Origin of the sequence: Paraburkholderia sabiae, from assembly GCF_030412785.1 — a bacterium.
Classification (GTDB): Bacteria; Pseudomonadota; Gammaproteobacteria; order Burkholderiales; family Burkholderiaceae; genus Paraburkholderia; species Paraburkholderia sabiae.
In genome coordinates this window covers 862874-975963 of record NZ_CP125296.1, presented here as the reverse complement: position 1 = coordinate 975963, position 113090 = coordinate 862874, and the positions used below count along the sequence as shown (strand labels likewise).

Sequence of the window (113090 nt, the reverse complement as noted above, 5' to 3'; positions counted from 1 at the left end):
CAGACCGCGAACGATGCGTTCGATCCCGACACGTATCAGGCGGTGACGCAGGCGCTGATCGAAGCGCGCCAGCCTTCGCTCGTCCTGCTGCCGCATACGATCGACACGCTCGGTTACGCCGCGCCGCTCGCGGTCAAGGGGAACTACGGCTTCACCACCGACGCGTTCGGGCTCGCGCGCGACGGCGAAGGCTGGATCGCCACGCGCTCGGGCTACGGGCAGAAGGTCAACATGGAGATCGAGTTTCCGGAGCGCACGACCGTCGTCGTCACCGTGCGGCCGGGCGCATTCAAGGCGCCCGACGCGGCGGGCACGCCTGAAATCAGCACGTTCGACGCCCCCGCCGTGACGCCGCGCAGCGCTCACGTGTCGTTCGAAGAACCCGCTGCGAGCGGCGACGTGGATATTGTCGGCGCGGACTTCATCATGTCGATCGGCCGTGGCATCGGCGAGGAAACCAATGTCGAGCAGTTCCGCGAACTCGCCGGCTCGCTCGGCGCGACGCTCGGCTGCTCGCGTCCCATCGCGGACTCGGGCTGGCTGCCGAAGGCGCATCAGGTCGGCCAGTCCGGCAAGACGGCAGCCGCCTGCAAGCTGTACATCGCCATGGGCATTTCGGGCTCGGTCCAGCACATGGCGGGCATGAAGCACGTCGAGAACATCATCGCCGTGAACACCGATCCCGAGGCGTCGATCTTCTCGATCGCGAAGTACGGCATCGTCGGCGACATCTTCGACATTGCGGAAGAGCTTCGCGGCCACTTCTGAGCGGGCATCATGGAAAACCCGGAACGCGCACGCATTCCGGGTTCACACTATTTTTTCAAATGTGGTTAATTGTTAAACTCAGCGACGCAACACTTCGGCAACAGAAACAATAAGCCACCGCTCACAGCTTCACGACATCGCCCTGCGCCGCAAGACGCAGTCATGCCAGCCGGACCGACGAAGCCGATCGGTCGGGTCAATGAGTTCAGGAAGAGCAGATGGTCCCTCACACAGTACTTCTGATCGACGATCACGCGTTGTTTCGCAAGGGCGTCGCGCAACTGATCCAGATGAACCCGGCCTTCGAGGTCACGGGTGAAGCCACCTCGGGTCAGGATGGCATCGACATGGCCGTGCGACTCAAGCCGGACGTCGTCCTGATCGACCTGAACATGCCGCGCATGAACGGCATCGAGACGCTCGAAGGCATGCGCCAGGCGGGCGTCGACGCGCGCTTCATCATGCTGACGGTGTCGGACAACGAGCGCGACGTGGTTGCCGCCTTGCGCGCGGGCGCACACGGGTATCTGCTGAAGGATATGGACCCCGAGGATCTGTGCGTGTCGCTGCAGAAGGCGCTCAAGGGCACGGCCGTGCTGAGCGAATCCGTCACGGGCAGTCTCGTTCACGCGCTCTCGGGCGGCCAGCGCATTCCCGCTGCACAGAACGATCTGACGGCGCGCGAAGTCGAGGTGTTCGACTATCTGGTGGCGGGCCTGTGCAACAAGGCCATCGCGCGCAAGCTCGATATCAGCGTGGGCACGGTCAAGGTGCACGTCAAGCACGTGCTGCGCAAGCTCGATCTCCACTCGCGACTCGAAGCCGTGCTGTGGCAGCAGGAACACGGCTCGCGCTCACATCACTGACATCGCGGCGCGCCTGTGCCGCTTTCCCCGCGTTCCTCTTCGACGCCGCGCCATCCACGCGGCGGCGTTCTGCTGCGCACGCGGTGCGCGCTGCGCTCGCTCTGGTTAACCTCTACTCCCCGAGAGGTAGCCCATCATGGCCGATTGTCACGTGAAATCCGATTGCCAATAATGGGCTTCAACGTGGCGCATCTGTGCGCATGCACGCGCGTCAGCGACTACTCGGAGATGTTCACATGTCGTCATGCCAGCCGCTCGCGGGACAAGCCAGCCGTGTCGAAGCCATCATGCGTACGCGCCCTGGCGGATTCGCACCGAGCGCGCCCGTGGTCCGCTCATGGACGCGCTGCATCGAAGACTACGGACTCGATCCCGACGTGTGCCTGCCGCCGCCCGTGATGACGAGCGCCGAACTCGCGTTGCGCCGCGAGCAGAACGCCGGTCTGGTCGATTGCGCGAAGCTGGAGATGGCGACGCTCTATCAGCAGCTCGGCGACGGCGAGCTTGCCGTCGTGCTCACGGATAGCGATGGCGTGATCCTGCATCTCGCGTCGTCGCCTGAATTCGCGGGTGAAGTCGAGGACTGGGGACTGTGCGCGGGCGCCGTCTGGAACGAACGCGAAGCGGGCACGAACGGCATGGGCACCTGTCTCGCGGAAGGCGAAGCGATCGCCGTGCGTCAGCACGAACACTTCTATCATCGCTATACGTCGCTCACCTGCGCAGCCGTTCCCGTGTTCGACGAAGGCGGATCGATCGCGGGCGTGCTCGACGTCACCAGCCGTTCGCCGCTATTGCAGCAGCATTCGCTCGTGCTGGTCGGCATGTCGCGTCAGATGATCGAAAACCGTCTGCTCGACGCTCGCCACACGCACGCCTTCCGTATCCAGTTTCATAGCAGACCCGAGTTCGTGGGTACCTTGCATGCGGGCAAGCTCACCGTCGACGACGACGGCACGATCCTCGGCGCGAACCGCAGCGCGCTCGCACAACTGGGCTTCGTGACGCTCGACGAGATCGCGGGCAAGCCCGTCACCGAAATCTTCAACGCGTCGCTGGAAGAGATCGTCGCGCGCAGCACGCGCAGTTCGTTCTATCCCGTCGCGATCTACCGCACGCACGCATCGAGCCGCTTCTTCGTCGTCGCTCAGGAGCCGCGCGATCGCGCCGATGCATCGAACCATGACGCGTCGTCGCTCGCGCGGCGTCCCGCTCGCGCAACACGCAGCACGAACCCGTTGCGTTCCAGCACGACGCGCGTCGAATTCGGCGATGCGCAGATCGCCAGTCAGTTCGATCTCGGCGCACGCGTGATCGATCGCGGCATCGCTGTGCTTGTTCACGGCGAAACGGGCAGCGGCAAAGAAGTCTTCGCCAATGCACTGCATGCGGCGAGCGAACGCAGCAACGGGCCGTTCGTCGCGGTCAACTGCGCTTCGCTGCCCGAACATCTGATCGAGAGCGAACTGTTCGGCTATCGCGCGGGCGCGTTTACGGGCGCGCAGCGCGAAGGACGGCGCGGCAAGATCCTGCAGGCCGACGGCGGCACGCTGTTTCTCGATGAAATCGGCGACATGCCGCTCGCGTTGCAAGCGCGGCTGTTGCGCGTGCTCGAAGAGCGCGAAGTCACGCCGCTCGGTTCGGAAGCCGTCGTCAAGGTCGATTTTCAGCTCGTCAGCGCGAGCCATCGCGATCTGAACGAACTCGTCGAAAGCGGGCAGTTCCGTGAAGACCTGTACTACCGGCTCAATGGCGTGATGCTGGAGTTGCCTCCGCTGCGCGCACGCAAGGACAAGCTCGCGCTGATCCGCCACCTGCTGGAGAAGGAGCGCACGCCCGCGCCACGGCTGTCGGCGGACGTGCGGCAGATTCTGCTCGACAGCGACTGGCCCGGGAATATCCGCCAGTTGCGCAACGTGCTGCGCACGGCGACTGCGCTCTGCGACGGCGACGAACTCACCACCGCGCATCTGCCCGCGTGGCTCGTACAGCGCGAAAAGAATCTGAATCGCCCGCAAACGGCAGGCGCATCCACGGCACTCGCCGATACCGACGAATCCGCCGATGCCGAAGAGACATCTAACGCGCCGCTCAACGCGATCCTGCAAGCGGAACGCGAAGCGCTGCTCGCACTGCTCGACAAGCATCGCTGGAACGTGAGTCAGGTTGCGCTCGCACTCGGCATCACGCGCAATACGCTTTACCGAAAGATGAGGCGCGTGCACATCAAGACATGACGCGCCTCTGAAGACACTCAGTTCGGCATGGGCATCGGCATGTCGAGGCCCGACGCAGCATGTTCGCCACGTGTCGCGCGATGCCATTTGCGCGGCCCGCCGATCAGCTCCGTCAATTCGCCGATGCTGTCGATCACGCGCATGCACGGCAGTTCGCTCACGGGATGGTCGCTGCTGTAGCCATAGCTGACGCACACCATCGGCATGCCTGCCGCCTGCGCCGCAAGCGCATCCGTCACGGAATCGCCGACGAACAGCGTATGCGCGGGATCGACGCCGAGCGCTTCGCATGCGTGCAGCAGCGGTTCCGGGTCCGGCTTGCGCGGCAACCGCGCGTTGCCGTCGACGACCATGTCGAACCATGCCTGCAAACCGAAGCGCCACATCAGCGGATCGACGAAACGCGTCTCCTTGTTGGTGACGAGGCCGAGCTTGAGCCCCATGCCGCGCAGACTGTCGAGCGTCGCCTCGGCGCCCGGATACGGCTGCGTCAACAGTTCGTCGTCGCGGCAGATCTGGTGGTAGCAGGTCTCGTAGCGGCGCAGCACGAGATCGAGCGTCGCGGGGCGCGATTCGACGCCCAGCAGCGTCAGCGCGCGGTCGACGAGAATCTCGGAGCCGCCGCCGATCAGCGTTTGTGCGACGCCGGGCGCGAGCAGCGGCAGACCGTTTTCTGCGAGCGCGCGGTTGAGCGCATTGCCGATATCCGGCGACGTGTGCAACAGCGTGCCGTCGAGATCGAACAGCACGGCATCGATGGGCAGATTGCGCGGCATGACTTGCATGTCTGTGTCTCCTGTTGACGATGAGGACGTTCGTTCGTGCAGAGCGATCAGGCCGCGCGTCGCTGGCGGTCGATCATCTGCAGGATCATGGGTGTGAATATCAGCTGCATCGCGAGCCCCATCTTGCCGCCCGGCACGACGATCACATTGGGGCGGCTCATGAAGGAGTCGTGCAGCATCGTGAGCAGATACGGAAAGTCGATTCCCTTCGGGTTCGTGAAGCGGATCACGACGAAACTTTCGTCGGCGCTCGGAATGTCGCGCGCGGTGAACGGATTCGACGTATCCACGGTCGGCACGCGCTGGAAGTTCACATGCGTGCGGCTGAACTGCGGACAGATGTGATGCGCGTAGTCGGGCATGCGGCGCAGGATCGTGTCCATCACGGCTTCCTGCGAATAGCCGCGCAGCGTCTTGTCGCGATGCAGCTTCTGGATCCACTCGAGATTGATGATGGGCACGACGCCCACCAGCAGATCCGCGTGCTGCGCCACGTCGATCCCGCGCCCGACAAAGCCGCCGTGCAGCCCTTCGTAGAAGAGCAGATCCGTGTGCGGCTGGAGATCCATCCACGGCGAGAACATGCCGGCTTCGAGGCCGTACTGCGCGGCCTCGGCTTCATCGTGCAGATACTGGCGCACCCGCCCGCGCCCCGTTGCCGCGTATTCGGCGAACAGCGCGGCAAGTTCTTCGAGCAGGTTTGCCTCGGGTCCGAAGTGACTGAACTGACGCTGCGTTTCTTCCGCTTCTTTCATCTCGGCGCGCATCGCCTGGCGGTCGAAGCGATGAAACGCGTCGCCTTCGACGATCTGCGCATTGAGCTTTTCGCGCCGGAAGATGTGCTGAAAACTGTTCATGACCGTGGTGGTGCCCGCGCCGCTCGAGCCCGTCACCGCGACAATCGGATGTTCGATCGACATGCTCTCGCTCCCGATTACACGCGCGCTTCGGGACGAAACAGCGACCGCTCGTTGAAGAGCGGCGACGTGAACGGCGCGTCTTCGCCGCGTTCGTGTTCACAGTGATAACGCTCGATGCGCTCGACCTCGCAGCGCGTGCCGATACACATCGGCGTCGGCGCGTGCGTGTCGCCGGCGACATCGAGAAGACGCGCGCGCCCCGTGCTGGCGAGCCCGCCCGCCTGCTCGACGAGCCACGCGAGCGCCTGCGCCTGATACAGCAGCGGCAGACGCGCGGTGCGCGGCGCACAGCGGCTCTCGCGCGGAAGCAGGCACACGCCGCCTCGCATAACGGTACGGTGCGTATCGGCGACCAGCGATGCGATCCAGCGCGTTTCGAAGTCACGCTGACGCACGCCCGCGCTGCCGTCGCGGCACTCGCTCACATAACGCTGCACGGGCGGCTCCCAGAAGCGCTCGCTGCCGCCGTTGACGGCCAGTTCCGCGCCCTGCTCGGGAATACGCAGCGCGCGGTGCGTCAGCACGAACTCGCCGCGTTCGCGGCACAGGGTGAACCCGTGTGTACCGCGTCCGACTGTGATCACGAGCATCGTCGCGGGACCATACAGCGCGTAGCCCGCCGCAAGCTGCCGCGAACCCGCGATCACGCAGCCGCCATCGGCGCTTGCTGCGCCCGCGTGGCGTATCGAGAACACCGTGCCGAGCGCAACGTTCGATTCGGCATTCGCCACGCCGTCGAGCGAATCGGCAAAGAGCACATAGCGGCCCGCCGACGTCGCGCGCGCGGACGCCATGCCGGGCAGGACGAGGCCCGCGATCCCGGCGCTGCGCTCGCACATCGCGATCAGCATGTCCTTCACTGCCGCGCTCAACGCACTGTCACCCGACGCTGCCTGCGCATGCTGCGTTGCGCCGATCGCGCCCTGCGCGATGCGCGCGGCAATGCGCTTCACCGTAGCGGCGATGTCGTCAATCACCGCGCACAGTCCTTCGGCGTCGGCGGCATGCACGACACCCGGCGCCTGCGCACGTCGCGGCGCCAGATGGTCAACGAGAAAGTCCGACAGCGCCGGTTGAGCGCCATCCATGTCGATGCAGCGGCCGTTCGCGATGCCGGCGGACTGCGCCTGCTCGCCTGGTTCAATTCGTGCGTTCATCGTGACCTCGATCGTCCGTTGCTTGCGTTGACCGCTGACAAACACAGTAAGCCAGCGGGCTCTGGAGAAAAATTCAGAGATTCTTATTTGCGCTTTAAGCGATGCTTATCTGCCGCTGCATGGAGACACCGTCATGCTCAACCTGCTTCGCAATCTCACGCTGCGCCAGTTGCAGATCTTCGCGGCCGCCGCGCAATACGGGAGCTTCGCGCGCGCCGCGGAGGTGCTGCATCTGACGCAGCCCGCCGTCTCGATGCAGATCAAGCAGCTCGAAGAGGCGATCGGGCTCGCGCTTTTCGAACGCGTCGGGCGTCGGATCGCGCTCACCGAGGCGGGCGCGACGCTGTCGCATCACGCGAAGCGCATTCTTGGCGACATCCGCGATGCCGACGACGCGATGCGCGCCCTCTCTTCGGCCGACGGCGGCACCGTGTCCGTCGGACTCGTCAGCACGGCCCGCTACTTCGTGCCGCGACAGATTTCGCGCTATGCAGAGCGGCATCCGAAAGTCGACATCCACTTTTCGATCGCCAACCGCGACACGCTGCTGCGTCAGTTGCAGGACAACGCGATCGATCTCGCCGTGATGGGTCGGCCATCCGTCGAACTCGACGCGCATTGCGAGCCACTTGCGTACAACCCGCATGTGATCGCCGCGAGCACGACGCATCCCTTCGTCGATGCAGCGCATTTCGACTTGCACGAACTGCGCCATGACACTTTCCTGATGCGCGAGCCGGGCTCCGGCACGGCCGCCGTCGCGAACGAGATGTTCCGGCAGCATCTGTTCACGCCCGCGCGCACGCTCGCGCTCGACAGCCACGAGACCGTCAAGCAGGCGGTGGTGGCGGGCATGGGCGTGAGCCTGCTGCCGCTGCATACGCTGCGGCTCGAACTGCTCGCGCGCGAGGTGTCGATCCTGCATGTGAACGGCACGCCCATCGATCGCGTGTGGCACGTGGTTCACATGAACGCGAAGCAGCTGTCGCCTGCGTGCGCGGCGTTCCGGCGCTTTCTGATCGAGAAGACGGGTGCGTGGCTCGAAGGCCAGTTCGCGGACCTCACGCCGTCTGCCCAGGTCGCGAGTCCGTTCGTGCAGACATGAAGCAAAATGTCACCGATTCTGCACAGGCTCCGCTTGCACACCTGCGTCGCCGACGCACGTCCCGCTGAAAATCTTCGCCGCGCGCGCATGCCGCTTCACAGGCATCGACGCGTGTGAACGGCTCGCATGGCATAGCGCTTGCGTTTGTTGCCCCCGACAACGATCACCCGTCGAGGGATTGGGGAACGCGCCTATGAGCCTGCATGGCACAGCTGAATCGACGAAGCACACCAGCATCGTCACCGTGAACGCACCCGGGCGTTTGCATCTGGGATTCCTCGATCCCGGCGCGTCGCTTGGACGGCGCTTCGGCAGTCTCGGACTCGTGATCGACGGCATCAGCACGACGCTCGATGCACGCCTTTCACCCGATGACGAGGACCACTACAGCGCCGTACCTTCGGCGCACGACGAGTTGCCGCGCGTGAAGGCGCATATCGATACGCTGCGCAACCTGACGGGCCACGACGCGCCCGTCGATATCCGCTTGCGCCGCACCTTGCCGTCTCACGCCGGTCTCGGCTCCGGTACGCAACTCGCGCTGACCGTCGGCCATGCGTTCGCCCGCCTGCACGGTCTCGATCTGAGCGCGGCGCAACTCGCACCGGCGCTCGCGCGCGGTGCGCGTTCGGGTGTCGGCATCGCCGGATTCGAGCGCGGCGGACTGATCGTCGATGGCGGTCCGCGTGGGCCCGGCGTGTTGCCGCCCGTGCTGTCGCGCTTCGACTTCCCGTCCGCATGGCGCGTGATGCTCGTGTTCGACGATTCGCGGACAGGGCTCTCCGGCCCGGCCGAACGCCAGGCGCTCGCCGCGCTGCCGCCGTTCCCGCAGACGCTCGCCGCGCACGCGTGCCACCTGACCTTGATGCAGATTCTTCCCGCCGTCGCGGAACACGAGTTCGCGCCTTTCGCGCAGGGCGTGAGCGCGCTGCAAGACGGCATCGGCCGCTACTTCGCGGCGTCGCAAGGCGGCATCTATACGAGTGCCGACGTCGGGCGCGTGCTCGACTGGATCGGCGCGCGCTATTGCGCAGGCATCGGTCAGAGTTCGTGGGGGCCGACCGGCTTCGCGATCATGGAGTCGCAGGAAGAAGCGGAACACGCGTTGCGTTCGGCACGCGACGCGCAAGCGATCGGGCCCGGACTGCGAGTCGAGATCGTCAGAGGACTCAACGCGGGCGCTACCGTCACCTGGGCGTCGGCCCAGGACTGATCCACCCTGTTTACCGAGGAAACATGGAACGCCAACACATTCTCCACATGTTCACGCCGGGACGGCAGATGAGCCCGTTCGACGTGAACATGGCCGTCGATGCCGGCTATCAGGTCGTCGTGCCCTACACCGATGTCGATGCCAAACTGATCGGGCCGCTGACCCAGGACGCGATCTTTTCGCGCGGGCCTAAAGGTGTCGCGCATACGGGCATCTTCATCGGCGGACGCGACGTGATGCTCGCGACGGACATGCTGCGCCTCTCGCGCGAAGCGATGGTGCCGCCGTTCGAAGTGTCCGTATTCGCCGATCCGAGCGGTTCGTTCACGACGGCGGCGGCACTCGTTGCCTGCGTCGAATGGCAACTGCGTCACACATCCGACACGAGCCTCGACGGCAAGCGCGTGCTCGTGTTCGGCGGAACCGGGCCCGTTGGACTGATCGCGGGCGTGCTGGCGGCGCAGGCGGGGGCGCGCGTGTCGCTGGCGAGCAGCCGCGGGCTCGACGCCGCACGCGAAGCCTGCGAGCGCGCCACGGCGCGTTTCGGTGCCGCGCTCGAAGGCGCCGACGCGAGCAGCGCGGAGGCGCTGGACGAAACCTTGAAGTCCGTCGACGTCGTGTTCGCGACGGCGGCTGCCGGTGTCGAAGTGATGAGCGCGCAGCAGGTGAACGATGCGGCCCGCCTGCTCGTCGCCGCCGATGTGAACGCCGTGCCGCCAGCAGGCATCGCGGGTGTCGGCGTGATGGACAACGGCAAGCGCGTCGGCTCGCACGGCGCGCTCGGCATCGGCGCACTCGCGATCGGCAACGTCAAATACGAGGTGCAGCAGCGGCTGTTCATGCAGATGCTCGCGGCGAAGCAAAAGGTCTATCTCGGCTTCGAAGACGCGATGGAGATGGCCCGCCGCGTGGTGGCCGAACGCTCCTCGCTCGCGGCAGCCTGAGGCCGTCATGTCGCCGCCCGTCGTCGTCGTTGCCGCGTTGTCCGCCCGCATGCTGGCCGAGTCGGCGCGGCGTGCCGGCTGGCGCGTGATCGTGCTCGATCTGTTCGGCGACACGGACACGCGTCGCGCGTCGGGCATGTGGTATCCGATCGGCGATGCCGCGTCGCTGTCGATCGATCCGCACCGCGTGCGCGAGGCACTCGATGCGGCCAGCCGCTTCCCGAACGTGATCGGCTGGATTGCAGGCAGCGGCTTCGAAGCGCATCGCGATCTGCTCGACGACAAGACCATCGCGCTCGCGCCAATCGGCAACACGCGCGACGCCTGCGACGCCGCGCGCGACCCGGCGCGCTTCTTCGCGTTGCTGGACGACGCGGGCATCGCTCATCCAGATACGCAAACGCACGCGCCCGCCGACACAGCGGGTTGGCTCGTCAAGCGCGCGAGCGGAACGGGCGGCGTTCACATCCGTCACGCAGCGAAGGCTGCCGTAGCGAATCGCGATGACTATTTTCAGCGGCATCAAGCGGGCCGTTCGATGTCGGCGCTGTTCGTCGCGGATACGCGTCGAGCCGCGATCATCGGCTTCAACGAGCAGCTGATCGTTTCGCACGGCACGCATCCGTTCGTCTATGGCGGCGCGCTGGGAAACATCGACGTGCCTGCGTCGCTGCGCGAACAGATCGCCCGCGCGGTGAATGCGATCGTGTCGCGCACGGGACTCCGAGGCCTCAACAGTCTCGACTTCATTGTCGACGGCGAGCGTTGCTTCGTGCTCGAAGTCAACGCGCGGCCCTCGGCCACGCTGTCGCTTCACGAGCGCGACGGCGCCATGTCGCTGCTGGCGCTGCATACGCGGTTATGCGCGGGCGCGCCGCTCGATGACGTCATGTCGAATCCGCTCGACCCTACATCACCGATGCGCGGCGAACTGATCGTCTTCGCCGAACGCGAACGCAAGATATCGCCGGAGTTCGTTCAGCGCGCGTTGAATCTCGGCTGGTGTCACGACATTCCCGTCACAGGCAGTGTCGTCGCCGCGGGCGCACCGTTGTGCAGCGTATCGGCTGCGTGCGCGCACGGCACGCCGCCGGCCACGCTGCGCGCGGAACTCGCCGCCCGCGCGGCGACCCTTCTTTCCATCGACACCATCCGGAAATCAGGCCATGCAGACCTCCCCCTCTCTCGCTGATGTTTCGCCGTCGCCTTCGTTTCTGAGCGTCAACACGCTGGTTCAGCCGTTGATCGCCGACCTGCTCGAACGTCACGTGGAACTCGGCATCGATGCGAAGCGCGACGAGCGCGGCGTCATGATCGTCGATGCGGGCATCGAGTCGCCAGGCAGCGTCGCGGCGGGTTTATCGATCGGCGAAATCTGCATGGGCGGGTTGGGACGCGTTGCGTTGCGCGCCGCTGCGTCACGCAACGCGACGGAAGAATGGCCGACCTTCGTCGACATTGCCAGCGCGCAGCCGGTGCTGGCCTGCCTCGCGTCGCAGTACGCGGGCTGGAGTCTCGCGGCGAGCAAGGAGGAAACGGGCGGCAAGAAGTTCTTTGCGCTCGGCTCGGGGCCGGCGCGTTCGCTCGCGTGCAAGGAGCCGCTGTTCGACGAACTGGAGTATCGCGACGTCGTATCGACGGGCTGCCTCGTGCTCGAAGTGGACCGCGCGCCGCCCGCTGTCGTGATCGACAAGATTCTGCGCGACTGCAAGTTGCAGCCGCGCAATCTCACGCTGATCCTCACGCCGACGTCGAGCCGCGCGGGCACCACGCAAGTCGTCGCGCGCGCGCTCGAAGTCGCGCTGCACAAGGCGCATGAACTCGGCTTCGCGCTCGATGCGATTCACGAAGGCTCGGCGAGCGCGCCATTGCCGCCGCCCGCGCAGGACGGCGTCGAGGCGATGGGCCGCACCAACGACGCCATCCTGTACGGCGGCCGCGTGCATCTGAGCGTGACGGGCAGCGACGACGACGCACGCGATCTCGCTCGACGCCTTCCTTCGTCGGCGTCGAAAGACTTTGGCCGCCCGTTCGCCGACGTGTTCAAGGAATACGAATACGACTTCTACAAGATCGACCCGGCGCTCTTTGCACCCGCCGAAGTGTGGGTCAGCAATCTGACCACGGGACGCACCTTCCACGCGGGCGCAACCCGTTTCGACCTGCTGCGCCCGCTCTGGCTCGACGAGGTCTGAGATGACAGGCACCCCGCTCGCCGTCGCGATCATGACGGACGAAACCGGCTGGCATACATCGCGTCTCAAGCGCGCGCTGCGCGAGCGCGGCGCGCAGGGCCGCTGCGTCGATCTCGCCGAGTGCCGCTTCGACACCACACATGCGCCGCACGGACTCGCGATTCCCGGCTACGGACGCGGACTGCCCGATGCCGTGATCGTGCGCGGCATCGCGGGCGGCACCTTCGAGCAGGTCACCGTGCGTCTCGGCATCCTGCATGCGTTGCGCGAACTCGGCGTGCCCGTCTACAACGACGCCCGCGCGATCGAACGCAGCGTCGACAAATCGATGACCAGTTTTCTGCTGCATCGCGCGGGCATTCCGACGCCGCCGACCTGGGTGTGCGAATCCGCGCCGTTCGCGCAGCGCGTGCTGATGCGCGAAGGCGCGAAAGGTCACGACGTGGTGATCAAGCCGCTGTTCGGTTCGCAAGGCAAAGGCGTGATGCGAATCGGCGCGAGCGGCGAAGGTTGCGAACCGCTGCCTGCGCTGAAGGCGTATGGACAGCTCGCCTATATGCAGCGCTTCGTCAGGCCCGTGAGCGAGCCGGGCTATGACTGGCGCGTGATGGTGATCGGCGGCAAGGCGGTGACGGCCATGCGAAGGATCAGCGAGCATTGGGTGCACAACGTCGCGCAAGGCGCGCGCTGCGAGGCGGCGGAATTGAGCGCGCCGCTCGCCACGATCGCCGAACGTGCGAGCGCCGCGCTCGGACTCGACTACGCAGGCGTCGACCTGATTCCTTGCGACGACAATCCGTTCGGCGCGACCGTGATCGAGGTGAATGGCGTGGCCGCGTGGCGCGGGCTGCAATCGGTGACGCCGTTCGATATCGCGGGCTGCATCGTCGACGATCTGTTGAGTCGGCGCATGGCTCTGGGACTGCGTGACGGCGGCATCAAGGAAGTCGCGTGATGAGCGCCGCTACGATTTCCGATGCCTTCGAGTGGGCATGCGCGCTCGACGTGCTGTGCGCGAAGCCGGGCAACGTCAGCTTCGGCGGGCCGGGGCATCGGATGACGGCCGATCTTTTCATCGCCAGCGCGCAGGCGGCCTGTCCCGCCGTGACCGCGCGTGGCGCAAGCGTGGGCGAACGCATCGAACGCGCGGTGAGCCTGTCGATGCAGGCGGCCGGCTGCAATACGAATCTGGGTATCCTGCTGCTGTGCGCGCCGCTCGCGCATGCGTTCGAACGTCTGCACGCCACGCACCGCGCGCCGACCGCACACGAAGCGCATATCGCCGTGCGCGCGACACTATCGCGCCTTGATGTGGCCGATGCGTGCGCCGCGTATCGCGCAATCGCACTGGCCAATCCAGGCGGGCTCGGCGAAGCCCCCAGCCAGAACGTAGGCAGCGCGCCGACCGTCGATCTGCTCAGCGCAATGACGCTGGCGAGAGACCGTGACAGCATCGCCCGTCAGTATGCGAGCGGCTTCATCGACGTGCTCAACTATGGTGTGATCCAGATGCGCGCCGCGTTAGGCCCGACTCCCCTTCGTCCCGCCGATCAGCCGCGTCTGCTGCGAGCGGTGCTGAAAACGTGGCTTGCGTTTCTGTCCCACTGGCCCGACTCGCATATCGCGCGGAAGCACGGTATCGACGTGGCGCGCAAGGTGACGCTCGATGCCCGCAAGTGGCACATGCAAACCGTACTCGACTTCGACCGGCTCGCGGCATGGGACCAGGCGATGAAGCGCGACGGCATCAATCCCGGCACGACGGCGGACCTGACAGTGGCGACGCTGTTCGCGGCGGCGTGTCTCGATCCTTCGCTGCTGCGCGTGCGTTGCATGGAAAACGCAGCACACGCAGCCAGCTTCGAGATCGCAGCCGAATACTGAACTGCGCGTACATCGCGTGTCACGGCCAGCGCACCGTCCGCTCGATCGTCACACCCACCGCCTTCACGTTCGCGAACTTCGCGGGCTTCGTTAGCGACACACGCACCCAGTGCGCGCCGAAGTCGACGATCAACATCTGCGCAACCGACTCCGCCAGCGCTTCCAGCAACTGCATCTTGTGCGTCGCGAGCAGCGACGCGAGCGCCGCATGCACCTTGCTGTAATCGATGGTGTCGCCGATCAGATCGGTATCGCACGCGTGACTGTGCGGCACGCCCGCCCACAGATCGATCCGCACCGGCTGAAGATTCGTCAGCTCGTCCGGGTCGATGCCGATCACCGTATCGCCCTCGAAGCCTTCGATAAAAATCAGATCCATCTCCGATGCGGCGAGATTCGGCCGCTCGAGCACCTTCCTGTCGATCACGTTCATCTGGGTTCCTTATGGTCTATCCCGTTGATCCCGTCTCTCCGTGATGCGCTCTCATGCAAGAAGCGGCCCAGGCACGAATGTCGCAAGCGCTGGAGACGAACGCTCCTGCGCAGGCCGTGTGCATCGCATGCAGGCTCAATCGACACTCAACCGGCCGATCGCGACGCGTCGCATTGTGTATCGCAAACTGAACAACCTGGCTGCATGCCGACGATGACGACTACTCACACGTATCACGCTGCCACCGATGCCGTCGAAGCCGCGCCGCGCTTCGCCTGGACGATCACGGGCTCCGGACACGGACTGGTCGAGTCGCTCGATCTCGCAGCGACGCTGCTGCCTCACGTCGATCTGTTTCTGTCGCGTGCCGCCGAAGAAGTGCTGCCGCTGTACAAGATCGACCTCGCGCAACTCAAGGCCCGCTTCCGGGTGTTCCGCGACAACAGCGCGAGCGCGGTGCCCGTCGGCATGCTGTACGACGCGAACCGTTATCACACCGTCGTCATCGCGCCCGCCACCAGCAATACCGTCGCCAAATGCGCGTTCGGCATCTCGGATACGCTGCCCACCAACATGTTTGCGCAGGCGGGCAAGCTCGGCATTCCCGGCATCGTGTTCGCGTGCGACACGCAGCCCGTCGTTGTCACGAAGAGTCCGCTCGACTGGGTCGAGTTGCGTCCGCGTCGCATCGAACTCGAAAATGTCGAGCGCCTGAAGCAGATCGATCACTGCCGTGTGGTGTGCTCGCTGGCCGAGTTGCGCGCGGCGCTCGATACGCGCGTCGCGGAAGCGGCCATGACGTCCTGTGCGAGCGCCTGATGGAACATATCGTTTTCCTCACCGGCCGCCTTGCCCAGCCCGCGCTCGAACGCGTGCTGCACGGTCTCGCGCCTGCGCCGTTCAGTTGGGAGATTCGCGAAATCGGCCTGCAGGTCGCGGCGCTGATGACGGCGGACATGATCCGGCGACGTGTCGTAGCGCCCATCGCGGCCGATCGCGTGATCGTGCCCGGCCGATGCCGCGGCGACCTCGATGCGCTCTCGGCACACTACGGCATTCCCGTCCAGCGCGGCCCCGAGGAACTCAAGGATTTGCCTGCGTGGTTCGACTGCGAGGAGCGCGCCGTCGATCTGACGAAGCACGATATCGCAATCTTCGCGGAGATCGTCGATGCGCCGCATCTCAGCGTCGATGCGATTTGCGCGCGGGCGGCGACACTCGCAGCCGACGGCGCCGATGTGATCGACCTCGGTTGCCTGCCCGCGACGCCGTTTCCGCATCTCGCCGATACGATCCGCGCGTTGAAGTCGCAAGGGCACAAGGTCAGCGTCGATTCGATGGACGTGAAGGAACTGGTGCGCGGCGGCCGTGCGGGTGCGGATTATCTGTTGAGCCTGACGGCCGATACGCTCTGGGTGCTCAACGAGATCGACTCGACGCCCGTGCTGATTCCGCGCCAGCCCGGTGATGAAGCGTCGTTATACGAAGCCATCGATACGATGCAGCAGCAGGGCCGGCCCTTTCTCGCCGATCCGATCCTCGATCCGCTGCCCTTCGGCCTGCTGAAATCGCTCACGCGCTATCAGCGCCTGCGCGAGCGCTATGCCGACGCGCCGATCCTGATGGGCACGGGCAACGTCACGGAACTCACGGAAGCGGACACGAGCGGCATGCACGCATTGCTGCTCGGCATCGGCGTCGAACTGGGCATCGCGGGCATTCTCACGACGCAGGTGAGCGGTCATGCGCGCAGCGCGATACGCGAAGCCGATGTCGCGCGCCGCATGATGTACGCGGCCCGCGAAGCGCAGACGCTCCCCAAGGGCTTCACCGCGCAGTTGATGACGACGCACGCGAAGCATCCGTTTCCCGATACGCCCGACGAGATCGCCGCCACCGCCGCCGCGATTCGCGATCCGAATTTTCGAGTTCAGGTCTCGACGGATGGCATTCACGCGTACAACCGCGACGGCCATCACCTCGCCGCCGATGCGTTTGCGCTCTGGCCGCATCTGCGTCTCGAAGCGGACGGCGCACACGCGTTCTACATGGGTGTCGAACTCGCGCGCGCGGAACTCGCGTGGCGGCTCGGCAAGCGCTACAGCCAGGACCAGCCGCTCGACTGGGGATGCGCGCTCCCGCCCGAGCCGACCGACCTGCTCGTGCAATGCGCGCCCGGCGCGACTCGCAGAAAGGAAGCCTGACCATGATCTACGAAACCGTCGTCACGACCATCACATCCGAGGGCAAGCCGCACATCGCGCCGATGGGCGTGCGCGAGACGGACGGCACGTTTCTGCTGATGCCGTTCCTGCCGTCGGCGACTTACGACAACGTGATCTCGACCGGCTGCGCCGTCGTCAACTTCACGACGGACGTGCGGGTATTCGCCGGTTGCGTCACGGGCCGGCGCGAGTGGCCCACGGTTGCCGTCGATCGCGTGCGTGGCGTGCGGCTCGCCGATACGCTCGCGCACGCCGAACTGCGCCTCGCCTCGGTTCACGTCGACGCGCAGCGCCCGACGCTCGTGATGGAGTGCGTCGCCCGTTGCAACGATGCGCCGTTCGCGGGACTCAACCGCGCGCAGGCGGCCGTCATCGAAGGCGCGGTGCTCGTCAGCCGTCTCGCGATGCTGCCGCGCGAGAAGATCGAGGCAGAGGTGGCGTATCTGTCCATCGCCATCGACAAGACAGCCGGGCCGCGCGAACAGCAGGCGTGGCAGTGGCTGATGGACGCCGTGAATGATTTCTTCGCGAGACCGGCTGTGGCCGCTCGTGTTCTGAACGAGGAGGCCATATGATCCGTATGCTCGCCAGTGTGCGCAATCTCGACGAGGCGCGCGATGCCGCACGCGCCGGCGCCGATCTGATCGATCTCAAAGAGCCCGGCGCGGGCGCGCTCGGGGCCGTCGCTGCGCCTCGCATCGCGGATATCGTGCAGTCGCTGCGCGCCGACTACCCGCACCTGCCCATCAGCGCGGCGATCGGCGATCTGCGGCCGGGCGACGACGCGGAACTGGTGTTTCGCGCGTCGCAGGCGGGACGCGGCGGCGTCGACTATGTGAAGGCAGGCGTGCCCGCCGACAGCGGCTCGTTCGATATCGCGTGCCGGACGCTCGCCACGATGCGCGACCTGCACTGGAACATGGTGCCCGTGCTGCTGGTCGACAACGGGCTCGACTTGCGGATTGTCGAACGCGCGTCCGAACTGCGGTTCCCCGCCGTGATGGTCGACACGGCCACGAAGAAGCGCGGCAACCTCTTTCACTGCGTGCCGCTGGCCGTGCTCGACAGCATGGTTCAGATCGCGCGGGTACACGACGTGATGGCGGGACTCGCGGGCTCGCTGCTCAGTGGACACGTGCCGCTGATCCGTGCGCTCGGTCCGGATATCGCCGGTTTCCGCACGGCGCTGTGCGACGGCGCGCGCACGGGGCGGCTCAACGCCGCGCGGGTGCGCGAGATGCGTGCGCAGCTTGCGGGACCGGCAGCAACGGCACGCGCTGAAACTCGTGCCGTCGAAGCGAGCGGCATCGAAGCCGTTCTTCAGCCCGTCGTCGCCTGAAACAGCAGGTCGCGCACGCGCGAAGCGTCGTCCCTGTTCAGTAAATCCACGGGATACGGCGCGTCGTGCGTGAACCCGGCAAATGAACTGTCGACGATGCCGAGCGCCGCGTACTCGTCGATCGATCGCTCCTGCCCGATCTCGCACGACTTCACGATCACCAGACGTTCCGCGTTCAAGCGGTTCGCGAGCCACGCGGCGAGGCTATCGGACGTGACCTCCCAACTGGTCAGTCGGTTGGCTTCCTGAAACAGCAGGTCGAGCGGCGCCCAGACCGCGACGCGCCCCGCGTGCAGCGCGGCGCGTATCTGCGCATCCGTCGCGGCAATCACTAGCCGCCGCGACAGGCCCTGCATCATCAACGCGTATTGGGCCATCGCGAGCACGGCCATGTTGTGCGCGGCGACATCGCCGAAACGCCAGATCGCCTGATGCTCGCGGGCCTGCTCCGCGAAGTCGCCGCCGCCCGGCACGATCACGACCCGGCCGCCGCCGAAGTCGGTCAGTTGCGCAAGCCACTCTTCGAGCATCGGATCGCGGCTCAGACTGCCGCCAATCTTCACTACCCACATAGACGCCTCAAGTGCGGAGATTGCAGGGAATCAAACGGTTGCATCGGCTGCGGACCATTCGGCCTCGCACCGTTCATCCGCACGCAGCAACGCGACGGCGACGGCGGGCGCGCAGACCTGCGTCCAGTGGGCGGCGGACGCATCGGCATCGACGAGCGATGCAAAAGGAAGCACGTCACGCCCGAACTGCGCGGCGAGATCGTCCGCGAGAAACGCGCCGCAGCCCGCCGATACGAGCACGACGTCATGCCCGAGACCGACACGGCCCAGCACCTGCGCAAGATTCGTCGACAGATGCGCGAGCTGCGCCTTGCGCCACTCGCGGGCGAAGCCTTGCCATTCGGCCATCGACGCATCGCGTGCATCGCGGCCGATCATCCGCGCGAGACGCCGGCAACTGGCGATGCCGTCTTTTGCCCCGCCATCGGCGGCGGGATGCTGGTCGTGCAGCGGATCGAGTTCGCCCGTCAGGCGGTAGACATCGGCTGTCGTCGCGAACAGTTCGTTCATCACGTTGTGCGGCTCGCCACGAAAACGGACGCGCGGCGCGAGCGCGCACAATGGCGTGCGCACGACACCCTGATACACGAGTTCGCCCGAGCGCAGCCGCGCTGCGTCGTCCGTCCCGCGCGAAACCAGCACACCGTCGCGGATTGCGATGAAATCGGTGGTGGTGCTGCCGATATCGACGAGCACCGCGGCAGGCATGCGCGCGGCAATGAGGGCGGCCGTCGCGTGCCAGTTTGCGGACGCGATGTCGGCCCAGTTGCCCGCGACGGCTTCGTGCGGCTGCCATCCCGCGTGCCCGGCATAGAACGAAGCGCGCTCGCCGAAACGGCTCGCGAGCCGCGACGCCAGAGCGGCGACGCCCGTCTCGCGATCCTCGAAGATGTCGGCCATTTCGCCGCTCATCGTGACCGCATGCTCGGCGTCGCCGTGATCGGGCCAGCGCTGCGCCGCCGCTTCGAATACCGCGTCGAGATGCGCAACGCCTTGCCACAGCGGACAGACCCACTGCATCACGTCGCACACGTGACCCGCTTCGATCCGCGCCGCCTTCACGTGCGCGCCGCCAATGTCCCAACCGATCACGAGATCATGCGGCATGGCGCCTCCCGTTCACATCGCCTACCGACGCGAAGTGTTCCGCAGTCACGCATGCGGCCATGTTGACATCGAAGCTGCCCGCGAGCGCCGGATACGCGCACGTCACGCGCGGATTGATTTCGATCACGACGGGCCCGCGTTGCGGATGCCACACGAGGTCGATGCCGACGAAGCCCGCCAGCCCCGGCAGCGCGCGGGCTACGCGTGTGGCGAGCGCGCGGCATGTTGTCGCTTTTTCATCGGATAGCGGGATTACGTTGGCCGTCAAGCCTTCGTAGCTCACCTGCCCTTCATCGATGCCGATATGCTGCCGGTTGATGCCAAGCAGTTGCGCGTGGCCGTAGCTGCACAGCAGCGACAGACTGAGCGCGTCTCCGTCGATCCATTCCTCGAGCGTCACGCGCTCCTGCGCAGCGGACCGGCGCCGGAAGGCGTATTCAGCGAGTCGATAGTCGTCGAAGCGACAGGTATCGACGCAGCCCGCGCCGTCGTCGGGTTTGACGACCCATGCGCTCGCGTCACGCGCAACGTCGAGCGGTGCATCGGCCGACCACGCACGCGGCGTCGCGATGCCTGCCAGCGCGAGATGTCGAGCCGTCGCGCGCTTGCTGCTCGCAATCCGCAGCGTCGCCGCGTCGCAACCGATCCAGCGCTCAGGATCGACGGCATCGCATAGCGCGCCGAGCACGCCGCGCGTTTCCGGCGCGATGACCCACACGGCGTCGTGACGGCGGGCTTCGGCGGCGAGAAAGCGCGTCGGCGGAATCGCAAACGGCGCGAAACACCAGTCGCTCGCGAGCGTCGTGGGCATTGCGTCGCGCGCCTCGTCATGTCCCGCGACGCACGTGAGCACAACGTCGCCGCAACGAGCGAGATCGCGTGCGACGGCATCGCGCATCGTCCTGCCCTGCATGCGCAAGTCCTCGGACACACATCCATTCGCGTTGCCGTTGGCGCTGAGATATTCGTAGAGCAGGATCTTTTTCATCGCGTGGTCCCCTTGCGGATCGTTGCGCGTCGCGTCTGCCACATTCATGTTCCATGCCACCGGCTCACGCGCTGGCTGCGTGCGGGATCGCCTGCACACGATGCGTGACAGTCTGCATCGCGCACGGCGCAAATCACATCGAGCGATGGTGACGCAATCGCGCGGAAGCATCGCGGCTCGACTCGCGCAACGGAAGCCGCCACGGCGCTTTCACGAAAATGGCATGTGAGTTGCTGAAGGACGCGCATGACCTCGAACACTTCCCCCACTTCGTGGACGTGCCCGTTCTGCCCGCTGTTATGCGATCGTCTTTCGATCGGCACGGACAAGGACACGGCCTTGACGCTGAGCGGCACCGACTGTCCTCGTGCGTCGCGCGCGCTCGCACAGTTCGGCCCGCGTCCCGCGCAAACGCAGCCGCATCTCAACGGCCAGCCGCTCGGATTCGCCGATGCCATCGGCGTCGCGGCTCAATGGCTCGCGCAAGCGAGGCAGCCGCTGTTCGCGGGCATGGCCACCGACGTCGCGGGCACGCGCGCGCTGTATCGGCTCGCCAACGCGAGCGCCGCGATCATCGATCATGCGCATGGGCGCTCGCTGATGCGCAGTCTCACGGCGATGCAGGATCGCGGCGCATTCACGACCACGCTCTCCGAAGTGCGCGCGCGCGCCGACCTGATCGTCTGTTTCGGACCGACGCCGTCGACGCGCTATCCGGCGTTTTTCACCCGCTGCGGCGTCGGCGTGATGCCGCGCGATGCAGCGAGCCCCGCTCAGCGCGAAGTGATCTTCGTCGGCAGTGCGGTCGATGCCGACCTCGAACGCAGCGCGCACGCGGATACGGTCATCCAGCGTGCCGTGCCCTTGCAAGGCGATCTGTACGAGACGATTGCGCTGCTGAACACACGTGTCGATCCGCTTCTGCGCGGCAAGCCGATGCCGGGCATCGCGCCCGCGATCGACTCGCTCGCAACTCGAATGCTGGAAGCGCGTTACGTCACGCTCGTGTGGAATACGGCCGACCTGCCGGGAGAGCATGCGGCGCTGCTCGTCGAAGGGCTCGACCGTCTGACCAAGTCGCTCAACCTCACGACCCGCGCGGGCTGTCTCGCACTCGGCGGCGACGATGGCGCGGCCACCGTCAACCAGACGCTGACGTGGATGTCGGGTCTGCCGCTGCGCACAGGCGTACATCGCAGCGGCCTCGAACATGATCCGCATCGCTACGACACGGCGCGTCTGCTCGATGAAGAGGCGGTCGATGCGCTCGTCTGGGTCGCGAGCTTCGGCGCCGACCTGCCACCGCCGACAAGCAACGCGCCGACCATCGTGCTCGGTCATCCCGGCCTCGCGCCGCAATGCGCGGATCGGCAGACGCCCACGCTGTTCATTCCCGTGTCGACGCCCGGCATCGGTTCGACGGGCCATCTGTTCCGCGTGGACGGCGGAATCGTGCTGCCGCTCGTGCCCATCTACGAAGACACATTGCCCGGCGTCGCGCAGGTAGCCGCACAGATCGCACAGTCGCTCGAAGCATTGCGGACGACATGCACGCCAACGGAGGCCGCCCGATGAGCACGTTCCGCTTGCGCGGTGGCCGCGTGTACGATCCCGCGTCACGTATCGACGGGCAGATTGCAGACGTCTGCGTGCGCGACGGCAGGGTCGTCGCGCTGCACGAACGGGAACCCGTCGATTGCGAATACGACGCGTCGGGCATGATCGTGATGGCGGGCGGCATCGACATGCATTCGCATATCGGCGGCGGCAAGGTGAATCTTGCGCGCCTGCTGATGCCGGAAGATCACCGCAACCGCCCCGCACCCGACAATCCGCTCGAACTCGCGTCATGCGGCGACTGCACGCCGGGTACATTTGCAACCGGCTACCGCTATGCCGAGATGGGCTATACGGCCGCATTCGAACCCGCGATGATCGCGTCGAACGCGCGCCACACGCACCTCGAAATGGGCGACACGCCGATCATCGACCACGGCGCCTACGTGATGCTCGGCAACGACGAACTGTTTCTGCGCATGCTCGCGGAGCACACCGACTACGAGCGTCTGCGCGATTACGTCGGCTGGTCGATCAATGCGAGCCGCGCGCTCGGAGTGAAGGTCGTCAATCCCGGCGGCATTTCGGCGTTCAAGTTCAACCAGCGCAGCCTCGACGTCGACGAGCATCACACGCATTACGGCATCACGCCACGCAATGTGCTGCACGTGCTCGCGCGCGCGCTGACCGATCTCGGCGTGCCGCATCCGCTGCATATTCACGCGAGCAATCTCGGCGTGCCCGGCAATATCGATTCGACGCTCGCCACCATCGACGCGCTCGAAGGTCTGCCCGGCCACCTCACGCATATCCAGTTCCATAGCTACGGCAACGACGGGCCGAAGAAATTTTCGTCGGCGGCGCATCGCATTGCCGATGCCGTCAACGCGAATCCGAATATCTCGATCGATGTCGGCCAGATCATGTTTGGTCAGACGGTGACGGCTTCGGGCGACACGATGAAGCAGGTCAGACAGGCCGCGTTTGCTTCGCCGCGCAAGTGGATCGCGGGCGATATCGAATGCGACGCGGGCTGCGGCGTGGTGCCGTTCCGTTATCGCGAAACGAGCTATGTCAACGCGCTGCAATGGACCATCGGCCTCGAACTGTTTCTGCTCGTGAAGAACCCCTGGCAGATCACGCTCACCACCGATCATCCGAACGGCGGCCCCTTCACGAGCTACCCGCATCTGATCCGCCTGCTGATGGACAAATCGTTCCGCGACGAACAACTGGCGAAGCTGCATCCCGATGTCGCCGCGCAATCGCCGCTGGCGAGCCTTACGCGCGAACTCGACTTCAACGAGATCGCGATTCTCACGCGGGCGGCACCCGCGCGGCTGCTCGGACTCGCCGATCGCGGCCGGCTCGATGCAGGCGCTGCCGCCGATATCGCCGTGTACCGCGAGCACCCCGACCGCGAAGCGATGTTCCGCGCGCCCGTCTGGGTGTTCAAGGACGGTGAGCTGGTCGCGCGCGAAGGCCGCATCGTCGCGACGCCCGTGGGCGGCACGCACTACGTCGAACCGGAGTTCGACCGCTCGATCGAAAAGGTCGTCGAGGAGTACGGCGACGCTTATCTCGCGACCAACATGCGGCGCGCGCCCATCAGCCGCGACGAACTCTGCCTGTGCGGCAACGGCGGACGTCTTCTGCGCGCTGCGTGCGGCATCCATCGTCAATCGCATGCGGAGTCGGCATCATGAGCGCGACCACTTCGCCACGCAACGTACGCGGCGTGTCGATCGACGACACCTTCGCCGAAGCCTTCCCGATGAAGGCGACGCGTCTCATCGTCACCGCACGCGATGCAACGTGGGCGCGCAACGCGGCGCTCGCGGCAACGGGCTTTGCGACTTCGGTGATCGCCTGCGGCTGTGAAGCGGGCATCGAACGCGAGCTGTCGCCCGACGAGACACCCGACGGCCGGCCCGGCGTCGCGCTGCTGCTGTTTGCGATGTCCGGCAAGGAACTCGCGAAACAGGTCGAGCGCCGCGTCGGACAGTGCGTGCTGACCTGCCCGACGACGGCCGTGTTCGGCGGCATCGAGCATGGCGAGCCGATCGCGCTCGGCAAGAATCTGCGCTTCTTCGGCGACGGCTGGCAGATCGCGAAGATGATCAACGGCAAGCGCTTCTGGCGCGTGCCTGTGATGGACGGCGAGTTCGTCGCCGAGGAGACCACTTCCGTCGTCAAGGGCGTGGGTGGCGGCAATCTGCTCTTTCTTGCGCGCGATACCGATGCGGCGCTTCGTGCCGCGCAGACGGCCGTGCGCGCGATGCGCGACGTGCCGAACGTGATCATGCCGTTTCCCGGCGGCGTCGTGCGCTCGGGCTCGAAAGTCGGCTCGAAGTATGCCGCGCTGCCCGCTTCGACCAACGATGCATTCTGTCCCGGCCTTGCCGAACTTGCGTTGCGCACCGAACTGCACGGCGATGTGCGTAGCGTGCTGGAGATCGTGATCGACGGATTGAGCGAAGCAGATGTGGCCGAGGCGATGCGCGTCGGCATCGACGCCGCGACGGGAGACGACGCGGGCGTTGCACATGGCCTCGTGCGGATTTCGGCGGGCAACTACGGCGGCAAGCTCGGGCCGTTCCATTTCCATCTGCATCAATTGTGCGATCCATCGCATGATCAATTGCACGAAGCGCCGGAGGGCCGATGAAGCGCATCACGTTACGTCTGAAGCAGGCGCCCGCGCTGCGCATCGATGCGCGCGAATTGCTGCCCGCACGGCTCACGGAACTCGACGCGCGGGACATCTGCGCGATCCCGATGTGGCATGGCGCAGAACGGATCAGCGTCGGCGACCTGTTCGCGGTTGAGGTTCAAGAAAGCGCGCGCGACGCTCCGCAACTCGTGTTCGAAGGCGACATGCAACGCTTCGACCGGATCGGCGCGCGCATGCATGCGGGCCACATTCTCGTCGACGGCAACGCGGGCGATTTCGTAGGCTTGCAGATGGATTCGGGAACGCTGCTTGTCGCGGGCGACTGCGGCAGTTTTGCGGGATGCGAGCTTGCAGGCGGACGTATCGAGATTCGCGGCAATACGGGCGATTTCGCGGGCGCCGCGCTGCCGGGCGACATGGACGGCATGCGCGGCGGCACGCTCGTGATTCACGGCGACGCGGGCGCACGCCTCGGCGATCGCATGCGTCGCGGCACGATCGCGGTGTTCGGTTCGGCGGGCGCATTCGTCGCGTCGCGGATGGTCGCGGGCACCATCGCGATTGCAGGCAGCGTCGGAGAACATCCCGCATTCGGCATGCGGCGCGGCTCGCTCGTGCTGCTCGATCGCGCCTGGCCGACAACGCAACGCTTCGCCGAAAACAGCAGCGATATCGACGTATTCTGGCGGCTGCTCGTACCGACGCTCGCGCGCGAAGGCGGTGCATTCGCAATGCTGTCGCGCGAGCGTGCGCCCGCGCGCCTGCGCGGCGACGTATCGGTTCAGGGCAAGGGCGAGATCCTCCTGCCCGCCTAGACTTCCATCGCCACCCGCTCGCCCGCCTCGTGTGCGCCGCTCACGAGGCTGTCCCTGAATGCCGACGCCGCGGTCGAAAGCTGCTTGCTCTCGCGATGCACGAGATACAGATACCGCACGATGGGGAAATGCTCGACATCGAGCACCTTGAGCCGCAGCGTTTCGAGTTCGGCCATGACCGTTGCAAGAGGCACGACCGACAAACCCATGCCCGCCTGCACGGCCCACTTGATCGCTTCGTTGTTGCTCACTTCCATGCCGGGCCGAAAGCTCACACGGTGCTCCGCGAAGAATCGCTCCATCGCGCGACGCGTGCCGGAACCCGATTCGCGCACGAGAAAGGTCTCGCGCTCCAGCGCTTCGAGTGCGATACGGCGCTCGCGCACGAGGGCATGATCGGGCGGCGCGATGATCACGAGCGGATTCCTCGCGACACGCACGGCCGCGAGACCTTGGCCTTCAGGCGGCAGCCCCATGATCGCGAGATCGGTCTCGTTGCTCGCCAGTTCGTTCAGCACGCACTCCCTGTTCCCCACCGAGAGACTCACTCTCACGCCGGGAAACGCTCGCGTGAACTTTGCGATCAGCTGGAGCGCAAGCGGATTGGCCGTGCCGCTCACCACCGATACCTTCAGCTTGCCCTGCTTCATGTCCCGCAACTGGTCGAGCGACGTTTCGAGCACGGACAACTGCTGCTGAAGCAGACGTGTGTGGCTGTATAGCTCCTTGCCCGCCGCCGTCAGGAACACGCGCCGCCCGACCTGCTCGAACAGCGGCATGCCGATACTCGTTTCGAGCTGCTTCAGTTGTGACGAAACGCCGGGTTGCGTCAGATGAAGCTCTTCCGCAGCGCGCGAAAAACTCAGATGGCGCGCACTCGCTTCGAACACGCGCAGCTGACGCAAAGTGAGATGCAGCATCTCGCTCCCTACCCTCCTGAATGCAGCCGGAACCGCTCGATTTCACGTCTCAACTCTACCAGCCGGGGCTACGCCCGCAATGCCCATGAGGGAGTACTCCGCGAGGCGTCAAGCCCGCGTGGCAAGGCTCGCACGCGTGGTTATGGGTCGGATAAGTAACCCGAATGAGTGTTTTGCGCGGCACGCCACTACCATCGTTTCAACAGGAATGCGAAGGGGACGCGCAACACGCCTGGCCTGTCCCGTCCACACAAGAGAGGTTCATCCATGTTCAGCTACAAAAACACGCTCGCCGTCACCGACCCGGAACTGCAGCACGCGATCGCGGCAGAAACGCAGCGCCAGCAGGATCACATCGAGCTGATTGCATCGGAAAACTACACGTCGCCCGCCGTGCTCGAAGCGCAGGGATCGCAGCTCACGAACAAGTACGCGGAAGGCTATCCCGGCAAGCGCTACTACGGCGGATGCGAACACGTCGATGTGGTCGAGCAGCTTGCGATCGATCGCGCGAAGCAGCTGTTCAACGCGGAACACGCGAACGTGCAGCCGCATTCGGGATCGCAGGCGAATCAGGCCGTGTATCTGTCGGCGCTCAAGCCGGGCGACACGATACTCGGCATGTCGCTCGCGCATGGCGGGCACCTCACGCATGGCGCGTCGGTGAACGTGAGCGGCAAGCTGTTCAACGCGGTGTCGTACGGGCTCGATGAAAAGACAGAAGAAATCGACTATGACGCGGCCGAGCGGCTTGCGCACGAACATCGGCCGCGCATGATCGTCGCGGGCGCGTCCGCGTATTCGCTGGTGATCGACTGGCAGCGTTTTCGCGCGATCGCCGATAGCGTCGGCGCGACGCTGCTTGTCGATATGGCGCACTACGCCGGCCTCGTCGCGGCAGGCCTCTATCCGAGCCCGGTCGGCATCGCCGACTACGTGACGACCACCACGCACAAGACGCTGCGCGGTCCGCGCGGCGGCCTGATCCTCACGCGCGCCGACACCGCGAAGGCGATCGATTCGACGATCTTCCCCGGCATCCAGGGCGGCCCGCTGATGCATGTGATCGCGGGCAAGGCGGCGGCGCTGCGCGAAGCGATGACGGACGAATTCCGCCAGTACCAGCAGCAGGTGCTCGTCAACGCACGCACCATCGCGCAAACGCTGCAGCAGCGCGGCTTGCGGATCGTGTCGGGACGCACCGATTCTCACGTGTTCCTCGTCGATCTGCGCGCGAAGAACGTGACGGGCAAGGAAGCGGAAGCCGCACTCGGCCGCGCGTTCATCACGGTCAACAAGAACGCGATTCCGAACGATCCGCAAAAGCCCTTCGTCACGAGCGGCGTGCGTATCGGTTCACCCGCCATCACGACGCGCGGCCTGTGCGAAGCCGAAGCGGAGCAGCTCGCGCATCTGATCGCCGACGTGCTCGACGCGCCCGCGAACGATCTCGTGATCCGCCGCACCGCCGACGCCGTGCTCGCGCTCACCGCGAAGTTTCCCGTGTATCGCGACGGGCCCGACGCATTGAGCAACGACGCATCGGCAGCGCGCGACGAGCGGGCAGCCGCTGGTCACAGCGCGCATTGACACCCTTCGTACGACTTTTTCAAAGCAATCGATCAAGCCTTCAATCAAGGAGACAAACCATGTCGAACACCTCAGGCTCGCGCATTGCCGGACGCAACATTCTCGCCGTCCCCGGCCCGACGAACATTCCCGACGCCGTGCTGCGCGCGATGGTGGTCTCGATGGAAGACCACCGCTCGACGAAATTCCCCGAACTCGCGCACGGCCTGCTGTCCGACCTGAAGAAAATCTATCGGACGGCGGACGGCCAGCCGTTCATTTTCCCGTCGTCGGGCACGGGCGCATGGGAAGCGGCCCTCACCAACACGCTGTCGCCCGGCGACCGCGTGCTGGTGCCGCGCTTCGGCCAGTTCAGCCATCTGTGGGCGGACATGGCGCAGCGCCTCGGCTTCGATGTGGAGATTCTCGACGTCGACTGGGGCGAAGGCGTGCCCGTCGAACGGATCGCGGAGATTCTCAAGGCGGACGGGCAGCACACGATCAAGGGCATCCTCGCGTGCCACAACGAGACAGCGACGGGCGTGACGAGCGACATCGGCGCGCTGCGCCGCGCGATGGACGCAGCGGATCACCCGGCGCTGCTGTTCGTCGACGGCGTGAGTTCGATCGGCTGCATCGACTTCCGCATGGACGAATGGGGCGTCGATCTTGCCGTGACGGGCTCGCAGAAAGGCCTGATGCTGCCTGCGGGTCTCGGCATCCTGTGCGTGAGCCAGAAGGCGATGAAGGCAATCAGCCACGCGAAATCGCGTCGCTGCTACTTCGATCTCGCCGACATGGTGCGCACCAACGCGACCGGCTATTTCCCGTACACGCCCGCGCTGTCGCTGCTCTACGGGTTGCGCGCCGCGCTCGACCTGCTGTTCGAGGAAGGGCTCGAGAACGTGTTCGCGCGGCATCACTATCTTGCTTCGGGCGTGCGCGCGGCCGTTACGGAAGGCTGGGGGCTGTCGCTGTGCGCGAAGGCGCCCAGGTGGCATTCGGATACCGTGTCCGCGATCGTCGTCCCCGAAGGCGTCAACGGCGCGCAGGTGATCGACACCGCGTATCGCCGCTACAACCTCGCGCTCGGCGCCGGGTTGTCGAAGGTCGCGGGCAAGGTGTTCCGCATCGGCCACCTCGGCGACCTGAACGAACTGATGCTGATGAGCGCGATTGCAGGCGCGGAAATGGCGATGCTCGACGCCGGTATCGACGTGTGTCCAGGCAGCGGCGTCGGCGCGGCTGGCCAGTACTGGCGCACACACACGCCGGGCGCGCAGGCGGCGCCTGCGGGCGAGCAGCCGGCCGTCGAACACGTCCGGCGCCGCGCCGCCGCAGCCTGAGTGCCGCGTCCGGTGCATATGCATCGGACGCGCGCTTCCCGCTCACCTCACGGCACCCACGACACCATGCAACACGAAATCGTCTTTCTCGACCGTTCGACGCTGAATGCCGATGTGCGGCGCCCCGCGTTCGATCACCACTGGGTCCAGTACGCATCGACGACGGCACACGAAGTCGAGCAGCGGCTCGACGGCGCCACCATCGCGATCACGAACAAGGTGCCGCTGCGTGCCAACGTGCTCGACCGGCATCCGTCGATCAGGATGATCGCGGTGGCGGCGACGGGCTACGACTGCGTCGACACCGCGTACTGCCGCGAGCGCGGCATCGCCGTGGCGAACATCCGCGGCTACGCGACGCACACGGTGCCCGAGCACACGTTCGCGCTGATGCTGGCGTTGCGGCGCAACCTGCTCGCCTATCGCAACGACGTGCAGCGCGGACGCTGGCAACAGGCGCGGCAGTTCTGCTTCTTCGATCACCCGATCGCCGATCTGCATGGCGCGACGCTCGGCATCATCGGCGGCGGTGCGCTCGGCCAGGGCACGGCGCAGATCGCGCGCGGCTTCGGCATGCGCGTGATCTTCGCGGAGCATGACACGCAGCGCACGCGCGTGCCCGGCGCCGAGTACGTGCCGCTCGACACGCTGCTGCGCACCTCCGACGTGATCTCGCTGCACGCGCCGCTCACGCCCGCGACCCGCAACCTGATCGGTCTCGACCAGCTGCGCATGATGAAGCCCAGCTGCCTGCTGATCAACACGGCGCGCGGCGGGCTCGTGTGCGAAGCCTCGCTTGCGACAGCGCTGAAGGAAGGTGTGATCGCCGGCGCGGGTTTCGACGTGCTGAGCCAGGAACCGCCCGTCGCGGGCAATCCGCTGCTCGAACTCGATCTGCCCAACTTCATCCTGACCCCGCACGTCGCGTGGGCGTCCGACGACGCCATGCAGTCGCTCGCCGACCAGCTGATCGAAAACATCGAGGCATTCGCACGCGGCGAGCCTCGCAATCTCGTGATCTGACGGCGCGGGAATCAGCGAAACCTACGCAATACCAAGGAGATATCGACATGGACATTCACGAGTATCAGGCCAAAGACCTGCTGGCCGGTTTCGGCGTGCCGATCCAGCGCGGCGCGGTCGCCTACACGCCGGATCAGGCGGTGTACTGCGCCACCGAACTCGGCGGCTGGCACTGGGCCGTCAAGGCGCAGATCCACTCGGGCGCGCGCGGCAAGGCGGGCGGCATCAAGCTGTGCGAGACCTATCACGACGTGCACGAAGCGGCGACTTCGCTGTTCGGCAAGCACCTCGTGACGACGCAGACGGGACCCGAAGGCAAGGTCGTCGAGCGCGTGTACGTGGAAGTCGCGGAGAAGTTCGAGCGCGAAATCTATCTCGGCATCGTGCTCGACCGGAAGGCCGAACGCGTGCGCGTGATCGCCTCGGCGCAGGGCGGCATGGACATCGAGGACATCGTGCACACGAATCCCGACGCCGTGCATCAGATCGTGGTCGAACCCGCCGTCGGCCTGCAGCCCTTCCAGGCGCGCGAGATCGCCTTCGGTCTCGGCCTGAACATCAAGCAGGTGAGCCGCGCCGTCTCCACGATCATGGGCGCGTACCGCGCGTTCCGCGATCTCGACGCGACGATGGTCGAGATCAATCCCCTCGTCGTGACGACGGACGAACGCGTGATCGCGCTCGACGCCAAGATTTCCTTCGACGACAACGGCCTGTTCCGTCACCCGCACGTGTCCGAGATGCGCGACGCCGCGCAGGAAGATCCGCGCGAAGCGGAGGCGGCCCAGTTCGGCCTGAACTACGTGGGGCTCGACGGCGATATCGGCTGCATCATCAACGGCGCCGGTCTCGCGATGGCCACGATGGACACGATCAAGTACGCGGGCGGCGAGCCTGCCAACTTTCTCGACGTCGGCGGCGGCGCCTCGCCCGAACGCGTGGCGGCTGCGTTCCGCCTCGTGCTGTCGGACCAGAACGTGTCGGCCGTGCTCGTCAATATTTTCGCGGGCATCAACCGCTGCGACTGGGTCGCGGAAGGCGTCGTGCAGGCTGCGCGCGGGCTGAGGGTGCCGCTCGTCGTGCGGCTGGCGGGCACGAACGTCGAAGAGGGACGACGCATCATCAAGGAAAGCGGTCTGCCGATTATCGCGGCGGACTCGCTGCTGGAAGCGGCGCAAAAGGCCGTCGAGGCCTCCAAGGCGCACCGCGCGCGCCAGGCCGGCAACCACCGCTAAGGAGAACGGACATGAGCATCCTGATCGACGAAACCACCCGCGTCATCGTGCAGGGCTTCACGGGCGACAAGGCCTCGTTCCACGCAAAGGAAATGATCGCCTACGGCACCAATGTGGTCGGCGGCGTGACGCCCGGCAAGGGCGGCAAGCATCACCTCGAACGTCCCGTGTTCGACACCGTGAAAGACGCCGTGCGCGAAACGGGCGCGAGCGCGAGCCTCGTGTTCGTGCCGCCGCCCTACTGCGCCGACGCCATCATGGAAGCCGCCGACGCCGGCCTGAAACTCGTCTGCGTGATCACCGACGGCATTCCGGCTCAAGACATGATGCGCGTCAAGCGCTATCTGCTGCGCTACCCGAAGGAAGCACGCACGATGGTGGTCGGCCCGAACTGCGCGGGCATCATCAGCGCCGGACGCGCGATGCTCGGCATCATGCCGGGCCATATCTACCGGCGCGGCAACATCGGCATCGTGTCGCGCTCGGGCACGCTCGGCTACGAAGCCGCCGCGCAACTCAACGCGCTCGGACTCGGCGTGACGACGAGCGTGGGCATCGGCGGCGATCCCATCAACGGCAGCTCGTTCCTCGATCATCTGAAGCTGTTCGAGCAGGACCCCGAAACGGAAGCCGTCGTGATGATCGGCGAGATCGGCGGCCCGCAGGAAGCGGAAGCCGCGAAATGGGTCAGCGAGCACATGACGAAGCCCGTCGTCGGTTACGTCGCGGGTCTCACTGCGCCGAAGGGTCGACGCATGGGACATGCGGGCGCCATCATCTCGGCGGCGGGAGACAGCGCGGCCGAGAAAGCGCAGATCATGCAGTCGTACGGTCTCGCCGTCGCCCCCAGCGCGTCCGAACTGGGTTCCACCGTTGCCTCCGTGCTCGAAAGCTATGTCACGCGCCGCGTTGCCTGACTGGGGCTACGGCATCGACACACAGCCCGACTCGCCGCGCGTCGAGGCTGTGCGCCCCCTCCATGCGGGCAGACACGCTGCCGTCGACGGGCTGCACAAGCTCGCCGCCGCGTCGGCGTCCCTGCCCGCGCTCAGTGCGGACGAATACGAACACGCTGTGATCGACCTGCTGTCGGAACTGCTGCGCGATATCGCGCACGCCCGTCAGCCGGAAGTGGAACGCACGCTGCGCGGCGAGTCCGCGCACGAATCGATGAGCGAACTGATGCGCGAGCGGATGGACGACCGCACCGCGCGCGTCGTGCTGCGGCGCATGCTGCAGGCGCAGGGCATGTGGTTTCAGTTGCTCAGCATCGCGGAACAGAGCACGGCGATGCGCAGGCGTCGCGAGATCGAAATCGAAGGCGGCTATGACAGGCTGCCCGATTCGTTCGCGCGCGTGATCGCCGAAGTCGCGGAAGCGGGCGTGCCCGCCAGCGAAGTGCGCGACGTGCTGGGTCATATGAAAGTGCGGCCCGTGCTGACCGCGCATCCGACGGAAGCGAAGCGCGTCACCGTGCTCGAAATCCACCGGCGCATCTACCGGCGTCTGATGGAACTCGAATCGCCGCGCTGGACGCCGCGCGAACGTTACACGCTCGTGCTCGCGCTGAGAAACGACATCGAGCTGTTGTGGATGAGCGGCGAACTGCGGCTCGAAAAGCCCACCGTCGCACAGGAAGTCGCGTGGGGTCTGCACTTTTTCGGCGAGACGCTGTTCGAAGCGGTGCCGCTGCTGTTCGACAAGCTGGAGAGCGCGCTCGAGCGTCACTATCCGGGCGAGCGCTTCGACCTGCCGCGCTTCTTCCAGTTCGGCTCGTGGATAGGCGGCGATCGCGACGGCAATCCATTCGTCGACGACAGCGTCACGCGGGCGACGCTGCACGAAAACAGGCTCGCGTGCCTGAAGCGTTACCGGCTGCGTCTCGTCGAACTGGCGCAGACGCTGAGCATTACATCGGAGGCGCTGCCTGCACCCGACACTTTCCACGAAGCGCTTGCGCGCGCGCTGATGGCGAGCGGCGAACCGACGTCGATTGCGTCGCGCAATCCGGGCGAACTGTTCCGTCAATATCTGACGTGCATCCTGCGACGGCTCGACGCGTCGCTCGCCAACGCGAGCCGTCCCGCCGACGCCGCGCCCGTGCAGGGCGGCTACACCAGCGCCGACGAACTGGCCGCCGACCTGCTCGTTATCGAGCAGACGTTGCTCGCGACGGATAGCGCCCAGCTCGCGCGCATGCTGATCCGCCCGCTGCGCCACGAAGTAGAGACGTTCCGCTTCAGCACCGTGCAGCTCGATCTGCGTCAGAACACGACCGTGATCGAACAGGCGCTGCACGCGCTGTGGCGCGCGACCTGCGGCACGTCGGGTGAGCCGCCCGCAAGCGACTCGCCCGAATGGAAGGCGTGGCTGCTGAGCGAACTGGCCCAGCCTTCGGACAGCGAAGCCGACCGCGAGCGCCGTTTCCAGTCGCTGCCGCCCGACGAGGCCCAGACGCTGCAGATTTTCCGCACGGTTCGGGAGATGCGTCAACAGGTGGATCGCAACGCATTCGGCGCGTTCATTCTCAGCATGACGCATCGCGCGAGCGACGTGCTCGGCGTCTATCTGCTTGCGAAGGAAGCCGGTCTCTTTTCCGACGCGGCGGGCACCGAAAGCTGCACGCTGCCCGTCGTGCCGCTGCTGGAAACTATCGACGACCTGCGCCGCGCGCCTGAAATCCTGCGCGAACTGCTGGCCGTGCCGATGGTCCGGCGCAGCATCCGCGCGCAAGGCGGCGTGCAGGAAATCATGATCGGCTATTCCGATTCGAACAAGGACGGCGGATTCTTCGCGAGCAACTGGGAGCTGTCGAAGGCGCAGACGAAGATCAGGCGGCTCGGCGACGAACTGGGCATCGCGATCGCGTTCTTCCATGGCCGGGGCGGCTCGGTGAGCCGCGGCGGCATCGCGGCCGGCCGCGCGATTGCCGCGTTGCCCGCCGGCTCGGTCAACGGACGTTTCCGCGTGACCGAACAGGGCGAAGTGGTGTCGTTCAAGTACGCGAATCGCGGCACGGCGCAGTATCACGTGGAGTTGCTGGCGTCGAGCGTGCTCGAACATACGCTGAAGTCCGAGCGCGAAGACGCGTTGCTGCCCAAGGGCGAATTCGACGAGGCGATGGAAGCGCTGTCGGGCGCGTCGCGGGCCGCGTATGCGAAGTTCATCGAGCAGCCCGGCATGCTCGCGTATTTCCAGGCGGCGAGCCCGCTCGAAGAACTGTCGATGCTCAACATGGGTTCGCGTCCTGCACGCCGTTTCGGCGCAAAGAGTCTGCAGGATCTGCGCGCGATTCCCTGGGTGTTCGCATGGGCGCAGAACCGTCACGCACTGACGGGCTGGTATGGCGTCGGCAGCGCGATCGAGGGCTTTCTCGCCGTTCGGCAGGAACGCGGACTCGATCTGTTGCGGCGCATGTTCAACGAATCGCGGCTCTTCAGGCTCGTCATCGACGAAGTGGAGAAAACGCTCGCGCAGGTCAACCTTGACATTGCACGCGAATACGCGAACCTCGTTCCCGATGAACAGATTCGCGATTCGATCTTTACGCAGATCGAAGCCGAATACCGGCTGACCGTGAAGATGATGCAGACCGTCACGGGTTCACAGGGGCTGAGCACGCGTTTTCCGAAGTTCAGTGCCCGCCTCGCGCGCCGGTTGCCCGCCATCGACCTGATCAGCCGGCAGCAGATCGAACTGCTGCGCCTCTACCGTTCGGCGCAGACGGAACGGCAGCGGCGCGCGTATCAGGTGCCGCTGCTGCTGTCCATCAACTGCATTGCATCCGGGTTCGGTGCGACGGGCTAAGCGCCCGCGCCGACACCCTCAACGATTGCCTACAGGAGAACGTCTATGAGCTTCACTGTCATCGAGCCGGCCAAAGCGCGGCTGCATCGATCCGAGCTGGCCGTCCCCGGCTCGAATACCGCGATGTTCGAGAAGGCCGCGCGCTCGGCGGCCGACATCATCTTTCTCGATTGCGAAGACGCCGTCGCGCCGGACGACAAGGAGCAGGCGCGCAAGAACATCGTCGTCGGGCTCAACGAGATCGACTGGGGAAACAAGACGATGATGGTCCGCATCAACGGGCTCGATACGCATTACATGTATCGCGACGTCGTGGATATCGTCGAAGCGTGCCCCCGTCTCGACATGATCCTGATTCCGAAGGTCGGCGTGGCCGCCGACGTCTATGCCGTCGACATGCTCGTCACGCAGATCGAGGCCGCGCGCCGCCGCACGAAAAAGATCGGCTTCGAAGTGCTGATCGAAACCGCGCTCGGCATGGCGAACGTCGAGGGCATCGCGCAATCGAGCCGCCGGCTGGAGGCGATGTCGTTCGGCGTCGCGGACTATGCGGCGTCGACGCGCGCGCGCACGACGGTGATCGGCGGCGTGAATCGCGACTACGGCGTGCTCACCGACAAGAACGAACGCGGCGAGCGCGACTACTTCTGGGGCGACCAGTGGCACGCCGCGCAAACGCGGATGATGGTGGCGTGCCGCGCGTATGGACTGCGTCCCATCGACGGCCCGTTCGGCGATTTCAGCGATCCCGATGGCTACGATGCCGCCGCGCGCCGTGCCGCCGTGCTGGGCTATGAGGGCAAGTGGGCGATTCATCCGTCGCAGATCGAGCACGCCAATCGCGTGTTCACGCCCGCCGACGCCGAAGTCACCAAGGCGCGCCGCATCATGGACGCGATGGCGCAGGCCGCGAAGGAAGGCAAAGGCGCCGTGTCGCTGGATGGCAGGCTGATCGACGCCGCGAGCATCCGCATGGCCGAGGCGCTGCTCGCGACGGCGGATGCGATCGGGAATAGCAGGTAGCAGATTGCAGTAATGCGAAGGGCGGCCCGAGGGCCGCCCTGTTCTCTTCTGCGTTCGGCTACTGCGTTCGGCTACTGCGTTCGGCTAGCGAAACAACGAAGCAATCAACCAAACGCCAGCGCCATCGCCTCGCGTTCCTGACACAGATACTCGCCATGAACCTGATCCCATACCGACAGGATCGCATCGGCTGCGCAATCGGCGTCATGCTCGGTCGTCGCCCATGAAATCACCGACAGACGCATCACCTTGCGTCCCTGCCAGCTTGCCTCGCGCACATCGCACACGCCCTGCGCCCGGATGCGCTCGACCGTGCGCAACGTCAGTTCGTCGGCGAGCGTGCCGTCGTAGGCCGAGCCGAATCGCACGAGCACCTGGTTCAGTTCGACTTCGTTGAGCAGCGCGACGCCCGGCCCGCGCGCAAGCCGACGTGCGATGCGGCACGCCAGCTCGCAATGACGCGCGATCATCGCCGCGATCCCCTCGCGTCCGAACGTGCGCAGCAGCGTCCACAGCGCAAAACCGCGAGCGCGCCGGGAAAGCTCCGGCGTGTAGTGCGCGGGATCGCGCACGCCATCGTCCGCTTGCGGCAGATAGCTCGCGTGGATCGACATCGCGCGACGGTGCGCGTCGGCGTCGCGCACGAATGCGCAGCCCGTTTCGTACGGCGCTTGCAGCCATTTGTGAGCGTCGGTTGCCCACGAGTCGGCGTGCTCGATGCCCGCCGCGAGATGCATGCGCTCGGGACACGCTCTCGCCCACAGGCCGAACGCGGCATCGACGTGAACCCATGCGCCATGCTCATGCGCACACGCGGCGATCTCGCCCACGGGGTCGAACGCGCCCGTCATCATGTGGCCCGCCTGCGCGATGACGATCAGCGGTCCTTCGTGCTGCGCGAGCGCCTCGCGCAACGCGGAGGGTTGCATGCGCCCTGCTTCGTCGGCGGCGATCTCGATCACGGACCGCTCGCCGATGCCCAGATAGCGCAGCGCGGCGCGCACACTCACATGCGCACCTTCGCCGAGACAGACGGAAATACGCGGCGCCCCGCACAGGCCGTCGGCTTCGACGTCCCAGCCCGCACGTCGCAATACGGCATCGCGGGCGGCCGCAAGACACACGAAGTTGCTCATGGTCGCGCCCGTCGTGAAACCGACCGAGCATTCGCGCGGCAAATCGAGCAGATCGAGCAGCCATTGCGCCACCACCTGTTCGGCGACAGCGGCAGCGGGCGCGCCGTCGTAGGTCGCGGCATTCTGCCCCCAGACGCTCGTGAGCCAGTCCGCCGCGACGCCCGCGGGATGCGAGCCGCCCGCGACCCAGCCGAAGAAGCGCGGCCCCGCCGTGCCAAGCAGCCCAGGCTGCGCGATGGCCGCGAGCCGCGCGATGACGGCGTCGGCGGGTTCGCCCTGTTCCGGCGTCGGGCCGCCGAAGGCCGCGCGTAATTCCGCGAAGCTCGCCACGGGACCGGTCGGACGCGACCCGCGCGCGTCATGGAAAGCGAGCGCGAGTTGCGCGGCTGTTTCGAGTGCGTTGCGTGTATCGTCAGCCATCGAAGGTCTCCTGCAACGATGCTTGTCCTAGCCTGCCGGCACCTGCCAGAAAGGCTGCGGCGGATGAAACGCTTCGCCGTTTGCGAAACGCTCGGCGGAACGCAGTGTGTTCTCGATCAGCATCGTGACCGTCATCGGTCCGACGCCGCCCGGCACCGGCGTGATCCACGACGCCCGCTCGCGCACGGGCTCGAAATCGACATCGCCGACGATCCGCCCATCCGCCATGCGATTGATGCCGACGTCGATCACGATCGCGCCTTCCTTGACCATCTCCGCCTTGATGAGCCCCGGCTTGCCTGCGGCGACGACGAGGATGTCGGCATGGATCGTGTGCTGCGCGAGGTCGCGTGTCTTCACGTGACACACCGTGACGGTCGCTTCCCGCTGCAACAGCATCAGCGCCATCGGCTTGCCGACGATATTGCTCGCGCCGACCACCACGACGTTCTTGCCCGCCACGTCGATGCCCGTAGTTTCCAGCAGCAACTGAACTCCGTATGGCGTGCAAGGCGGAAAGATCGAATTGCCGACCACCAGCGCGCCGACGTTGTACAGATGAAAACCATCCACGTCCTTGTCGACGACGATGCTCTCCAGCACGCGCCGCGCATTGATCTGCGGCGGCAACGGCAATTGCACCAGAATGCCGTGCGTGCCGCGCTCGACGTTGAGCGCGGCGATGCGGTCGAGGAGTTCCGTCTCGCGGCAGTCCGCATGAAAGCGGTGCATGAACGAGCGCACGCCGCTCTCCGCACAGGCTTTCACCTTGTTCGCGACGTACAGTTCGGACGCGGGATTGTCGCCGACCAGCACCACGGCGAGACCCGGCACGACACCGCGCGCGGACAGTGCTGCGACGCGCTCGCGAAAGCGCGCGCGCAGACGCCGCGCGAGATGCCGGCCATCGATCAGTTGCGCGGTCATCGTGCGCCGTTCAAGCCAGGAATCCAGTTGGTCCCGGCAAGCGGCACGCGCGCCATCGCGGCCGCTTCGACGGTCAGCGCAACGAGGTCTTCCGGCTCCAGATGATGGACGTTCTGCTTGCCGCATGCACGCGCAATCGTCGTCAGCTCCATGTTCACCGTCTTCAGATAGTTCTTCAGACGCTGCGCGCCGACATCGGGCTTCAGGCGCTCCTGCAGCACCGCGTCCTGCGTCGTGATGCCGACGGGGCACTTGCCCGTGTGGCAGTGATGGCAGAAGCCCGGCGCAGTGCCGAGGCGCGCGTAGTCGTCGAGCGCGGGCACATGCTGGCCGTTGTCGATATACGAGCCGCTATTGCAGCCCAGCGACACCAGCACGCCCTGGCCGATCGCCACGGCATCGGCACCCATTGCCAGCGCCTTCGCGACGTCGGCGCCGCTGCGGATGCCGCCCGAAATGATCAGCTGCACCTGGCCTTTCATGTTCAGGTCTTCGAGCGCGTCGACGGCCTGGCGCAGCGCGGCGAGCGTCGGAATGCCGACGTTCTCGATGAAACAGGTCTGCGTCGCCGCCGTGCCGCCCTGCATGCCGTCGACCACGATCACGTCCGCGCCCGCATGCACCGCGAGCTTGACGTCGTTGAACGTGCGCGTCGCGCCGACCTTCACGTAGATCGGCGTCTGCCAGTCGGTTATCTCGCGCAGTTCGAGAATCTTGATCTGCAGATCGTCGGGGCCCGTCCAGTCGGGATGGCGCGACGCTGAACGCTGGTCGATACCTTCCGGCAGCGTGCGCATCTTCGCGACGCGCGGCGAAATCTTCTGGCCGAGCAGCATGCCGCCGCCGCCCGGTTTCGCGCCCTGCCCGATCACGACTTCGATCGCGTCGGCCTTGCGCACGTCATCGGGATTGAAGCCGTAGCGCGACGGCAGGCATTGATACACGAGCGTCTTCGACGAGCGTCGCTCTTCCGGCGTCATGCCGCCGTCGCCCGTCGTGGTCGACGTGCCGAGTTCCGTGGCCGCGCGGCCGAGCGACTCCTTCACGTTCGCCGACAGCGCGCCGAAGCTCATGCCCGCGACGGTGATGGGAATGGCAAGTTCGATCGGCTTCTTCGCGAAGCGCGTGCCGAGCACGGTCTTCGTCACGCATTTCTCGCGGTAGCCTTCGAGCGGATAACGTGACAGCGACGCGCCGAGAAACAGCAGGTCGTCGAAATGCGGCACGCGCCGCTTCGCGCCGAGGCCGCGGATCTCGTACAGTCCGTGGGCCGCGGCGTTCTGGATGTAGTCGATGGTCTTGCGGTCGAAGCCCCAGGACTCTTCAGTGGCGATGTGTTTCATGTGTACGGGCTTGATTTCCATGACGGCTCCCCGGTTCAATATTCCTGATTCGCGTCGGCATTCCAGTGATACAGCGAGCGGGCCGATGCAATGCGTCTGAATTCCTTGGGATCGATCTCCGCGAAGGCCGGCCCCGCCGCGCGCAGCAACTGCGCAACGGCTTCCACGTCGGCGGGCTGCATCGGCTCTTCGCGCGCGTCGGCGCCGAGCGACTTGACCTTGCCGCGCACATAGATCACCGCTTCGTACAGCGAATCGCCGAGCGCATCGCCGGCATCGCCGCAGATCACGATCCGCCCCGCCTGCGCCATGAACGCCGAGAAGCTGCCGACCGATCCCTTCACCACGATGTCCGCGCCTTTGAGCGAGATGCCGCAACGCAGACCCGCATCGCCTTCGATGACGAGCAGCCCGCCATGCGCCGACGCGCCCGCCGCGTTGGACGCGAAGCCTTTTACGTGCACGCGTCCGCTCATCATGTTCTCGGCCACGCCCGTGCTGGCGCTGCCCGAGATCGTCACCTTCGCTTCCTTGTTCATGCCGGCCGCGTAGTAGCCCGCGTGGCCGTCGATCTCGACGTCGATGGGAAGATCGATCCCCACCGCGATGTTGTGCGCGCCATCGGGATTCGAGATCAGCACGCGGCGCGTGCCCGCTTTCGCGGCCTCGCGGTGCAGGAAGCCGTTCACGTCCGTCACCGAGGCGGACGTCAGGTCGAAGTTCACACTGTCCATACGTACATCTCCTCAGGTGCCGGTTCGAAAACGCGCGCGTGCTTGATGTCGGGCAGATGCGCGAGCGAGCGGAACTCGGAAGCGATCGCGACGAGATCGTCCGTCTCGGCCACCACGGCCGGCTTGCAGGCGAACGGATCGCGGATCAGCGCGAGCTTGTCGGGCGTGCCCATCAGGAACGTGTAGAAGCCGTCGAGCTGCTCGAAGCCCTTTTGCAGCGCGACTTCGAGATCGTCGCCTTCGCGCAGCCGGTATTCGAGGAAGCGGCATGCGGCTTCCGTGTCGTTGTCGGTATCGAAGCGGATGCCGTGCGGTTCCAGCATGCGCCGCACGCCGTTCGGATTCGACAGCGAGCCGTTGTGCACGAGGCAGAAGTCTTCGCCTGCCGTGAACGGGTGCGCACGGTCGGGCGTCACGGCGGACTCCGTCGCCATCCGCGTGTGGCCGACCAGATGCGTGCCCGTCAGTCCGCTGAACGCGTAGCGGTCGGCGACCTGGCCGGGCGTGCCCGTGTCCTTGTAGAGGTCGATCATGCGGCCCGTCGACAGCACGTGCAGCCCCGGATGTGTTTCGCGAATCCAGTGCTTGACGGTCTCGGCGTCGATGGCCACGCTCAGCACGGCGTGGTTGTCCTTGACCTGCACCGACGCCTTCGCGCCGAGATGCTGGTTCAGTTCGTGCACGAGGCCCTGCCAGTTGAAGTCGGCGCCCTCTTCCGTCAGACCCGAGTACAGGCTGATCTTGCGCACGCCGTCGGCGACGGGCTCCGTGAACACGGCAAGTCCGGCCGAGTCGGGGCCGCGCTCCGTCATGCCCAGCAACATGGGCACCATCAATTCGCCGAGCCGTTCACGCAACGCCGGCTTCTTGACGAGTAGTCCGACAATTCCACACATCGTTATCTCCTCGCGCTCTTATCAAGCGGAAAGCTGTTCGGTTTTTCGATCAGAAAAATTCGAGGTAGGTCTTCTGTTCCCAGTCCGACACATGGCGCATGTACTCGATCCACTCCATGTGCTTCAGACGCAGGAATTCGCCGCCTGCCGGTCCGAGCGCTTCGAGCATCACTTCGTCGCGTTCCAGCGCGCACAACGCGGCTTCGAGGTTTTGCGGCAGGATGCTGATGCCGTTTTCCTTGAGCTGTTCGGGCGACATCTCGTAGAGATTGGCGTTGCATGGCTTGCCGGGCTCCAGCCGGTTCTCGACACCATCGAGACCCGCCGCGATCACCGCCGCTGTCGCGAGGTACGCGTTGCATGCCGCGTCGGGCAGGCGCAGTTCGATCCGCCCGCCGGGAATGCGCACCATCGACGAACGGTTGTTGTCGCCATAGCTGACATACGCGGGCGCCCACGTCGCGCCCGTGAGCGAACGTCCGACCACGAGGCGCTTGTACGAATTGACGGTCGGCGCGCAGATCGCCGTGAGCGCGGCCGCGTGCTTGAGAATCCCCGCCGTCCAGTGATACGCGAGCTTCGACAGGCCGAGGCCGTTCTCGTCGTGATCGTCGGCGAACAGGTTCTTCTTGCCGTCGGAAATCGACATGTGCATGTGCATGCCGTTGCCGGGGCGATTCGCGAACGGCTTCGGCATGAACGAGCAGACGAGTCCCAGTTCGTTCGCGATCTCCGCGGCCGCCATCTTGAAGAACACGTAGTGATCGCAGGACTTCAGGCAATCGGTGTACGTGTAGTTGATTTCGAACTGGCCGTTCGCGTCTTCGTGATCGATCTGATAGACGTCGATGCCCGCCTTGATCAGCGCATCCGTCAGCTTTTCGAGGAACACGCGCGAACGCGACAGGCCCTTGTAGTCGTAGCACGGCTTGGGCAGTGCGTCGGTGTGATCGCACGGCACGATCGCGCCATCGGGGCCTTTGCGCAGCAGCGAGAATTCCGGCTCGAGACCCGTGTTCAGAATCCAGCCGCGATCTTCGAGGCGGCTGACCTGCTTCTTCAGCGTCACGCGGCTTTCGAACGGCCAGGGCTCGCGCTTCACATGCCCGTCGCAGACGACGCGCGCATAGCCCGGCTGCCAGGGCACCAGCTGCAGGGTATTGATATCGCCGACAGCCATGAAGTCGGGCCCTTGCGGATCGATACCGAGTCCCCACACGGCGAAGCCAGCGAAACCGGCGCCTGCCGTGAGGATGCTGTCGAGGTGCGCGGCGGGCACGGACTTCGTCTTCGCGACTCCGTGAATGTCGACGAACTGCGCAAGGATGTACTTCACCTCGTTGTCTTTGAGAAACTTCCGGGCGTCTTCGGGGGTCATGTGAATGTCCTCAAACGTGATAAGTCCAGGGTTTCGAAAAACGCCGGCCCGTCATCGCGCCCGCGTCGACTGCTTGCTCACTGCCGGATAGCCGGCTAGTCGATATCCGTGATTGCGGCGACTCCAACAGGGCCGCCGCCCAGCTCCCGGGCGATGCCGGCAAGGCATTCCCACAGATACAGGCCATAGGTGCCGTCGGCCCAGATCCGGTAGTAAGGCCTGCCTGCCCGGATGCCCGGCATGACGGTGACGGCGACGCCCGCCATCGAAGTCAGCACGACTGGCCGGGCCGCCAGATCCAGCGCGGCGAAATTGACGTTGCAGGTTTGCAGCAGCAGCTCTTGCACGGCGTCGCCGCACAACACGAGCGCGACATCCTGATGCAGCACGGGATACACATGCACGGGCGTATCGAGATGCGCCACCGTTGCCGAACTGCCTTGCGTAAGACCGTCTTCGATCAGGTACTCGGAAATGCCGAGCCGCAGCACCGCGCCGCCGCCCGCAAGCGGCGCCCAGCTGTTCGGCAGTTCCGGCACGGGAATGTCCTGCGCCTGCAGCCACGCTGCCGCGCCCTTGCCCTTGAAGCCGGTGCGAGACAGGAAGGACACATCGGCGATGCCGAGCGTCGCGGCGCGCATGCTGTCGGCGGCATCGACCTGCTCCTCGACGCGCATGCCTTCGCGCACGCCCGATCGCAGGCTGGGCGCTTTCCATGCATCGCACACCGGGCTCATTCGAAGTGGCGCGTTCATGCTGTCTCCTTCCTCGGCGCAGCAGCTTGTATCGTTACGGCGTCTTTCTGACGCTCGCTCTCAGGGTCGTAGAACGGTGTCGGGACGACGGTCGCGGACACCATGCGGCCGCCGCCCGAACGGAATGTGATGCGGGAGCCGGGCTCGGCCTGCGCGGGACGCACGAACGCGAGGCCGATGGTCTTTTGCAGCGTCGCGCTCCACGCGACGCTCGTGACGCGCCCCGCGATCTCGCCACCTTCGATCACGAGATGACACTCGCGCAGAGTGCTGTCGCGTACACCTGCATCGAGCGCGAAGCCGACGAGACACTGTTTGGCCGGCGCCTTGTCGATGATCTGCAAACTGCGCTTGCCGACGAAGAACGGCTTGTCCATCTTCACGGCCCAGGCCATGCCGGCGTCGCGCGGCGTCGTCAGACCGTCGGTGTCCTGGCTCACGATCACGTGACCTTTCTCCAGCCGCAGCAGACGCTGCGCTTCGACGCCGAACGGCCGCACGCCGTACTCCTTGCCCGTTTCGAGCAGCGCGCGCCAGAGCGCCGCGCCGTACTCGGCGGGAATATGGATTTCGTAACCCCATTCGCCGACGAAACCCACTCGCATCAGACGCGCGGGCACGCGGTTCTGCCCGAGCGCGACGCCCGTCACGCGCACGCCGAGATACGGAAAGGCTGTAGACGACAGATCGAGATCGACGAGCTTGCTGAGCACCGCGCGCGACGCCGGTCCCGCCAGATTCACGGCGGCGAATGCGCCTGTCACGTTGACGATGCCGCAGTCGAGCTGCCAGATCGTGTTGAGGCGGGACAGCTCGCGATAGATGGCGGCCGCGCCCGACGTCGTGGTCGTGAAGTAGAAGTGATCGTCGGCGAGACGCGCGATCACGCCGTCGTCGATCACGACACCGGACTCGTCGCACATCACCGCGTAGCGCGTCATGCCCGCCTTCAGGCCCGCGTACTTCGACACGTACACGCGCTCGAGAAACTCGGCGGCCTGCGGTCCGCGCACTTCGATCTTGCCGAGCGTGCCCACGTCGATGATGCCCACGCCGTTGCGCACGGCGAGCGCTTCTTCTTCGATGCACGTCGCGCGCGCCTTGCCCGCGATCGCGTAATACTCGGGACGCTGCCAGACGCCCGCCGGCATCCACACTGCGTTCAGCAACTGGTGCTGTGCATGCAGCGGCGTGCGCCGTTCCGGGTTGAAGCCACGTCCGGCGAGATGCGACATCGGCACGGGATGGAAGAACGGCCGCGCCGTCGTCGTGCCGACCTGCTGCGGCTCCTTGCCCGTCAGCCGCGCGAGGATGCGCAAGCCGTTCATGTTCGAATGCTTGCCCTGGCTCGGGCCCATGCCGTTGGTCGAAAAACGCTTCAGCAGTTCGATGTTGTCGAAGCCTTCCTGCACGGCGTTTTCGAAATCCTTCAGTTGCAGGTCTTCGTCGAAATCGACGAAATTCTTGCCCGACGTATGGCCGACGATCGGCCACGGATGCGACGGCGATTCGCGTTCCTCGATGCGCGTCTGCATCGCGCTGACCTCGCCGTCCGGGCCCAGACCGCAGTGCGCCGCGGCCTGCATGCCGGCGCGCTCGCCGTCCTGCAACTTGTGGCCGAGCGTGTACACGCCGTTGACGCGGCCGCACGCGAACACACCGGGCGGCAGCTGCTCCGGCACGAACTGCTCGACGCCGTGATCGAAGTGCATCTTCGTGCCTGCCTGATACAGCAGATTCGCGGCAGGCGCCCAGCCGACGCTCATCAGCAGCGTGTCGCATTCGATCAGGCGCGTGTTCGACGTCGATTCGCGCAAGCCGCTCTGCATCGAGAACGCACCGACGCGCACGCCCGCGAGCCGCCCGCCCGTCTTGTCCGCCACGGCCTCGACGACACAGCTCGACGCCAGCACGTCGACGCCTTTCGCTCTGACGTCGCGTTCGAGATCGCCGCTAGTGTGCGATGCGCGCAGATCGACCACGGCCATGACTTCGATGCCGCGCGCGAGCATGTCGAGCGCCGCGCGATAGCCGTCGGCATTCGCAGCCAGCACCACGGCGCGCTTGCCGGGCGCGACGGCATAGCGATAAGCGAGCCGTTGCGCCGCCGACGCCAGCATCACGCCGGGCAGATCGTTGTTGCGAAACACGGCGGGCTGCTCGAACGCGCCGCTCGCGACGATCACCGCTTTCGCGCGCATCTTCGTGATGCGCTTCGTGTCCACCAGCGGCACCCACAGATCCGCGTAATAGGCTGCCGCGAGCGTGTTCGTCATCACGCGGATACGCGGATGCGCAAGCACGCGCATTTCCAGCGTGCGGCTCGCGTCGAAGCGCTGCTCGTCGCCGCCCAACTGATAGCCGCCGCTGCCGCCGATGCGTGCGTTCTCATCGGCGACGACGACATCCGCGCCCGCATCCGCGGCCGCCAGCGCCGCCGACAGGCCCGAAGGCCCCGCGCCGATCACGAGCACGTCGCAGAAACCGTAGCGCTTCGGCGTGCGGATATGCGGCGCGTTGAAGTCGACCGTGCCGAGACCCGTCATCGCGCGGAACATGCGTTCCCAGCGCGGGAACCAGCGCTTGCTATAAAACGCCTTGTAGTAAAAGCCGACAGGCAGGAACGCCGACATCTTGCCGACGATCCGCGCGCGATCCGCTTCGACGCCGCCGAACGTATTCACGGAATGCCAGTTGCAGCCCGCCGTCAGTGCCGTCACGTCGGCGCGCACGTTCAGCCGCGCGCCGTCCTGAAGCATCACGTTGACATCGTGATTGGCGAGCGAGAGCACGCCGCGCGGCCGGTGATACTTGAAGCTGCGGCCGAGCACGCGCACGTCCGACGCCCACAGCGCGCTCGTGATCGTGTCGCCCGCGAGGCCCGCGTATTGCCTGCCTTCGTATGAGAAGTCGATGCGCGTGTTGCGCTCGATCCATTCGCCGCGATGAGGTGTGAGACGCATTCAGGCCTCCCCGCTCGCGAGCCACGTGCGCAGCACGAGATCTTTCGCGGTATCGCGTTCGGCGATGAACCACGTGTTGCTCGGCGTGTGGCACCACCATTCCTGCTTGACGCCCGCTGCGCCGTTGCGGCAGAACACGTAGTCGGCCCATTGCGCGTCGCTGGCCGTCTCCGGGTCGGGCATCGGGCGAAGCTCGCCCCAGTATGCGAATTCCGATACCGGCCGCGCGCCATTCACCGGACAGGTCATGATCTTCATCGTGATTCTCCAGGTCAGTGACCGACGGATGCCGCGCCCTTCTCGCCTGTGAGCGAGAACTGGCGGAAACGGTCGAGCGAGAAGCCCTCGATCAGCGGATGCGTGGCGTCGTTCGCGACCGTGTGGGACATCGTCTTGCCGCACACGGGCGTGGCCTTGAAGCCCCATGTGCCCCAGCCTGCATCGAGATAGAAACCTTCGACGGGCGTCTTGCCCATGATCGGCGCGAAGTCCGGCGTCATGTCGGCCATCCCCGCCCATTGCCGCATCACCTTCGCCTGCGACAGGAACGGGAACATTTCGAGCATGTGCGCGGTGAGCCCTTCGACGAAATCGAGCGTCGAGCGGGTCGAGTGCAGTTCGTACGGATCGAGCGATGCGCCCATCACGAGTTCGCCGCGCGCCGACTGGCTGATGTACACGTGCAGGCTGCCCGACACGAGAATGGGATCGAGCCACGGCTTGAGCGGCTCGCTCACCATCGCCTGCAGCGGATGAATGAAGATGGGCGTGCGCACGCCGACCATATCCGTCAAGCGCGGCGTCGAGCCCGCCACGGCGCACAGCACCTTGTTCGTCGAGATGTAGCCGCGTGACGTTTTCACGCCCTTGACCTTGCCGCCCACCACGTCGATACCGAGCACTTCCGTCTGCTGATGGATCTCGACGCCGCGCTGATCGGCGCCGCGTCCGTAACCCCACGCAACGGCATCGTGCCGCGCGACGGCGCCCGGTGCGTGATACAGCGCGCCCATGATGGGCGCGACGCCGCCACACGAGATGTCGATCATCGGTGCGGCCTTCTTCACCTCGTTCGGACCCACGACTTCCGAGTCCACCCCGTAGTGCTTGTTGACCTCGGCGCGCCAGCGCATCGTGCGCATCGCCGAATCGGTGTGAGCGAGCGTGTAGTGCCCGCGCGTCGAATAGAACAGGTTGAGATCGAAGTCCTGCGACAGGTCCTGCCACAGCTTCACCGACTCGTCGTAGAACTGCACGCCTTCGGGCGTCAGATAGTTCGAGCGGATGATCGTGGTGTTACGCCCGGTATTACCTCCTCCGATATACCCCTTCTCCAGCACGGCGACGTTCGTGATGCCGTGCTCTTTCGCGAGATAGTAGGCGGACGCAAGACCGTGGCCGCCCGCGCCGATGATCACAACGTCATATGAACGACGCAAAGTGTCGTGTCTCGTGAACATCCTCGGTTCCGGATGTTTCTTCGAGAGAGCGAAGCGGACGAGACGCCAAGGCATAAAACACTCCTTTATCCAGCCCCGCGCGGGGCGGCTGTGCGACGTGTTCGGGTGGGGGAAGCGGCTCGCGTGTCAGCGCAACACGATGGTCTTGTTGCCGTGAATCAGCACGCGGTCCTCGATGTGATAACGCAAGCCTCTTGCCAACACGGTCTTCTCGATGTCGCGGCCAAGGCGCACGAGATCGTCGGGCCGGTCCGAGTGACTCACGCGAATCACATCCTGCTCGATGATCGGCCCCTGATCGAGTTCTTCCGTCACGTAGTGGCACGTGGCGCCTGTCAGCTTCACGCCCCGGCCATAAGCCTGGTGATACGGCTTCGCGCCGACGAAACTCGGCAGGAACGAATGATGGATGTTGATGATCCGGCCGGGATAGTCCGCGCACAGCTTCGGCGACAGCACCTGCATGTAGCGCGCGAGCACCATCGTGTCGGCGCGCGCGTCTTCGAACAGGCGCTGCACCTGGTCGTAGGCCTGCGCCTTGTTGTCGGGCGTGACGGGCACGTAATGGAACGGAATGCCGTGCCACTCGACGAAGCTGCGCCAGGTCTCGTGGTTCGAGATCACGCACGGAATCTCGATGTCCAGCTCGCCCGCTTTCCAGCGCGCCAGCAGATCGTAGAGACAGTGTTCGAGCTTCGACACGAGGATGACGACGCGCTTCTTCACCGAGTTGTCGGAGATCTTCCAGTCCATCGCGAACTCCTTCGCGATGTGAGCGAAGCGCTCGCGAAAGCCGCCGATGCCGAACGGCAGCGAGTCGGCCACGATCTCGTGGCGCATGAAGAAGCGCTTCTCGACTTCGTCCGCGTGATGAGTGGCCTCGATGATCCACCCGCGATGCTCGGCAAGGAACGTGCTTACAGCCGACACGATGCCGATGCGGTCGGGACAGGACAGAGTCAGCGTGAAGCGGTGCGTATTGGAGGACATGGTGTAGTCGATTCGAAGAGGAATCATTGAGCACAACAGTAGCCAGGCCAAATCCGGGTGTCAATGTGAATCAACTTTTTTTCCTGTCAGGAAACACCCGTACGACTTTCGTGTTTGCCGAACTACCCACGCGGGAGTATCGCCAGACGCGTACGCCCGCGCGCATCGGCACTAGCTGCGTAGGTATTCCGAACGTGTGGCTGTTCGAGGCAGGATGGCTGCGGAGAGACGAGTGAAGGCGCGCAGCGTGCGTTCCAGTGGAACGGCTGGCGTATCGGGAGAGGGGGAAACAGGTTGCGCCCGTCAGCGTGACGGGCGCAGGGCGTTCAGGTATCCAGTTCGGGCGACTGGCCGTACATGATGACGGTGATGAAGCGGATGGGAAGCTTGATCAGACGCTCGGGACCGTGCGCGACCGAGCCGCGGAAGGTCAGCGCATCGCCCGGTTGCAGCAGATAGCTGCGATTGCCGTGGCGATACTCCATCTTGCCCTGGAGCATATAGATGAACTCAGTGCCGGGATGTTCGAAGGTGGGGAACACTTCGGCCTCGTCGTCCATCGTGATGAGGAACGGCTCGAACAGCTTGACGGGCCCCTGATCGTACGCGAGCAGATGATAGGTATGCCCCTTGGTGGTCCCCCGCCGCACGACCTCCATGCCCTTGCCGGCCTTCACGTGCTGCGCGTTGCCTTCGCTGTGCTCGAAGTTCTTGAACAGCGCGGAAATGGAAATGCCCAATGCGCGCGCAAGGCTCACGATCGAATCGAGACTGGTCGACACCTGGCCGTTCTCGATCTTCGACACCATGCTGCGCGACAGACCGCTTTGCTCGGCAAGGTCGGCGATCGTGAGACCCTGGTTCGTGCGGTGCTCCTTGACGACCTTGCCGAGGAACGACTCAATCGATCTTCCGTCGCCCGTTTCTTCCAGCTGGGTGGTCAGGTCGGGTTCTTTTTCGCTCTTCATCGCTTGGCTCTACACGTGGCTATCGGCAATTGGATGACGGTGCCGCCGCTGCGCGCGGCGTACCGTAGAGCGAATAGTACCAGTGGCGAATCGGGAAGACGACGTGCACCCGCCGCGCGCGCTCACGCACCCGGCGGATTGCGGCGCGCGAGATGCTCGTGATGCCACACGACGGCTTCGACCCGCGAATGCAGATCGAGCTTATGCAGCAGATGCTTGACGTGAACCTTGACGGTTCCGACGCTGATGTCGAGCTTGCGCGCAATCTCCTTGTTGCACATCCCTTCGACGAGATAGTCGAGCACTTCCTGCTCGCGCGCGGAAAGGTTCGACTGATTGGCGGGCAGCGGCTGCCCGGCCGACAGCGCGTGAAAGAGTTTGCCCGTCACGGCCTCGCTGAGCACGGCCGTGCCCTGCAGCGCCTTCTGCAGATTGAGGCACAATTCTTCCGGCTCCATGTCCTTCAGCAGATAGCCGCTTGCGCCGGCGCGCAGCGCGGCGACCACGTCGCGTTCGTTGTCCGAAACCGTCAACATCAGGAAGCGGGCATCGACGCCATGTTCGCGCATCATTTCGAGCGTTTCGATCCCGTTCATGTCCGGCATGTTCAGATCGATCAGCACGACGTCCGGCTTGAGCCGAACCGCGAGGTCGACGCCCACGCGCCCCGACGAAGCCTCCCCTACGACGCGAAACTCGGGGTTCATCTGGATCAGCTGTGCGACGCCCTTGCGGAACAGCGCGTGATCGTCGATAAGCAGTACGGTATTGACAGGCTCCACGTCCGAATCCTCATACCTGTATCGGCTGGCAGACGACCCGCCGATGCTTTCATCATAGGCCAATCCCCGCGGCGCTGTACCTGTCATGCGGCTTTCGGGCAGGCCATCGCCGGACGCTCGCGATCGGGCGGAAACACGCGCCACACGCCGTCGCCGTGCCGGAAGAACACGATGGCGACGGGGCACGCGGGACGCGCCACTTCCACGCACACGTAGCGCCGGTTGCTGTCGCGCGTGCGGCTGAAACGCGTCACGCGAACGGGATTTGCCGGAGTCGGCGACAACCATTTCTCGATGAGTTGGCGCAACGTCTGCTGATGGCTGTTCATGATCGTCCCCTCACACACCCGTTCCTGAAACACGTCGAATGCACGCAAATGCGGCCATCACGCTGCCGCCTTCACCAGCTCTGACGACAGCGCGAACTGCCGCGCGATCGAATGAAGCCGTTCGCGCCACTCCCACTTGCCGAACACGTCGTGCACGTTCTGCAGACAGCTGAGCAACTCGATCGTCACGGGATCGTAGACGTTGATGTTGGCGCGCAGCAGCGCCTTTCTGAGCGCCGCGATGCCGACGTCCATATATGCAGGGATCGCATCCGACGCGTTGTTGCCGATGTAACGGACGGGCACGCCTTCCATTGCCGTCATGTAATCGCGCGGCCGGATGAAGCTGCCGACGGGACACCCGCCGCAGTAGCCGCGATAGGCGCCGCCTCCGTGCGGAAGCAGCGCGGCGCGGCCCTGCCCGAAAAGATGCTCGACTGCGTGATCGAAAATCTGCTGATGGGTCAGGAAATTTCGGCTCTTCATGATGCTGCTCCGCTGCAACGCATTGACGATTCGTGACTCCAGTATGGTCGGTCCGCGATGCCTTGCAATCCGCCAGAGGGGGCTCCCTCTTTGGGGGTAGTGGACGGTGTGCGTGTGGATGAGTCGGCCGGGCGAACCAGTCGATCCAGCGACATCGCGAAGTCTCCGGGTCATGGCACGCATGGCGAACTACCCACCAGGTGGTATCTCCCCGTGCGCATTGCCATATTCGTGGCCTGAACAGACACTGTGTTCCGACGTATTCACCATAGTGGCCATTCGAGATGAGACGATCCGAGACGCGAGGCCTGAACGCGAATGTCCGTATGAAGCGCGACGCGACGGCGGCACTGGCGCTGTATGACCGCAGCATCCGGCATGGACACAGACACGTTGCTCTGCTGCGATACATGGACGCGAGAGACCTGGCAGCACCGCTCACGCAAGCTCATCATGACTATGCCGAGAAGGTTGCTTCGTCGCTGACGGCCACGGACATCGAACGCATTCTCGGCCAGGCCGTGGACCGCAGCAGACAGCGGCAGCGCACAGCCTCGAAGATCCATGCCGATGAGATCGCCTGAATACGGTTGAACTGCCGCGTTATCGGATGCCGGTGGGTTCATCGGGAACCAAGGGTCATCGTCATCAACCGTCGGAGATGGGCTGTCTCCGCGACGGTCGGTCAGTGTGGCGATGTTTGTAGCCTCGACTTGTTCAGGAAGTCGAGGCTTTTTTTTTGCGTATGCGCTACGGTGAGTGACGATCCCTGGAATAGAGCCGCACGGTTGTCGGTCATACACAGCAAGACTCGACGAAACCGGAGACTTGCGATGAACCTCCTGGAAATGGCCCGTGAATCAGGCATGACGGTGATTCTCGACGGCAGGATCGGCCGCGAGGAATACCACAGCGTCTGCGGCTCGCTCGCAGCGTTCGAGCAGTTTGCCAACGCGTTACGCATGGTGACGGCGAGTGAAAACGTCACGCGAAGCGATCGCGACGACGAGGAGATCGCCTTCTCTCACCAAAGGCGTCGTTGACGTCCCTGAAACTCATCGGTGGCGATGCAATATTTGCGGAAACGGGTATCAAGGGGATTGAGATGCGGTTGAATCCACATGCCATGCAGCGAGGTTCGGGCATCGTGCTGCTGGCATACATTTCACTTCATCTGGTCAATCACGCGCTCGGAATCTGGTCGCTGCATCTCGCCGAGCGCGGACTCATGCTGGCGATGCTGATGTGGCACAGCGTGCCAGGCACGATCCTGCTCTACGGTTCGGTCGGCGTGCATTTTGCCCTGGCGTTACGCACCATTTACAACCGACGTCACTGGGCGCTGCCGTTAAGCGAGTGGGTCCGCCTCTGGGCGGGCCTGAGCCTGCCGCTGCTGTTGATCCGCCATGCGGTCGGAACCCGGCTCGCTGCTTCGCTCTATGGATTCGAACCGAACTACGAACGGGTGATCGTGTCGCTGCTCCTCAGTGGGACGCAAGGCCTGCAGATCGCACTGCTTGCGCCGGGCTGGGTGCACGGTTGCCTCGGATTGTGGCTCGGTTTGCGCGGCTATGCGCCCGTATATCGGGCAAAACGCGTGCTGATAGCTGTGTTTGTTACTTTGCCCCTGCTGTCAGCGGCGGGGTTCTTCCAGATGAAGCGTGCGATTATCGCCGCCAATCTAGCCGGGCTTGTACCTGATGCGAGTCTGGTCCAGTATCGAGCCGCGCTGGACGGTTGGCGGCATGATTTCCTGATTGCGTATCTGTTGCTGATTGCCACTGCTTTCGCGGCAGGTCAGCTGCGAAATGGTTTCGACAAGCGTGTATCCCACAAGGCAGCCGGCGATGCTTGAGGTGAGCGGAACGCTCAACCCACCCGCAACTCCTCACGAACAACCGACCCCGGCTCAAGCGCCAACCCATCCTCCCGAAACAGATGCACATGCCGCACCGAAAACCCCGCCTGCAGACGCTGTCCTTCCTCCGCAGTCGATTCGCCTGAACCCTTGACCTGAATCACGCGCTCATCCGCGAGACGCACATGCAGCAACGTTTCGCTGCCCAGATGCTCGATGACCATCACCTCGCCCGTCAGCGCGCTATCCGCATTCCCATTCGCCGATTCGATGAAATGCTCGGGCCGAATGCCGAGCACAAGCGTCTGCCCCGCTTCGACGCCATCGCCATTGCACGGCACGTCGAGCGGCGCGCCGCCAGGCAGTTCGATCGTCAGGCGCTGTGCGTCTTTCTTCTGCACAAGCACATCGAGAAAATTCATCTTCGGCGAGCCGATAAAACCCGCGACAAAGCGATTGCGCGGCGTGCGATACAACTCCAGCGGCGAACCGATCTGTTCCACCTGACCATAATTGAGTACCACGATGCGATCGGCCATCGTCATCGCTTCCGTCTGGTCGTGCGTGACGTAGATCATCGTGGCGTTGAGCTGCTTGTGCAGTTTGATCAGTTCGAGACGCATCTGCACGCGTAATGCGGCGTCGAGATTCGACAGCGGCTCGTCGAACAGAAACACTTTCGGTTCGCGCACGATCGAGCGCCCGATCGCCACGCGCTGCCGCTGCCCGCCCGACAGCGCGCGCGGCCGCCGCTCCAGCAATTGCCCGATCTGAAGAATCTCCGCCGCGCGATGCACGCGCTCCTTGATCTGCGCTTCGGGCAATTTGATCATGCGCAGCCCGAATGCAATGTTCTCGTACACCGACATATGCGGATACAGCGCATAAGACTGGAACACCATCGCGACGCCGCGCTGCGACGGCTCCAGTTCCGTCACGTCTTCGCCTTCTATCACGACGTGACCTGAATCGATCCGCTCGAGTCCGGCAATGCTGCGCAACAGCGTGGATTTCCCGCAACCCGACGGCCCGACGAACACGAGAAATTCGTGTTCTTTCACGTCGATATCGACGCCCTTCAGCACCTCGGTACCTGCGAACGCTTTGCGGATCTGCTGCAGATGTACGGCACTCATGCGTGTCTCCTGCCCATGTCTTGCTCCGTGACGGGTGCACGACATCGCGCAGCAGGCCGCTCGGGCACGCTGTCGCGACGCACCATGCAGAACTTGACGATTTTCTTCTTGACAACAGGTGTGCGCCAAAATATACATTTGTAAAATGCAAATTACAAGTGAAACGACGAGGGCACGCCTTACCCTTTGCACGCGTTCATGCCGGGTCGCTGAAGCCGGAATGCGCGCCGCGGAATCTATCGATAGCTCAAGAACAATCAAGGAGACGAACGATGAAGAAGCGCTTTTTGCAGCCCACCGCCATTGCGTTCTCGATTGCCGCGGCGTCGCTGCTCTGCGCTGCCAATGCGGGTGCGTGGACATTGAAAGAGGCCGCGCAGCCGTATTCGGGCACTACGATCAAGGCGATCTTTCTCGATCGCCCCGGCTACAAGGCCGCGCAAAAACTGATTCCGCAGTTCGAAAAAGAAACGGGCATCAACGTCAAGTGGGAAGTGATTCCGTACGAGAACACCCGCGAAAAGGAAGTGCTCAACTTCGTGGGCGGCGGCGATCAGGACGTGGTGCTCGTCGACGTCGTGTGGATCGGCGAATTCGCGAGCAACAAGTGGCTCGTGCCGATCAAGACGTTCACGGACAACCCCAAGCTCGCCGATCCGAAGCTGAATCTGCCCGGCTTTTTCCCGATCCTGCTCGACTCGTTCGGCTCGTGGGACAAGGTCACGTACGGCCTGCCGTTCGATAACTACTCGGGCCTGATGTTCTACAACAAGTGCATGCTGAAGGATGCGGGCTTCAACGAGCCGCCGAAGACCTGGGACGAACTGCTGAACACGTATGCGCCGAAACTCACGCAGCCCAGCAAGAACCAGTTCGCTTTCGCGTTGCAGTCGCGGCGCGGCGAAACGCAGTCGGCGGATAGCTTCATGCGCGTGCTGTGGCCGAACGGCGGTTCGCTGCTCGACGCCAAGTTCAAGTCGAATCTGATGTCGCCGCAATCGCAGGCGGGCCTCGAATACCGGCAAAAACTGATGAAATACATGCCGCCCGGCATCGTCGACTTCGATCACGCGGAAGCCGTAAACGCGCTCGCGCAAGGACAGGTCGCGATGATCACCGAATGGTCCGCGTTCTATCCGACGCTCACCGATCCGAGTAAATCGAAGATCGGCAACTGCCTCGCAATCACCACGGAACCGAAGGGACCGGCGGGACTGAAGCCCGCGCTGGGCGGATTCTCGCTGGCCGTCAACGCGAAGTCGAATGCGAAGAAGCAGGCGGCCGCGTGGCTCTTCATCCAGTGGATCACGTCCGAAGAGATGGCCAAGCCGTATCTCGAAGCGGGCGGCGTGCCCGCGCGCACAGCCGTGTATCAGGACAAGGCTGTGCAGGACAAGTATCCGTTCGTGAAGCCGATGGTCGAATCGTGGCAAGGCGGCGTGCCGGATTATCGTCCGCGCTTCCCGGAATGGCCGGCTGTTTCCGAAGTGATCGGCGAATGGGGCACGAAGATCATGCTCGGCCAGGTGTCGGTGAAGGACGGCGCGCAGACCATCGGCTCGAAGACGGAAGAAATCCTCAACAAGGCGGGCTACTACAGCGGCAAGAAGCCTTTGCTCAAGTAACGGCCTCGCATTGACAGGAGAACCGATGTTGAACGGCACCGTGCAACCGGACAACGGCGTGACACGAGGACGGCCCCGCTCGCGGGTCCGTCTGCCTGGCTCGGCCGCGTTCTGGTTTCTGATTCCCGCGATCTTCACGCTGGCGGCCATTGGCATTTATCCGCTGCTGCTGGCGTTGTACAACTCGTTTCATCAGTACAAGCTCGCGGATCTGGCGTCGGGCACGCCGTTCATCTGGTTCGACAACTACACGGCGACGCTCACGGACCCGTCGTTCTGGGGCGCGCTCGGACGCACGGCGCTGTTTCTGTGCGTCACGCTGCCGATCGAAGTCGCGCTCGGACTGTTCGCCGCGCTGATGCTCCATCGCACGACGTTGCCGTGGATGCGCGCCGTCGCGCGCGTCAGTCTCGTGATTCCGATGGCGACCACGTATGCCGTGGTGGGACTGATCGGCCGGCTCATTTTCAACCGGCAGTTCGGTGTGGCGAACTACATCGCCGGCTTTTTCGGCATGCCGCCGCAAGACTGGCTCGCCGATCCGACGCTCGCTTTCGTGTCGGTGATGATCATGGACATCTGGCAATGGACGCCGTTCTGCGCGCTCATTCTGCTCGCCGGCCTGACGATGGTGCCGAAAGAAGCCGAAGAAGCCGCGCGCCTCGAAACGCCGAGGTGGAGCAAGATTCTGTGGCATCTGCAGAGGCCTTATCTGCTGCCCGGCCTCACCGCGATCCTGATTCTGCGTTCCGCCGACATGCTCAAGATGTTCGACGCCGTCTTCACGATGACGCGCGGCGGTCCTGGCACCGCGACGGAGTTCATCAGCGTGTACATCCAGCGCGTCGGTTTCCGTCTGTTCGATCAGGGCATGGCGTCGGCACAGGCAATCCTGTTGCTGATCCTGACCATCGTGCTGTCGCGGCTCTATATCCGCTTCGTTTATCGGGAGGCTGCGTGAACGCACCTTCGACGCAACCCTCAGCCGCGCTCACCGGCAACGGCACACTGACGGCGCGTGCCCGACGCGCACGCACCGCGCGGCGCAACGCGACCGCATGGCATTTCCTCGGCCTGCTGGTGGTGTTCCTGTCGTCCGTGTTTCCGTTCTACTGGATGGTGACGACGAGCCTCAAGAGCCAGGCGCAGGCACTCGCTTATCCGCCCGTGTGGCTCTTCAAACCGACCTTCGCGCATTACGCGGAAGCGCTCTTCACGCATGAAGTGGGCGGCAGTCTGATCAATTCGCTGATCATCGCCAGCAGCACGACCGTCCTGTCGATTCTGCTCGGCACGCCCGCCGCCTACGCCCTCGCGCGCTACGAATTTCGCGGCAAGGAAGACCTGTGGTTCTGGTTCATCTCGAACCGCATGGTGAGCCCTGTCGTGCTCGCCGTACCGTTCTTCCTGATCGCGACGAAGCTCGATATCGTCGATACGCATATCGTGCTGATCCTGCTCTACATCACGTTCTCGCTGCCTATCGTCATCTGGATCTGCACGGACCAGTTCCGCAACATTCCCGTCGAACTCGACGAAGCGGCGCGGCTCGATGGTGCGTCGCCGTGGCGGATCTTCTGGCGTATCAATCTGCCGCTCGCGATGCCGGGCATCGTCGTGTCGGCGATCTTCGCCTTCATCTTCTCGTGGAACGACCTGCTCTACGCGCTGGTGCTGACGCGCACGGACGCGATCACGTCGCCCGTCGCGGCCACCAGCTACATGAGCGGCTATGAACTGCCGTGGGGCGAAATCATGGCGACAGGCACGCTGATCGTGCTGCCGATGGTGGTGTTCGCGTTGCTCGTTTCGGGCCGGCTCGTGCAAGGGCTGACGATGGGCGCGGTGAAGTAACGCTCTGGTATAACGGCGCGTTGCTTTTCACCGAAACACAAGACCGTACATGAACAAGACCGCCCCACCCGTGATGCTGTCCGAACCCGACACCGCGATCGACGCCGAAGAGGAGTTGCAGGCGCGCGTCGCGTGGCATTACTACATCGGCAATCTGACGCAGCAGGAGATCGCGCATCGTATCGGCAGTAACCGCGTGCGCGTGAACCGGCTGCTCGCGGCGAGCCGCGAATCGGGCCTCGTGCAGATCACGATCAACAGCAAGATCGCGCCGTGCATCGCGCTCGAAGAACAGCTCGCCGAACGCTTCGAACTCGAATCCGCCGTCGTCGTGCCGACGGGCGCGAATCCCGAAGCGAACATGACGGCGCTCGGCATCGGCGCAGCGGGTTGTCTCGCGAAACACATCGAGCCGGGCGGCACGATCGGCATCGGCTGGGGGCGCACGATCCGCGCGGTGCTGCGCGCGATGCCGCAACGCTCGTACGGCGCGATCAACGCCGTGTCGCTGCAAGGCGGGCTGTCGCATTGCCCGAGCATCAACACGTTCGATATCGTCTCCGATTTCGCGAACCTCTGTCATGCGGACGGCTATCTGTTCGCCGCGCCCATCTATGTCGGGAGCCAGAAAGCGCGCGACATGATCCTGCAGGAAGAGACTGTCCGCTCCACCTACGAACTCGCGCGCAATGCCGACGTCGCGCTGCTGACCTGCGGCGACCTGACGGAATCGCTGGTGGTCACGTACGGGATTTCGAAGCCCGATGATCTGCGGACCTTGCGCAAGGCAGGCGCCGTCGGCGACATGCTCGGCCATTTCATGGATGCGAACGGCGAGCCGATCGATCATCCGTTGAATCGCCGCACGGTCGCAATTTCGCTCGACGATCTGCGCAAGATCGACGACGTGGTGCTCGTTTCAGGCGGCGCGAAGAAATTTCACGTGACGCGCGCCGCGTTGCGCGGCCGCTATGCATCCGTGCTCGTGACGGACGAAGATACGGCACGCCGTCTGTGCGAGGAACCCTAGGAGCCGCGATGTTCACGCCCGATCGCAATCGCGAATTCGAAAGCAAGACCGCGCTCGTCACGGGCGCGGGCAAAGGCATTGGACGCGCCACCGTGCAGCTTCTGGCGCAGCGCGGCGCGCGCGTCATCGCACTGAGCCGCACGGCCGACGATCTGCACACGCTCGCCGAAGAAACCGGCTGCGAAACAGTCTGCGTGAATCTCGCCGATCCCGTCGCCACGCTCAAGGCCGCCGAGGCCGCGCAGCCCGTCGACCTGCTCGTCAATTGCGCGGGCATCGTCGAATTACAGCCGTTTCTGGACACGACCGTCGAAGCCTTCGACGCGCTCATGGCCGTCAACGTAAAGGCCGCGATGATCGTCGCGCAGCAATGCGCGCGCAGCATGATCGCGCGCGGCGTACATGGCTCCATCGTCAACGTGTCGAGCCTGTCGGCGACGGTCGGCTTGCCGCTGCATGCCGCCTATTGCGCGTCGAAAGCCGCGCTTGACGGACTCACGCGCGTGATGGCCGTCGAACTCGGGCCGCATGGCATCCGCGTGAACACGGTCAACCCGGTCGTCACGCTGACGCCGATGGCCGAGAAAGCGTGGAGCGATCCCGCGAAATCCGCGCCGATGCTCGCGCGCATTCCGCTCAACCGCTTCGTGCAGCCGCTCGAAGCGGCGCGCACGATTGCGTACCTGCTCAGCGACGACGCCGCGATGGTGAGCGGCGTCAGCCTCGCCGTGGATGGTGGCTTCCAGGCAGGTTGAGCGCGCGGCGGCGCGCGCAGTCAGAGAGACTGAAAAACAGATCGAATTCGGCAGCTCAACATCTCTTGCGAAAGGAATGAAGATGGACGCACTGGTACTCGAAGGCACACAGCGCATCAGCCTGCGGCCGTTCAGCCTGCCGCAGACGGTCGGCCCGCGCGACGTGCGCATCCGCATCCATACGGTCGGCATCTGCGGCAGCGATATTCACTACTATCAGCATGGACGCATCGGACCATTCGTCGTCAACGAGCCGATGGTGCTCGGCCATGAAGCGGCGGGCACCGTCGTGCAGGTCGGTGATGAAGTGCAGCATCTGAAACCCGGCGACCGCGTCTGCATGGAGCCCGGCGTGCCCGACATGGAATCGCGCGCGTCGCGCGAGGGCTACTACAACCTCGATCCGAAAGTGCGCTTCTGGGCCACGCCGCCCGTGCACGGCTGCCTCGCGCCATTCGTCGTTCATCCTGCCGCGTTTACCTACAAGCTGCCGGACAACGTGAGTTTTGCAGAAGGCGCGATCGTCGAGCCGCTGTCGATCGGGCTTCAGGCCGCGAAGAAGGCGGCCATCAAGCCGGGCGATGTGGCCGTCGTATTGGGCGCGGGCACGATCGGCATGATGTGCGTGCTCGCGGCGCTCGCGGGCGGTTGCAGCCGCGTGATCGTCTGCGACATGGTGCCGGAGAAGCTCGAACTGATCGGCGGCACGCCGGGCGTGACGGCCGTGAATATCCGCGAAACGCCTGTGCGCGACGTCGTGAAGCGCGTGACCGACGACTGGGGCGCCAACATCGTGTTCGAAGCGAGCGGCAGCGAGAAGGCGTTCGACGGCATCGTCGATCTGCTCTGCCCCGGTGGCTGTCTCGTGCTCGTCGGCATGCCGCAGCATCCTGTGCCGCTCGATGTCGTCGCGTTGCAGATCAAGGAAGCGCGCGTCGAGTCCGTGTTCCGCTACGCGAATATTTTCCCGCGCGCGATCCAGTTGATCGCGTCGGGCCGCATCGACGTCAAGCCGTTCATCTCGCGTTCGTTCGCCTTCGCGGACGGCATCAAGGCATTCGAAGAAGCGGCGAGCGGCAAGCCGACCGACGTGAAAGTGCAGATCGTATTGGAACAGGAATAGCAAGCAGGAACAGGCAAACAGGCCGGCGAAGCGCCCGCGCGCTTCGCCCCGAAAGACTCGCAACACAATGAAGGCGAGGTCGATCATGAGCGCCACCGAACCAGCAGCGTCACAGATGACGGCGATCGTCTGCCGCGCACCGAAGGATTATCGCGTCGAGCAGGTCGCGCGGCCGCGCGCCGGGCGCAACGAACTCGTGATACGTATCGCCGCCTGCGGCATTTGCGCGAGCGACTGCAAATGCTGGTCGGGCGCGAAGATGTTCTGGGGCGGCCCGAACCCGTGGGTCAAGGCGCCCGTCATTCCCGGTCACGAGTTCTTCGGTTACGTGGAAGAGCTCGGCGAAGGCGCCGCCGAACATTTCGGCGTGCAACAGGGTGATCGCGTGATCGCCGAGCAGATCGTGCCATGCGAGAAGTGCCGTTATTGCCGATCGGGCCAGTACTGGATGTGCGAGGTACACAACATCTTCGGCTTCCAGCGCGAAGTCGCCGATGGCGGCATGGCCGAGTACATGCGCTTTCCGCCCACAGCGATCGTGCACAAGATTCCGTTGGGTGTGTCGCTGGAAGATGCCGCCATCATCGAACCGCTGGCGTGTTCCATTCACACCGTGAACCGCGGCGACATCCAGCTTGACGACGTCGTCGTGATTGCAGGCGCGGGGCCACTGGGTCTGATGATGGTGCAGGTCGCGCATCTGAAGACGCCGAAGAAACTCGTCGTCATCGATCTCGTCGACGAACGTCTCGCACTGGCGCGCGAATACGGCGCGGACGTGACGATCAATCCGAAGCAGGACGACGCGCTCGCTATCGTGAAGTCATTGACGGATCAGTATGGCTGCGACGTGTACATCGAGACGACCGGCTCGCCTTCGGGCGTCACGCAAGGGCTCGATCTCATCAGGAAGCTCGGACGCTTCGTGGAGTTTTCGGTGTTCGGCAGCGACACGACGACGGACTGGTCGATCATCGGCGATCGAAAGGAACTCGACGTGCGCGGCGCGCATCTCGGCCCATATTGCTATCCGATTGCGATCGATCTGCTCGCGCGTGGGCTCGTCACGTCGAAAGGCATCGTCACGCATGGCTTCTCGCTCGAAGAATGGGACGAGGCGATCAGGGTCGCGAATTCGCTGGACTCGATCAAGGTGTTGATGAAGCCGCGCTGATCGCGCCACACTCTCCGCTCTACTCCCTTCATACCTGTCCTTCTTCAACTTTCGCCGCGCCTTCAATCGACATTGAAGGCGCGCGTATACCCGCTTGTCATCCGTTTTTTTCCATGAAACACTGGGTCGCATCTGCTGTGCCGGATTCGATTCCGATATACCGGACACACAGCGAGGTGCGCGATCTGCCGGTTTGCACGCCTGCGTGCAGCCTTAAAACCGTTACGGTCGCGAGTTCCGTCCAGCATGGGATTCCTTTCACAGGGTCGAAAATGAGACTGTTCAAAGAAAGCGTAAGGTTCGCCTGTTTGTCCGCCGTAGTCGGCCTGCTGGCACTCACCGGTTGCACCAAGGTCGCGACGACAGGCCAGGATGCCGCGACGGGCTCGACCCTGCAGGCCGTCCTGCAACGCGGCACGCTGCGTGTCGGCGACTGTCTGACCTTCGCGCCATTCGGCTTCTACGACAAGGCCGGACAACCGGACGGCTACGACGTCGACCTTGCGAAAGAACTCGCGAAACAGATGGGCGTGAAGCTCGAAATGGTCAACACGACGAGCGCAAACCGCATTCCGAATCTGCAGACCGCCAAGGTCGACGTGGTCTTCTGCAACTTCACGCGCAACCTCGAACGTGCGAAGGAAATCGCGTTCACGACGCCGTACGTCGTCGCGAGCGAGGCGCTGCTCGTCAAGAAGAGCAGCGGCATTCAGTCGGTGAAGGACATGTCGGGCCATACGATCGCGACCGTCAAGGGCTCGACGAACGGCGACGAAGTGCGCGCGCTGGGCATCCCCGTGAAGATCCAGGAATTCGACAGCTCGGAAGCCGCGATTCTCGCCGTCAAGCAGGGCCAGGCCGACGCTATGATCGAGGACAACAACTTCCTCGCCTATCAGGCGAAGCTGGACCCCGAACTGACCGTCACCAACGAAGCCCTCGTGCCGCTCGAATACAACGCGTTCGGTGTGAAGTCGGGCGATCAGGTCTGGCTCAACTACCTGAACCTGTTCCTGTTCAACATCAACGCATCGAAGCAGAACGCGCAGCTGTACACGAAGTGGTTCGGCACGCCGCCCCGCTATCCGCTCAACCCGCAGTTCTGAACACGAACGCGCGGCGCATGCACCGGCACGACTTTGCGAAGGAATGGCGATGAGTTATCAATGGCTGACCCTGTGGGGCTATGTGCCCGAGTTCTTTCAGGCCGCGTGGCTCACGTTGCAGGTCACGCTGCTCGCATTTTGCGTCGCGCTGATTCTCGGTTTGCTGACGGCGCTCGCGGGCGCTTCGCATCTCGTGCCGCTGCGCATCATCGCGCGCGGCTATATCGAGCTGATCCGCAATACGCCTGTGCTGCTACAGATATTCATCGTGTTCTTCGGTCTGCCGTCGCTGGGTTTGAACCTGAGTGCGTACACGGCGGGCGTGATCGCGCTCGGCGTGAATGTGGGCGCGTATATGGCGGAAGTCTTTCGCGCCGGCATTCAGTCGGTGCCGCGCGGACAGATCGAAGCAGCCGGCATTCTGGGCCTGGGCCGTTCGCAGGTCTTCATCGAAGTCGTCTTGCCGCAAGCGGCGCGAGCCGTCTATCCCGCCATCGTCAACAACCTGATCCAGTTGCTGCTCGGCACGTCGCTGCTGTCTGCGATCGCGTTGCCTGAACTGACGGGCACGGCGACCGTGATCAATGCGCGCACCCTCCTCTACATCCAGACGTTCTCGGTGACGCTGATCGCGTATCTGATCCTGAGCAACTGCCTGTCATGGATCGCGGAACAGATCGGCGCGCGCGTGTTCCACCCGCCCCTCATGCTCAAGCAGCACACGCGCCGGCGGCTTCTGCTGATTCCGCGTCAGGCGAACCGCACCTGAACCATCGAAGGGGAAACCGTCCATGTCAACCGAACTGCTGACGACCAGCCTGTCGATCCTGCTGCAGGGACTGGTCGCGACCTTGCTGCTTTCCGCGGCATCGATTGTCGGCGGCACGCTGATCGGTCTGCTCGCCGCCGTGTTGCGCTCGTTCGGACCGTGGGGCAGCGCGCGCGTCGCAAAGCTCTACACCGAACTCTTTCGCGGCACGCCCGTGCTCATCACGCTGATGTTTATCTACTTCGGCGTGTCGTACTTCGGCTATGCGATCGATGTGTTCGCGGCGGGTGTCGTCGGCCTGAGCGTGTACCAGGGCGCGTATATCGCCGAAGTGTTCCGCTCGGGCATCGAGGCCGTGCCCAAAGGCCAATGGGAAGTCTCGCAGATTCTCGGTCTCAGCAAGACGCAGACGTTCTTTTCGGTCGTGTTGCCGCAGACGGGCAAGATCGTCTTGCCGCCACTGATCGGCCAGTACCTGTCGCTGATCAAGGACACGTCGATCGTCAGCATGATCGGCATGTCGGAACTGATGCATGGCGGCCAGGCCATCGTCGATCGCGTCGGCAAGCCGGTCGAAATCTATGGACTCGTCGCCGTGCTGTATTTCGTCGTGTGTTTCCCGCTGTCGCAGTGGGTGCGCCACCATGATCGTAGGAGCGTGTTGTCATGACCACATCCATCGGGTCGAAGCCCGTCATCAATCTGAACGGCGTCAGCAAATCGTTCGGCGCGACGAAGGTGCTGAAAGAGATCAATCTCGAAGTGCGCCCCGGCGAAGTGCTCGTGCTGATCGGCGCATCCGGGTCGGGCAAGAGCACGGTGCTGCGCATCATGGCCGGTCTCGAAACGGCCGATTCGGGCGAAGTCTGGGTCAACGAAGTACCGCTTCACGATGTGCGCCGCGCGAAGGAGATTCGCGGTCACGTCGGCATGGTGTTCCAGCAGTTCAATCTGTTTCCGCACAAGACGGCGCTCGGCAACGTGACGCTCGCGCTGATCAAGGCGCGCAAGATGAGTCCCGCCGACGCCCGCAAACGCGCAATGGACGTGCTCGACCGCGTGGGCCTCGCCGATCGCGCCGAACATTATCCGAGCCAGTTGTCGGGCGGTCAGCAGCAGCGTGTCGCGATTGCGCGGGCGCTCGCGGTCGAGCCCGGCATCATGTTCTTCGACGAAGCGACCTCTGCGCTGGACCCGGAACTGGTCGGCGAAGTGACGGAAGTCATGCGCGGCCTCGCGCGCGACGGCATGACGATGGTCGTCGTCACGCACGAGATGGGCTTCGCGCGCAAGACGGCCGACCGCGTCGTGTTCATGGACAAAGGTGTGATCGCCGAACAGGGCGTGCCGGAGGAAATCTTCGTCACGCCGCAGAACGAACGGACGAAACAGTTCCTGCATCGCGTGCTCGATCACTGATCGCATCGGATCCATCGCGAAAGAAAGAACGAACGACAACAACACAAGAACGAAACGCGCGATCTCTATCGCCGACGGAGTCTACGTAATGTCTGCACCAGAATCGTCACGGGCCCGGGGCGTGGACCGCGTGATCGGCATTTTCAAAGAACTGCATGTTGCGCGGCGTCCGCTGACGATGCGCGAGCTGATCGAGGCGACGCGTGCACCGCGTTCGAGCGTCTATGAGCTGGTCACGATACTCACGGAGGCGGGCTGGCTCGAAACGGCCGCCGACGGCAGCGTGTTTTTCGGGCGCGAGATGCACTACTACGGCGCCGATTACGCGATGCACAACGATCTCATCAGCCGCGCGCATCAGACCATACTCGGTCTCGTGCGCAAGTACGACGAGACCACGCAGCTGTGCATGCTCGAAGGCAACAAGTACACGGTGGTGCTGTCGGAGAACAGCGCGCGCCCGTTCAACATCACCTCCGATATCGGCGTGAGGGTGCCGATTCCGTGGACAGCGACGGGCCGCCTGCTGCTCGGACATCTGACCGACGATGACGTCCACGCGCTGATTCCCGACGAAGACTACGTTCTGGACGACGGTCGCCGCATCGGATTCGACGCCTTCATGCAGGACGTTCGCGACGCGGCAGCGCGAGGCTATTGCTGCACGGAGGGTCTTTCGATGTCCTTCCGGCTCTGCATGGCCGCGCCCGTGCGCGATCGGACCGGCCTGCCCATCGCGGCGCTGTGCTTCATGACGGGGCGCGACACCGATCCCGCCAAGCGCGCCGCGATGCTCGACGATCTGATTGCCTCGGCGAAGGCGTTGTCGCAGCCGTCCATGCGTACGTGAAGCCGTCTATCAACCCTGCTCCAGCGCGCCACTGTCGAAGGCGAGTGCCCTTCTCGGCTCGGTCAGCATCGCGGGTTGAAGGATCTCATCGAGTTGCGCCCGGCTGAGCAGGCCCGTTTCGATGACGATCTCAGCAACGCTCTTCCCCGACAGCAACGCTTGCTGCGCAACCTGCGTCGCGTTGGTATAGCCGATGTAGGGGTTGAGCGCAGTCACGATACCGATCGAGTTCTCAACCAGCGAATGAAGTCGATCGCGGTTCGCAGTAATGCCATCGACACATCTCGATGCAAGCGTGAGGCATCCCGCCCGCAGATGGGCGACGCTCTTGAAGATGCTGTGCGCGATAAGCGGCTCGAAAGCATTCAGCTGCAACTGACCGGCTTCTGCCGCGAAGCTGACCGTGACATCGTTGCCGATGACTTCGAATGCAATCTGGTTGACGACTTCCGGGATGACCGGATTAACCTTGCCCGGCATGATGCTCGAACCTGCCTGAACAGGCGGAAGGTTGATCTCGCCAAAACCCGCTCGCGGACCGCTCGAAAGAAGACGAAGGTCGTTGCACGTTTTGGAGAGTTTGATCGCGACGCGCTTGAGCACGCCCGACAACTGGACGAATGAGCCGACGTCCTGGGTCGCCTCGACGAGATTGGGCGATGTGGTAACGGGTATGCCCGTGATGCTGGCAAGGTGCCGGCACGCGAGGGGCGCATAGTCCGGCGACGTGTTGATGCCCGTTCCAATGGCCGTTGCGCCGAGGTTGATCTCGCAGATCAGCTTCGATGCTTCCAGGAGCCGCTCTTCGTCTTCTCCCAGCATGACAGCGAACGTGCTGAACTCCTGCCCGAGTGTCATGGGAACGGCATCCTGCAGCTGCGTGCGCCCCATTTTGAGGTCGTCGCGGAATTCTTCCGCCTTGCGCTCGAACGCGTGACGCAATACGCCCATCGCGTGCACCAGCTGAACGATCCCCATGTAGGTCGCGATCTTCAGGGCAGTCGGATACACATCATTCGTGCTTTGACCGAGATTGACGTCCTCGTTGGGATGCAACATCGAGTAGTCGCCGCGCCGGTGACCAAGATGTTCCAGCGCCAGATTCGCGATCACTTCATTTGCGTTCATGTTGGTCGAAGTACCCGCGCCGCCCTGAATGACATCCACCACAAACTGGTCATGCGCGACACCGGCGCGAATCTCACGACATGCGTGGACGATCGCGTTCATCTTGTGCCCGGCAAGCAAACCGAGGTCATGGTTCGCCATCGCTGCGGCTTCTTTCACGCTCGCCAACGCGTTGACGAGGTTCGGATACGTCGAGATTGGAATCCCTGTGATAGGAAAGTTGGCGAGTGCACGCAGCGTGTGGACGCCGTAGTAGGCAGCATCGGGTACGGCGAGATCGCCAAGAAGGTCGTGCTCGATACGCTCGGTGCGCTCGGTGGTATTGAACATGTACGGCTCCATTCGGATATGTGGGAATACGCGGATGACGCCGCCGTCGCGGAAGCAACGGCGGAGGAATCGTCAGGTCTGCAGGATCGGGAGCGGCGTGGTGGCGGCGCGCGCGGTTTCGCTTGCTGTAGTCGCATAGGCGATACATCGCCGGGCAAGCACGTCGGTCGGATCGACGAGTCTTGCATGCGTGCCGCTCCTGCCGATGTATTCGGCGAGCGGAAGAAGAAGCGGCAGTTCGGTGCAGCCAAGAATGATGATTTCCACGCCTTGGGCGACCAGTCCTTCGACTGCATCGGCGATATCTTCCTGACATCTTCCCGTGGTGAATCCCGCTTTTACGCCGCGCTTGCCGTAGATCGCTTCCATCACGCGTCCCTGTAGCATCGCGTTGGGCGCAATCTGACGAAGACCCTGTGATTCGAGCGCTTTTTCATATACGCCGCTCGCAATCGTTCCCGATGTCGCGAGCACGCCAATGTCGCGATGATCCGGCCAGGACTCGCGCACGTAGCGCACGGTCTCCGTCAGCATGTTGACGATGGGTATGCCGAGATACGGCTGAATCCTTTCGACGAACGCATGCGCGGTATTGCAGGGTATCGCGATGATGTCGGCGTCGCCCTCTTCCAGCCGCTTGCACGTCGCATACAGCGAGACGGTGGGATCCGCCCCGTCGCCGATCAGATTTTCGGTGCGATCTGGAATCTGCGGATTCTGTTCGACGATCAGCCTGATGTGATCCTGGTCGCGTTTTGCGGGTGTATTGCGCACGACCTTGTCGAGAAAGTCGATGGTCGCGGCCGGACCCACGCCGCCCACGACCCCTACCTTGAAGACGCTCGAAGGCGAGTCATACTGGCCGGACACGACCTGTTGTGCGTAGACCAGGTTGGAATCGACCAGCGGCACACTCAACACGCGAATTTCGTCCGCGACGAGTGCGATTTCCGTCATGCCGGGCACGATGACATCGACGCCCTGTTCGATCAGATCGGCACACGCCCTGTGCAGCAATTCGACGGGACGGCCGCGCAGATTGCCGCGCTTGATACCCTCCTGCCCGTACACCGCTTCCGTCACCAGATCGACGCCATCGTGCAGACGCGGATACACGACCTCGAACTCGGGCGACTCGAAATAACGCTCGAACAGCCGCTTCTCTCGCGTGAAGTCGGACGCAAGGATTCCGATCCGTCTCGCACCGTGCATGCGTTTGCGAATGTGCTGCCGCACGGCATCGACCATATCCACGATCTGCAGACTCGTGTTCGTCTTCAGTTCGTCGATGAACGTATGACTGAGGAAACACGGAAGCACGACCGTCGTCACGCCCTGCTTCTCGAAGTCGCGAATCATCTCGAAGATATACAGCTTGCGTTCCGTCGTTGCCGCACTACCCGATCCGCCGCTGCGAAACGGATGCTGCTGGAAAATCAGATCGGCGTGTTCCGAATCCGTCGACGGCGGCAACGCCTTCACGAGCTTGAAGAACACATCTGCGCTTGCCAACGGTCCGAGGCCGCCCACGATCCCGTACTTGCGCCTGTGTTCGTTGATCACCGGCGTCATTTTGCTCCGACCTCCGCCTGGTCGAACAAAGGTGCATCGTCGGATTGCGGCTGGCGCGCGCCCTCCCATTTCGCAATGACCGCCGTCGCGACGCTGTTGCCGATGACATTGGTCATGGTCCGTCCCATGTCCAGGATCTGATCGATTGCCAGCACCATCGCCACGCCGGCAGCCGGCAGGTGGAACATCGGCGCCACTGCCGCAACCACGACGACCGAGCCGCGCGGCACGCTGGCCATGCCCTTGCTGCTCAGCATCAACACCAGCAGCATGAAGATCTGCTGCGAGACGGGCATGTCGACACCGAAAGCCTGCGCAATGAAGATCGCCGCGAACGCCTGATACATCATCGAACCGTCGAGATTGAACGCGTAGCCCAGCGGCAGCGTGAAGCCGACCACCTTCTTGTCCACGCCGAACCGCTCCAGTTGTTCAGTAAGCCGCGGATAGGCTGCTTCGCTGCTCGCAGTGGAAAACGCAATCATCGCGGGTTCACGCACGGCCTTGAGCAACGTTCCGACGCGACGTCCGAGGAACACATAGCCGATCGCGATGAGAATCGTCCACAGAAGCGCCAACCCCAGATAGAACGAGCCAATCAGTTTGCCGTACGTGTATAGCACGTCCACGCCGCGCAACGTGACAGCCGATGCGATCGCACCGAACACACCCAGCGGTGCGGCACGCATCACATAGTTCGTCAGACGCAGCATGACGGGCACCATTCCGTCGATCGCGTGCACGACGATCTTCACGCGCTCGTCACGCTTCAGTGCACTGAGTGCAAGCCCGAGGAACACTGAGAAAACGAGAATCTGGAGGATGTCGTTGCGTGCCATTGCGTCCAGCAAGCTGGTCGGAAACGCGTGGGTAATGACATCCTTGACGTTCAACGCCGATGTGTTCAACCCCGTGTTGACCTCTGCCGCACTCTCGACCAGATGCAATCCTGCGCCCGGCTGCAGAAGATTCGCGAGAACGAGGCCGAGACTCAGCGACAGCAGCGACGCGCAGACGAACCAGCCAACCGAGCGCAGACCGATCCGCCCGACATCCTGGCCGCTGTCCATGCCCGCAAGCCCGGACACGAGCGTCGCAAAGACCAGCGGCGCGATGATCATCTTGATGAGCCGCAGGAAGATGTCCGTGACGATAGAGAAGTACCCGGCCACGGCCTTCACGGTTGCAGGGTCGGACAGGCTCGTGTGACACACATAGCCCGCGATCACGCCGAGCACCATCCCGGCCGCGATATTCAGAGTGAGGCGATTTTTCATTTCCATCCGTCCTTGAGTGACGCATGCCGGTCGCGGCGCGATCGTCATGCGCGGGAAGAGGTTCCGCACGGCGCCCGTCACACGTCGCGCCAGAGTCAGAACGGATGGTAGAGATGATCAAAAAGACGTGAATGCCGGTGCTGCATGCGGCCATGCTGTTTTCGCATAAGCCGGGAAAACCCTAGCCGGCAACGGGAGAAACCGCTCGAAGGTGCTGCCACAGCGAGTCGAGAAACTCATTGCGATTGGATGCGTCGCGATAGACACGCAACTCTATCTCGAGATTCCACATGGACGGTCCGGCGGGAACGAGTTCTCCGCTATCGAGTTCCGCTGCGATTGCGCTCCTCGGAAGCCAGGCGATTCCCTCACCTTCCATCACCAGCTTCTTGAGGACTTCTGCCATGTCCGATTCGTAGTGAAGGCTCAATGCGGGTGTACTCGAAGCTCGACCCAGCAGAAGCGAAAGACACCGTCCGAAGTAGCTCGTCTCCGTGTAAGAGATATGCAATAGCGGCTGTTTCGCTGTTCCGGGCAGACGATACATCGGCGCGGAGCGTTGATTCGGCCTGCTCGCCGGCATGAGCGTGTCGATGCCTACCGTGACGTGCTCATACTTCACGGGGTCGAGATGCAGGGGAAGCTCGGGATGGTGGTACGCAAACATCAACTCGCAATTGCCGTTCACGAGCATCAGGATCGAGTCATGTACGTTGGTCGGCACAACCCGCGCGCGGACTTCGCCGAAGTGCGTGGCAAGGGCTTTTAGCCATGCGGGCAGGAAATTGAGCGCGATGGTATGTCCGGCCGCAATCTGCAGACTCTTGCCGGCGATCCGTTGCTCGGTACGGATGATCGCGCGCGTGTCGTAGAGCTTGTTCAGGACGTCGTCAGCCACCTCTCTGAACAGTTGACCCGCCGGCGTCAACACGGGCGGAAAACTGCTGCGGTCGATCAGTTCGGCGCCGACCCATTGCTCCAACGACTGGATGCGCCTGCTGAATCCCGATTGGGTCACATTCCGGAATTCCGCTGCGCGAGAGAAGCTTTTGTATTGAGCGAGGGCAACGAAGTCCTCAATCCACTTGATTTCCATGACGCGCGGCTAGCCTTGTGTGGAACGAACGTCGCGCCCGGCGGCGACGCCAGCATTCTAACCGCGCCCGCCCGCCGTCATGCGCTGCCCAGGCCGTGCTTACGCCGTAAACGAAAGCAACCGCGTCCCAAGGGACGCGGTTCGGATAGCACGGCACACCTGAAATCAATACGTAGTCGAAAACGCATCCTGCACTTTCGCAGGCGTGGTGACACCGTTTGCGATCAGCAATTGCGTCAACAGGCGGGCCTTCTGCGGATTGAGATCGAGCGATGCAACGAAGCCGCTCTTGTCATCGTCGATCTCGACGTTCCGGTTCACGAATCCTGTCCCAACGCGGGAAGCGCGAACCACGACGATTCCCATCTTTGCCGCACGCTCCATCGCAGACAATGCAGCCTTGGAGACGTCGCCATCGCCGACACCGGCAACGATGATGCCTTTCGCGTTGTCAGCGACGGCATGATCGATCTGCGATGCATCCATATTGCTGTGCGCATAGACGATGTCCACGCGAGGCAACTGGCCGGCTGCAGGCAGCGTGAAGCCTGACGGGCGAGCTTCCGTGGCAGGCGCGACGTAGCGGACGGATGCCGGGTCCACGTAACCGATCGGACCGGCGTTCGGGGACATGAAAGTCTGAACCGAAGTCGTATTCGTCTTCGTGATCCAGCGTGGGTCATGAATCGTGTCGTTCATGACGACCATGACTCCACGTCCTTTCGATTGCGGGCTGGCAGCAACCTCCACCGCCTCCAGAAGATTGTTCGGGCCATCGGCACCGACCACCCCGCCCGGCCGCATCGATCCGACCAGGACCACTGGCTGACGGGAGTGCAATACGTTTTTCAGGAAGAAGGCCGTCTCCTCCATCGTATCGGTACCGTGGGTGATCACGACACCCTCTGCCTCGCCCCTGGCGAAGATCTCATCGATACGCTTCGCCAGCTGGAACCAGATGCCGTCGCTCATGTCTTGCGAGCCGACATTCGAAATCTGTTCCGCGCTGATCGTCGCGAATTTCCCGATGTCCGGGACGTCCTTGATCAACTGCTTCCCGGTCCGTTCGCCCGAGTTGTAGCCGATCGCAGACCGGGCGTCCGCGGTTCCCGATATCGTTCCGCCCGTTGCGAGGACGATTACACGGGGAAGGCTCTGTCGACTGTTCGAAGTTGTCGCCGTGTCGGCAGCCTGGGCCGCCGTCGAACAAAGGGGAAGCGCGATACATGCGGCGATCAGTAAAGCACTGACGGTGAGGCAGGACGATGTGACGAGTCGTGGCATGGTATTCATGATGGCATGTGCACCGGTAAAGAATCGTGTGGACGCAGGGGCGAATCTGATTGGCGTGTGCGCGTTCGATACGGTGGATCACGGCCGCCACACGCGCCAGAACGGATGGTAGGCACGAAGAAAAAGACGATGATGCCGGGTGTGCATGCCCGTATGCGGCGCTCGCATAGGAGGGGAAAACCACTAGTCGCGCGGCGGGCGTCGCATCGGATCCCTAACCGTCATCCTCCGATTCAACCACCGGAAATCTCGAGGCTGAAAGGTCAATCAACCGGCGGTATCGCCACGCACTAATAGTCTGACTACTTCTAGGGTATACGTTGATTATTCACGCGAAGGGCGTGATATAGCATTTTCTGCGGGGCGGTGAGGAGCGTGCGCATGGAATTGTGTACGATGAATTTGCCCGGTATTGATGCTTTCTCGCACCGCGTCGTCATGCGCAGCTAGTCATTTGATAACTCGAAGTCCGGAGGATGACATGGCCAGTGAGCAAGAATCGAAAGGCGAAGTTCAAAGTATGCGTCGCGGCATGCTGCAAGGCGCCGCCCTGAGCGCGGCGATGGCGCTGCTGGGTGGCGTGGTCACCCCGGCAATGGCAGCCGAAGGCGGTCCGTTTCCCGCGCACAAGCGCTGGAAAATCGTCTTCGTCAATCACGTGACGACGAATCCGTTTTTTGTTCCGACGCAATACGGCATCCAGGACGCCACGGCCCTGCTCGGCATGGACTATCAGTGGTCGGGTTCGGCCAACGCCGATATCGCCGAGATGGTCAACGCCGTCAACGCCGCGATCGCCGGGAAAGCCGACGCGATCGCCGTGCCGATCGTCGATCCGAAAGCGTTCGACAAACCGATCCAGGCCGCGCTCGACGCCGGGATTCCCGTGTTCGCTTACAACGCCGACGCGCCGCAGGGTTCGACGAATCCGCGGCTGAGCTACATCGGCCAGGATCTGTATCTGTCCGGCTATCAGATGGGCGAACGCATCGCGAGCCTGATCGACAGCGGCACGGTCGGCCTGTTCATCGCGACGCCGGGTCAGCTCAACATCCAGCCGCGCCTCGACGGCGCCACGGCCGCGATCAAGAAGTCGGGCAAGAAGATCGACGTGCAGACCATCGCGACGGGCGCGACGGTCAACGAAGAGCTGTCGAAGATCAAGTCGTTCTATCTCGGTCACCAGGATCTAAAAGGCATGTTTGCCGTCGATGCAGGCAGCACGCAAGGCGTCGCCGAGGTGATGAAGGAAAACAACCTGCCGTCGAAAGGCGTGCATGGCGGCGGCTTCGATCTGCTGCCGCGCACGGTCCAGTTGATCCACGACGGTTTTCTCGACTTCACGATCGATCAGCAGCCTTACGTGCAAGGTTTCTATACCGTGGTGCAGGCGTTCGTGTATCTTGCGTCGGGCGGTCTCGTCGGGCCGGCCAACGTGAACACCGGCCTGAAGTTCGTGACGAAGGGTTCGGTCGATCCTTATCTGAACACGTCGACACGCTACGAAGGCAAGAGCACGAAGCCTGAAATCGTGCCGCGCTCGGGAGCGATCAAGGGGTGACGTCTTCCGTGACGGATACGAGCAAGGCGCAACGGCCGCGACTGTGGTCGCGGTCGATCGTGCGCTCGAGCGAGATTCGCATCCTGCTGGTTGCGGTCATTCTGTGCGCCTACTTCGAAACGGCCAACCACGACTTCCTGCTGACGGACGCGAGTCTCAAGAACCTGTCGCAGTTCATCGCGCCCGTCGCCATCATCGCGTTCGGCGAAATCATGTTGATGATCGGCGGCGAGATCGATCTTTCCGCCGGGATGGTGTTCGCGTTCGCGCCGTTCGTCATGCATTTCGCGCACGAGGCGGGCGCGCCGGCGTGGCTCGCCGTGATCGCCGGGATCGTGGCGGCAGGCCTGATCGGGCTCGTGAATGGCGCGGTGTCGGTGTATCTGCGCATACCGTCGTTCGTCACCACGCTCGGCACGCTGTTCTTCGTGAACGGCTTCACGCTGACGATCTCGCGCGGCACGCCCGTCTCGCCGCCCGAAGACGGCATGTTCGCCGAATTCATGGGCGCATGGGGATACAGCGAAATCCTCTGGGCGATCGCGCTGGCCGCGATCATGCACATCACGCTGCGTCACACGCGCTGGGGGCTGCATACGATCGCGTCGGGCGCGAATCCGCTCGGCGCAAGCGAGGCAGGGATTCAGGTCCGGCGTCTGAAGCTCGGCAACTTCATCCTGGCAGCCGTGCTCGCGGGCTTCACGGGCATTCTCGAAGGCTTCCGCATTTCGTCGATCGATCCGCAAGCGGGCGGCAACCAGATCATGTTCCTCGCCGTGGCGGCCGCGGTGATAGGCGGCACGCCGCTCGCGGGCGGCTCGGGGACGATCATCGGCGGGCTGATCGGCGCGGCCGTGCTCGGCATCCTGAACGACGGCTTCACGCTGATCGGCATCAACGCCTTCACGTTCAACATGATTCTCGGCGCGGCCATTCTCGCGGCGATGATCTTCAACATCCACGTCGTCCGTCTCGCGCGCAAAGGAGGATCGTGATGTCCTCGGTGCCGTCGGAGGCGCTGCGCGGAGAAGATATCGTCAAGCGTTTTGGCGCGGTGACGGCGCTCGACGGCGTGTCGCTAACTTTGCGCCAGGGCGAGATTCTCGGCATTCTCGGCGACAACGGCGCGGGCAAATCAACGCTCATCAAGATTCTCACCGGCTTTCATCAGCAGACGAGCGGCAGGCTGTATCTCGGCGGCGAGGAAACCTTGCTGCGCTCGGTCGATCATGCGCGCGCGCTCGGTATCGAATGTGTGTATCAGGATCTCGCGCTCGCCAATTCGCTGAGCATTTACCACAACATGTTTCTCAACCGGGAGATCATTCGGCCCGGTCCGTTCCGCCTGCTCAACCATAAGGCGATGCGTCGGCGCGCGGCGGAATGCCTCGAAGAAATCGGCGTGCACGTGCCTTCCGTGGATCTGCCCGTCGAGCAGCTTTCGGGTGGTCAACGTCAGGCGATTGCGGTGGCGCGCGCGGTCAATTCGAACGCGAAGATCCTGTTGCTCGACGAACCGCTGGCCGCGATGGGCGCGCGCGAGGCGGGATTGATCATCGACCTGATCCTGCGGCTCAAGGAAAAAGGCGATCTTTCGATCATCATGATCATGCACAACTACGCGCAGACGCTCGACATCGCCGATCGCGTGATGCTCATGCAGCGTGGACGCGTGACGTACGAACGGGAGTCGGTCAGCACATCCGTTGCCGAGTTGATGGATATCGTCCGGCGCGAGTATCGGGCGATGCGTGGGCAGACCTCGTAGCGTCGACTGACACTAACCGAAGACGCGCGTCCACACCGCGCGAATCCGCCGCGCGCGATCTTCGAGAAGGTATGACGCGACCAGCGCGATCAGACCGGAGACAACGCCCGTCGCGATGTGCTCGACAGCAGGAATACGGTAGTGGCTCTTATGCGAGTAGGCGTCGCCCAGGGCCGTCAGACAGGCGACGATCAGCGCATTGCCGTATCGATGCGTAAAGAGCTTTGCGGCCGGCGTGAACGTGAGCAGCACAGCCAGCAGGCCCGTCAGCAATCCCGTCCTGATTGCAATGGCCCAGTGCACCGCGCTCAAAATGTTGCCCCAACTGCCCGGCATACAGGTCATGCATGCGCTGGTGGGTTGCCAGAAACGCTGAACGAACAGCTTGAACCGGCGTGTCCACTCGCTTGCCATGATGCACTCCCCGTCGATGGAACATTGACCACGCCGCGCCCTGATTCGTAGGACGGAATCGGTCCTGGCGGATGTCCGTCATTGTCCCATTTCCCTCGCGACGTGCCCGGCGAACGCCTTCACTTTCGCCGAATGCCTGCGCTGCTTACGTCTTCGCAATTTCGCGCGGCGCCGATAGCGTCAGTCCCGCTCGATCCCCAACGCCGTAATCAGGCGCTCACGCCGCGACAGCGCCTCCAGCGAGCGTTCGCCAAGATGTGTCGCGACGAGATTGAGCAAGCCTTCGCAAAAAATCAGATACGCACCCATGCTGTTGCTGAAGAAGCTGCTGTCGTGCGGAATCAGAAAGGCGTGACGGGCGGGCGGCACGAGCGGCGATGCGAGCGTATCGGTGATCGCGATGACGATCATGCCGGCCTCTGCGGCTGCTACGGCCGCTTCGGCGACGCTGCGCGTATAGGGCGCGACGCTCGTCACGACGACGACATCGCCGGGTTGCAACTGGGCGAGACCTTCCGCGACACCGAGACCTTGCGCATCGAGCAAGGCGACATCCGTGCGGATCATGCCTAGCCCATAGCACAGGAAGCTGGCCAACGCGCTGAACTGCCGCAACCCGTGCACGCGCACGCGCGGTGTGTCGGCGAGCAAGGTTGCCGCGCCGCGCAGATCGACGGGAGACAGTCGCGAAAGAAACGTCTCGACATTGCCGATCGATTCACGCGCGAGTTGCGCGACGACATCGACTTCAGGCGCTCCCTCTGGACGCGCGCCGCCGTGTTCGCGCGTCTTCTGCCCGGACACGAGCCGTTCCGCCTGATGCGTATAGAAATGCCGATGCCGTTGCGCAAGTGAATCGCGGAACACGCTCTGAAAATCCGCGAAGCCGGTGTAGCCGAGTTTCGTGCTCAGACGCGTCAGCGTCGACGCGTTGACGTCGAGCGAAGTCGCCAGATCCGTAATGGTGCGCACGGCCACTTCCTCGGGCCGTTCGAGCAGCCTGGCCAGCACGGTATGCGCCTTGCCGCCGAGCGAAACGCCCGCCTCGTCGCGGCCGATGCGCACAATCAGCTCGCGCAGTCCGTCGACACTGCGCGGTGCAGTGCCGATCGCGTCAGGCGCCTTCGCGTCGTCGCTGCTCGTAGCCTTGCGGCGTGTCGTTCGTTTGTCTGTGTCCATCGATCATTCGATATCGGGGCGGCGTCCCCGGCTGTTCATAAACGTCCCATTCTATGTGAGACGCCCTGATCATGATATCGGCGGTTGCAAGCGTGTTTTCGTCGTCGGGATCGGCGGGATCCGCGCGATAGATCGGCAGCGACGCATCGTGCGTGTCGGCGAGGATCGCGAGCGGGTCGGGTTCGTACCCGGAACGATCCGCTTCATGCAGCAGCGCGTTGCCGCGTGCCTGCCGATGACGCGACGAATCCGTCACGCGCTGCGCAAATCCGCTCATCGCGGGATGGATCGCATGATTCGCATGCAGCGACGGGCGTGTCACCTCCTGCACCGAGCAACCGTGCGCGCTGAACTCCACGCTCAACAACGCGGCGCTCGCACGGTGCGCGAGCGTCAGATGAAAACCGCCTGCGCGCGGATGGTCGCGCAACACGCTGACCGCGGCATCGAGATCGCGCGCATCCAGCACGGCGCGTGTGAGCACCATACGCGGCACGCCTGCCTGCGCTTCGAGTTGCCGGAGATTGTTGACGGTGACGGCAAGACCTGCATCCGTGACGGCGAATGTATGACCCGGCAACGAGCCCGGATAAACGAACGCGGCGAAGCCGGGGCTGCCGTCGATATGGCATTGCGCGATCGCGCAATGTCCCGCGAAACCGGGATCGCCGTCTTCGTTGTGAGTGATGCGCTTATGGTCAGCTGCAGGCAACTGGACCGTCGTGCAGCCGTCAGGCGCCGACGCCCAGACGTCCCCCCGGCAGTTCCACAGGAAGACGTCCTCGAACGGCAAAGCGAGGCCCTCGGCGAGCCCCTGCAACTCCGACCAGACGCGCGGGAAACACTGCTGCGCCTGCGTGGCGAGCGCGGCGGCAAGCGGGGTACCGCGCGATCGCATGACATCGTGCCAGGCAGCCGACTGCACGAGATGACGATGTACGGCAGCGGCGCCGAAGCGCCCCAACGCCTGGCCCGCCTCGAAGGGCGAACCGGAAACTTCTATATAACCAAGTGCAGGCATGTGAACGGAATCACTCGACGTGTTGAAGGAAATCGCGCAGCCGCTGATTAGGCGGGTTATCGAGCAGCGCCGCAGGCGGGCCGTCGACGGCGATATGACCATGTTCCATGAAGATGAGCCGCGTGCCGACCCTGCGCGCGAACGCCATCTCGTGCGTCACGACGACCATCGTCATACCCTCTTCCGCCAGCGACTGCATCACGCGCAGCACCTCCTGACGCAGTTCAGGATCGAGTGCGGACGTCGGCTCGTCGAACAGCATCAGCTTCGGCTTGACGGCGAGCGCGCGTGCGATCGCCACACGTTGCTGCTGTCCGCCCGACAACTCGCTCGCGTAGTGTCCGACGCGCTCCGCGAGGCCGACTTTCGCGAGCAGTTCACGCGCCAAAGCTTCAGCTTCGTCCTTGCTCATGCCGCGTACCTGACGCGGACCGAACGCGACATTTTCGAGCGCCGTCAGTTGCGGAAACAGATTGAACTGCTGGAACACCATGCCCGCTTCCCGGCGGATCTCACGGACCTTCTTCGTGCCGCCCAGCACGCTGATGCCGTCGACGATCAGATCGCCGCCGTCGATATGCTCCAGCGCATTGATACATCGCAGCAGCGTCGATTTGCCCGAACCCGACGGACCGATCAGCACCACGACCTCGCCGGTACCGATGTTCAGATCGACGCTATCGAGCACGGTAGTCTGTCCGAAGCGTTTCGTAACCTGCCTGAATTGAACCATGTCGAGTGCGCTCATAGTATCCGCATCCTCCTTTCCATCGTGCGCAGGCAGAACGTGAGCACGCCGATCATGCACAGATAGATCGCGGCCACTGCTGTCCAGATTTCAACCGCCCTGAAATTCGAGGCCATGATTTCCTGGCCCTGGCGCGTCAGTTCGCCGACGCCGATCACGATGAAGAGCGACGTGTCCTTCAGGCTCACGATGAACTGGTTGCCCAGCGACGGCGTCATGCGGCGAATGGCGATCGGTCCGATGACGAACGCGAGTACGCGCCACATCGGCATGCCGAGCGCGAGTCCTGCTTCCTTCAGACCGCGCGGCACCGACAGGAACGAGCCGCGCACGATCTCGGCAATGTAGGCGCCCGAGTTGACGACGATCGACACGACGGCCGCCGTCAACGCATCGACGCGTACATTCAGCAGCACGGGTAGCGCGAAATAGATGAACATCACCTGCACGACGATCGGCGTGCCGCGCACGAATTCCACGTACGCGAAGGCGATCTTTTGCATGAACGCATTGCCGTAGGCGCGCATCAGGCCGAACAGAAAACCGACGGCCAGCCCTCCAGCAAGGCCCGCGATGGTAATCAGCACCGTGAGCCGTGCGCCCTGCAGCAGCGCGGGCAGCGCATCGACGATGACAGACAGATCGAACTGCATGACTTCTCTCCCGCTGTCGATGCGTATCAGGACTTCGTCGGTTCGACGCCGAACCACTTCTTGTAGATCGCCGCATAGCGTCCGTCGGCCTTGATCTTCGCGATCGCCGCGTTGACCTTGGGCACCAGCGCACTACCCTTCGGGAAGCCGATGCCGTATTGCTGCGCCATCATTTGCGGACCGACTGCCTTCACGCGTCCCTTGCCGGCCGTGTTGATGTAGTAGAGGACGTTCGGCGTATCGTGCATCGCCGCATCGACGCGCCCCGTCTGCAGTTCCAGATAGGCGTTGTCGATATTCGGGAACTGGCGCAATTCGGTGCCCGCGAAGTGCGCCTTCGCGTAATCCGCAGCGGACGTACCCGTCTTGATCGCGAGCGACTTGCCCTTCAGGTCGTCCGGTCCCTTGATTGCGCTCGTGGCCGGCACCATCAGCAGAAAGCCGCTGTCGTAGTAGCCGTCGGAGAAATCGATCACTTTCTTGCGCTCGTCCTTGATCGTGATGCCTGCAAGCGCGACATCGACGTTGTGTGTCTGAAGCGCAGGCAGGATGCCGCTGAAGTCCATCGGCTGCAGCTTGTAGTCGAGCTTCAGATCTTTCGCGATGGCTTCCCACAGATCGATGTCGAAGCCGACGTACTTGTCGCCCTGCTTGAATTCGAACGGCACGAACGCCGTGTCGCAGGCGACCAGCAAGGTCTCGGCCCGCGCGGCGTGACCGAGGACGGAAACGGCGACAAGTGCAGCCGCGACGAGCTTTGCTACGAGTTTCATGACGACCTCTTCGGGGTGGGGTTGATCGAACGACAGCAAACCGATTTGCGCTGAGTATCTGTTCGCAAATTAATTTGCGCAATAGGGTCGCGCGCAATTCGGCTTGCAAAACGGGTTAACCCCTAGAAAAAGGAGAATCGGTCGCTAGAGGGTTGAACGAAAGCCGCAAGCGGCCGTCGTTCAACGCAGATCAATCGGCCTGGCGCATCGCGCCTTCGCGATTCGACGACCTGGACATGACACTGCGCGTCAGGAAGCGGTTCGCTCCGGAACCTTCGCCAGCAGAATGTTGAGCCCTTCTGAAATCAACGGATGCGCGATGATGGCATCCCGCACGCGCTGATACGGCAGTCCGCCGAGCATTGCCATCTGCACGGCCGTCACGACGTCGCCGGCATTGGTGCCGAGCATCGTGAAGCCGAGAATCGCGTCCGACTGCGCATCGATCAACATCTTCATGAAGCCCTTCGTCGCGCCGTTCGTGCGCGCACGCGGCACCGCCGCCATCGGCAGTTTGACGACGCGTACCGCGATCCCTTTTGCCCTGGCTTCCGACTCGTTCAACCCGATGCGTCCGAGTTCCGGTTCGATAAAGAGCGCGTAGGGAATGATGCGGTCCTTGGTCGTCACATTGCCGCCCGCGAGTTGCGAGCGCAGCACGCGGTAGTCGTCGAACGATGCATGAGTGAACATCGGCGTACCCGCGACTTCGCCGATAGCCCACGTACGTTCGGCCGTCGTGGCGAGACGTTCGTCCGTCTTGATGAAGCCGCGCGCGTCCAGCTCGACGCCAGCCGCATCGAGTCCGATTCCCGATGTGACAGGCGTGCGTCCCGCCGCGACGAGAATGTGCGTGCCCGTTATCGAATCGCCGCCCTCCAGCGCAACCGTCACCGATCTGCCCGACGTGCCGGTGACGCCGGTCGGCTTCGCACCCGTTCGAATGTCGATGCCGTCTTCCTTGAGGGCCGCTTCGATGGCATCGCTGACGTCTTCGTCTTCTCGCGTGGCAACACGCGGCGCGTTTTGCAGCAACGTGACCTTGCTGCCGAGTCTTCGGAACGCCTGCGCCATTTCCAGTCCGATATAGCCTCCGCCGATCACGATCAGATGTTCAGGCAATGTCGTCAGAACGAGCGCTTCGACATGGGTCAGCGGTTCGGCGGCTCTCAGTCCGGGCAGGTCGGGGATCGCGGCTGTCGTACCCGTATTGATGTACGCATGATCGCCTTCGATCACACGCAGCGCACCATCATTCGTTTTCACCTCGATCCTGCGCGGTCCGACAAAACGCCCCGTGCCGAGCACGAGTTCGAGGCCCGACTTGCGAAACGCGTCATGGTTGAGTTCCACCATGCCATCGACGACAGCTTTCACCCGCTGCGACACGGCCGCCATGTCGGTGGCGGCGCCGTCCTGCTGGTGTCGGATGTGTGCGATGCGAGCGTTCTGAATCAGCGTTTTCGTCGGAATGCACGCGACGTTGATGCACGATCCGCCGATCATGCCGCGCTCGATCACCGCAACCTTGTGTCCCGCTTGCGCGAGTTCCATCGCAAGACTCTTGCCGCCCTTTCCGCCACCGAGAAAAACGTGTTCGTAGTGTTCGACTGTCGCCATTTCCAGATTCCCTTTGATGTACAGGAAGAAGCTTGTTGAAACTTATCGTTGCGTCATCGCCGCCACGACGTCTTGCGTTTTGACGACGGCGTGCGCGAGAAACGCGTAGTTGACCAACGCAGCCTGATAGCCGTCGCCCCAGACGGGATGACGCGGCCCGGCAGTGGCATCGACGACCACGCAGACTTCGAAACCCTGCTCGACGAGATCGCGCAGATGCGACTCGACACACATATTGGCGAGCATGCCGCCCAGCACGATTTTCTGCACATTGCGCTTTCGAAGCTGCAGCGTCAGGTCGTTGGTCTGCGGACCGAAGACCTTGTGCGGGCTCACGACAATGGTTTCGCCATCGTCGATAAACGGCTTGAACTCTTCCAGCCAGTCAGCACCCGATTTATCGAATCCGCTGAGATTCAGCGCACCTGTGCGCGCGAATGTGCCCGTTGAGAACTCGTCCGCCTCGAGCGGGCCGTTGAATTTCCACGCGCGGTCGGTCGGATAGAAATAATGTGGCGAGATGAAAACGCTGAACTTCGCCGCTTTCGCCGCCTTGAAGATCTGAAGCATGTTTTCGACGGTCCGGTTCTCCGTCACGCTGGCGCCGACCGCGCCCCAGTTCTTCCCCAGCGGGCTGAGCACGTCGATTTGTGGATCGATAAAGACGACTGCGGTGTCGATGGGATCGCATTTCATGGTTCACACTCCGGTCAGGAAAGACGGCGCGCGTCGAGTTCCTCGTGCGGGAAAAGCCGTGCACCGTTCACACAGGAAGACCATCGGGCCTTGTGCGGGTTTGCACAAGGCAGCGTTTGCCACGCTATGAAACCAGATCCCGCCGGGTTTGTCCGCGATGGTGCTGTTCGAGTCGTCGTCCCATCGCACGCATGGAGTCTATGTTCGGATCAGCATGGATTGCAGCCGGTACGCGACGCTCCAGCCCGCTACGCCAAACCCTGCTGAAACGCCTCTGCAAATATGTCGGCCAGCCATGCGAGTCCCGGGTCCTGGTCGCGCGCCGCGGACCACATCAGCGATACCTCGTAGGCAGGAACATCGAATGGCAACGGACTCATCGCAAGACCCAAAGCGTCGCGCCACACGCGGCCGATAAAATCCGGCACTGTCGCGATCGCAGGCGTGCGCCGCACGATAAACGGACTCGTGGCGAAGCTCGCGCTGGAGAACACCACATTGCGCTTGAGTCCCTCCAGTTCCAGCCGCTCATCGACGAATCCATGCAGCCCGCCACTGAACGACGTCAGCACATGCCGATAGCGCAGAAATTCTTCCATCGACAGACGCTTGCGGCGCGTTTTGACGAGGCGCGGATTAAACACGCTCACAAAGCGCCACTCGAATAGCGCTCTCTGGCGCTGCCACTGCACGCATTCCGGGAACACGCCGACCGCGAGTTCTATCTCTCCGTCGTCGAGCATGGCGGACGCGCGCGTCGAATCGGTGGGCCGCGCGATCAGCTTCACATTCGGAGCACGGGTGCTCAGCCGATCCATGATTTCGGGTGTGATCAACACCTCCAGCGAATCGCTCAAGCCGATGCGAAACACACGTTGCGCGCTTGCCGGATCGAACACGGACGGCTGGGTCAATACCTGATGCAGCGTTTGAAGAAACGGCTCGATCTGCCGCGCGAGTTCGAGCGCACGCGCGGTCGGCGCGATGCCGCGCGACGTGCGCACGAACAGTTCGTCGCCGAACGCCTCACGCAACCGTTTGAGCGCTCCGCTCACGGCCGGCTGGCCGAGAAAGAGCCGCTGGGCCGCACGCGTGACACTGCGCTCCTCGAACAGTGCACGAAAGGTCAGCAGCAGGTTCAGATCGAAATGCCTGAAATCATTTTCAATGATGATGGTCATCGCAATGAACGATTTGAATGATAAGTTCGCGTCACGCATTCTATCTCCATGGGAGCACGGCAACACGCGAATCCGATGGCGAACAGCCTGCCCCACCTTTACATCCACAGGAGCAGCGATATGAACTGGCAAGATCAGAAAGTCGTGGTGCTGGGCGGTTCTTCGGGCGTTGGATTGGCAACGGTGTCGTGGCTGGCGGCTGCCGGCGCGAGCGTCGTCGCGGTCGGGCGCAATCAGGAAAAGCTCGACAAGGCGCTCGACGGCCTCGAAGGACATGGGCGTGTGGTCGGCGAAGCACTCGACTGCACTGACCGCGCCGCGCTCGACCGTTTCTTCTCGCGCGTGGGTCCGGTCGATCATCTGGTGCTGACGCTCTCGGGTGGCGAAGGCGGCGGCCAGTTCAGCGAACTGGATCTGACCGCCCTGCGTCGCGGCTTCGAGGCCAAATTCTGGCCGCAACTCGAAGCGGCGCAGGCCGGCTTGCCGAGCCTTCGCCGCGGCGGCAGTCTGACGTTCGTGACTGCCATTTCCGCTCGCATTGCCAATCCCGGCACGGCTGGCCTCGGCGCCATCAACGGCGCGCTAGAAAGCATGATAGGCACCCTTGCACGTGAACTTGCGCCGCTGCGCGTCAACGCCGTTTCGCCGGGTGTGATCGATACGGCGTGGTGGGACAAGATGCCCGCGAGCGTCAAGACGGAACTGTTCGCGCAGCAAGTTGAAACGCTTCCCGTCAGACGCGTCGGCAAGCCGGAAGACGTCGCGCACGCGCTGCGGTTTCTGATGGAAAACGGCTTCATGACAGGAGCCGTCATCGAATGCGATGGGGGTTTGCGGCTGCTTTGATTCTCAAGCGAACCTGAACGGCAAGCAGCAACCTCTACTTCAATCGCAGATCCCACAAGACATCGAGTACGTGTTGCGTGGAACGCTCGACGTATCCGGAGCGATGTGCAATGCCCAGTCGACGCCACAACGCCGGACGCAGCGGACGCATGACGATGCGACTGTCGGGTATTGGCGTCGACGCCTCATGCGGCAGCAGCGCTGCGCCATAACCTGCCGCGACCAGACTCTTGATCGCATCGTTGTAGTTGAGCTGAATGCGCGGCACGGGATGGTGCCCTGCGGTCGCGAACCACTCCACCGTCAGACGCGAAAGGCGCGTGGTCGCGTCGTTGAGAATGAGCGGTTGGGACGCGAGCCATTCAGGCGTAATGCGCGCAGGACAACGCCAATGCGCCGGCAAAAAGGCCATCACGGGGTCGCGACGCCAGGGCTTGATCGTGAGCCCGGCCACAGGAGACTGAGGCAACGCGACCAGTCCGACATCCAGCGTTCCATCCGCCAGTCTGGACAGCGTTTCATGCGACGTGAGCACTGCAACCTGAACGTCGATTGCGGGATGGTCCTGAAGCAGCACTTCGAGCGCCTGCGGCAGCAGATGCGCAATCACGCCCGTCGACGCACCGATCCGCACGCGCCCTTCGAGCCCCTGCACCTGACGTTGAATATCGTCTAACGCCTGCTCCGTATCGGCCAGCAGCCGACGCGCGCGCTCCACCAGCACCTCGCCTATCGCCGACGGCCTGACCTGTCCGCGCTTGCGTGACAGGAGCGGCGCCCCGATGCGGTCTTCGAGTTCGGCGATATGCAGGCTGACGGTCGGCGGCGCCAGATTCAATGCACGCGCCGCATCGGCAAACGAGCCACGCTCGGCAATCGCGACGAGCGTGCGCAAACGGTCCAGGCTGATCTCTCGCATGTCGGGTTCCAGATTCAGAAAAACTGAATGTCGAGGTCATGAAATTCAACTTTCCCTATTCTAGCCTTCCATGGAACATAGAGGCTCGTCCTGCCTGTCACACCCTACTGTCACCGAGGCATTCCCCGTATGAGCGCTCCCATTGTTTTCATCGACGGCGATCAAGGCACCACCGGATTACAGATCCACGAACGCTTGCGCAACCGGACCGACCTCAGTTTGCTCACGCTTGCGGATGCGGAGCGCAAAGATCCGCTGCGTCGCGCGGAAGCCATCAACGCGTGCGACATCGCGATTCTCTGTTTGCCCGATGCAGCCGCGCGCGATGCCGTGGGTTCGATCGAGAATCCTGCTGTCAGAGTCATCGACGCAAGCTCCGCCCACCGCACGCAACCGGACTGGACGTACGGCTTTCCGGAAATGTCGACGGGACAGGCTGAGCGCATCGCGAATGCGCGTCGGGTGACCAATCCTGGCTGTTATCCGACGGGAGCGATAGGCTTGCTGCGTCCGCTCTTGCAGGCTGGCCTCATACCAGGCGACTACCCTGTGAGCATTCATGCCGTATCCGGCTATTCCGGACGCGGGCGGGCGGGCGTGGAGGAACACGAGGGGCAAGGCGCCGCCAACGCGCCATTGTTCCAGGTATATGGACTGGAACTCGCGCACAAACACACTCCGGAGATCCAGCAGCACGCCGGGCTCGGGCAGCGTCCCATCTTCGTGCCCGCGTATGGTGCGTTTCGTCAGGGCATCGTGCTGACGGTGCCGATCGAATTGCGGCTGCTGGCACCGGGCGTCGATGGCGCCGCCTTGCACGCATGCCTCGCAAAACATTATGCGGACGCGGCTCATGTGCAAGTGTTGCCGCTGCATGAATCGTCCGCCTTGAAGCACCTTGATCCGCAAGCGCTGAACGGTACGAACGACATGCGCCTGAGCGTGTTTCCCAACATGGAACACGGGCAGGTCCTGTTGTCCGCGGTTTTCGATAACCTGGGCAAGGGCGCATCGGGCGCTGCGGTTCAGAACCTGAACCTGATGCTCAGGTAGCGAACCACAATGCAAAAAAAGGCGAGCGCCACGCGCGCTCGCCTTTTTCGCTGCCTTGAGACTTGCGTCGAAGGCAGCTTGAACCCGGTTGCTTAGTTGCCGAAGTAGATCGGCTTCATTCCCGAGTTCGCATCCGGACGGATCGAGCCTTCGATCTTGTGACCGACGCGGGAGACGGCGTTACGGAAAGCATGATGCTGCGTACCCGATGCCGACGCGCCATCAGCAACACCGCCGACATCCGTACGCGTGATTTGTGCGTTGGCAGCCTGGGCGGCGTCCGTCGATTGAGCGAACGACGAAACGGCGGGGATAGCAAGAGCGGCTGCAACGACGAGCGATTGAACGAGTTTCATGATCCTTACCTCCAGGTTTGATGTCTTCGCAAACACCTGTTTGCGTTTCAGTGCTTGCAGTCTAGGCCGGAGGAACGAGGTGATTAAGCCCTCGCGTAACAATTGAATGTTGTCGGAATAGGTACAAACCCTGGAGCGCCGGCGCGCGACGCCATTTCTATCGACAGCGCGGTCGTTGTTACCCTGCAGCGGCAGTCATGCGCGACGGAGGCTCCTGTTTGGCACGGCCGCGGCGTTCATTTACACGCAATACCGAACGCTTAGGAGTCTGGAGAAACCAATTTCGGACGTTGCGGCATTGCTCATACTCTGCACGGCGGCACTGCCTTTTGCGCGTGACTATGGCGTCCTGCAATCGCTACTCGTCTTTCCGGTGTTCATGTGCACGCTCTATAACAACAGTTCTTCGCGCTGTCATGGTCATGCGTCAAGAAGCGGATCGGCCAGCGGGTGTCACATCTTGACGGATTTTGCCTTGCGCGCAGGCGTTCCCGTGTCCGTGAACAGATCGACCACCACACCGCGCAGCCATCGATTGGCCTCATCCTGATGAGCCCGTGCGTGCCAGAGCAGATGAATCGGCGCGGCGGGCAGCGACAATGGCAACGCGCGCATGCTGAGCGAGAACGGAGCGGCCAGTTGCAATGCCAATCGCTCCGGCACAGTAGCAATCAGATCCGTGCGTTGCAGGATGAAGCCGACGCTCATGAAGTGCGGCACCGTCAGTCGCACCTGACGACGTACACCGCGCCGCTTCAGCCGTTCATCGACCTGACCGTGACCTGTGCCTGCCGACACGACGACGAGATGCTCGGCCTCGCGCCACGCAGCGAGCGTGAGCGGTACGTCCTCTAGCGGATGACCACGCCTGAACAGACACACATAGCGCTGACCGAACAGGCGACGCTGATAGAAACCACCTTTGAGTTGCGGCAGCAAGCCGATAGCCAGATCCACTCGACCATCGGCCATTTCGTTGCTCAGATTGACGCTCGAGTTGCGCACAGTGTTGAGCGCGACGCCCGGCGCTTCTCGCGAAAGCCGTTCGAGCAACGCAGGCAGAAACACGACTTCGCCGATATCGGTCATACCGATCGTCATCGTTCGCATTGCGCGTAGCGGATCGAAACCCGACATCGGATTGAGCGCCGCATGCAGCGTGGCAAGTGCCTGCGAGACGGGTTCCGCTAGACGCAGCGCGAACGGCGTCGGGACCACGCCGCCCGGCCCGCGCACGAACAGCGGATCGCCAAGCCGACGACGAAGCTTGGCGAGCGCATTGCTGACGCCGGGCTGGCTCATGTTCATCTGTTCGGCGACAGTCGCCACGCGCCGTTCCTGCATCAGCCGCTGGAACAGCACCAGCAGATTGAGGTCGATGTCGCTCAGTTCCATGTCTCTATCATACCCAAGGCTCATTCAATCCAGTGATGAAGCACATTCATTCCATCTTATTGAGGAATGAAGGTCTAGTGCTGAAAATACCGACATGGCTCACGCATTCGACACACGGTCGGTGTGCGCGAGAACAACGCGAACGGGATATCGGAGACACATTCATGCGGAAGATGGACCTGAAGATTGCTATCGTCGGCGCCGGCATCGGCGGACTGACGCTTGCGCTTGCGCTGCGCGAACACGGCATCGATGCGCAACTCTACGAGCAGACCGACGAGTTGCGAGAAGTGGGCGCGGCCGTCGCGCTCTCGGCCAACGCGACGCGCTTTTACGATCGTATGGGACTGCGTTCGGCTTTCGAAGGCGTCTGCGCGGAAGTGCCCGGCCTGATCTATCGCGATGGCCGCAGCGGTGAAGTCATCGGCCATCATCGCGGCGCGCCAAGCTATCGCGAGCAGTTCGGCGGCTCGTACTGGGGCATTCATCGCGCCGATCTGCAGGCAGTGTTGTCGAACGCTGTCGGCCTCGAACGCATCAAGCTCAGTCATCGGCTCGTCGATCTCGTGCAGCACGACGACCGCGTGAGTTTGAGCTTCGATAACGGTCAACAGATCGACGCCGATCTCGTGATCGGCGCGGACGGCGCGCGCTCGATCACACGACGCTGGATGCTCGGCTATGACGACGCGCTGTATTCGGGTTGCTCGGGCTTTCGCGGCGTGGTGCCGGCAGAGAGCATGGATCTGTTGCCCGATCCCGAGACGATCCAGTTCTGGGTCGGACCTGGCGGCCACCTGCTGCACTATCCGATCGGCGACAAAGGCGACCAGAATTTTCTGCTGGTCGAGCGTCATCCGTCGCCGTGGCCTTCGCGCGACTGGGTCATGCCCGCCAGCGAGGGCGAGCAACTGCGTCTGTTCAAGGACTGGCATCCCGCCGTCGTGCAGATGATCACGGCAGTGCCGATCAGCCAGCGCTGGGGGCTGTTCCATCGTCCGCCGCTCGGACGCTGGAGCAAAGGCCGCGTGACGCTGATCGGCGATGCCGCGCATGCGCTCGTGCCGCATCACGGCCAGGGCGCGAATCAGTCGATCGAAGATGCCGTCGTGCTGGCGGCTCAGTTAGGCAAGGCCGGCCCCGGCCCCGGCAACTGGCGCGCGGCTCAGGAAGCCTACGAACGTCTTCGCAGAGGCCGCACGCGCAAGGTGCAGTACGCGTCGATCTCCACGGCGGACGTGCTGCATCTGCCGGATGGACCGGCCGCGCAGGCGCGCAACGCCCGCCTCGGCGACCGCGACGGCGTGCTAAATCACCTCCACTGGATTCACGGTTTCGACGCGCTCACGGATGAGCCGAACGAACGTCAGGGCGGCACGTGGCTTTGAAACCTTAACGCGTGAAGCGCTGAACGCGGCGGCAACTTCCGCCGCCGCTCCTTCAACCTCACGCCGCAAGCTTGAGCGCCTGCTCGAAGTCCGCGATCAGATCGTCGATATCTTCGATGCCTGCCGACAGGCGCAGCATGCCGTCCGAAATACCCATCGCCTTGCGCGTTTCCGCACCGGCTTCGAAAAAGATCGTCGGCGCGACGGGAATGATCAGCGTGCGCGTGTCGCCGAGCCCGGTCGCCTTGATCGGCAGCTTGAGCGCGTTGACGACTTCGATCATGCGCTGCGCGTCGAGCAATTCGAACGACAGCAGCCACGATGCGCCCTTGAACAGCGCCTGCGCGATGTCGTACTGCGGGTGGCTCTTCAGTCCCGGATAGAACACCTTGCCGACAGCCTTGTGCCCTTCGAGAAACTGCGCGAGCGCGAGCGCATTGTCGCTGCTCTGCTTCACGCGCAACGCGAGCGTTTCGGCGCCCATCGCGATCGAATGCGCCTGCTCCGACGACAACGACGCGCCCATGTCGCGCAAGCCCTTCTTGCGGATCTGCAGGAGGCCCTGCTCTTTCGCCGGCGAACGCCGATAGTCGTCGGCGATGTTCGGGTACGCGCTCCAGTCGAACAGCCCCGTATCCGTCACCGCGCCGCCGAGCGCGGCGCCATGACCCGCGATGGTCTTGGTCAGCGAGTTGATGACGAGGCTCGCGCCAACCGCCTTCGGCTTGAACAGTGCCGGCGACGTAATCGTGTTGTCGACGACGTACACGATGCCGCGCTCGCGGCACACGTCGCCGATGCCCTTCAGGTCCGGAATCTGCGTGCCCGGATTCGCGACGGTTTCGACGAACACCATGCGCGTGTTCGGCTGGATCGCGTTCTTCACGTTGTCGGCGACACAGGCATCGACGGTCGTGACTTCGACGCCGAGCGTGCGCAACGTGCCGAACAGGCTGTTGGTATTGCCGAACACGTAGCGGCTCGACACGATGTGATCGCCCGCGCGCAGGAGCGTAAGGAACGTCGCCGTGATCGCAGCCATGCCGGTGCTGAAGCAGACCGTGCCCGCGCCCTCTTCCAGACTCGTGATCTTGCGCTCCAGCGCGGCCGTCGTCGGCGTGCCTTGCCGTGCGTAATTGAAGCCGCCCTTCTTCGTGCCCTGGAACACGCCGATCAGATCCTCGACGCGCTCGAAACCATACTGCACGGATGTATGAATCGGCTGACGCACGCCGCCGTGCTCAGTGCCCGTGATCCGGTCGCCGTGAACGATACCTGTGGTGAAGCCTTGCTTGTCCATCCCTTCTCCGCGTCTCAAGTCGATTGGTTGCCCCACATTATCTCCGGGAATCCGCTGACGTTCGAAATCTTCGCCGCAAAGGGCCGAATTCCGCGCGCGTGAGCGCCTTTCGACATGAATCCCGATTGGTATCGCGCTGACAGCGGTGTATTCTTGTTTCAGGCCATTGGGACGCCCTTCGTCCCGACCTCCAACCTTATGGCTACCGATCCGATCTCCGGCACCCGGCAAGGGATTCTCGACCAGCTGCTCGAGCACAAGAACGGCATGACCGTCGATGAAATCATCGCGGCCGTCGGTATCAGCCGCACTGCCGTGAATCAGCATCTGATCGCGCTGGAACGCCGGAACTTCATTCAAAAGGGTTCGCCGCGCAAGACGGGCGGGCGGCCGGTCCAGACTTACGTTCTGACTCAGGAAGGAACGAATCAATTTCCCAAGCAGTATTCGTGGTTTTCGGCCTTGCTGGTGTCCACGCTGCGCGACGAACTCGGTTCCGAGCGACTCGATCGATACATGTTCGACCTGGGCATGAAAACCTCCGCCAGCCTGATTCCGCGCCTCCTGGGAAAGACGCGCTCGGAGCGGATCACCGAGACCGTCAAGATCATGAACGAAGCGGGATTTCGCGCGTCGGAAATCGATCCGGAAGGCGCGTCGAAGCTGTCACGCGTGGAATGCACGAACTGCGTGTATCACGACCTGACGAAGGATTACCCTGAAGTTTGCCGCTTCGATATCGGATTTCTGTCGGGCCTGATGGGAACGGAGGTGGAGCACCAGACCTGCATGCACCGCGGCAGCGACACCTGCCGGTTTCGCTTCAAACCGTTTGCGTAGCGTTTGAGCGTCATCTCGCTTCGACGTCTGCTTCCGCTCGAAATCAATTTTGTAACAGTCGAGACTTTCGACACTTTTGACAATTGTTCACGTCAAAAGCCTTGCCTATGCTGATGTCACCGACCCACTTCGAGTCGCGCAGCAACGCATCGTTATCGTTGCCTGCGGTCCGTCACGGAGGCTTCAGATGACCATCGATTTCACGATGTCGGCAGCTCAGAAAGCGGTCCAGCAAAGGGCGCGCAAATTCTCCGAGTCTGTCCTCGGGCCGTTGATTCCCGACGCCGGTCGGGACCTCGATCTGATCAGTGCATTTGCCAGGCGCAAACCCGCTTATATCGAAGCGTATCGTCAGGGCATTGCCACGGCCATGCTGCCTTCGGCGTACGGCGGCGGCGGCTTGTCCTGCCTCGACTTCACGATCGCCACGGAAGAGATCTCGGCGATCGATCCCGGCTTTGCCTGCACGCTGTTGTGCAACGGGCTCGGGCTGATGCCGATCATCTGGTACGGCGACGAAGCGCAAAAGCGCCGCTTTCTCGGCGCGGCCACCTCGGATCCCTATGAGCAATATCTCGCGGCATGGACGGCGGCCGAGCCGCCTCCCGCGACGCGGCCGGCGGCAAGCTTCGATAACCCGCTGTGCGCGGCCGGAATCGGACTGACGGCGACGCGGCGCGGCGATCACTATCTGCTGAATGGCCGAAAGATGTGGTCGTCGGCGGCGGGCTGGGATGGCCAGGGATCGGACTCGCAGATCGTGATCGTCCGCACGGGCCGCGAGATCGGATTCATGCGAGGACTGTCGGCCATCGTCGTGGAGCGCGGCACGGCCGGCGTGAGCTACGGTTTCCCGCCGCACAATGCCTATCGGACGACAACGGATGCGCTCATCGAATTCGACAACGCCATCGTGCCCGCCGAAAACCTGCTGCGCGATACCGAAAGCCGCGGCGATCTGGTCATCAACCGGAATTTCGCGTGGTTCGGACCCGTCGCGGCAATCGCGGCAGCGGGCGTCGCGCGCGCCGCCTACGAAGTCGCCCTGCACTCTTCGAAGCGACACGCCGGCGGCATGCTTGCGCCCATCAGCCGGTACGAGAATGTGGGCTACATGCTGTGCGACGTTGCAGGGAAGATCGAGTCGGCGCGCTATTTTGCGTGGCGCGCCGCCGATTACCTCGACAAGCACGATCACCACGCGGATATCTTCGGTGCGATGTGCAAGATCAATGTCACGGAAACGATGTTCGACTGCGTGTTCAAGTGCATGCAGATCGTCCGCGTGCATAACCCCGACAACCGGTATGACTTCAATCGCAATATCCATGACGCCGCGTTACTGCCGATCTTCGACGGCGGCAATATGGCGATCCAGCGACGTCGCGTGAAAGGGATCATGGCGCATGAACATTTCAACCCGCGCGCGGCCATGGACGACGAATCCATCTATTTTCAGGGACCCGTCGCGGCGACAGGCTAGGTTTCATATTTCGCGCGCAGCCGTTGGCAACCTCAGGCAACCTCGGGCAACCTCACACTTCGAGCTTCCGACATGTCGATCGATTTCACTTTGACTACCGCGCAACAAAAGTTGCGGCGCAACGCTCGCGAATTCTCACTGGAGATTCTTCAGCCTCTGGTCAAGAAAGCCGACGAGGAACCCGACACGCAAAAGGCCTTCGTGCTGATGAAGGGCGCCTATCTCGAGTGCTACAAGCTGGGCTTCGCGACGGGTTTCCTGCCGCGCGAATATGGTGGCGGCGGCGTCAGCAATGTCGATCTGCAGATCGTCGCCGAAGAAATCACTGCCGTCGATCCGGGCTTCGCGACCGTGCTGCTCGTGAACGGACTCGCGCTCATGCCGCTCGTGTGGTTCGGCTCGGACGCGCAAAAGAAAAAGTGGCTCGTGCAGGCAACGAGCGATCCGCGCGGCGAATACATCGCCGGATGGACCGTGAGCGAGCCCGTCGACGACGTCGGTGGAACGGCGAATTTCGATCATCCGGGCGCGCATCCGGCCGGCATCGGACTCGTCGCGAAGCATGACAAGGCGCGCGGCGAATATGTGCTGAACGGCCAGAAGTACTGGCCTTGCAACGCCGGCGGATGGGATCTGCGCGGCGCGGATGTTAACGTGTGCATCGTCCGCACCGACCCGACAAAAGGCGGTCGCGAAGGACTCAGCGCGATCATCGTTCCGAGAGGCACGGCGGGTGTCAGTTATGGCGATCCGATCTCGAAGCTCGGGCATCGGCTGTGCCAGAACAACGCGATCACTTTCACGGACTGCCGCGTGCCCGAAGAAAATCTCTTCGCGATCGGCGACGGCGATCTCGTCATCAGCAAGGCATTCACGTGGTCGGGCCCGGTTGCGGCCATTGCGGCCGTCGGCGTCGCGCGATCCGCCTATGAATTCGTTCTCCAATGGGCGAAGACGCGCAGAGCGGGCGGCGGCCTGCCGATGATCCATCAGCAGGCGGTCGGCTACATGCTCGCCGACATCGCGATGAAAATCGAAGCATGCCGCGCGTTCTCATGGAAAGCCGCGCACTATCTGGATCTGTTCGATTCCGAAGGACATGCCGTCGGCGCGATGGCGAAAGTCTTCTGCGGAGAGACGCTGTTCACGACGGTGTTTCGCGCGCTTCAGGTGATGGGCGTGAACGCGCTCGACAAGCGGCATCCGATGGAAAAATTCCTGCGCGAAGCCGCTGTCTTTCCTTTGTACGACGCTGGCAACATCGGCATGCAGATGCGCAAGATCTGGGGCGTCATGCTCGACGAGAACTTCGATCCCCGCGCTATCGCCGATTCGCGCCGGATGGATTTTCAGAAGTCGATGGAAAGCACGGGCGCGCTCGTGCAGACGCCGAGCGGCCCGGACGTACGCAACGCCGTCACGCAGGAAACCCGTAAGCGGTCCAGTGCGCCAGTACGGAGCGCTTGAGTTCTTCCGGAAACGACGTATCGAACGACGCCACCGTTGCGCGCATGTCGCCGCGAAACTGCTCCGGGAACAGACAGTTGATGATCGCTTTGCCGCCGCTACCCGCTGCCTTTTCTTCCGGGCTCAGATAAGGAACGAGAGGAATGCCCGTTGCCTCGGGAAAAGCGAAGTGATCGCGCGCGGGATGATGCCGCGTCGCGAGTGCCCACACCACCTGGTCGATATCCGTGATGTCGATGTCGTTGCTGACCAGAATCACTTTCGGTACCAGCCAGCCCGCGTGAGACGAAAACAGGATGTCGGCGATGAGGTGAACGAAGTGCGACGCATCGGTTTGCATCGTCTGCAATCTGGCTGTGTCGATGGAGAGAACGATCCAGCACGTGGCGGCCTCATAGGAACACCATGCCATGTCCACCGGCATGTTCGCGCGACGCAAGAGATCGAGCGCCTGTGCTGAAATCATGGTGCCCCAGATGGTGTGATTCTCTTCGGGCGGAAGACCAGCAGCGCAGATCGGCAGGATCGGTTCGTTTCTGAACGTCACGGCCTCGACATGAAAAAGCGGCTGTTCGCGCCCGACCGGAAATGAGTAGCCATGATATTCGCCCATCGGACCTTCCATCGCTTTCTCCGACAGACTGATCGTCCCCTCCAGAATGATTTCGGCGTTGGCCGGCACGAGCAGATCGTTCGTTTCGGCTTTGACGACTTCGACGGGATCGCCGACCATCGCGCCGACATAGCCACTCTCGCTGACGTGTTCGGGAAGCGGCATGCCCGCGACGGCGAGTGCCGCAGGCGGCGCACCTAACGCCATGGCCCACGGTGTGGGTTCGCCGCGCTGCTTCCACATTTCACGAATCATGCCGAGGTGCTGCTGCGGCATGGCGGGGCCCACGAGCGTGTTTCTGTCGTGCAGCATCGAGCGCGCGACCGACCAGCTGTCCCATGTACGGTCCGGACTCTGAACGATGTGAAATCCGTAAGTACCGAAGTACTTTCCGCCATCTGCTGCGTGGAGCAAGGGAACGGGAAACCTGGTCAGATCCACTTGCGATCCGCGCCAGATGTTTTCCTTGCAGGGCCCGGTATCGACGATTCGCGGCGTGACGGGCGATGCATGCGAGGCCGCGATGATCCGTTCGACGATGTCTCTCGGCGTCGCGGACTTCGGCAAGCCGAAGTGAAGCGCAAGCCGCCCGAATTCCTCTCCTGGCTGCCGGTTGAGTCCCGCAGGCGCGCCCAGGACCCGGAAGCCTGGTTGCGCGTCTCTGATCGATGCGAACAGCGGCGCAGGCGCCCGGTCTTCGTAGACCTTTCTGGTGATGGCGCCGATTTCCAGGTTCGCGTCGACCGTTTGCCGGATGTCGACCAGATCGTGTCTCTGGCGCAGTTCATCGACGAACGACCTGAAGTTCATGCATGGAGAAACGTTCGACATCGTCGCCTCCAGTCGAGGAAGGGAAGCCCTCGATCAGCCATCGTACTCGCACGCGGTTCGATTGAGCATGTTTTCCTGGCGACGTTTGAGGGACTCGCGGCATCGTTCGCGAATGCCTACGCATGCCGTACGGCTTCCTTACCGGAACCTTCTCAACCTCATCGATATAGCCTCAGCCGCTATCGACCCAGGATTCCTTTTTGATTAGCCATATAATTCCAGCTTTTTCACGTACCGGGCGAAGCAGCTATGAAGAAGATCCTCCTCACCCTGGCCGCCGCAGTGGCCGTATGCGCGTTTGGTCCTGCTGGAGCGCAGGCGCAAGATCGCGAACTGGTCGTGGCGTCGAGCGCGACCTACACGCCGTTCGCATTCGAAAACAAGGACAAGCAGATCGTCGGATTCGACATCGACATCGTCAATGCGATCGCGAAACAGCAGCACATGAAACTGCGCATCGTGAATACGCCGTTCACCAGCATCTTTGCATCGCTCAACAACGGCGACGTCGACTTCGTGATCTCCGGCGTCACGATCAACGAGAAGCGCAAGCAGAGTTTCGACTTCTCGCAACCGTATTTCGATGCACGCCAGCTGATCGCCGTGCCGAAGAACAGCACGGTGAAGTCGCTGAAGGATCTGGATAGCAAGAAGGTTTCGGTAGTCAGCGGTTCCACTGCCGACGATGTGATGAGCCGCGAAGTCGGCAAGACCAGTCCGAATATCCGCCGTTTCGAGAGCACGCCGCTGATCATTTCCGAGCTGGCATCGGGCGGCGTCGATGCGGCAATCGGCGACAACGGCGTGATCGCCTATCGCGTGTCGCAGAATCCCGGCCTCAAGACCGTCGAAGACTCGAACTTCCCCAAAGAGTATTACGGCATCGTCGTGCGCAAGGGCGACAAGGCCTTGCTCGACAAGATCAATGCCGGTCTCGCCGCGATCCGCGCCGACGGCACCTACAACCAGATCTACAAGAAGTGGTTCAATCAGGACTTCAAGGCGCAGTGATCGACTGATGCCGCCGCGCGCACAGGGCATCGCCCGCGCGCGGCGCACGATCATCTTTGCCGGCACAACGGCCTTTTTCGATAGCAAGCATGGAAGACAGCAATCCGATCGTCTGGTTCGGGTGGTTCCGCCCGGACATCCTCGTTGAGTACAAGCAACTGTTCTGGCAAGGCGCGCTGGTCACCGTCGGCATGACGGTGGCCTGCGTGCTGATGGGCTGCGCGTTGGGCCTGTTGTTGGCGCTGGCGCGTCTCGCCGAGACGCGGCATCAGCCGTGGCGGGCTGTCTGCCAGTACCTGCTGCGCTGGCCGTCGACCGCCTACGTGAGCTTCTTTCGCGGCACGCCGCTGTTCGTGCAGATTCTGCTGATGCACTTTGCGGTGATGCCGTTGTTCATCCATCCCCTGAACGGTCTTCTGATCAGGGGCGACCTGGCTCGCATGCTGAAGCAGGATTACGGCGCGCTGATCTCCGGCGTGGCGGCGCTGACGCTGAACTCGGGCGCCTATATTTCGGAAGTGTTTCGCGCGGGCATCCAGTCGATCGAGCGCGGCCAGCGACAGGCGGCCCTGTCGCTAGGCCTCACGCATGGACAGATGATGCGTTACGTGGTGATTCCGCAGGCATTCCGCCGCATGTTGCCGCCGCTTGGCAACAACATGATTTCGCTGCTCAAGGACACGTCGCTGGTGTCGGCGATCGGCCTGGCTGAACTGGCCTACGCGGCACGCACGGTCGCGGGCGCCTATGGCCGTTACTGGGAGCCTTACCTTGCCATCGCCGCGGCGTACTGGCTGATGACCTTCGCGCTGACGATCGGTCTGCGCAAGCTCGAAGATCACCTCGCGCGAACGGATCGCGTCGCGCACTGACACTTCGCGTGAAGCGCGCACCCGACGCGCTTCACTCCGCGAACTGTTGCCGCAGATACGCCGCCGTGCGGCTGCCCTTCTCCCTTGCCACTTCGGACGGCACGCCGCACGCCACGAGTGTGCCGCCTGCGTCGCCGGCTCCCGGGCCGACATCGATCACCCAGTCGCTTTGCGCGGCCACCCGCATGTCATGCTCGACCAGCACGACCGTGTTGCCTGCATCGACGAGTCCTTGCAGTTGCACCATCAGCCGGTCGACGTCGGCGGGATGAAGTCCCGTCGTCGGTTCGTCGAGCACGTATAGCGTGTCGCCACGCTGTGCGCGCTGCAATTCGGTAGCGAGCTTGATACGTTGCGCTTCGCCGCCCGACAGCTCGGTCGCCGGCTGACCAAGCCGAAGATAGCCGAGCCCGATGTCACGCAGCGCCGTCAGCGAACGCATCACGCCGGTCTCGTCGGCGAAGAAACCGCACGCGGCGTCGACGGTCATATCGAGCACCTCGGCAATGTTCTTGTCCCGCCAGGTGATTTCGAGCGTCGACGGGTTGTAGCGCGTGCCGTTGCATACCGTGCACGGCGCATACACGCTCGGCAAAAACAGCAGTTCGACACTGACGAACCCTTCGCCTTCGCAGGTCGGACAACGCCCTTGCGCAACGTTGAACGAGAAACGGCCTGCGCCATAGCGACGCTTGCGTGCACCGGGCGTGTCGGCGAAGAGTTTGCGGACGTGATCGAAAAGACCGGTGTAGGTGGCCAGGTTGGAACGCGGCGTGCGCCCGATCGGCTTCTGATCGACGCGCACGAGCCGCCGGATCGTCTCCATCCCTTCGGCAATATGGCCGCTCGCAGGCGCCGTCGCGGTTGCCAGCAGCGGATCCTGTTCGTCGTCGTCCTGACTGTCGATAACCCTTCCCAGCCGGCTCGCGACCAGTTCCGGCAGCGCCTGGCTCACGAGGCTCGACTTGCCCGAACCCGAGACGCCCGTGACCGTCGTCAGACAGCCGAGCGGAAACGCCACGCTCAATCCATGCAGGTTGTTGCGGCTGATATTCGCGAGTCGCAGCCATCCTGCCGCATTGCGCGGCGTGTGATCGGCGCGCTCAGGCGCAGCGAACAGATGACGGCGCGTGTGTGACGCTTCGACCGTCGCGAGACCTTCGGGCGGACCGCTATAGACCACATGCCCGCCCGCTTCGCCGGCGGCTGGCCCGACGTCGACCAGCCAGTCGGCGCGACGCATCATCTGCAGATCGTGTTCGACGACGAACAGCGAATTGCCCGCTGCTTTCAGTGCCTGCAGCGCGCTGAAGAGCGCTTCGCCATCGGCGGGATGCAGACCGGCCGATGGTTCGTCGAGCACATACACGACGCCGAACAGCTGCGACGACAGTTGTGTGGCAAGCCGCAAACGCTGCAATTCGCCCGAAGACAGCGTCGGCGTACTGCGATCGAGCGCCAGATAACCCAGGCCGAGATCGATCAGCGTCGTCAGGCGCTCCAGCAGCTCGTCCGCAATGCGTTGCGCGGCGAGGCGCTTCTCTTCCGACTGGTTCGGCGTACGCCTCACGTCGGGCGAAGCTTTATGCATCGAACCGCCCGCAGCAACCCGCCTGTCGACGGCATCGCGCATCGCGCTTTTGCTGAGCACGCCGGCATGGTCCGTCGTCGTCGCGCTTGCCCATTCGCCGCGCGCAATCGGTTCGAGAATCGAAGCGAGTTCCGACAGCGGCAACTGCGAAAACTCGCCGATGTCGAGACCCGCGAATTTCACCGACAGCGCTTCTTTCTTCAGCCGCTTGCCGTGACAAGCCGTGCACGCATTGCCGACCATGTATTGCGACACGCGCTTTTTCATCAGCGCACTCTGGGTGTTCGCAAAGGTGTGCAGCACGTAGCGGCGCGCGCCCGTGAACGTGCCCTGATAGCTCGGCTCGTCCTTGCGTTTGAGCGCGGCGCGCGTCTCTTTCGGCGTGAGGCCCGCGTAGACAGGCACCGTGGGCTGCTCGTCGGTGAAGAGGATCCAGTCGCGGTCTTTCTTCGGCAGATCGCGCCACGGCGTGTCGACGTCGTATCCGAGCGTCACCAGAATGTCGCGCAGATTCTGACCGTGCCACGCGGGCGGCCACGCGGCGATCGCGCGCTCGCGGATGGTCAGCGTGTCGTCGGGCACCATCGACCGTTCCGTCACCTCGTACACGCGGCCCAGTCCATGACAGACGGGACACGCGCCCTGCACGGTGTTCGGCGAGAAGTCTTCGGCGAACAGCATCGGCTGCTTCGGCGGATAGGTGCCCGTGCGCGAATACAGCATGCGCACGAGGCTCGACAGCGTCGTGACGCTGCCCACCGAAGACCGCGCGCTCGGCGTGCCGCGTTGCTGTTGCAGCGCGACTGCGGGCGGCAATCCTTCGATCGCATCGACCTCCGGCACGCCGACCTGCTCGATCAGACGCCGCGCATAAGGCGCCACCGATTCGAAGTAGCGCCGTTGCGCTTCCGCGTACAGCGTGCCGAACGCCAGCGACGACTTGCCCGAGCCCGACACGCCGGTGAACACGACGAGCGCGTCGCGGGGAATCTGCACGTCGACGTTCTTCAGATTGTGCTCACGCGCGCCGCGCACGCGTACGAAACCGGTGGCGTTGTCGGAGGGCGGCGTAGTCGAACGGGGCTTGCTGCGGCGGACGTCCATGTCGATCGATAGGGATGAGTGCGGATGATGGAATTGGCGAACGCATTATCGCAAGGCGGCGCGCAAACGTTGTGCCTTCCCTTCGGACATGCGTCGATGTGTCCGCGTCGGTGTAAACCCCGATCAAACGTGCATTCAAAATGCCCGTTATTCATATTGCGAAGCTCGATCGCCGACCTGCTCTTCTGTTGCACGGCACCGCTCCCGTCTGCATCCGGGCCTCTCGTGGCACCCTGATCTCACGCGGCACCGACTCGGATTCTCCGTTTATCTGTCTCCTCGTCCGGCGTGCCTCTGCGTGAGATGCGATGCACATTAGAGCCTTTCCCTTTCATGGACGCAGCTGGAACCCACAATCAGACAGCGCCGGTGCTGAGCCGGCATTTCGCCAGGACGGCGGCCATTTTGCTGGCCGCCGCGCTCGTCGTTTGCCTCGCCGTCGGCGCAACCATCGCCGCGACCTCGTCGCGCGGCGAGGATGACCAGCGGCTGCGCGACGCGCTGGCCGTGACGTCTGAACTCGAAACACTGCTCACGCTTCACGTCGCAGCCAACACGGATTTTCTCGAAGGCGTCGGCATAGCGGGCTACAGTTCGCGCGGATGGCCGATCCGGCGCGCCGCCGCCGTCGCCGGTACGTACGACCGGCTGGAACGCGAACTCGCGGGAGGCGCGGGCGCGCTGCAGAAGCTCCGGCAATTGCGTGGACTGAGCGCGGCATGGCCGCAGGAACTCGACTCGGCCGCGCGAAATCTCGCGCTCGCCAGTGCGGGCACCGTCGTTCAGCCGACGCTGCTGCAGCACGCGAACCGCACGCTCAGTTCCATCATGACGCTCATCTCGGACCTGCGAAGCGAGGAACGCGCGCAGATCGCCGGCATGCAGTTTCGCGCCCAGGCGCAACTGGTCCGGCAGAGAATTTCGCTGGCCGTCGCCTCGGCAGCGGGCGCGCTCCTGCTGCTGTTCGCGTTGTTCACCCGTCAGCGCGCATCGCTCACGAAGATCACGTCGCAGATCGTTGCCAGCGAGGCGCAACGGCGCTTTCGCGATTACTTCGAACAGCATCCCGTCTCGATGCTGATCTTCGACGTCCACACCTACGAGATCCTGACCGCCAACGCAGCGGCCCAGCGTCAATACGGGGCCACGCTGGAGCAACTGCGCTCCCTGCCCGCCGACCAGCTTCGTCCGCCTGCGGATGTCGATGAATTTCGCCGTGATCTTCAAGGGCATATCGAGTCGGGCAATCGCGGCGGCGCGGCGGGCGTGCGACGGCATCGGCGGGCAGACGGCGAGATTTTTTTCGTCGACGTCACCTATCACCTGCTGGATTTTGCCGGACGCGAAGCATGCTTCGTCACCGCGCATGAGGTCACCGCGCACGAGCACGCGAAGGAAAGCCTGCGAGTCCGCAGCCGCGCGCTCGATGCGTCGAAGAACGCGGTCATCATCTCGCACAAGATCGACGGCAACAGCACGATCACGTATGTCAACGCAGCCTTCGAACGGATCACGGGACGTTCGGCGGCGGAAGCGATCGGTGCCGAACTATGGAATCTGATCGGCTGCGACAGTTCCACGCCCGACGCGCGCTCGATACGCATGGCCATGCGCGCGGAATGCGAAGGCGCGTGCCTGCTCCAGTGCCGCAGGCTCGACGGCTCCGTCTACTGGATCGATTTGCACATCGCGCCCGTGCTCGACGAACAGGATCGTCCGACGCATTTCGTGACCATATTCAGCGACGTGTCCGAACGCGTCCTTTACCAGGAGCAATTGCGCACCCAGGCAAACGAAGATGCGCTGACGCGTCTTCCAAACCGGCTCGGTCTGAAGGCGACCCTCGCCAGCCTGTTCGAGCGCGCGGTCGCGGAAGGCAACAAGCTTGCACTCGTTTTTCTCGATCTCGACAACTTCAAGGAAGTCAACGATACGCTCGGACACACGGCCGGCGATCAGGTGCTGTGCGAAGTGGCGCGGCGTCTGTCGGGCACTGTGTCGCACAATGAAATCGTGGTCCGCTATGCTGGCGACGAATTCGTCGCGGCGCTCTACGGACGCGGCGACGTCGACAGCTTCATGGCAGCGGCAACGGCGATGAAAGAAACGCTGACGCACAGCCTTGCCGTCGGCAACCGGCTGATCGTGCCGCAGGCGAGCGTCGGCGTTGCGGTGTTCCCTGACCATTCCACCGATCCCGACACGCTGCTGAAGTATGCCGACGCCGCGATGTATCGCGCGAAGTCGGCGGGACCGAACAGCATCTTGCTGTTCAACCATGAGATCGCCATCCAGGACATCCGGCGCGCGACGCTGGCGCAAGCGCTGCGACATGCGGTGGCCGCCGACGCCTTCTCGCTCGCCTATCAGCCCAGAGTCGATCCGGCGACGGGCAAGGCGACGGGATTCGAAGCGCTGGTTCGCTGGCGCGACGCGGAACATGGCGACATCAGTCCGTCCGTGTTCGTGCCGATCGCCGAGGAAACGGGCCTCATCGTGCAGATCGGGCAATCGGTGCTCGAGCGCGCCTGTCGACAGACGCGGCTATGGGCCGATCTGTATCCCGACATCGTCGTGTCGGTGAATGTATCGCCCGTGCAGTTCGAACGCTCCGATCTGCCCGCGATGATCGCCGCCACGCTGGAGCGCACGGGCGTCGACGCACGCAATATCGAACTGGAAATCACCGAAGGCGTGCTGATGGCGCCCGGCTCGCTGGGAACGTTACGCGCGCTGCGAGAGATGGGACTGTCGATCGCCATCGACGATTTCGGTTCCGGCTATTCGAGCCTCGGCTATATCCGCAGCTTCCTTGCGGATCGCGTCAAGCTGGACATGTCGTTCGTGCGCGGCATCGGGCGCTCTCACGCCGATGAAGTGATCGTCAAGGCCGTCCTCGCCATGGGCCGGACGCTCGGCATGCGCGTGGTTGCAGAAGGCGTCGAAACGCCCTGCCAGCTCGAGTTTCTGCTCGACAACGGCTGCGACGAAGTGCAAGGCTACTGGTTCGCTCGCCCGATGGATGCCGCGGCCGCGCACGCGTATCTCGTCCACGACATGCGTGATGTCAGCGACATTCAAAGCACGATCTGCACACCCAGTTCGACGACGTCTTCCGGTTTGAGTCCGTAGTATTCCGCGCTGGACGCCGAATGGAACGACATCATTGCAAACAGCCGTTCGCGCCAGCGCATCATCTCGCCTTTCGCGCAGCCCTTCACGACTTCGTCGCGTGGCAGAAAGAACGTCGTATGAGCAGGATCGTAGCGCCACGCGCCTAATTCGCCGCTCAGCGATTCGAGCAGCTTCGGCAGATTCATACGCTCGACGAAGCCGTGGCGCGCGATGATCTCGTAGCATCCGTTGCCAAGATCGCGCGTTTCAATGCGCGTTTCTTCGTCGATGCGCGGCGCGGACTCCGACACGTTCGCGAAGAAGATCGCCGTCTCGTGCATCACGCCGTTGTGCCGGACATTGCTCTTCAATGCAGCGGGCGTCATACCCACCTGGTTCCCGGGATAGACGGCCGTGCCGCGCACGCGCGCGGGAGGCGTTTCAGAATTGAGCGTGTCGCGCAGAAAGGCGTCCAGCGGTTCCGAGCGTTTCGCGTGCGAGGCAGCAAGCTCTCGCCCGCGGTTCCACGTCGACATCAGCACGAACAGCACCAGACCGACCGAGACGGGGAACCAGCCGCCGCCCGGTATCTTCGGGATGTTCGCCGCGACGAGCGTCAGATCAACGATGAGCAGCGGCACGCCGACGAGCGCCGCGCGCGACGCCGACCAGCCCCACACGTTGCGCGTTACGCTCGCCATCTGGATCGTCGTGACGAGCATCGTGAGTCCGACGGCGATGCCGTAGGCGGAAGTCAGTCGCGCCGAACTCCGGAAGACCAGCACGAGGAACAGCACCGACACGAACAGGATCGCGTTGACGGCGGGAGAATAGACCTGGCCGCGTTGCTCCTTCGATGTTTCGACGATCCGCATGCGGGGCAGGAAACCGAGTTCGATCGCCTGACTCGTCATCGAGAATGCCCCTGAAATCACGGCCTGCGAAGCGATGATCGTCGCCAGCACCGTGATCAGCACGCCGGGGATCAGCGCCCAAGAAGGCAGCGCGCGAAAGAAAGGCTGCGCGACCGCGCCCGGTACGAACAGCAACGTGGCCGCCTGCCCGAAATATCCAATGATGATGGAAGGAAACACAATGGCGACGAGCGCGATACGGATCGCTTTGCGTCCGAAGTGGCCGATGTCCGCATAGAGCGCTTCCGCGCCCGTCAGCGCGAGAATCACCGCGCCGAGAATCGTGAACGCGATCCCGGGGCGAGCGACCGCCAGCGAGACAGCCCATTGCGGCGACAGCGCTTTCAGAACGGCGGGATGCTGCGCGATCCGGTAGATGCCCACCGCCGCGAGCGACACGAACCAGACGCCCATGACGGGCCCGAACAGATGGCCGACCGCCGTGCTGCCGCGATGCTGAAGCGCGAACAGCGCGATCAGGATCGCCGCCGCGACGGGTACGACCCACGGACCGAACGCAGGACTGATTTCCGTCAGACCTTCGACCGCCGACAACACCGACACGGCGGGCGTGATCATCGAGTCGCCGTAAAACATCGCGGCGCCGAACAAGCCGGCCAGAAGCAGGCTGCGCGGCACGTGTCGCCGCGACTTCTGGTAGCCCGAGCGAACCAGTGCAGTCAACGCGATGATGCCGCCCTCGCCTTCGTTGTCGGCGCGCATCACATACAGCCCGTACTTGAGCATCACGACGATCACGACGGCCCACACGATCGTCGACAGCACGCCCATCACGATCTGCACATTCACCGAGCCCGCATCGACGACGGCTTGTCGCAACGCGTAAATCGGGCTCGTGCCGATGTCTCCGAATACGACCCCCAGGGCGCTGAGCACCAGCGCGCCGCTGGGGGTATCGCTGCGCGGCGTCGAAGCGTGCTGACGATCGGTTAGCTTTTTGAGCATCGGCAAAGGCGGGCCCGTCGCGTCAGAGGCTCCTCACGCGCTCCCAGCCGTGCCGCACGGCAGCCTTGAACCGTTCCCATCCGCTCTCCGGATAGCGCGACTCCCAATTTTCGCGCGCACTCTGCTCCACTGATTGCCAGTCCTGTTCGCGATACCGCTCGTCCTGTCCGAGCGTGGTTCCATGTGTGTACGCGCGGCGGTACTCGTCGTACGAAGAACCCGTGTTCGCATAGCGGGCGTCGTAGTCCTTGCGAAATTCATCGTCGTAGGGAAATTCTTCCAGCGGCGTGCCCATGATCGGATCGCCGACGAGGCCGGTACGCGGTGTCGGTTCTGCTGCTGCAATGGCTTCGCGGGCTTCGTTGCTGTCGGACGGGCGGGCGTTGCGGGACTTCATGTCGTCAGTCACGCCTGCCGTCGAACGTGCGATTCCGACGTCGGGTACGGCCGACATCGATTGCTGCTGCCGCTGCCCTGCGGACGAGCCGTAGCCCGTTCCTTCCGTGCGCGTCGTGACCTGCTGCATCCCGCTGACCATGTTGGGCTGAGATGCCGTAAAAGCGGTTTGCTTTTGCGCGCTATCGTCGACAGGGACGGGTTCCATTGCGTCGCCCGGCATCGATGTGTCGTCGGCATCCACCTCGTATTCGTCGACCATCAACGGTACCTGCTGTGACGTCGAACCTGCCCGATCCGCGGAAATACCGGATCCGTTTCGCCACGCGGCGGTCCGTTCCTCGATATCGGCCGCGCCGGCGCGGCGCATGACATCGCGCGCCATATCGACCTGCATTTCGGAAACATCGGCGCTGAGAATCGTTCCGCCGCGGCGTACGAATTCGCGGTAATCCTCGGCTTCCGGCGGGTACTCGCCGCTTTTGAAAAGGCGCGCAAACAGCTGCTCGAGCCGGTCGAACACGGGCGTATGCTGGCCGACGGCGGCGCCGCCCGGCGCGTAGACCCGCGGGCCCTTTTCGACGGGCGCTTCGACGGACAGCGAGTAAATGGCGATATCGGCCTGGGCGACACCCGCCGCGTTAAGCGACTGCTGGGCCGCACGCGCATCGGCGTGGCTGTCGTACACCCCCATGACGGTCTGTCTCATGATGTCTCCCTGAACGAAGGCGGAGCGGCCTCCAGGCCGCGGTATGGGAGACGGATGCAACGCGTGTGCCCGCAGGGTGAAACGATGTGCCGGATTTACGGACTCGACGACACGGCTAGTACCTTCAGTTCATTGAATCAGACGAATTTGCAGGAGGGCTCGCAACTTTTGAGCTGCAACTGGCCTCAAGCCGGCTCCATCCCATACCCGAGCTTCGCATCGTGCGCAGCGGGCGACGCGAGAAACGCGATCAGCGCCCGAGCGTCGTCCCGTCGCTGCGTCGTGCCGCAGATGGCAGCCGAGAAAATCGTCGTCGATTGAATATCGGGCGGCAGCAGACCGACCACGCTAATGCCATCGACATGCATCAACTCGCTGAGCTGCTGAAAACCGATATCGACTTCGCCACTCGCGACGAGCGAACCGACGGGCACACCGGGCGGCGCCTGGACGATGCGCGGCATCGAAGAATCCGCGCCGATTCCCCAGCCTTCGAACAGCTTCAGCAAGTACGTGCCGCTCGGCCCGGTCGAATAACCGACGGCGCGCGCATTCGTCACGGCACGGCGCACGGCCGCCCCGCTGCCGATAGCAGGCAACGCCGCGCCCGCCTTGACTGCGACAGCAATCCCCGAGCGCACGAGATCCACGCGGCTATGCGGATCGACGCGCCCGGCGGCGGCGAGACGCTCGATGGCATCGGAGGCCAGCACGACGACGTCGTATGGCTCGCCTTCGAGCACGCGCCGCGCGGCCTCCACGCCGCCCATCGACTCGACCTCGACCTGCTCACCCGTCGCGCGCCGATACGCTTCGACGAGATCGGCTAGCAACTGACGCGTCGCCATCGACGAAACGACTTTCAACGGCGTCGAGCCCGGCGCGTTGATCATCACCCGCGCCTCAGTCGATATAGCGCAGTCCCGCTTTTTCGAGCGGACCGCGCATGTTGTACATGTCGAGGCCGAGCACGCCCGACGCCAGCTTCGCGCGCTTCTCTTCTTCAAACGACTCGCGCGCCACAGCCTTTTCCAGCACCTGTGCCGCCAGTGCCTCGGGTACTGCAACCACGCCATCGTCATCCGCGACGACGACATCGCCCGGATGCACCAGTCCGCCCGCGCACACCACAGGAATGTTCACGGAGCCGAGCGTCGCCTTCACGGTGCCCTTCGACGAAATCGCCTTGCTCCACACGGGAAACTGCATGTCGGTGAGCACGCGCACGTCGCGCACGCCGCCGTCGATGATCAGCGCACGCGCGCCGCGCGCCTTGAAGCTCGTCGCGAGCAGGTCGCCGAAGAAGCCGTCCGTGTTGTCCGTCGTGCAGGCTGCGACGACGACATCGCCCGGCTGGATCTGTTCGGCGGCGACGTGCAGCATCCAGTTGTCGCCCGGTTGCAGCAGCACCGTGACGGCCGTGCCGCCGACCTGCGCGCCCGAATAGATCGGCCGCATGTACGGCTTCAGCAGACCGACGCGTCCCATTGCCTCATGCACCGTCGCGCTGCCGAGCGCGCCGAGTTTCGCCGCGACGTCGCCGTCCGCGCGTTTGATGTTGCGATACACCACTCCGAGTTCGTACATGTTCACTTTCCTTGAGCTTTGAGCGCGGCATCGAGACGCGGATACACGCGCCGTGCGTTGCCTTCGTAGATCTTGTAGCGCTGTTCGGGATTCATATCGGCGGCTTCGACGTAGCGCTTCGTATCGTCGAAGTAATGGCCCGTCTGCGGATCGATGCCGCGCACCGCGCCGATCATCTCGCTCGCGAACAGGATGTTGTCGACGGGAATCACGTTGGTCAGCAGATCGATGCCCGGCTGGTGATACACGCAGGTATCGAAGAAGATGTTGTTGAGCAGATGCTCCTGCAACGGCGGCTTCTTCATTTCCTGCGCGAGTCCGCGGAAACGTCCCCAGTGATACGGCACCGCGCCGCCGCCGTGCGGAATCACGAAGCGCAGCGTCGGGAAATCGCGGAACAGGTCCGACGTCAGGCATTGCATGAACGCAGTCGTATCCGCGTTCAGGTAGTGCGCGCCCGTCGTGTGGAAGCAGGCGTTGCAGCTTGTGCTCACATGAACCATCGCGGGAATGTCGTACTCGACCATCTTTTCGTAGATCGGGTACCAGTAGCGGTCGGAGAGCGGTGGGCTCGTCCAGTGACCGCCCGACGGATCGGGATTCAGATTGATCGCGACATTGCCGTACTGCTCGACGCACTTCACGAGTTCGGGAATGCAGGTGGCAACGTCCACGCCGGGGCTTTGCGGCAGCATCGCGGCGGGAATGAAATGCTCGGGAAACAGCTGGCTCACGCGATAGCACAGCTCATTGCAGATCGCGGCCCACGTGCTCGACACCTCGAAGTCGCCGATGTGATGCGCCATGAAGCTCGCGCGCGGGCTGAACACGGTCAGATCGAGACCGCGCTCGCGCATCAGACGCAACTGGTTCTGCTCGATCGATTCGCGCAGTTCGTCGTCGGTGATGTGCAGTTCGGATGCCTTCGGCATGTCCGACGGATTATTGATGCCAGCAATCTGGCGGTTGCGCCACGCTTCCAGCGCTTTTGGCGCGGTCGTGTAGTGGCCGTGAATGTCGATGATCATCGTTGTTCCCAATCGCTTGATGCCTGCTTGATGCCTGCTTGATGCTTGCCTGATGCCCTGATTCAGGTGCATGCCGCCCGATTGCGGCATGCGCCCTTCAACCGTCGAGCCTAGTGCGCTGCGTTCGCAGACACTGCCGGCCCGTCAACCTGTTTGCGCTGCGTGACCTGGACAGCGATCGCCGCGAGCGTCGCCGGCACGGCCAGCATCGCGAGGATCGCGCCGAATTGCCAACCGAGTCCGAGCAACGCGCCGCCAACCGCCGACCCGAAGATGCTGCCGAAGCGGCCCATGCCGAGCATCCAGCTGACGCCCGTCGCACGCGCCACCGTCGGATAACGGCCCGGCGCATACGCGTTGAGGCCCGTCTGCGCGCCGCTCATGCAGAAGCCCGCAGCGAACACCAGCAGCGCCAGCGACGACGACAGCGCACCCATCCAACCCAGCGCGAGCACGAACACCGCACCGCCAACGTAAGCCACGCTGATCACATGCGCCGGACGCGTCTTGTCCATGATCCAGCCGACCAGCACCGCACCGATCGTGCCGCCGATCTGGAACATCGCCGTCACGTTCGCCGCTGCCGTCACCGACAGACCTGCGTCCTTGATCAGCGTCGGCAGCCAGCCCGTCAGCAGGTAGATCACGAGCAGGCCCATGAAGTACGTGACCCACAGCGCGAGCGTCGTTGCACCGTAGCCATGCGAGAACAGCACGCCGATCGGCTTGCGCGTCGGCAGCGGCGGTTCCGTCGAGATGAACTTCTCATCGCCGGCAAACTTCTCGCCCGTCACGCGGCCGAGCACGGCACCGATGCGTGCAGCGGGCGCACCGCGCACCGCGAGCAGTCGCGCCGATTCAGGCAGCAGCCAGATTTGCAGCGGAATCAGCACGAGCGGCAATGCACCGCCGAAGATCAGCACCGAGCGCCAGCCGTGCTCGGGAATCAGCCAGCCCGCCGCGAAACCGATCAGCGCCGAGCCCAGGTTGAAGCCCGTGAACATGATCGTGATCAGCAGCGCGCGCTTGCGTTGCGGCGAGTACTCCGACAGCAGCGTCGTCGAGTTCGGCATCGCCGCACCCAGACCGATGCCCGTCAGAATGCGCAGCACGGCCATCGATACGGGCGACTGCGTGAACGCCGTCATGATCGTGAACACGCCGAACAGAAACACCGACGAGATCAGCACCCACTTGCGCCCGAAACGGTCCGATGCCGGACCCGCAGCAAGCGCACCGATCACGAGGCCGATCGGCGCCGCGCTCATCACGAGGCCGAACTGCGGACGCGAAATGCCCCAGTCGTGAATGATGGAAGGCGCGACGAAGCCCATGATGGCCACGTCCATCCCGTCCGCCGTGACGGCCAGGAAACACAGCGCCACCAGTAGCCACTGATAGGCCGAAATATGGCGTTCGTCGATGAACGCCTTGATGTCAATCGTCTTGCTCGCCGGCATCTGTAGTCTCCTTAAGTGCGGCGCGTGTCGGCTGGCGTGTCGTGCGATTCATGTTGTCCGCACGTCGCGCCAGTTACGGCAACGCATTGGGCCGTCAGCCCTTGTTGATGTCCTTGGCTTTTTCCGCGTCTTCCCACGCGGCTTTTGCAGCGGTTTTTCCCGCTACCGAATAGAGCGCGCCGGGCGCGTTGCGGGTCTTCTGAAACTCTTCGAGCGTCTGGCCGCGCATCGCTGCGTAGATGTGCAGGTTCGATACGCCCGTCACCGCGCCGAGCTTTTCGAGCATGAAAAAGATCACGCCGTAGTGAAGCAGGCCGCGCCAGTCGCGTCGGCGGATGAGATCGCGCTCCTGTTCGCTCAAACCTGCTGCCTCGAAGCTCGCTTCGGGATCGGCGATGAACGCTTCGCGATGCGCGGGCTCGACCATCCGGTGCAGATAGTCGTTGATGCGATACGCCTTCACCGCCGTTTCGATACTGAACGGATACGTGCCCTCCAGCTTCTCGACGTTCGTCAGTTCGACGGCCATGCGTTCGCGATGACGTTCGACGACAGCGGGCCGCG

At 63.6% G+C, this 113090-nt stretch carries 103 protein-coding genes (2 of these 103 running past the window's edge); 52 read left to right on the top strand and 51 right to left on the bottom strand.

The features are described 5' to 3' along the window. The 3 genes from QEN71_RS34140 to QEN71_RS34130 all read left to right on the top strand — a co-directional run. Window positions 1-768, top strand: the 3' portion of a protein-coding gene (locus QEN71_RS34140; protein WP_201647615.1) for an electron transfer flavoprotein subunit alpha/FixB family protein. It extends 183 nt beyond the left edge of the window; the window shows 768 of its 951 coding nt (coding positions 184-951); its start codon lies off the left edge, out of view; the stop codon is at window positions 766-768. A 218-nt stretch (window positions 769-986) separates the two neighbouring features. After that, a complete protein-coding gene (narL, locus tag QEN71_RS34135; protein WP_201647613.1) occupies window positions 987-1634 on the top strand; it encodes a two-component system response regulator NarL in 648 nt (215 codons plus the stop codon). Window positions 1635-1870: 236 nt separating this feature from the next. Next, a complete protein-coding gene (locus QEN71_RS34130) occupies window positions 1871-3871 on the top strand; it encodes a sigma-54-dependent Fis family transcriptional regulator (protein WP_201647612.1) in 2001 nt (666 codons plus the stop codon). 17 nt (window positions 3872-3888) lie between these two features. Here the strand turns inward: QEN71_RS34130 and gph are convergent, their stop codons facing one another. From gph to QEN71_RS34115, 3 genes are read right to left on the bottom strand one after another with little or no spacing between them, the layout of a single operon-like run. After that, window positions 3889-4656, bottom strand: coding sequence for a phosphoglycolate phosphatase (gene gph, locus QEN71_RS34125; protein ID WP_201647610.1), 768 nt, complete (start codon window positions 4654-4656; stop codon window positions 3889-3891). A 47-nt stretch (window positions 4657-4703) separates the two neighbouring features. Continuing rightward, window positions 4704-5576, bottom strand: coding sequence for a phosphoribulokinase (locus QEN71_RS34120; RefSeq protein WP_201647602.1), 873 nt, complete (start codon window positions 5574-5576; stop codon window positions 4704-4706). Between the two features lie 14 nt (window positions 5577-5590). After that, window positions 5591-6733, bottom strand: coding sequence for a class 1 fructose-bisphosphatase (locus QEN71_RS34115; RefSeq protein WP_233471643.1), 1143 nt, complete (start codon window positions 6731-6733; stop codon window positions 5591-5593). A gap of 133 nt (window positions 6734-6866) precedes the next feature. On the opposite strand from QEN71_RS34115, the gene QEN71_RS34110 reads away from it, so the two are divergent. From QEN71_RS34110 to QEN71_RS34080, 7 genes are all read left to right on the top strand, one after another. Continuing rightward, window positions 6867-7838: a LysR substrate-binding domain-containing protein gene (locus QEN71_RS34110; RefSeq protein WP_201647600.1), complete on the top strand. Its 972-nt coding sequence runs from the start codon at window positions 6867-6869 to the stop codon at window positions 7836-7838. 193 nt (window positions 7839-8031) lie between these two features. Beyond that, window positions 8032-9051 (top strand): beta-ribofuranosylaminobenzene 5'-phosphate synthase family protein, encoded by a 1020-nt coding sequence (locus tag QEN71_RS34105; RefSeq protein ID WP_201647598.1) that lies wholly within the window; start codon window positions 8032-8034, stop codon window positions 9049-9051. A gap of 23 nt (window positions 9052-9074) precedes the next feature. After that, window positions 9075-9995: an NAD(P)-dependent methylenetetrahydromethanopterin dehydrogenase gene (locus QEN71_RS34100; RefSeq protein WP_201647596.1), complete on the top strand. Its 921-nt coding sequence runs from the start codon at window positions 9075-9077 to the stop codon at window positions 9993-9995. A 7-nt stretch (window positions 9996-10002) separates the two neighbouring features. Then, window positions 10003-11187, top strand: a complete 1185-nt coding sequence (locus QEN71_RS34095; protein ID WP_201647594.1) for an ATP-grasp domain-containing protein — start codon at window positions 10003-10005, stop codon at window positions 11185-11187. Further along, window positions 11162-12190, top strand: a complete 1029-nt coding sequence (mch, locus tag QEN71_RS34090) for a methenyltetrahydromethanopterin cyclohydrolase (protein WP_201647592.1) — start codon at window positions 11162-11164, stop codon at window positions 12188-12190. The genes QEN71_RS34095 and mch overlap by 26 nt, the downstream gene beginning before the upstream one ends. Window position 12191: 1 nt before the next feature. Further along, the gene (locus QEN71_RS34085; protein WP_201647590.1) at window positions 12192-13145 is read left to right on the top strand and encodes an ATP-grasp domain-containing protein; all 954 of its coding nucleotides are present in this window, start codon (window positions 12192-12194) and stop codon (window positions 13143-13145) included. Further along, window positions 13145-14074 carry a triphosphoribosyl-dephospho-CoA synthase gene (locus QEN71_RS34080; RefSeq protein ID WP_201647588.1) on the top strand — a complete coding sequence of 310 codons (930 nt, stop codon included), beginning with the start codon at window positions 13145-13147 and terminating at the stop codon, window positions 14072-14074. The genes QEN71_RS34085 and QEN71_RS34080 overlap by 1 nt, the downstream gene beginning before the upstream one ends. Window positions 14075-14093: 19 nt before the next feature. On the opposite strand, the gene QEN71_RS34075 is transcribed toward QEN71_RS34080, so the two are convergent. Next, window positions 14094-14507 carry a dihydroneopterin aldolase gene (locus tag QEN71_RS34075; RefSeq protein WP_201647586.1) on the bottom strand — a complete coding sequence of 138 codons (414 nt, stop codon included), beginning with the start codon at window positions 14505-14507 and terminating at the stop codon, window positions 14094-14096. 213 nt (window positions 14508-14720) lie between these two features. On the opposite strand from QEN71_RS34075, the gene QEN71_RS34070 reads away from it, so the two are divergent. The 4 genes from QEN71_RS34070 to QEN71_RS34055 are packed head-to-tail and all read left to right on the top strand — an operon-like array spanning window position 14721 to window position 18071. Beyond that, the gene (locus QEN71_RS34070; protein WP_201647584.1) at window positions 14721-15326 is read left to right on the top strand and encodes a flavoprotein; all 606 of its coding nucleotides are present in this window, start codon (window positions 14721-14723) and stop codon (window positions 15324-15326) included. Continuing rightward, window positions 15326-16711 carry a DUF6513 domain-containing protein gene (locus QEN71_RS34065; protein ID WP_201647582.1) on the top strand — a complete coding sequence of 462 codons (1386 nt, stop codon included), beginning with the start codon at window positions 15326-15328 and terminating at the stop codon, window positions 16709-16711. The genes QEN71_RS34070 and QEN71_RS34065 overlap by 1 nt, the downstream gene beginning before the upstream one ends. A 2-nt stretch (window positions 16712-16713) precedes the next feature. Further along, window positions 16714-17307 (top strand): DUF447 domain-containing protein, encoded by a 594-nt coding sequence (locus QEN71_RS34060; RefSeq protein ID WP_201647580.1) that lies wholly within the window; start codon window positions 16714-16716, stop codon window positions 17305-17307. Beyond that, the gene (locus QEN71_RS34055; RefSeq protein ID WP_201647578.1) at window positions 17304-18071 is read left to right on the top strand and encodes a (5-formylfuran-3-yl)methyl phosphate synthase; all 768 of its coding nucleotides are present in this window, start codon (window positions 17304-17306) and stop codon (window positions 18069-18071) included. The genes QEN71_RS34060 and QEN71_RS34055 overlap by 4 nt, the downstream gene beginning before the upstream one ends. Here QEN71_RS34055 and QEN71_RS34050 read toward each other — a convergent pair. From QEN71_RS34050 to QEN71_RS34040, 3 genes are read right to left on the bottom strand one after another with little or no spacing between them, the layout of a single operon-like run. Beyond that, window positions 18053-18643, bottom strand: a complete 591-nt coding sequence (locus QEN71_RS34050; protein ID WP_201647576.1) for an amino acid kinase family protein — start codon at window positions 18641-18643, stop codon at window positions 18053-18055. The genes QEN71_RS34055 and QEN71_RS34050 overlap by 19 nt on opposite strands. A gap of 30 nt (window positions 18644-18673) precedes the next feature. Beyond that, window positions 18674-19750, bottom strand: a complete 1077-nt coding sequence (locus QEN71_RS34045; RefSeq protein ID WP_201647574.1) for a hydantoinase/oxoprolinase family protein — start codon at window positions 19748-19750, stop codon at window positions 18674-18676. Further along, window positions 19740-20786, bottom strand: a complete 1047-nt coding sequence (locus QEN71_RS34040) for an ATP-grasp domain-containing protein (RefSeq protein ID WP_233471642.1) — start codon at window positions 20784-20786, stop codon at window positions 19740-19742. The genes QEN71_RS34045 and QEN71_RS34040 overlap by 11 nt, the downstream gene beginning before the upstream one ends. A 198-nt stretch (window positions 20787-20984) precedes the next feature. Here QEN71_RS34040 and QEN71_RS34035 point away from each other — a divergent pair, with 198 nt between their 5' ends. From QEN71_RS34035 to QEN71_RS34020, 4 genes are read left to right on the top strand one after another with little or no spacing between them, the layout of a single operon-like run. Then, window positions 20985-22313 (top strand): molybdopterin-binding domain-containing protein, encoded by a 1329-nt coding sequence (locus QEN71_RS34035; protein ID WP_201647572.1) that lies wholly within the window; start codon window positions 20985-20987, stop codon window positions 22311-22313. Continuing rightward, window positions 22310-24001, top strand: a complete 1692-nt coding sequence (locus QEN71_RS34030) for a formylmethanofuran dehydrogenase subunit A (protein WP_201647570.1) — start codon at window positions 22310-22312, stop codon at window positions 23999-24001. Before QEN71_RS34035 ends, QEN71_RS34030 begins: the two co-directional genes overlap by 4 nt. Continuing rightward, window positions 23998-24963, top strand: a complete 966-nt coding sequence (gene fhcD, locus QEN71_RS34025) for a formylmethanofuran--tetrahydromethanopterin N-formyltransferase (RefSeq protein ID WP_201647568.1) — start codon at window positions 23998-24000, stop codon at window positions 24961-24963. Before QEN71_RS34030 ends, fhcD begins: the two co-directional genes overlap by 4 nt. Then, window positions 24960-25784: a formylmethanofuran dehydrogenase subunit C gene (locus tag QEN71_RS34020; RefSeq protein WP_201647567.1), complete on the top strand. Its 825-nt coding sequence runs from the start codon at window positions 24960-24962 to the stop codon at window positions 25782-25784. Before fhcD ends, QEN71_RS34020 begins: the two co-directional genes overlap by 4 nt. Here the strand turns inward: QEN71_RS34020 and QEN71_RS34015 are convergent. Then, the gene (locus QEN71_RS34015; RefSeq protein ID WP_201647565.1) at window positions 25781-26704 is read right to left on the bottom strand and encodes a LysR family transcriptional regulator; all 924 of its coding nucleotides are present in this window, start codon (window positions 26702-26704) and stop codon (window positions 25781-25783) included. The two genes, QEN71_RS34020 and QEN71_RS34015, sit on opposite strands and share 4 nt — an antisense overlap. Window positions 26705-26971: 267 nt before the next feature. On the opposite strand from QEN71_RS34015, the gene glyA reads away from it, so the two are divergent. The 7 genes from glyA (at window position 26972) to QEN71_RS33980 (ending at window position 36707) form a co-directional block, all read left to right on the top strand. Continuing rightward, entirely contained in the window at window positions 26972-28294 is a 1323-nt protein-coding gene (gene glyA / locus QEN71_RS34010; protein WP_201647563.1) for a serine hydroxymethyltransferase, read from the top strand. Between the two features lie 59 nt (window positions 28295-28353). Next, a complete protein-coding gene (locus QEN71_RS34005; RefSeq protein WP_201647561.1) occupies window positions 28354-29619 on the top strand; it encodes an aminotransferase class V-fold PLP-dependent enzyme in 1266 nt (421 codons plus the stop codon). Between the two features lie 66 nt (window positions 29620-29685). Continuing rightward, on the top strand, window positions 29686-30642 hold the full coding sequence (locus tag QEN71_RS34000) for a D-2-hydroxyacid dehydrogenase (protein ID WP_201647559.1): 957 nt from the start codon (window positions 29686-29688) through the stop codon (window positions 30640-30642). Window positions 30643-30689: 47 nt separating this feature from the next. Then, on the top strand, window positions 30690-31877 hold the full coding sequence (locus QEN71_RS33995) for a malate--CoA ligase subunit beta (protein ID WP_201647557.1): 1188 nt from the start codon (window positions 30690-30692) through the stop codon (window positions 31875-31877). An 11-nt stretch (window positions 31878-31888) separates the two neighbouring features. Next, the gene (sucD, locus tag QEN71_RS33990; protein ID WP_201647555.1) at window positions 31889-32794 is read left to right on the top strand and encodes a succinate--CoA ligase subunit alpha; all 906 of its coding nucleotides are present in this window, start codon (window positions 31889-31891) and stop codon (window positions 32792-32794) included. After that, window positions 32772-35684, top strand: a complete 2913-nt coding sequence (locus QEN71_RS33985) for a phosphoenolpyruvate carboxylase (protein WP_201647553.1) — start codon at window positions 32772-32774, stop codon at window positions 35682-35684. Before sucD ends, QEN71_RS33985 begins: the two co-directional genes overlap by 23 nt. 45 nt (window positions 35685-35729) lie before the next feature. After that, entirely contained in the window at window positions 35730-36707 is a 978-nt protein-coding gene (locus QEN71_RS33980) for an HpcH/HpaI aldolase/citrate lyase family protein (RefSeq protein ID WP_201647551.1), read from the top strand. Between the two features lie 104 nt (window positions 36708-36811). On the opposite strand, the gene QEN71_RS33975 is transcribed toward QEN71_RS33980, so the two are convergent. From QEN71_RS33975 to QEN71_RS33905, 15 genes are all read right to left on the bottom strand, one after another. Further along, window positions 36812-38263 carry a pyridoxal phosphate-dependent decarboxylase family protein gene (locus tag QEN71_RS33975; protein ID WP_201647549.1) on the bottom strand — a complete coding sequence of 484 codons (1452 nt, stop codon included), beginning with the start codon at window positions 38261-38263 and terminating at the stop codon, window positions 36812-36814. Between the two features lie 27 nt (window positions 38264-38290). After that, a complete protein-coding gene (gene folD, locus QEN71_RS33970; RefSeq protein ID WP_201647547.1) occupies window positions 38291-39190 on the bottom strand; it encodes a bifunctional methylenetetrahydrofolate dehydrogenase/methenyltetrahydrofolate cyclohydrolase FolD in 900 nt (299 codons plus the stop codon). Beyond that, entirely contained in the window at window positions 39187-40554 is a 1368-nt protein-coding gene (locus QEN71_RS33965; protein ID WP_201647545.1) for an FMN-binding glutamate synthase family protein, read from the bottom strand. The genes folD and QEN71_RS33965 overlap by 4 nt, the downstream gene beginning before the upstream one ends. Window positions 40555-40568: 14 nt before the next feature. Next, the gene (locus QEN71_RS33960; RefSeq protein WP_201647543.1) at window positions 40569-41267 is read right to left on the bottom strand and encodes a GltB/FmdC/FwdC-like GXGXG domain-containing protein; all 699 of its coding nucleotides are present in this window, start codon (window positions 41265-41267) and stop codon (window positions 40569-40571) included. Then, complete coding sequence (locus tag QEN71_RS33955) at window positions 41255-42163, bottom strand: class II glutamine amidotransferase domain-containing protein (protein ID WP_201647541.1); 909 nt, start codon at window positions 42161-42163, stop codon at window positions 41255-41257. Before QEN71_RS33955 ends, QEN71_RS33960 begins: the two co-directional genes overlap by 13 nt. A 49-nt stretch (window positions 42164-42212) precedes the next feature. Next, on the bottom strand, window positions 42213-43541 hold the full coding sequence (gene glnT / locus QEN71_RS33950) for a type III glutamate--ammonia ligase (RefSeq protein ID WP_201647539.1): 1329 nt from the start codon (window positions 43539-43541) through the stop codon (window positions 42213-42215). Window positions 43542-43636: 95 nt separating this feature from the next. Beyond that, window positions 43637-44296, bottom strand: coding sequence for a hypothetical protein (locus tag QEN71_RS33945; RefSeq protein WP_201647537.1), 660 nt, complete (start codon window positions 44294-44296; stop codon window positions 43637-43639). Then, complete coding sequence (locus tag QEN71_RS33940; RefSeq protein ID WP_201647536.1) at window positions 44293-47259, bottom strand: glycine cleavage T C-terminal barrel domain-containing protein; 2967 nt, start codon at window positions 47257-47259, stop codon at window positions 44293-44295. Before QEN71_RS33940 ends, QEN71_RS33945 begins: the two co-directional genes overlap by 4 nt. Further along, entirely contained in the window at window positions 47260-47517 is a 258-nt protein-coding gene (locus tag QEN71_RS33935; protein ID WP_201647534.1) for a sarcosine oxidase subunit delta, read from the bottom strand. Between the two features lie 14 nt (window positions 47518-47531). Then, window positions 47532-48719 carry an FAD-dependent oxidoreductase gene (locus tag QEN71_RS33930; protein WP_233471641.1) on the bottom strand — a complete coding sequence of 396 codons (1188 nt, stop codon included), beginning with the start codon at window positions 48717-48719 and terminating at the stop codon, window positions 47532-47534. Window positions 48720-48845: 126 nt separating this feature from the next. Further along, entirely contained in the window at window positions 48846-49709 is an 864-nt protein-coding gene (gene purU / locus QEN71_RS33925; protein ID WP_201647530.1) for a formyltetrahydrofolate deformylase, read from the bottom strand. Window positions 49710-50035: 326 nt separating this feature from the next. Next, window positions 50036-50677 carry a helix-turn-helix domain-containing protein gene (locus tag QEN71_RS33920; protein ID WP_201647528.1) on the bottom strand — a complete coding sequence of 214 codons (642 nt, stop codon included), beginning with the start codon at window positions 50675-50677 and terminating at the stop codon, window positions 50036-50038. Window positions 50678-50799: 122 nt separating this feature from the next. Continuing rightward, complete coding sequence (narL, locus tag QEN71_RS33915; protein WP_201647526.1) at window positions 50800-51459, bottom strand: two-component system response regulator NarL; 660 nt, start codon at window positions 51457-51459, stop codon at window positions 50800-50802. A gap of 83 nt (window positions 51460-51542) precedes the next feature. After that, window positions 51543-51788: a hypothetical protein gene (locus QEN71_RS33910; protein WP_201647524.1), complete on the bottom strand. Its 246-nt coding sequence runs from the start codon at window positions 51786-51788 to the stop codon at window positions 51543-51545. Window positions 51789-51845: 57 nt separating this feature from the next. Then, entirely contained in the window at window positions 51846-52274 is a 429-nt protein-coding gene (locus tag QEN71_RS33905) for a hypothetical protein (protein WP_201647522.1), read from the bottom strand. 326 nt (window positions 52275-52600) lie between these two features. Between QEN71_RS33905 and QEN71_RS33900 the strand changes: the two genes are divergently transcribed. From QEN71_RS33900 to QEN71_RS33890, 3 genes are all read left to right on the top strand, one after another. Further along, entirely contained in the window at window positions 52601-52858 is a 258-nt protein-coding gene (locus QEN71_RS33900; RefSeq protein WP_233471640.1) for a hypothetical protein, read from the top strand. 249 nt (window positions 52859-53107) lie between these two features. Continuing rightward, window positions 53108-53317 carry a hypothetical protein gene (locus QEN71_RS33895; protein WP_201648113.1) on the top strand — a complete coding sequence of 70 codons (210 nt, stop codon included), beginning with the start codon at window positions 53108-53110 and terminating at the stop codon, window positions 53315-53317. Window positions 53318-53379: 62 nt separating this feature from the next. Further along, entirely contained in the window at window positions 53380-54129 is a 750-nt protein-coding gene (locus QEN71_RS33890; protein WP_201648089.1) for a hypothetical protein, read from the top strand. Between the two features lie 14 nt (window positions 54130-54143). Here the strand turns inward: QEN71_RS33890 and QEN71_RS33885 are convergent, their stop codons facing one another. Beyond that, window positions 54144-55268: an ABC transporter ATP-binding protein gene (locus QEN71_RS33885; protein WP_201647518.1), complete on the bottom strand. Its 1125-nt coding sequence runs from the start codon at window positions 55266-55268 to the stop codon at window positions 54144-54146. Window positions 55269-55540: 272 nt separating this feature from the next. On the opposite strand from QEN71_RS33885, the gene QEN71_RS33880 reads away from it, so the two are divergent. The 12 genes from QEN71_RS33880 to QEN71_RS33825 all read left to right on the top strand — a co-directional run bounded on the left by QEN71_RS33880 (window position 55541) and on the right by QEN71_RS33825 (window position 66973). Next, a complete protein-coding gene (locus tag QEN71_RS33880; protein WP_201647516.1) occupies window positions 55541-56893 on the top strand; it encodes an ABC transporter substrate-binding protein in 1353 nt (450 codons plus the stop codon). 25 nt (window positions 56894-56918) lie between these two features. Further along, window positions 56919-57854 (top strand): carbohydrate ABC transporter permease, encoded by a 936-nt coding sequence (locus QEN71_RS33875; protein ID WP_233471639.1) that lies wholly within the window; start codon window positions 56919-56921, stop codon window positions 57852-57854. Further along, window positions 57851-58747 (top strand): carbohydrate ABC transporter permease, encoded by an 897-nt coding sequence (locus tag QEN71_RS33870; protein WP_201647514.1) that lies wholly within the window; start codon window positions 57851-57853, stop codon window positions 58745-58747. Before QEN71_RS33875 ends, QEN71_RS33870 begins: the two co-directional genes overlap by 4 nt. Before the next feature lie 49 nt (window positions 58748-58796). After that, window positions 58797-59777: a sugar-binding transcriptional regulator gene (locus QEN71_RS33865; protein ID WP_201647512.1), complete on the top strand. Its 981-nt coding sequence runs from the start codon at window positions 58797-58799 to the stop codon at window positions 59775-59777. A gap of 8 nt (window positions 59778-59785) precedes the next feature. Next, window positions 59786-60532: an SDR family oxidoreductase gene (locus QEN71_RS33860; RefSeq protein ID WP_201647510.1), complete on the top strand. Its 747-nt coding sequence runs from the start codon at window positions 59786-59788 to the stop codon at window positions 60530-60532. An 82-nt stretch (window positions 60533-60614) separates the two neighbouring features. Next, the gene (locus QEN71_RS33855; RefSeq protein ID WP_201647508.1) at window positions 60615-61655 is read left to right on the top strand and encodes an NAD(P)-dependent alcohol dehydrogenase; all 1041 of its coding nucleotides are present in this window, start codon (window positions 60615-60617) and stop codon (window positions 61653-61655) included. Window positions 61656-61740: 85 nt separating this feature from the next. Then, complete coding sequence (locus QEN71_RS33850; protein ID WP_201647506.1) at window positions 61741-62829, top strand: alcohol dehydrogenase catalytic domain-containing protein; 1089 nt, start codon at window positions 61741-61743, stop codon at window positions 62827-62829. 272 nt (window positions 62830-63101) lie between these two features. Beyond that, window positions 63102-63935 (top strand): ABC transporter substrate-binding protein, encoded by an 834-nt coding sequence (locus QEN71_RS33845; RefSeq protein WP_201647504.1) that lies wholly within the window; start codon window positions 63102-63104, stop codon window positions 63933-63935. Between the two features lie 49 nt (window positions 63936-63984). After that, window positions 63985-64704 carry an amino acid ABC transporter permease gene (locus tag QEN71_RS33840; protein ID WP_201647502.1) on the top strand — a complete coding sequence of 240 codons (720 nt, stop codon included), beginning with the start codon at window positions 63985-63987 and terminating at the stop codon, window positions 64702-64704. 22 nt (window positions 64705-64726) lie between these two features. Continuing rightward, window positions 64727-65374 carry an amino acid ABC transporter permease gene (locus tag QEN71_RS33835; RefSeq protein ID WP_201647500.1) on the top strand — a complete coding sequence of 216 codons (648 nt, stop codon included), beginning with the start codon at window positions 64727-64729 and terminating at the stop codon, window positions 65372-65374. Continuing rightward, window positions 65371-66123, top strand: a complete 753-nt coding sequence (locus QEN71_RS33830; protein ID WP_201647498.1) for an amino acid ABC transporter ATP-binding protein — start codon at window positions 65371-65373, stop codon at window positions 66121-66123. Before QEN71_RS33835 ends, QEN71_RS33830 begins: the two co-directional genes overlap by 4 nt. 88 nt (window positions 66124-66211) lie before the next feature. Then, the gene (locus tag QEN71_RS33825; RefSeq protein ID WP_201647496.1) at window positions 66212-66973 is read left to right on the top strand and encodes an IclR family transcriptional regulator; all 762 of its coding nucleotides are present in this window, start codon (window positions 66212-66214) and stop codon (window positions 66971-66973) included. A gap of 9 nt (window positions 66974-66982) precedes the next feature. Here the strand turns inward: QEN71_RS33825 and aspA are convergent, their stop codons facing one another. From aspA to QEN71_RS33800, 5 genes are all read right to left on the bottom strand, one after another. Further along, the gene (gene aspA, locus QEN71_RS33820; RefSeq protein ID WP_201647494.1) at window positions 66983-68431 is read right to left on the bottom strand and encodes an aspartate ammonia-lyase; all 1449 of its coding nucleotides are present in this window, start codon (window positions 68429-68431) and stop codon (window positions 66983-66985) included. 72 nt (window positions 68432-68503) lie between these two features. After that, on the bottom strand, window positions 68504-70003 hold the full coding sequence (gene cuyB / locus QEN71_RS33815) for a cysteate racemase (protein WP_201647492.1): 1500 nt from the start codon (window positions 70001-70003) through the stop codon (window positions 68504-68506). After that, window positions 70000-71280, bottom strand: a complete 1281-nt coding sequence (locus tag QEN71_RS33810; protein ID WP_201647490.1) for a dicarboxylate/amino acid:cation symporter — start codon at window positions 71278-71280, stop codon at window positions 70000-70002. Before QEN71_RS33810 ends, cuyB begins: the two co-directional genes overlap by 4 nt. 181 nt (window positions 71281-71461) lie before the next feature. Next, a complete protein-coding gene (locus tag QEN71_RS33805; RefSeq protein ID WP_201647488.1) occupies window positions 71462-72376 on the bottom strand; it encodes a LysR substrate-binding domain-containing protein in 915 nt (304 codons plus the stop codon). A 165-nt stretch (window positions 72377-72541) separates the two neighbouring features. Then, window positions 72542-73669, bottom strand: coding sequence for an asparaginase (locus tag QEN71_RS33800; protein WP_377789662.1), 1128 nt, complete (start codon window positions 73667-73669; stop codon window positions 72542-72544). Between the two features lie 481 nt (window positions 73670-74150). On the opposite strand from QEN71_RS33800, the gene QEN71_RS33795 reads away from it, so the two are divergent. Genes QEN71_RS33795 through QEN71_RS33785 form a run of 3 tightly spaced genes read left to right on the top strand, consistent with a single transcriptional unit; the run spans window position 74151 to window position 76998 of the window. Continuing rightward, on the top strand, window positions 74151-75230 hold the full coding sequence (locus QEN71_RS33795; protein ID WP_201647486.1) for a sugar ABC transporter substrate-binding protein: 1080 nt from the start codon (window positions 74151-74153) through the stop codon (window positions 75228-75230). A gap of 41 nt (window positions 75231-75271) precedes the next feature. After that, a complete protein-coding gene (locus tag QEN71_RS33790; RefSeq protein ID WP_377789804.1) occupies window positions 75272-76225 on the top strand; it encodes an ABC transporter permease in 954 nt (317 codons plus the stop codon). Next, entirely contained in the window at window positions 76225-76998 is a 774-nt protein-coding gene (locus QEN71_RS33785) for an ATP-binding cassette domain-containing protein (RefSeq protein ID WP_201647483.1), read from the top strand. Before QEN71_RS33790 ends, QEN71_RS33785 begins: the two co-directional genes overlap by 1 nt. Window positions 76999-77010: 12 nt before the next feature. On the opposite strand, the gene QEN71_RS33780 is transcribed toward QEN71_RS33785, so the two are convergent. From QEN71_RS33780 to QEN71_RS33740, 9 genes are all read right to left on the bottom strand, one after another. After that, window positions 77011-77412, bottom strand: a complete 402-nt coding sequence (locus tag QEN71_RS33780) for a hypothetical protein (RefSeq protein WP_201647482.1) — start codon at window positions 77410-77412, stop codon at window positions 77011-77013. Window positions 77413-77592: 180 nt separating this feature from the next. Beyond that, window positions 77593-78591, bottom strand: a complete 999-nt coding sequence (locus QEN71_RS33775) for a MurR/RpiR family transcriptional regulator (protein ID WP_201647481.1) — start codon at window positions 78589-78591, stop codon at window positions 77593-77595. Continuing rightward, a complete protein-coding gene (locus QEN71_RS33770) occupies window positions 78527-79612 on the bottom strand; it encodes a C45 family autoproteolytic acyltransferase/hydolase (protein WP_201647480.1) in 1086 nt (361 codons plus the stop codon). The genes QEN71_RS33775 and QEN71_RS33770 overlap by 65 nt, the downstream gene beginning before the upstream one ends. A gap of 10 nt (window positions 79613-79622) precedes the next feature. Next, window positions 79623-80360, bottom strand: a complete 738-nt coding sequence (gene glnQ, locus QEN71_RS33765) for a glutamine ABC transporter ATP-binding protein GlnQ (RefSeq protein WP_290370834.1) — start codon at window positions 80358-80360, stop codon at window positions 79623-79625. Next, window positions 80357-81013, bottom strand: coding sequence for a glutamine ABC transporter permease GlnP (glnP, locus tag QEN71_RS33760; protein ID WP_201647479.1), 657 nt, complete (start codon window positions 81011-81013; stop codon window positions 80357-80359). The genes glnQ and glnP overlap by 4 nt, the downstream gene beginning before the upstream one ends. A gap of 26 nt (window positions 81014-81039) precedes the next feature. Beyond that, the gene (gene glnH / locus QEN71_RS33755; RefSeq protein WP_201647478.1) at window positions 81040-81786 is read right to left on the bottom strand and encodes a glutamine ABC transporter substrate-binding protein GlnH; all 747 of its coding nucleotides are present in this window, start codon (window positions 81784-81786) and stop codon (window positions 81040-81042) included. Between the two features lie 249 nt (window positions 81787-82035). Further along, window positions 82036-83406, bottom strand: a complete 1371-nt coding sequence (locus QEN71_RS33750) for an FAD-dependent oxidoreductase (protein ID WP_201647477.1) — start codon at window positions 83404-83406, stop codon at window positions 82036-82038. Window positions 83407-83448: 42 nt separating this feature from the next. After that, entirely contained in the window at window positions 83449-84102 is a 654-nt protein-coding gene (locus tag QEN71_RS33745) for an isochorismatase family protein (RefSeq protein WP_201647476.1), read from the bottom strand. Between the two features lie 248 nt (window positions 84103-84350). Continuing rightward, window positions 84351-85283 carry a LysR family transcriptional regulator gene (locus QEN71_RS33740; protein ID WP_201647475.1) on the bottom strand — a complete coding sequence of 311 codons (933 nt, stop codon included), beginning with the start codon at window positions 85281-85283 and terminating at the stop codon, window positions 84351-84353. 120 nt (window positions 85284-85403) lie between these two features. Between QEN71_RS33740 and QEN71_RS33735 the strand changes: the two genes are divergently transcribed. Beyond that, window positions 85404-86129, top strand: a complete 726-nt coding sequence (locus QEN71_RS33735) for an SDR family oxidoreductase (protein ID WP_201647474.1) — start codon at window positions 85404-85406, stop codon at window positions 86127-86129. Window positions 86130-86163: 34 nt separating this feature from the next. Here QEN71_RS33735 and QEN71_RS33730 read toward each other — a convergent pair whose 3' ends face one another. Beyond that, window positions 86164-87048 carry a LysR family transcriptional regulator gene (locus QEN71_RS33730; RefSeq protein ID WP_201647473.1) on the bottom strand — a complete coding sequence of 295 codons (885 nt, stop codon included), beginning with the start codon at window positions 87046-87048 and terminating at the stop codon, window positions 86164-86166. A 129-nt stretch (window positions 87049-87177) separates the two neighbouring features. On the opposite strand from QEN71_RS33730, the gene argC reads away from it, so the two are divergent. Next, window positions 87178-88101: an N-acetyl-gamma-glutamyl-phosphate reductase gene (argC, locus tag QEN71_RS33725; RefSeq protein WP_201647472.1), complete on the top strand. Its 924-nt coding sequence runs from the start codon at window positions 87178-87180 to the stop codon at window positions 88099-88101. Window positions 88102-88193: 92 nt separating this feature from the next. On the opposite strand, the gene QEN71_RS33720 is transcribed toward argC, so the two are convergent. Further along, on the bottom strand, window positions 88194-88457 hold the full coding sequence (locus tag QEN71_RS33720) for a hypothetical protein (RefSeq protein ID WP_201647471.1): 264 nt from the start codon (window positions 88455-88457) through the stop codon (window positions 88194-88196). Between the two features lie 453 nt (window positions 88458-88910). After that, entirely contained in the window at window positions 88911-89852 is a 942-nt protein-coding gene (locus QEN71_RS33715) for a LysR family transcriptional regulator (RefSeq protein ID WP_201647470.1), read from the bottom strand. A gap of 164 nt (window positions 89853-90016) precedes the next feature. Here QEN71_RS33715 and QEN71_RS33710 point away from each other — a divergent pair, with 164 nt between their 5' ends. Continuing rightward, window positions 90017-91240, top strand: a complete 1224-nt coding sequence (locus QEN71_RS33710) for an FAD-dependent monooxygenase (protein WP_201647469.1) — start codon at window positions 90017-90019, stop codon at window positions 91238-91240. Between the two features lie 58 nt (window positions 91241-91298). On the opposite strand, the gene QEN71_RS33705 is transcribed toward QEN71_RS33710, so the two are convergent. Then, complete coding sequence (locus QEN71_RS33705; protein ID WP_201647468.1) at window positions 91299-92540, bottom strand: cystathionine gamma-synthase family protein; 1242 nt, start codon at window positions 92538-92540, stop codon at window positions 91299-91301. Window positions 92541-92738: 198 nt separating this feature from the next. Here QEN71_RS33705 and QEN71_RS33700 point away from each other — a divergent pair, with 198 nt between their 5' ends. From QEN71_RS33700 to QEN71_RS33690, 3 genes are all read left to right on the top strand, one after another. Then, complete coding sequence (locus QEN71_RS33700; protein ID WP_201648081.1) at window positions 92739-93380, top strand: helix-turn-helix transcriptional regulator; 642 nt, start codon at window positions 92739-92741, stop codon at window positions 93378-93380. Between the two features lie 187 nt (window positions 93381-93567). Continuing rightward, window positions 93568-94863, top strand: a complete 1296-nt coding sequence (locus QEN71_RS33695; protein ID WP_201647467.1) for an acyl-CoA dehydrogenase family protein — start codon at window positions 93568-93570, stop codon at window positions 94861-94863. A 72-nt stretch (window positions 94864-94935) separates the two neighbouring features. Beyond that, window positions 94936-96330 carry an acyl-CoA dehydrogenase family protein gene (locus QEN71_RS33690; protein WP_233471638.1) on the top strand — a complete coding sequence of 465 codons (1395 nt, stop codon included), beginning with the start codon at window positions 94936-94938 and terminating at the stop codon, window positions 96328-96330. Here QEN71_RS33690 and QEN71_RS33685 read toward each other — a convergent pair. Then, window positions 96281-97774, bottom strand: coding sequence for a UbiD family decarboxylase (locus QEN71_RS33685; RefSeq protein WP_201647466.1), 1494 nt, complete (start codon window positions 97772-97774; stop codon window positions 96281-96283). The genes QEN71_RS33690 and QEN71_RS33685 overlap by 50 nt on opposite strands. Window positions 97775-98023: 249 nt before the next feature. Between QEN71_RS33685 and QEN71_RS33680 the strand changes: the two genes are divergently transcribed. Both QEN71_RS33680 and QEN71_RS33675 read left to right on the top strand, forming a co-directional pair. Beyond that, window positions 98024-98785, top strand: coding sequence for a basic amino acid ABC transporter substrate-binding protein (locus tag QEN71_RS33680; RefSeq protein WP_201647465.1), 762 nt, complete (start codon window positions 98024-98026; stop codon window positions 98783-98785). 89 nt (window positions 98786-98874) lie between these two features. After that, window positions 98875-99657 (top strand): amino acid ABC transporter permease, encoded by a 783-nt coding sequence (locus QEN71_RS33675; protein ID WP_201647464.1) that lies wholly within the window; start codon window positions 98875-98877, stop codon window positions 99655-99657. A gap of 31 nt (window positions 99658-99688) precedes the next feature. On the opposite strand, the gene QEN71_RS33670 is transcribed toward QEN71_RS33675, so the two are convergent. Continuing rightward, window positions 99689-102352, bottom strand: coding sequence for an excinuclease ABC subunit UvrA (locus QEN71_RS33670; RefSeq protein WP_201647463.1), 2664 nt, complete (start codon window positions 102350-102352; stop codon window positions 99689-99691). Between the two features lie 333 nt (window positions 102353-102685). Between QEN71_RS33670 and QEN71_RS33665 the strand changes: the two genes are divergently transcribed. Then, window positions 102686-105484 carry a putative bifunctional diguanylate cyclase/phosphodiesterase gene (locus QEN71_RS33665; RefSeq protein ID WP_201647462.1) on the top strand — a complete coding sequence of 933 codons (2799 nt, stop codon included), beginning with the start codon at window positions 102686-102688 and terminating at the stop codon, window positions 105482-105484. Here the strand turns inward: QEN71_RS33665 and QEN71_RS33660 are convergent. The 7 genes from QEN71_RS33660 to QEN71_RS33630 all read right to left on the bottom strand — a co-directional run. After that, window positions 105430-107346, bottom strand: coding sequence for a potassium transporter Kup (locus QEN71_RS33660; RefSeq protein WP_201647461.1), 1917 nt, complete (start codon window positions 107344-107346; stop codon window positions 105430-105432). The genes QEN71_RS33665 and QEN71_RS33660 overlap by 55 nt on opposite strands. Before the next feature lie 22 nt (window positions 107347-107368). Further along, entirely contained in the window at window positions 107369-108451 is a 1083-nt protein-coding gene (locus tag QEN71_RS33655) for a hypothetical protein (protein WP_201647460.1), read from the bottom strand. Between the two features lie 185 nt (window positions 108452-108636). Further along, a complete protein-coding gene (locus QEN71_RS33650) occupies window positions 108637-109344 on the bottom strand; it encodes a substrate-binding domain-containing protein (RefSeq protein WP_201647459.1) in 708 nt (235 codons plus the stop codon). 10 nt (window positions 109345-109354) lie between these two features. Further along, entirely contained in the window at window positions 109355-110038 is a 684-nt protein-coding gene (gene ligK, locus QEN71_RS33645; protein WP_201647458.1) for a 4-carboxy-4-hydroxy-2-oxoadipate aldolase/oxaloacetate decarboxylase, read from the bottom strand. A 2-nt stretch (window positions 110039-110040) separates the two neighbouring features. Further along, window positions 110041-111066 (bottom strand): amidohydrolase family protein, encoded by a 1026-nt coding sequence (locus tag QEN71_RS33640; RefSeq protein WP_201647457.1) that lies wholly within the window; start codon window positions 111064-111066, stop codon window positions 110041-110043. 110 nt (window positions 111067-111176) lie between these two features. After that, window positions 111177-112526 (bottom strand): MFS transporter, encoded by a 1350-nt coding sequence (locus QEN71_RS33635; protein WP_201647456.1) that lies wholly within the window; start codon window positions 112524-112526, stop codon window positions 111177-111179. Window positions 112527-112620: 94 nt separating this feature from the next. Next, a protein-coding gene (locus QEN71_RS33630) for a gallate dioxygenase (protein ID WP_201647455.1) crosses the window boundary here: on the bottom strand, window positions 112621-113090 show its final stretch. 844 nt of this gene lie beyond the right edge of the window; the window shows 470 of its 1314 coding nt (coding positions 845-1314); its start codon lies off the right edge, out of view; it ends in the stop codon at window positions 112621-112623.

What these genes read in the sequence shown, in the direction of transcription:
- narL (WP_201647613.1), top strand. Translation starts at nt 987, where the DNA reads ATGGTCCCTCACACAGTACTTCTGATCGACGATCACGCGTTGTTTCGC.
- QEN71_RS34130 (WP_201647612.1), top strand. Translation starts at nt 1,871, where the DNA reads ATGTCGTCATGCCAGCCGCTCGCGGGACAAGCCAGCCGTGTCGAAGCC.
- gph (WP_201647610.1), bottom strand. Translation starts at nt 4,656, where the DNA reads ATGCAAGTCATGCCGCGCAATCTGCCCATCGATGCCGTGCTGTTCGAT.
- QEN71_RS34120 (WP_201647602.1), bottom strand. Translation starts at nt 5,576, where the DNA reads ATGTCGATCGAACATCCGATTGTCGCGGTGACGGGCTCGAGCGGCGCG.
- QEN71_RS34115 (WP_233471643.1), bottom strand. Translation starts at nt 6,733, where the DNA reads ATGAACGCACGAATTGAACCAGGCGAGCAGGCGCAGTCCGCCGGCATC.
- QEN71_RS34110 (WP_201647600.1), top strand. Translation starts at nt 6,867, where the DNA reads ATGCTCAACCTGCTTCGCAATCTCACGCTGCGCCAGTTGCAGATCTTC.
- QEN71_RS34105 (WP_201647598.1), top strand. Translation starts at nt 8,032, where the DNA reads ATGAGCCTGCATGGCACAGCTGAATCGACGAAGCACACCAGCATCGTC.
- QEN71_RS34100 (WP_201647596.1), top strand. Translation starts at nt 9,075, where the DNA reads ATGGAACGCCAACACATTCTCCACATGTTCACGCCGGGACGGCAGATG.
- QEN71_RS34095 (WP_201647594.1), top strand. Translation starts at nt 10,003, where the DNA reads ATGTCGCCGCCCGTCGTCGTCGTTGCCGCGTTGTCCGCCCGCATGCTG.
- mch (WP_201647592.1), top strand. Translation starts at nt 11,162, where the DNA reads ATGCAGACCTCCCCCTCTCTCGCTGATGTTTCGCCGTCGCCTTCGTTT.
- QEN71_RS34085 (WP_201647590.1), top strand. Translation starts at nt 12,192, where the DNA reads ATGACAGGCACCCCGCTCGCCGTCGCGATCATGACGGACGAAACCGGC.
- QEN71_RS34080 (WP_201647588.1), top strand. Translation starts at nt 13,145, where the DNA reads ATGAGCGCCGCTACGATTTCCGATGCCTTCGAGTGGGCATGCGCGCTC.
- QEN71_RS34075 (WP_201647586.1), bottom strand. Translation starts at nt 14,507, where the DNA reads ATGAACGTGATCGACAGGAAGGTGCTCGAGCGGCCGAATCTCGCCGCA.
- QEN71_RS34070 (WP_201647584.1), top strand. Translation starts at nt 14,721, where the DNA reads ATGACGACTACTCACACGTATCACGCTGCCACCGATGCCGTCGAAGCC.
- QEN71_RS34065 (WP_201647582.1), top strand. Translation starts at nt 15,326, where the DNA reads ATGGAACATATCGTTTTCCTCACCGGCCGCCTTGCCCAGCCCGCGCTC.
- QEN71_RS34060 (WP_201647580.1), top strand. Translation starts at nt 16,714, where the DNA reads ATGATCTACGAAACCGTCGTCACGACCATCACATCCGAGGGCAAGCCG.
- QEN71_RS34055 (WP_201647578.1), top strand. Translation starts at nt 17,304, where the DNA reads ATGATCCGTATGCTCGCCAGTGTGCGCAATCTCGACGAGGCGCGCGAT.
- QEN71_RS34050 (WP_201647576.1), bottom strand. Translation starts at nt 18,643, where the DNA reads ATGTGGGTAGTGAAGATTGGCGGCAGTCTGAGCCGCGATCCGATGCTC.
- QEN71_RS34045 (WP_201647574.1), bottom strand. Translation starts at nt 19,750, where the DNA reads ATGCCGCATGATCTCGTGATCGGTTGGGACATTGGCGGCGCGCACGTG.
- QEN71_RS34040 (WP_233471642.1), bottom strand. Translation starts at nt 20,786, where the DNA reads ATGAATGTGGCAGACGCGACGCGCAACGATCCGCAAGGGGACCACGCG.
- QEN71_RS34035 (WP_201647572.1), top strand. Translation starts at nt 20,985, where the DNA reads ATGACCTCGAACACTTCCCCCACTTCGTGGACGTGCCCGTTCTGCCCG.
- QEN71_RS34030 (WP_201647570.1), top strand. Translation starts at nt 22,310, where the DNA reads ATGAGCACGTTCCGCTTGCGCGGTGGCCGCGTGTACGATCCCGCGTCA.
- fhcD (WP_201647568.1), top strand. Translation starts at nt 23,998, where the DNA reads ATGAGCGCGACCACTTCGCCACGCAACGTACGCGGCGTGTCGATCGAC.
- QEN71_RS34020 (WP_201647567.1), top strand. Translation starts at nt 24,960, where the DNA reads ATGAAGCGCATCACGTTACGTCTGAAGCAGGCGCCCGCGCTGCGCATC.
- QEN71_RS34015 (WP_201647565.1), bottom strand. Translation starts at nt 26,704, where the DNA reads ATGCTGCATCTCACTTTGCGTCAGCTGCGCGTGTTCGAAGCGAGTGCG.
- glyA (WP_201647563.1), top strand. Translation starts at nt 26,972, where the DNA reads ATGTTCAGCTACAAAAACACGCTCGCCGTCACCGACCCGGAACTGCAG.
- QEN71_RS34005 (WP_201647561.1), top strand. Translation starts at nt 28,354, where the DNA reads ATGTCGAACACCTCAGGCTCGCGCATTGCCGGACGCAACATTCTCGCC.
- QEN71_RS34000 (WP_201647559.1), top strand. Translation starts at nt 29,686, where the DNA reads ATGCAACACGAAATCGTCTTTCTCGACCGTTCGACGCTGAATGCCGAT.
- QEN71_RS33995 (WP_201647557.1), top strand. Translation starts at nt 30,690, where the DNA reads ATGGACATTCACGAGTATCAGGCCAAAGACCTGCTGGCCGGTTTCGGC.
- sucD (WP_201647555.1), top strand. Translation starts at nt 31,889, where the DNA reads ATGAGCATCCTGATCGACGAAACCACCCGCGTCATCGTGCAGGGCTTC.
- QEN71_RS33985 (WP_201647553.1), top strand. Translation starts at nt 32,772, where the DNA reads ATGTCACGCGCCGCGTTGCCTGACTGGGGCTACGGCATCGACACACAG.
- QEN71_RS33980 (WP_201647551.1), top strand. Translation starts at nt 35,730, where the DNA reads ATGAGCTTCACTGTCATCGAGCCGGCCAAAGCGCGGCTGCATCGATCC.
- QEN71_RS33975 (WP_201647549.1), bottom strand. Translation starts at nt 38,263, where the DNA reads ATGGCTGACGATACACGCAACGCACTCGAAACAGCCGCGCAACTCGCG.
- folD (WP_201647547.1), bottom strand. Translation starts at nt 39,190, where the DNA reads ATGACCGCGCAACTGATCGATGGCCGGCATCTCGCGCGGCGTCTGCGC.
- QEN71_RS33965 (WP_201647545.1), bottom strand. Translation starts at nt 40,554, where the DNA reads ATGGAAATCAAGCCCGTACACATGAAACACATCGCCACTGAAGAGTCC.
- QEN71_RS33960 (WP_201647543.1), bottom strand. Translation starts at nt 41,267, where the DNA reads ATGGACAGTGTGAACTTCGACCTGACGTCCGCCTCGGTGACGGACGTG.
- QEN71_RS33955 (WP_201647541.1), bottom strand. Translation starts at nt 42,163, where the DNA reads ATGTGTGGAATTGTCGGACTACTCGTCAAGAAGCCGGCGTTGCGTGAA.
- glnT (WP_201647539.1), bottom strand. Translation starts at nt 43,541, where the DNA reads ATGACCCCCGAAGACGCCCGGAAGTTTCTCAAAGACAACGAGGTGAAG.
- QEN71_RS33945 (WP_201647537.1), bottom strand. Translation starts at nt 44,296, where the DNA reads ATGAACGCGCCACTTCGAATGAGCCCGGTGTGCGATGCATGGAAAGCG.
- QEN71_RS33940 (WP_201647536.1), bottom strand. Translation starts at nt 47,259, where the DNA reads ATGCGTCTCACACCTCATCGCGGCGAATGGATCGAGCGCAACACGCGC.
- QEN71_RS33935 (WP_201647534.1), bottom strand. Translation starts at nt 47,517, where the DNA reads ATGAAGATCATGACCTGTCCGGTGAATGGCGCGCGGCCGGTATCGGAA.
- QEN71_RS33930 (WP_233471641.1), bottom strand. Translation starts at nt 48,719, where the DNA reads ATGTTCACGAGACACGACACTTTGCGTCGTTCATATGACGTTGTGATC.
- purU (WP_201647530.1), bottom strand. Translation starts at nt 49,709, where the DNA reads ATGTCCTCCAATACGCACCGCTTCACGCTGACTCTGTCCTGTCCCGAC.
- QEN71_RS33920 (WP_201647528.1), bottom strand. Translation starts at nt 50,677, where the DNA reads ATGAAGAGCGAAAAAGAACCCGACCTGACCACCCAGCTGGAAGAAACG.
- QEN71_RS33910 (WP_201647524.1), bottom strand. Translation starts at nt 51,788, where the DNA reads ATGAACAGCCATCAGCAGACGTTGCGCCAACTCATCGAGAAATGGTTG.
- QEN71_RS33905 (WP_201647522.1), bottom strand. Translation starts at nt 52,274, where the DNA reads ATGAAGAGCCGAAATTTCCTGACCCATCAGCAGATTTTCGATCACGCA.
- QEN71_RS33900 (WP_233471640.1), top strand. Translation starts at nt 52,601, where the DNA reads ATGAAGCGCGACGCGACGGCGGCACTGGCGCTGTATGACCGCAGCATC.
- QEN71_RS33895 (WP_201648113.1), top strand. Translation starts at nt 53,108, where the DNA reads ATGAACCTCCTGGAAATGGCCCGTGAATCAGGCATGACGGTGATTCTC.
- QEN71_RS33890 (WP_201648089.1), top strand. Translation starts at nt 53,380, where the DNA reads ATGCGGTTGAATCCACATGCCATGCAGCGAGGTTCGGGCATCGTGCTG.
- QEN71_RS33885 (WP_201647518.1), bottom strand. Translation starts at nt 55,268, where the DNA reads ATGAGTGCCGTACATCTGCAGCAGATCCGCAAAGCGTTCGCAGGTACC.
- QEN71_RS33880 (WP_201647516.1), top strand. Translation starts at nt 55,541, where the DNA reads ATGAAGAAGCGCTTTTTGCAGCCCACCGCCATTGCGTTCTCGATTGCC.
- QEN71_RS33875 (WP_233471639.1), top strand. Translation starts at nt 56,919, where the DNA reads ATGTTGAACGGCACCGTGCAACCGGACAACGGCGTGACACGAGGACGG.
- QEN71_RS33865 (WP_201647512.1), top strand. Translation starts at nt 58,797, where the DNA reads ATGAACAAGACCGCCCCACCCGTGATGCTGTCCGAACCCGACACCGCG.
- QEN71_RS33860 (WP_201647510.1), top strand. Translation starts at nt 59,786, where the DNA reads ATGTTCACGCCCGATCGCAATCGCGAATTCGAAAGCAAGACCGCGCTC.
- QEN71_RS33855 (WP_201647508.1), top strand. Translation starts at nt 60,615, where the DNA reads ATGGACGCACTGGTACTCGAAGGCACACAGCGCATCAGCCTGCGGCCG.
- QEN71_RS33850 (WP_201647506.1), top strand. Translation starts at nt 61,741, where the DNA reads ATGAGCGCCACCGAACCAGCAGCGTCACAGATGACGGCGATCGTCTGC.
- QEN71_RS33845 (WP_201647504.1), top strand. Translation starts at nt 63,102, where the DNA reads ATGAGACTGTTCAAAGAAAGCGTAAGGTTCGCCTGTTTGTCCGCCGTA.
- QEN71_RS33840 (WP_201647502.1), top strand. Translation starts at nt 63,985, where the DNA reads ATGAGTTATCAATGGCTGACCCTGTGGGGCTATGTGCCCGAGTTCTTT.
- QEN71_RS33835 (WP_201647500.1), top strand. Translation starts at nt 64,727, where the DNA reads ATGTCAACCGAACTGCTGACGACCAGCCTGTCGATCCTGCTGCAGGGA.
- QEN71_RS33830 (WP_201647498.1), top strand. Translation starts at nt 65,371, where the DNA reads ATGACCACATCCATCGGGTCGAAGCCCGTCATCAATCTGAACGGCGTC.
- QEN71_RS33825 (WP_201647496.1), top strand. Translation starts at nt 66,212, where the DNA reads ATGTCTGCACCAGAATCGTCACGGGCCCGGGGCGTGGACCGCGTGATC.
- aspA (WP_201647494.1), bottom strand. Translation starts at nt 68,431, where the DNA reads ATGTTCAATACCACCGAGCGCACCGAGCGTATCGAGCACGACCTTCTT.
- cuyB (WP_201647492.1), bottom strand. Translation starts at nt 70,003, where the DNA reads ATGACGCCGGTGATCAACGAACACAGGCGCAAGTACGGGATCGTGGGC.
- QEN71_RS33810 (WP_201647490.1), bottom strand. Translation starts at nt 71,280, where the DNA reads ATGAAAAATCGCCTCACTCTGAATATCGCGGCCGGGATGGTGCTCGGC.
- QEN71_RS33805 (WP_201647488.1), bottom strand. Translation starts at nt 72,376, where the DNA reads ATGGAAATCAAGTGGATTGAGGACTTCGTTGCCCTCGCTCAATACAAA.
- QEN71_RS33800 (WP_377789662.1), bottom strand. Translation starts at nt 73,669, where the DNA reads ATGAATACCATGCCACGACTCGTCACATCGTCCTGCCTCACCGTCAGT.
- QEN71_RS33795 (WP_201647486.1), top strand. Translation starts at nt 74,151, where the DNA reads ATGGCCAGTGAGCAAGAATCGAAAGGCGAAGTTCAAAGTATGCGTCGC.
- QEN71_RS33785 (WP_201647483.1), top strand. Translation starts at nt 76,225, where the DNA reads ATGTCCTCGGTGCCGTCGGAGGCGCTGCGCGGAGAAGATATCGTCAAG.
- QEN71_RS33780 (WP_201647482.1), bottom strand. Translation starts at nt 77,412, where the DNA reads ATGGCAAGCGAGTGGACACGCCGGTTCAAGCTGTTCGTTCAGCGTTTC.
- QEN71_RS33775 (WP_201647481.1), bottom strand. Translation starts at nt 78,591, where the DNA reads ATGGACACAGACAAACGAACGACACGCCGCAAGGCTACGAGCAGCGAC.
- QEN71_RS33770 (WP_201647480.1), bottom strand. Translation starts at nt 79,612, where the DNA reads ATGCCTGCACTTGGTTATATAGAAGTTTCCGGTTCGCCCTTCGAGGCG.
- glnQ (WP_290370834.1), bottom strand. Translation starts at nt 80,360, where the DNA reads ATGAGCGCACTCGACATGGTTCAATTCAGGCAGGTTACGAAACGCTTC.
- glnP (WP_201647479.1), bottom strand. Translation starts at nt 81,013, where the DNA reads ATGCAGTTCGATCTGTCTGTCATCGTCGATGCGCTGCCCGCGCTGCTG.
- glnH (WP_201647478.1), bottom strand. Translation starts at nt 81,786, where the DNA reads ATGAAACTCGTAGCAAAGCTCGTCGCGGCTGCACTTGTCGCCGTTTCC.
- QEN71_RS33750 (WP_201647477.1), bottom strand. Translation starts at nt 83,406, where the DNA reads ATGGCGACAGTCGAACACTACGAACACGTTTTTCTCGGTGGCGGAAAG.
- QEN71_RS33745 (WP_201647476.1), bottom strand. Translation starts at nt 84,102, where the DNA reads ATGAAATGCGATCCCATCGACACCGCAGTCGTCTTTATCGATCCACAA.
- QEN71_RS33740 (WP_201647475.1), bottom strand. Translation starts at nt 85,283, where the DNA reads ATGACCATCATCATTGAAAATGATTTCAGGCATTTCGATCTGAACCTG.
- QEN71_RS33735 (WP_201647474.1), top strand. Translation starts at nt 85,404, where the DNA reads ATGAACTGGCAAGATCAGAAAGTCGTGGTGCTGGGCGGTTCTTCGGGC.
- QEN71_RS33730 (WP_201647473.1), bottom strand. Translation starts at nt 87,048, where the DNA reads ATGCGAGAGATCAGCCTGGACCGTTTGCGCACGCTCGTCGCGATTGCC.
- argC (WP_201647472.1), top strand. Translation starts at nt 87,178, where the DNA reads ATGAGCGCTCCCATTGTTTTCATCGACGGCGATCAAGGCACCACCGGA.
- QEN71_RS33720 (WP_201647471.1), bottom strand. Translation starts at nt 88,457, where the DNA reads ATGAAACTCGTTCAATCGCTCGTCGTTGCAGCCGCTCTTGCTATCCCC.
- QEN71_RS33715 (WP_201647470.1), bottom strand. Translation starts at nt 89,852, where the DNA reads ATGGAACTGAGCGACATCGACCTCAATCTGCTGGTGCTGTTCCAGCGG.
- QEN71_RS33710 (WP_201647469.1), top strand. Translation starts at nt 90,017, where the DNA reads ATGCGGAAGATGGACCTGAAGATTGCTATCGTCGGCGCCGGCATCGGC.
- QEN71_RS33705 (WP_201647468.1), bottom strand. Translation starts at nt 92,540, where the DNA reads ATGGACAAGCAAGGCTTCACCACAGGTATCGTTCACGGCGACCGGATC.
- QEN71_RS33700 (WP_201648081.1), top strand. Translation starts at nt 92,739, where the DNA reads ATGGCTACCGATCCGATCTCCGGCACCCGGCAAGGGATTCTCGACCAG.
- QEN71_RS33695 (WP_201647467.1), top strand. Translation starts at nt 93,568, where the DNA reads ATGACCATCGATTTCACGATGTCGGCAGCTCAGAAAGCGGTCCAGCAA.
- QEN71_RS33690 (WP_233471638.1), top strand. Translation starts at nt 94,936, where the DNA reads ATGTCGATCGATTTCACTTTGACTACCGCGCAACAAAAGTTGCGGCGC.
- QEN71_RS33685 (WP_201647466.1), bottom strand. Translation starts at nt 97,774, where the DNA reads ATGTCGAACGTTTCTCCATGCATGAACTTCAGGTCGTTCGTCGATGAA.
- QEN71_RS33680 (WP_201647465.1), top strand. Translation starts at nt 98,024, where the DNA reads ATGAAGAAGATCCTCCTCACCCTGGCCGCCGCAGTGGCCGTATGCGCG.
- QEN71_RS33675 (WP_201647464.1), top strand. Translation starts at nt 98,875, where the DNA reads ATGGAAGACAGCAATCCGATCGTCTGGTTCGGGTGGTTCCGCCCGGAC.
- QEN71_RS33670 (WP_201647463.1), bottom strand. Translation starts at nt 102,352, where the DNA reads ATGGACGTCCGCCGCAGCAAGCCCCGTTCGACTACGCCGCCCTCCGAC.
- QEN71_RS33665 (WP_201647462.1), top strand. Translation starts at nt 102,686, where the DNA reads ATGGACGCAGCTGGAACCCACAATCAGACAGCGCCGGTGCTGAGCCGG.
- QEN71_RS33660 (WP_201647461.1), bottom strand. Translation starts at nt 107,346, where the DNA reads ATGCTCAAAAAGCTAACCGATCGTCAGCACGCTTCGACGCCGCGCAGC.
- QEN71_RS33655 (WP_201647460.1), bottom strand. Translation starts at nt 108,451, where the DNA reads ATGAGACAGACCGTCATGGGGGTGTACGACAGCCACGCCGATGCGCGT.
- QEN71_RS33650 (WP_201647459.1), bottom strand. Translation starts at nt 109,344, where the DNA reads ATGATCAACGCGCCGGGCTCGACGCCGTTGAAAGTCGTTTCGTCGATG.
- ligK (WP_201647458.1), bottom strand. Translation starts at nt 110,038, where the DNA reads ATGTACGAACTCGGAGTGGTGTATCGCAACATCAAACGCGCGGACGGC.
- QEN71_RS33640 (WP_201647457.1), bottom strand. Translation starts at nt 111,066, where the DNA reads ATGATCATCGACATTCACGGCCACTACACGACCGCGCCAAAAGCGCTG.
- QEN71_RS33635 (WP_201647456.1), bottom strand. Translation starts at nt 112,526, where the DNA reads ATGCCGGCGAGCAAGACGATTGACATCAAGGCGTTCATCGACGAACGC.